The organism is Candidatus Babeliales bacterium (assembly GCA_036260945.1).
In the GTDB taxonomy this organism is placed as follows: Bacteria; Babelota; Babeliae; order Babelales; family JACPOV01; genus JACPOV01.
The window spans coordinates 575,350-690,692 of sequence record DATALT010000002.1 but is presented as its reverse complement, the minus strand read 5'-3'; the positions used below and the strand labels follow the sequence as shown (position 1 = coordinate 690,692).

Sequence of the window (115,343 nt, the reverse complement as noted above, 5' to 3'; positions counted from 1 at the left end):
AAATAATCAGACGGTGACGAAGTTTGTGCATGGTTTTTTGGATAAGCGCACGGAAAAAATTTTTGATGAAATACAGCAAAAAGATTTTAGTAATAAGTTTAATGCCCCTGGAGAATTATATAACGCAGTGTCGAACGAGGTTCAATTGAACAGGGAAGGATTTTCGAAGAATCCTGGCATAGTCTATTCACCGTGGATCATCAAAACTCAATTCTTCAAACCATTGAGAGAGAAGTTGCAAGAGATTGTCTCTTCAGATGAGACTCTTAAGAAAATGAAAATATATGTTAAATTTCACTGGTTTGACCCTAATTGGAAAAGAGGACCAGCTTATTATTGGCCAGCAGAAGATGGCATTCTTCTTGTCTGTAGTCCAGCTGTCGCATTTTACACTAGAGCACAACAAGAAAACATGATAATGCATGAATTGGGTCATGCAAAGTTGGCGCATGAATCGCAGCATTTTTGGATTGATGAAGAAAAAGTGCATAACCTGCTACTAGCGCGACATTATGAATATCAAGCAGATCAGTATTTCGCATCTGAGAACATTAAAAATGCGGCGACTTGTGAGGTCGCTCTTAGCAGGACCCAACGAGAGACTTTTTTGCCAACCTGTTTTGCAACTGCGTTTTTAGGTGCTTTTTTTGCTCGTGATTATATGGCGTTGAGTGATAAAAATGAAAAATATAACTCATTAAAAGTAGCAAGTCTTACAGGTCTCATAGGTATTCCTCTAATCTATAAGTGGATGCAATTTTGGGTAAAGAAAGACGTAGAAAATGAAGAAATTGAAAACAAATCAAGAGATCGAATGACACGTGCGCAATACGCTCAAAAATTCCCTGAATTTCCTGATATGAATAATCCAAAACACGATCAATTTGCTAATATTCCAGAACATGCAATGACCCCATACAAGTACGATAATGCACGCCGGATAAGTGAGTTTCTTAAAGTGGAAGCAAAAATTTTTGGTGCTCAATCTAAACTTGAAGAGCTCGATTAATATTAATAGAAATCCTTAGTTAAATAAGCTCTTCCGGAGTCGCCAAAAATCATAACGCCGACATCGGTCGCTTTGAGTTTTTTGCTATATTCGCACGCTGCATAAGCAACTGCGCCGCTGCTTGGCCCGATGAGCAAACCATGATGGCGTGCCATCGTTTTGAGCATACCAAGCCCATCTTCATCGCTCACGCCGACAAATTCGTCGATAACTGAATAATCAAGAACAGGCGATGCAAAATCTACGCCGATGCCTTCAATTTTATATGGCTTTGGATTGCCGTTTGTGGAACGCCATGAATTAATTGAATCGAGCGCAATTACTTTTACGTTCGGATTTTTTTCTTTTAAATATTTACCAAGTCCGCTCATATGGCCGCCGGTTCCCACTGCGGCAAAAACATGCGTGATTGTGCCATGGGTTTGATTCCAAATTTCAGGGCCGAGAGAATAATAATGAGCCCATGCGTTCGATTTATTGAAATATTGGTTTGGCATGAATGAGTTGGGAGTATTTTTATGAATCTCAACCGCTTTGCTATGATAAGAATTAGGATCTTCAAGGTATGAAGTCGCTGGGCACATGACAACTTGTGCGCCGTATGCTTTAATTGTTTGCAATTTTTCTTTGCTAATTTTTTCCGACACGGTGATAATAACGTTATAGCCTTTAACTGCACCGATCATAGCAGATGCAATTCCTTGATTTCCTGATGATGCATCGATAATGGTGCCACCAGGTTTCAAAAGGCCAAGTCGCTCAGCTTCTTCAATCATATAAAGAGCCGACCTATCTTTTATGCTGCCGCCGGGATTAAGGTAATCAAGTTTTGCAAGCATGAGTGGGGCTGTTTCAAAATCCACTTTAACAAGCGGCGTATTGCCGATCGATTCAATAACGTTTTTATATTCTTTAGGAATTAGTTTTTGAACAGACGTTTTTTTTTCAACTTGATTTTGTGTCATAATTTTTCCCCTCACCACAAACGTAATTACGTATGTAAACGTAATGCAATGATCGAAAAAAGTCACTAAAATGAGCGATAAAGCTGCAAGTGCTGATTGATCATTACATTCTGATCGAATAATGAAAGATCATCTTTGTAGTGCGAAAGTTTTTTATACAATAATTGATTGTTGCTTATATCCATCATACCTTGTGCAAGTTCTTGCCAATGTTTTGGTTTGTATAACAATCCATTTTCTCCGTTAAATATCACATCATGTATGCCGCCGGTATCATAAGCAAGTACTGGAAGTTTTAAAAGTCGCGCTTCAACGATTGCACACGGCAATCCTTCCCATAAAGAACTTAAGATAAATGCGTTCCATGTTGCCATAATGGGTGCAACGTTTTCTTGCCAACCATGCAGAATAACAACTTCTTGTAAATTGCGATGCGCAATCCATGCCTCAAGAGCGGGGCGCAATGCACCATCTCCAATAATCTCAAGACGCAATAAATTGTTTTTTTGATGCGCCAAAGAGAATGCTTGAAGCATATCAAAAAGATTTTTTTGTTTCTTAAAGCATGATACGGTGCCAAAAACGAATAGATCAGTATTGTTTTCTAACGTTGTTTTTCGTGCGGCATTAAAAAAGGGTTCAGGGTCAACGGCGGCGCGAATAATTGAATGTTTTTTTGCAAAGCGCGGAAATAATTTAATAGCTTTTCGCACGTCGTATGAAGAAACGCAAACATAATGAGTTGTAATAAAACTTGTCAGAAGCTCAACCATATAAATTGAAAGCCAAAGTGGCCACGATTGATGATCATGAAATGCAAAACCATGAATGGTATGAACGCGCTGAGAAACACCGGCAAAAAAAGCTGCCCATCTGCCTATGATGCCAGCCTTCGTGCTGTGCGTGTGTACAATCAGGTGCGGAAAATCTTTTCTGATTTTTTTAATCTGTGCGACAAGGTCTTTAAATGCTTTCAATTCTGCCAAAATCGATGAGAAATTCGCTTCTCGTTTTAGTGAGTTTAATAAAAAAACATTTTTGTTATGCGATACCGATTGAGATAAAATGCCGCCATCGCCTGCAATTAAAAAACTCGTGTGCCCCTGTTCTTGTGTTCCATTTAAAAGAGCTAAGCACACTTTCTGCGCGCCGCCCAATTCAAGCTTTGTAATGATATACAATATTTGCAGTTCTTTTTTCTTCATACTTTTTTTCCTTTTCTCATTTCACTCGAAAAGCATAAAACTGATTCCATTGCTGCAAACACTAAAGTGTTTACTTAAGCACAGGGAGAAAGAAATATAGCCGCTTATGGTGAGTGTTTTGCGAATATTATGAGCAAAATGTATCGAACCATTCTGGGGCCCCTACAAACGACCGCGTAGCGGTCTGTGGGGCTACTTATTTAAGAAATACTATAAACAGGGCGGTCAGTAAAGCGTAGACGGCAGCAGCGTCGATTATTCCTTGAGCGAACATGCTTACTTGAGAAACACGTGAATAACTTGTTTGATTGAGCGCCATTTGTTCGCACGCGGCACTTGCTGTTTTACTGGAACTTATGCCTGGCATGAATGTGCCAACGCCGATGCAAAGTGCTGCACAAATAGAACGGATTCCAATAAAAGCATCGGTGCTTGAAATGTTTCCCAGTAGAATGAGAGAAACCAGAAAAGCAAAAATAAGGGGCGTTTCGATAAACGCACCGCTCATGAGCGTGAATGGTAAAATATAGCTATATGCTTTTTTATTGATGCCGACGCTTCTGCATGCAGTTTCAGCAAATCTTCCCAAGCCAATTGATGGGCCAAGTGATCCAAGCCCCATACAAATGCCGGCCGACATTAAAATAATTCCTGATTTAAGTGCAAGTTCGGGTGTGCATTGAAGCGTTACGAAAAGTGAAATAAGAAATACAAAAATCAACGGCGTTTGAATAATTGTTTGGGTGATGATCATCAGATTCATTAACTGTTGCGAAAAAAAAGGTTGGCGAGCAATTGCAAAGCATGTTTGTACAACTGGTGCAGCGGACACTAATCCGCTTATAAATCCTGTTATTCCCATTCCAGCAGCGATGCCAAGTTCAGCATAGGCCATTGCGGGAGTTGGCAATCCTTTAATTTTAAATAATAAAAGCAAAATTAAAATGAGTGCCAAAATTGCAGCAGTTTCGATTAATGCAAGCCCAACAACCGTAACTTTTGTTATCTCTGCTTTTGATGCTGGTTGGATATTTATCGCTTCGACTGCCGCCTTGCTTGCGCGTGCACCTCCCAAACTTGCTCCCAAGCTGGTGAGTGCAATAACGCTGGCTAAGCTCGAATAATGTACAATTGACGGATTAAACATTAGTTACTTTCGCCGTGATGATCTTTTTGCACCGCTAAACCAATATACGTAAGGGTAAGCATTGCGAAAACAAATGCTTGAATAAGCCCTTCAAAGAGCCCAAAAAAAAGAACAACAACGATATTAAGGCCCGAAAGAAGGCCAAGTAATTCCGTCACCCAAAATGTGGAAATAACGTGCGTATACAAATCCATGATAATTGAGCTGCCAAAAATATTACCAAAAAGGCGAAACGAAAGAGAAATAATTTTTGAAAAATGTCCGATAACGTTAATCGGTGCCATAATGAAAAACGGTTCTAAAAATTCTTCTAAGTAACCCCACCATCCACGCGCCCGTATGCAGGCGATTTCTTTGTAGAAAAATGCTATCACGGCGAGGGCAAGGGTTGTATTTATATCGGTTGTAGGCTCTTTTGTCCATGGCAGCAGAATCACCCAATTGCATCCAAGAATGAAGAGAAAAAGTGCGGCGACCATCAAAAAATGGGAATAAACAAATCTTCCCATATTCTGTTCAATCAAATCGATAAGGCTTTGTACCGCTTTTTTTACAAGATGCGCTAAAATTGCACTTTTTTCGATGAAAATCCGAACGAGAATAAGGAGAGTTATAAGAACAAAAAGAACAATCCAGGTATTAATAATAGTCGAACCGTTTAACTTTAACAGATCGTTTTCTATTCCCAACCAGCCAAGTGGATTCCAGAGTGATTGTCCATTTTCAAACGCTTCCATGAGCGCATGCCCTTAGATTGATCCCTCAATAAGCGCGTAGTTATTTAACGCTGCCGGGAGTGCTTAATAATGACGAACCAAAATGCCGAAAAAAAGCTAACTATTAGGAGTATAGAATGAGAAATGGAGCTACGCAATACATAAAATAAAAAAATTGCTAAGCCGGTAAGGCGGAGGAATGTTAAGAGGGGGGTAAAATGGGGTTTGATAAGGCAAAGGGCTTTTGCTCGTAAGAACAAAAGCCCGTAAATCGTTCCACCAATAATTCCCGCAGCAATTGCAAAAATGCCTTGAGAAAAAGTAATCATTGGTTAGATTTTTTTAATTCCCTTGTGATGCCAATATTCTGCGATAATCGATGGTGAGCCGGTGATAACCACGAGGCCGTGTCTTTCATCCACAGATTTTTTAGCAGCGTCGAATGCTTCTTCAAAGTTTTTTGCAGAACGTGCTTTGATTTTCAAGCTTTTCACGTCGTTCGTAATTTGCTCCACATCCCATGATTCGGTTTGAACACCAGGAACCGCGTGAGATATTGGACAGAAGATAACGTTTGCTGAGTTTTTCTTTGAAAAATAACGAAGCAAGCGCAAGAACTCATCAACATGAAGTCTATTTTTATCGCAGCCAAATACAAAGGTGAGCCCTTTGAGCGGACGTTGATAATGCAATAAGCGAATACCAAGAAGCAAGTTTTTTAATGCATCGATATTTCGTGCATTATCAAGCAATATGGTTGGCTTTTCTTTATCAAGTAGTTCAAAGTGTGCAGGAAGAGTTGTATTTGTTTCTTTCCAGAATTGCTCGATAGTACGTTTTGGATTCAATTCATCAAAACGTTTCTTTTCCAAGGTTGGACGGCCACGTTGACCTTTTTGTTTAGCAAGCAAGCTATTTTCAGGAATGAGTGAATCTTTATTTGCAAAGTGGTCGATGTGGATTTGTGCAATGCGTTCAGCAAGTGCTGCGCAGCGACCAAAAAGCTGCTCAAATGGGTAGCGAAGTGGCGCAAGTTTACGAATTGGCATTGACCAACGGCCGCCAATGCGTTTTGTTTCATCAAGCATTAATTGTAGATGCGCTTTGCTTTGATCAGCCGAGACCACGTACGTTGTTTCTTTGGCAAATTTCATTAAGTTTAAAACTTCTTGTTCAAGCGTTTTTTCATCAACGATTGTTGAGCTATCTTGCGTAACGCGTGTAATAGCAACGACTTGTGGCGTTGTGAGAGAGAGTGGGTGGTTGACAGAACTATCAGATAGTTCGCACAGCGCAAGATCGACCTTCTGTTGTTTAAAATAAAGAAGGGCCATCATATTGAGGATATCGAGCGAGTCAGCTTTGATATCACTGATTGCGGCAGCATTGATAACTTCGTTTGCAATTTCAGTAAAAGCTTTATTTGAAATTGTTTCGTTGTTCAATGAGATACGTTCGTTATACGTTAGAACGTGCGGACTATAAAGGCCACCTACCTTTAAACCTTCTTCTTTGAGCAAACTTGTCGCAAAGTTGATGGTAAGCCCTTTACCATTGGTTCCGGCAACAAGAACGATAGAAACGTTTTTGCTGGGATATCCTAAAGCTTTATCGAGCGCTTTGACTGCTGCTAGATTTTTCTCTGTTCGTTGTTCGGACCAACGTGCATCCAAAAATTCCACAACTTCGTTGTAGTTTCTCTGGGACCCAGATATTGCACCTTTTGGCGCCTGAGTCTGCTTATTTTGGTTTATCATAGATTTCTCCGCTAGACGGTAGTTAAATTGCCGCACTCTAGTTAATACAATTTTACAGACAGATTTTATAGTCTAAAATATCAAACTGAAATTTCAGACTTTCCTTATATGCATATAGAATATATTATTCCAGAAAAATGTCAAATTACGAATTAAAGCTGAAATGCGGGTATTTTATTTACAAAAAAATAAAAAAATGGGGAACGATACCTTTTTTTAAGCAAAAAACTGATCTATTTTCGTGAAATATAGAATTTGGTAAAAAGAATCCCGAGAGTGCCGAACGCAGTATTGCCCGCTGCTCCCCACGCATAATCTTTGGGAGTAGCAAATCGATTGGCTAAGAGGCTTTGGGTTGCCAGTTCGCATCCAATGCCAAAAAGAGGTAACCCTGTAGCTAAACGAATAAGTTCTTCGGTGGATGAGCTGTATTTTGCTGGATCAATAATTAAACCGGAAATAAGCACTAAGCTAACACCCAAGGTAAATTGAGCAGCTTGCATTTGGCGGGATATTTTTTGTAATTGTACGCTAGGCTCTATAATGGGCGTTTTTTGTATCTGCGCGTTGTTTTGTACGCCACCCTTTGCTAAAAAAGTTAGCAAAGTTATCGCGAGAGCGGGTTTTTTTCCTGAAATCTTCATGAAATCCATTTCGCTTAATGACAACTACTTTAGATTATCATATCAACTTTTTTTAAAATCGCCATTAGAAATAGTCCTTTGTGCTTTTGGGCATTTTTACTATCATCAAATACAAAAAGGCTGGCCTCTGAATTCATTGATTCGGTGACTATTTTTTCAAGCGACCCATATGATATAACGTTGCATAAAGAGGAACGCGTACGGTAACTGCCCGCGTATCAACGGTTGCGTATTCTTTTATGTGGTGTTTCAAGTTAGGAGAATAAGTTTCAGTTCCTAACATATTGGTTATCCAGGTTCTTGTGCTTTTGCTTCCCACCTCACAAAGCAAAAGATCCTTGCTATCGACCAACCGGATGGCGCTTCAACGGGAGAAAATATTTTGACCGGCACGCCGAATTGAGCAAGTCCATAAAGGCAAGAAAGAAACCCGTAACTTATTTTTAGAGCTCCCTGCAGCGGGAGTGGAATAACCGTTTTATTTGTGGCGGTGCATTGCAATAAGGGGAATCGTCAAATTAAAAGCCAAAACGAGCGGTATCCATGCTTTTTTCATGATAACTCCGAGTAGAACATTAATAATGCGACATGATTATAAACGTTTAACAAAATCGAGTAAAAAAGTGTTATTTGTTCTATCATCTTGCCAGGTAACGAGCTATAGGAACTGCGGCGATGAGCACGCTATATTTCGCAGCTTTCATAATATGATCATCCCAGTGCTTTATTATTGAGCGAGGCTCAAGAGCCACATTTTTTTCTTGGCGATAATTACTCAATCCACTTTCAAAAAGCGTAAAGCCGGTTCCAGTAAATAGCGCGCCATTGAAAAGCGTAGAAAAAGATGCAAATCGATTTTCTGAAAATAATGGCACCGGTATACCGAACTGCGCACTGCCGTAGAGCATAAGCAATGATCCGATCGACATCTTAATAAGGCCAGTTTGTTTTAGATCAAGTTTGGGAATCCGATTGAAATAGTCATTGCAGAATAGCGGGCTCATTATCGTGGCGCCAATAATGAGCTTAGAAAATAGTTTCATAAAAAATCTCCCTATTTTTATTTTAACTATACGCAAACCTAAGAATAAAAGTAAATTATTCAAATAGTATTAGTTGTAATGGTTTTTTTAGAAATAGTGGAATAGTTATGGACGGTAATAGGCATTAATGCAGATCAAAAATTTATCTGACAATCATTGACTTAATAGTTCGTTCCCTGCGTAAATTATAACAGATAAATGAGGGGCTAGGGGGAGAACAAGTCTATGAAAAAGATCACGCAAAAGTGTCGCGGATTTACTTTGATTGAATTAATGATCGTTGTAGCGATTGTTGCTTTTCTATCGATGGTTTCGATGCCAAGCTTTTTTAGATTTTTAGCAAAAGCAAAGCGAACAGAAGCATATATGAATTTAGGAACGCTTTATTTAGCGGAAAAAGCGTATTGGGCGGAAAACGGAAAATATACCACGCAACTTATTGGTAAAGAGGGTGCTGGCTGGCAACCTGAAGGATATTCTGGCGGCGGTGCAAACGAACGATTTTATTATACGTACGGATTCAATGGGCAAGAAGGGCATTGTTGCTTTACCGGAAAATTAGGCGCTAACGGGTCAAGCCTTGGGGACACAAAAGCTGATGCAACTACTTTTTTAGCCGCTGCAATCGGAGATATTGATGGCGATGGTATTGACGATCGACTAACGGTTGATCATCGCAATGAAATAAAAATTACGCATGACGATTTGGCGTGAACATTATTTCATTCTTATTTTTATCATAATAGTTTACACATTCTCGATTGTGTTAAATGTTTTATTACAAGAGTTCCAATTCCAATCGCGTACCGCGCATACTTTCTCTCATTATGAATATATCCAATTTTTAGGCTCGTGGAAGTTAATAGCTGCCGATTTTTTTTGGTTTCAGTTTTTGCAGAAAGATTGCGCGCGATTAAACGCAGAAGAAATAATGCAATCAATGATGGTCATGAAAAAACTCGATCCGCATTTTACCAGTGCATTTCGCCTGGCCGCTATGAGTTTGCTGACCTACCATAACCAACCATTGGCGGCATTGGATCTTATAGATCGGGCACTTACTTCCGATGTTAACCGTGCAGATTGGCGATTATATGGATATGGGTTGATGGCCAAGAGTATGCTGACTATTGAAGAAAAATCAAAATATGGTTTTTTTGAATCGGATCGAATTCTTGCTGCACCGCGATTGCTTGCACTAGAAATACCTCTAATGCCAGATTATTTAAGAGAAAAATTAAAATCCTAGAAAGAGTTTCATTAAAGAACCTGCGTAAAATACGTAGCACAATGCGCCCAGAGCAAGAAACGGCCCGAAAGGAAGTTTGATTTTTTCTGTTTTGCTTGCCGAAAGCGTAAAAAGAATGATCGCGCCCGAGAATGACCCAACTAGAGATGCAAGCATGAGCGATGCCCACCAGCCTTGAGCTCCTAAGAAAGCGCCAATCATACCAATGAGCTCAACATCTCCTTGTCCCATCCCGATGCGGTGGGTAAATTTATAATAAAGCCAGCCAATTCCATACAAGAAAATATAGGCTGAAATCGCCCCAATACAGCTTTGCGCAAAGGTTATTGGCAATAGATCAAAAATAGTTAACAGAAATCCAACCGGAATTAAAAATGCGCTAGCAAATCTTGAAATAAGCATCGTTTCAATATCGGTCCGAATAGTAATAATCAATGCAGAAAAAAAGATAGAATAAGCGATCCAATAATCGGACGATAGTTGCGTTACCATTCCATAAAATATAAGAGCGGTGAGCAATTCAATGAATGGATAAAGCCAAGAAATAGATTCTTTGCAGTGCAAGCACTTGCCGCGCAGTGCAAACCACGAAATAATTGGAATAAGTTCTGGCCAAGAAAGAGTGTGCCGACAATGAGGGCATGAAGAACGGCCGAAAACAATCGATCCGCCGTGAATCAGCCTATAAGCGGCAAGATTGAGAAATGAACCCCAGCATAAAAAAATCGGAATAAGAAGTAACGGCTCGATGAGCTATTCCTCAGTTTTTTTAATCTCGTCAAAAAGCCGCTCAATTTTTTCTTGCTTTTCATATTGTTCATCGAACATAAAAACAAGATCCGGCGTATAGCGAGCTTTAATTTTTGCTGCAAGAGCTGTGCGTAAAGATGGCTTGTAAAGCTTCAGAATATCAAGTTTCTCTTTGAAGCCTTCGGTGCCTTTTGGCGTATAAAAGTAAATGTAGCACATACTTTTATCGGCTGAAAGCTCGACACGGTTTACGTGAATATCTCTTATGCGATTATCATCAAGCGTCATTTGCAAGAAAAGCTGCGATACTTCACGGAAAAAGAGTTTTTCTTTTTGTGCTTTTTTTATATCGCGTACACGTTTTGATTCAAAGTTGGCCATGATTTAAGAAATCAAATCAACTTTAGAGAGGCCATGCGGATATAGTTCTGCTTAACGGCGCGCATTAAGCGTTTACGTCTTTTTTGCGTTGGAGATTCGAAGTAAACTAATCGCTTCATATCTCGAACAACACCTTCGCGCTCAATCTTCTTTTTAAGTTGCTTAAGCGACTTTTCCACGTTTGCATTAACGTTTATAACGATATTTGCTTTTCTCTTAGTCATAGAGAAACACAATCCTTTCAAGCTGCAGCGCAGCCGGGGGTAAGTAATATGTTTAAGAACTGCCTTTAACTATATCCGTTTTTGCCTGGCATGTCTAGTAAGGTGGGCGCTCTTTTGGAGGCAACTAGAGGTATTATTTAAAGCGCTCCTTAAAAGGTTGCAATCAGCGAACCGGCAAGGGTAGTTGAGCGATACGCATTTCTCTGTGTGATCGGCCATTGCATCGCAAGGCCCAGCGTCAAATTTGGTGAAATTTCATAATTAAACGCTGTGTTGAGCACCTGTACACGCCATTTTGAGAGGCATTCTTGTTGTCTTGGAATAAATGGATTATTGGCCGGTGGATTTACGACCGTTATTTTATCCTCAGTGTGATGAATGGTATCGTATTCTACCCAGCAAGAAAGACGTTCAAGGAAGCGATATGCATGAAAAAGCACGCCAAATATACTATTATGGCCCGGCTGTATCTTAGCGGTCGTAGAAAAAGGAAACACACCGGATTGCACGGGGCTTGTTGGCAATCTGAAAAGATCGATCGTTCGTGAAGAAAAAGCGGTATAGCCCCCAAAGAAGCCAATCTCGATCGTCTCTTTAAAGTCTAAATGAAAGCCTGCTGTAAATCCGACTGAGGAATGCCCATCGTTACCAAAAGGGAGCGCGAATGCTTTTCGTCGATTTTGTGTTTTGCCTAGCGGTGCAGTCGCTTCAATTTGGACAAACGGAATAAATAAGAAATACGGATAAGTGCAATTATTCGCATTTACTTCAAATACATGGCGCCACCAAACAAAGAACCGCATATCTTCGACAGAATCTTCTTCAAAGTCGCACGTCTCAAGGCCAATTTGGCTGAAAGTGAGAGTCGCGGCGGTGCAAGACATTAAAAGCGATTCAATAACAGGAACAGCGGCAGCAGGAAAAATGCTATCATCTAAACTTACCGTGGGGGTAAGATCGATAAAGCCACAACATGGGCACGTTTGTGTTTGTTTTATATCCGCGAGCCCTGCTTGAATTGTGAATCCAAAATCTTCAAATGGTTGAACATCGAGTTCAAAACGAACACCCGTTTTGCGATACTTGAGAGGTACTGCAAAATAACCGATATGACAACTCGTATCGGTCAGTACGTTTTCTACTGCAACGGTATCATTCGGCCCCAATGGAGGAAAAAGTTGCTGCTTTGCAAATCCTATTTGCGTACCTGCTAAACTTTGGCCACTTGGAACAGCGCCATAGAGAAGCCCGAGCATGTTCCAGCGGCCTTCAAGGTCGCCTAGAAATCTTTTGCACCCCTCAAAATCTCTTCCGCGGTTAGCTTTTTGATGGAAGGGAGTGACGTGAAACGAAATGCGGTCAATTTTTACGCAGTCGGTGATATCTTTAAAATAATTCGTTACACCAAAAAGGAGATAGTGATACGGATAGGCTGTGGTATAAAGTGGGTAAGGATCGTTTTTGGTGAGCATCGTGATGCCCATACTGGTGCGATGCCATACAGCTAAGGCGAGGGCAGCCAAAAGCACCGGTATAAATTTTTTCTTCATCACTATCCTTTCAATCAAAGCTTCTTTTTCCTTTATAGCACCTTTAGATAACGTTCGTCAATCAGCTGGATGATGTGTGCATGAGCGGTGCATTTATGCTATACTAAACGATCATTAGGAAACAAGGTTGTGATTTTTTTTCTCCTAAACAGGTTTTTTGCATGGCGTACTGTTTTTACTATCAAGCTCATATAGAACGCTCTCGCGTTTGGATGTTTGCTGCGATTCTGCGCAGCTATGAACATTTAGTTTTTGAACGCACGATCGATAAACAAGAAAGTGTTTTTGAATTTTTTGTTCCAGTGGATAACGAAGTGCCATTTCTTGAATTGATGGAAGTATTTAAACAAAAAGAGATCGTACGTAATTTGAACAAATTACCGAATCGCTTGATGCAAGCAGATACTGTTGTTTGAACATCAATACATCTTTAATTCACTATATTTTTACCGACAATCGTTTTGTAATTTCGTCGGCACCAAGAAGTGTAATCATATCATGAAGCGATGCGCCGTGGGCAGATCCAGAAATGAACAAACGCAAAGTTGCAAAGAGCGCTTTGGTTGGTACATTTTTTTCTGAAGCAGCTTGTTTTACTTCTTTAATAAATTCTTCAGGCTTACTTAACAGCTTTTTTTTCTCTTCGATTATTGCTAAACATAGTTCTAAATTTTCTGGCGAAATATGTTCAAGCATTTTTTCTTTAGTAATTAAAGGTGCTTCAAAAAAATAATGCAGCGCCGCGGGTGCATCTTTGAGCGTGTGAATTTCTTTGCTAATTGATGAAACTAATTTTTCAATTGTTGTGCGATTTAGGTGTGCGGCTTGCGGATAAGTTGCTGTCAAAAAAGGCAATATTGCATCGGTGAGCGTTGGACTATCCATGCGCATAATCCATTGATGATTCATCCAGCGAAGTTTTTCAAGATCATATTTTATCGTGCTTGCAGTATGAATATGTTTAAAATCAATCGCTTTTGAAAGTTCAGTCAGCGTCATTATTTCCTGTTCAAATGAACCGCCGATAATTGCTAAATAATTACAAATCGCTTCTGGCAAAAATCCTGCCTGCTTTAAATCGCGCAAAGAAAATCCGAAATCTCTCTTGGAAAGTTTTTTCCCTTCCGGATTGCAAATAATTGGCATATGCCAGAAAAGCGGCACTTCTTTATCAAGCGCATGATAAAGGACGACTTGATTTGCGGTATTTGAAAGATGATCTTCACCGCGAATCACGTGAGAAATGTTCATTAAAATGTCGTCAACGCAGTTAACAAATAAGAACGTAAAACTGCCATCTTCTCGTGTAAGAGGAAAATCTGAAAAATTAGAAAGATCAAACGAAACGTTTCCGCGTGAAAGATCGGTAATCTGTATAGTGCCGGCAGGTATTTGATAGCGCCAAATAAAAGGCACATTATTTAAAAGATTTTCATCTATTTGTTTTTGAGTCAGTTTTAAGCATGTTCGATCGTAGCGAGGTGGCTGCTTACTTGCTATTTGCCGCGTTCGTTTGCGATCTAATTCTTCAACAGTACAAAAGCAACGATAAACGGAATTTTTTTGAATAAGTTGTGTTAATTTTTCTTGATAAACCGCACCCCGTTTTGATTGTTCATATGGTGCGTCGGGCCCACCAACAATAGGGCCTTCTTGATATGAAAGTCCTAGCCATGCCAGATCTTCCATAATAATTGCGCCGCCTGGATCGAAATTTCGCTCAAGGTCCGTGTCTTCGATACGTAAAATAAAAGTACCATTGAAGTGACGGGCAAACAGAAAATTAAAAAGTGCAATGCGAACACTCCCAAGATGCATAAGGCCGGTAGGAGAAGGTGCAAAGCGCACTCGCACTGGTGATGATTTCATTGACATTCCTTGAGTATACGTATCTTTAAGAATAGTGTACCGTTCTTGGTGTTTCGAGTCCAGCATTGCCAGTTGGCAGCAATTTACTTTGACATTCGAAATTCCCTTTTGTTAGGTTCCTCTCAAATTTATTGCACTTAATTTTGTGAGTTTTGGGTGCCTATGAGCTGCGAAAAAAATAGACCGAGCAGTACCGGTTGATTGCTCTGGAAGAAGGAGACGATAATGAAGCAATGTTTACATATTACCTTTGTCTTAAAAGTCCCCAAGGGATTTTTGCAGACCACCGTGGCGCAACGCGCTCGAGAACTGTCCATTGAAGGGACGGCACATTTAGTGGGTGTCGCAGAGCCGACGATAACAGTTATCGCATGCGGACAAAAAGACGATTTGCAAGATTTAATAGATACGTTGCATAAAGAGGCGGCAAACAAAAGTATTGATCGAATTCAAATTGAACCCTTTATTAAGTCGAAAGACTATCGAGGAGTTTTCCGGATTATTGAGTAAGTTTTAGTGGCAGGCTCGTTATAAGGCCTGCCAAATCCAATTCCCTTAATCATTCATGGTTCACTTTTTTTCAGTTGTACATGATCGAATCTATTTTCCCTATTTACTACTTTTCATCAGAAAATTGCGCGCTCGAATTGTTTTTATAAGCTAGCAAAGAGTATAGCAGAGAGTTTTCTACCAATCGTAGCTCATTATGATAAGCTAATTGCATCGAGGAAAAGCTCTAGGAAAGCTGTGTTATACTGCCGTGTTTTGTTTTTTAATTCTATTATCTTTTTTTTCGTGGCGCTTTCTGCCCAATCGGATTTTGATGTTACTGTCGTGCGATCTGGGGATTTACTATTTCAAGAATTGGAAGAAAAATTTCCTGAAAAATTAAAAGTAGAATCGATCACGTACGAGTCGGATGTTTTTTTTAGCCAGAATGAGTTTGATTATTTAGTTGATATTAAAAGTGGCACCGATCTTTCTCTTATGCAGGTTAAGCGTGCACTTTCCTATCTAAAGAAAAAAAATAAATTCGAAACAATAGATCTTTTTTTTCAAAATGTTGATCGAACAAGTTTTCGAATCCATTTTAAATTAGTTGGGTTTTGGACGTTTCACAAAGTTAAGTTCGATGGCGTTTTTTTTGGTAAAGAGGCATATCGCCATCTTTATGGAATGGAACAGGGCGAACAATTTGATATTCAGCGTCATCACCATTTTATAAACATTATTAAGGAAGCTTTAGTTGCGGATGGTTATATTAATGCAACCGTCAGTAGTTATCATACCTATGATCATAGATCAAAATTAGTAACACCGACCGTATCAATTGTGCCGGGTGCGCCATTCACCATAGAGGCGTTGTCGATCAAGTTTGATCAGGAAGCGGTAGATGATGAGCATCGAATGATGGCTCATAAGATTGAAGAACGATGCGCTAAAAAACTTTTGCGTGCCGTATGCAGCCAGCAACTTCTTAATAATGAAACACAAAAAATACGAGAATACTTAGCAAAAAAAGGATATTTAAATCCTCGCATTGAGTTACGCAAAACTATAGATACAGATAGTTGTACAATCAACTTGGCATTTCATTTAAATGTGGCCAATCAGCGCAGATTTATTTTTTTTGGGAATCAGTTTTTTTCAAAAAAAGAGTTGATAGATCATTGCCTTAGTTTTGGAAGAGCTGCTGATATGGTGCCGCTCTCGATTATATCTGAGGAAATAATAGAACGATATCACTCAAAAGGTTTTTGGGAAGTTCGTATTGAAATCGAGCAAGAGAACAATAAGTATTTTTTTTTAGTCAACGAGGGGCCGCGTGCTCAAATATGTTCAATTATCGTGCGCGGGCTAACTTCAATAGACGAAACATGGCTTTCTAAGAAATTTTTCAAAGCGTATAAAAAAAAGAAACACGTTGATTTGGAAAGTCTGAAAAATCAAATCGCTCAACTCTTAAAGTGGTATCATCAACAAGGATTTGTGGATGCAAAAATTGAAAGAGAGCAATTTGTACCCGCAGCAAACGCGCATGAATACATTTTGGAATTGACTGTTTATGAAGGAAATCATAAAACAATTGAAAAAATAGCGATCGAAGGTGTCTGCAATGATGATGAAGAGTATGCAGCAGTTCTTTTGCATAAAGAGAGCAAGAATGATCTTTTTACCTTCGATAAATTAAATGATCACAAAAAAACTCTTCTCAATTATTTTCAATCGCGCGGTTATCTCTATGCTCAATTAAAAGCAGAAATTTTACAGAATAATGAATGCGTAGAAATTATTTGGCATGTTTCTCCTGGAAAGCGATTCAAATTTGGCAAAACGATTTTGCAGGGAGCCACCCATTTGCCATTTTCGCTTATAGAAAAAAATCTCAGCTATCACGATGGAGATTGGTGGAATAAAGAACGCGTGCGCGAATCTTTTCTAAAATTACGAGATCTAGATGTTTTCGAAACTATTTATGCACATGGCGATAGTTCGCAAGAATGTGATAATGAAAAAGCGGTAATTTTAAAATTAGTGCACGATGATCCCTATGAGGTGCGGGTTCGTGCAGGATTTCAGCAAGTCAGCAGAAATTTCGCGTTTCGCAATGGCACTACGTATAAACTAGGCGGATCATTGCTGATTAAAAATCCGTTCAATTATGCAGATAGTATGCGGCTTGATATTGATGTTACTCGTTTCTATAGAAACGTTTCAGGCATTTATAAGCGACCATGGTTTTTAGGATTTCCCATTAATTTAATTTTGAAAGGGTACAACAGTACCTATATGCAGCCGATTATCTTGGGATCTGCAAAACCACTTTATCAAGCGCGGCAGCAAGGTGGCCTGATCGGATTAAGCTATAAAGCTGATAAAAGAGAATGGGGCATAAATGCAGGCTTTGAGCTTCTTGAAACAAATCATTTATCGGTAGATTTAGCTCGGGCGATTAATTTTGAACCAGTTTTGATTGATAAGAAAGCTCCGTACGCTTATATTGAGCCAAATCTATTTATTGATGAGCTTGATAACAAAGCAAATCCGCGGTTTGGATCGCTCACCGTCGTTTCATGTAAAGGTATGGCACCATTTAATAAGAATGGCGTGCCCTTTTTAAAAATATTACTCGATCAATCACTCTTCTTTCCGGTGTGGCATACGATTTTTGGTTTGCATGTTCGAGTCGGAAATATTTTTGCCCATCATTTTGCAACGATCATGCCCATCGACCGCTTTTATTTGGGTGGAGAAATGTCGCTCAGGGGATATTTGCCAGATTTTGCGCCGCCACTTGGGGTTTTTATTGATGAAAAAGGAAAAGAGTGCTTAGTGCCGCAAGGTGGACGCTTTGTTTTTAACGCAAACTTAGAAGTGCGATTTCCGATACCAATTATGGAACGGCTTTGGGGGGCGATTTTTGAGGATATTGGCATTTTAGTCTCTGATGCGCCGTTAACCGCGATCGATAGCAACTCTCTTTTAGGATCAACCGGATTTGGCTTGCGGTATTTAACCCCTATCGGCCCTTTGCGTTTTGATATTGGCTGGAAGTGGCGCAAACGGGATCCTGAAGAAAATTCTTACGCTGCTTGGTTTACGCTGGGCCACGCGTTTTAGGAGTTAGTTTTTCTTTCTGGTGGCCTATAAAAATGGCCCATTTGCAATAATTTCTATTTGACAAGTTATTTAATTTTGGGCATTCTATAAGTGATTATTTAATCTATAAAACTATGGATGTGATTTTATGAAGAAAATAGAAAAAATTATATTTGTGGCAGCTATAGCTGCGATTACTGGTTCGATATTTGGCATGGATAATTCACCAAAAAAAACTGAACATGAAGTAATGAAAGAGCAATGTGGATATGCAAACAACCATATAGCCGACATGGTAAAAAAAAATGCAGATGGAGCTATTGTGTTTAAAACAGCTTTGGATAAAGCAAAAGAATTTTATAAACCAGGAGTGGAGTCGGTCAATGCGCCTGCGAGTGGTGAAGATAAAATTTTGATTCAGGCAACCTTTGACTCAGAAAAAAACCCTACAGGTGAATTTCAGAGGCTTTATCATTATGCGAATGCAGCGAGAATGATTGCTGCCATGAGCAGGGCGCAGATAAAGCTAGTACCTGCATTGGGCGGTCAAATTTATTTGCAAGTTGGAAAAAAAAGCTACGAGGAATTCAAAAAAATCGCTCAAGTGATTGAAAAATCGAAGAAGAATTCTACGCATAACCGCAGCCGCAGTTTTAACAGTGCTGATATTGATTCAAGAATTTTTGAGCTGTCGACAGAGAAAGAAAAGATGGCCCAACAACTTTCGGAGCTCTCAAAGCAAAACGCAAACCTGCAGTATTCAAATAAGAATGGCCATGCGAATGGGCATTCAAATGGAAGTGAAGCAGATAAAAAGGCTGAGCATCAAGCGAGAGAATTGCATATCGCATCTGAGGAGCTTCGCAAGAAAATCCATGAGAACGAAAATCAAATACAAGAATTAAAAAGCACTAATGAAAAATTGTCAGCAAAGGTTCTTGAATCGACAGGGAAGCTGACCCAGCTTGCAGATGAAAATGGCGAACTTAAAAAAGGTGTCAAACAATTAACCCTAACGTTTCCACTTCTTGAGTATTACAAGAATAAGAAAGAACTTCTTGAGAGTGAAGTGTCCACAATTAGTGGGCTACTTCAAGCTGAAAAAAACTCTTGGAGAAAATATTTTGTGGGTGGCGCTGTTGCATTAGCAAGTTATACCGGCTTAAAAGCTGCTTATAACTGGTATATGAACAAAGCATAAACGTTATCTTATTAAAGCATTTGAAAAAGAGCTCGATCGCATTCGGGCTCTTTTTATTTTAAATCGATCACCTTTAAGGCTATTCTAAAAATGAATGGTTCAAAAGGAGTGGGTATGAAGAAAACAGCTTTTATTAGTTTGATAATGCTAAGCATTTGTTCAAAAGAGCTCTTGGGGATGGAATCTCCTATTTTGCCTCGAAAAGACGCGCCCTCGCCAGCACGACAATTCCTAGCAATGATTGAAAAGCTTAAAAGCTCAAAGGAAAGCGTTGATGCTACTCCACTTTCTCCCAAAAGCATCGGCGACACGCTGAAAACATATCCGGATCATAAGCTTTTGCGAGTTGATGAAAAGGGCGGATTTCTTGATTTATTGGTTGAGCATGTGCGCGTCTTTGATTTGATTATGCCTCTCAATTCAGTAACCGTCGTACCTTATAACTCAGGGATGTATTTACTAGTACCGCGAAAAGACCATAGTGCTTTGCTTGAAGGCATGATGGCATATGAAAAAAGAGTATTAGACTACAATTGTATAGATCCTTTGAATGAAACCTATATACAGCTTTATGCAAAAAACGTACGTAATGAAAGTTTACGACGCCACTCAGCAAATAAGAATGAGCAATATGAACAGCAGTTGCAGCAGCTTATCAACATTAATGACACCCTTAAAAGCGAACATGCAAAATGCGAAGCAAAATTAAAAAACCAAGGCGAACAGATAACAAAGCTGCAAAATCAACTCGCACACCAAAATATGATGAATGCGCGAATATTCACTAAAAAAGCCATGATGGCTGCAGGGATTGGCTCTGTTGCTACCGCCTTGGGTTTTGCAGCGTACCTAACATGGTGGCACAAAAAATAGCCTTATTTTCATGCAAAAACTATAAAAAGAGCCTAGGTCAAACCAGGCTCTTTTTTACTATTCAATTTTTGATTAATTTCCAAAAAAGATTTATAGTGTAAGTCTCAGGGTTTTCTCTGCTTTTTAATTGAAAAATAAAGGTTTAAAATAAAATGGAAGATCATTCAAAAGGATGCGGGCTTCACGAGCATCATACAGGATCGTTAATGGACGAATTGATGTGCCATTTTCCGTACGCAATTTTTTCGGTAGCGGTCGGGATTTTAGTGCTCAGTTTAGTTGAGTTTTTTGGTATTATGCGTGGCGATGCTGCTACAGCTTCCCGCGGTACGCATATGCTTTTTCATAGTTTTCACTTTGTACATTTAGCTTTTGCTGCATCTGGTGCATTAATTACTTTTTCGCGCTATTCAACTAATATGATGCGCGGCTTTGTAGTTGCGATGTGTTCAGCTATAGTTTTCTGTACACTTTCAGATATTTTATTGCCGTATGTTGCGGGAAGATTATTGGGCGTTTCGATGAGGCTGCATATTTGTTGGGGCTCAGAACTGCGCAACGTTATTCCTTTTTTATCAATCGGCCTTATAAACGGATTAGTAATTAGCAAAAACGGCTCTTCAAAAAAAGTTTATTCTTTGATCACGCATATAGGGCACATATTTTGCAGTTCGTTAGCAGCACTTTTCTATATGGTTTCTGAGGGGTTTACTAATTGGTATCCATTCATGGGCCCTCTATTTGTGTTGTTAATTATGGCAGTTGTGATACCATGCACGCTTGCAGATATTATTATCCCAGTCGTGATTGCGCGGTCGGAGAAAGCATGACAAAGAGCATTAGGCTCGAAAATATAAAAAAAACGTACGATGGGCAGGCAATTCTTGAGGATTTGAATTTAACGATTCCTTCAGGTCAATTCTTTGCTCTTTTAGGGCCAAGCGGTTGCGGAAAAACAACTATTTTGCGCCTCATTGCCGGTTTTGAATCGGTTGATAATGGGCATATTTTTTTAGGCGATCAAGAGATTACTCACGCGCCGATCAATAAACGCAGGATAAATACGGTATTTCAAAACTATGCTCTTTTCCCTCACTTGAATGTTTTTGATAACGTGGCTTATAGCCAGCGAATAAAGGGTGTTTCACCCGAAATTATCGAACAACGCGTTATCAAGATGCTCAACAGTGTGCATCTTGAGCAACACATGTTCAAATCTATTCATCAGCTTTCTGGTGGGCAAAAACAGCGCGTAGCGCTTGCGCGCGCAGTGATTAATCAACCAGATGTTCTTTTGCTTGATGAACCGCTTGCAGCGCTCGATTTAAAATTACGAGAAAAAATGCTTCTTGAGCTCATTGAGCTGCAAAGCAATTTACAAACCACGTTTGTGTACGTAACTCACGATCAGTTTGAAGCGCTCACCGTGGCAGATCAAATGGCAATTATGAATCATGATGGAGCAATCGAGCAAATAGGAACACCAAAAGAAATTTATGAGTTTCCTGTTTCTACTTTCGTTGCAAAATTTGTAGGCACGACAAATCTTTTACAAGGTAAGCTTGAAGCCATTAATGGGCAGGAAGTGCTCATGGATGTCGATCAATTGGCGATCGTTCGTATGTTTGTTCCTGAAAAAAAAGATTGGATGGTTTCCGGTAGAAAAGCATATATGAGCGTTCGGCCTGAAAAAATTTTAATCGCAAAGCAATCGGTGCAAGGATTTGCAAATCAAGTTAAAGGAATCGTAGAATCTATTGTGTATCATGGTCGTTCCACGCAATATAACGTTCGCTTAGCAAATGATTATTTGATGCAAGTATTTGAACAGAACGAAGAACATTTTGCGCGAGAAGTTATTGATTATGGCCATGAAGTATTTCTTCATTGGCAAAAAGAAAACGCGGTGCTGCTAGAACGATGAATAGAGCATATAAGATCAAACAAGCAATTTTGCAAGAGCTCCCTTTTTTCTTTTGCCTTCCCGCATTTATTTGGCAATTGTTTTTTTTATGCATTCCATTAGTTGTTATGATTTTGATGAGCATCGTCGATCGCGCGGGCGTTGCTTCTGCATTGATTGTAACAACCAAAAATTATGTAGCGGTTCTTGATTTTTTGCATTTCAAAATTATTTTAAATTCACTTTTTTTGGCATTGGTAGTTGCTTTTAGTTGTTTGCTTGTCGCTTATCCAGTTGCTTATTTTTTAGCATTCAAAGCAGGAAGATTTAAGCAACTTTGTCTTTTTTTCTTGCTTGTACCGTTTTGGACCAACCTTCTTATTCTAATTTATGCATGGTTTTTTATTCTTGAGCGGGATGGTTTGCTCAATCGATTATTAACTTCGCTGGGTTTAATTCATGAACCGCTTGCACTTTTGCATAACCTTTTTGCTATATCGATCGTTATGTTTTATTGCTATATGCCGTTTATGATTATGCCATTAGTGAGTGCATTAGAAAAAGTAGATGAGAATCTACTTGAAGCTTCTCGCGATTTGGGCGCAACTTATTGGCAAACTTTCTTGCGCGTTATTTTGCCGCTGAGTTGGCCAGGGATTAGAACAGGATTTTTCCTCGTATATGTTCTTGCATTTGGTGAATTTGCAATTCCGCTTTTAATGGGCGGTGATAAATATGTTTTTGTGGGAACTGCGATTTCGCATTATGTGCTCAATGCATTAGAAATTGAACGAGGCGCAGCATTTACCTGCATGAGCGGCATATGCCTGCTTATTTCTATTGTGCTGCTCAATTGGTTACTAAAAAAAATTATCTACCGGGTGTGAGGTTAAGCAATGTGGATCAATGAAGGTTTCTCGCGCTATGTTTTGCCGATCATGCTTGCGCTTGTTTACGTCTTTCTCTATCTGCCAATTATTATTTTAATCGTTTTTTCTTTTAACAGTGTAAGTTTTCCGTATACTTGGCACTCATTTTCTCTCAAGTGGTATGCGGAGCTTTTTCAATCTCCTGTTATTTGGGATGCGTTTAAGAATTCCCTCATTGTTGCATGCGGCTCAGTTTTTTTGAGTTTAGTGCTTGGGCTTTTAGTGGTTTTTTATAGCGTTCAAGCGAAAATGAAAAAGTTCTTGGCATCATTTTATGCAAATTTAATGGTTCCAGAAATTGTTTTATCGGTTGGATTACTAACATTTTTTACTTTTTTTGGTGTTCCGCTTGGTCTAACCACCTTGATAGTTGGCCATACTATTTTGGGATTAGGGTATGTGGTTCCGCTTCTTTCAAGCCGGTTTGCAGAAATAGATTATAGCCTTATTGAAGCATCGCTTGACTTAGGCGCAACGCTTAACCAAACATTTATGAAAGTAATTTTTCCGCTGGTGGCTCCAACGCTCGTATCTGCAGGATTATTAGTTTTTATTATTTCGCTCGATGATTTTTTATTATCTTTTTTTTGTGCGGGCAGCTCTGCGCAAACATTATCGTTGTATATTTTTGCGACGATTCGTACCGGGATGTCGCCGGTGCTCAATGCGTTATCAACTATTCTATTTCTACTGAGCAGCGCTATCATTTTGATACTTGCGACAAGTAGATTTCGTACCAAACTTTTTTAATTCCAGGGGGACTTGATGAGCAATACGGCATCTTTCAGGTTATTGGTGCGTGGTGGCATGATTATTTTTTGGTGTGCGCTGATTATTATTTTTCTTTATTCACCGCTTATGCGTTTGCTTCAACCAAAAAAAATCATTACGGTACTCACATGGACCGATATGATCGATGCAGAGCTGCTTACAAAGTTCGAGAAAAAAACTGGCGTTAAAGTTCGTCTTTCGTATTTTGAAAATAATGAAGAGCTCTTTATCAAATTATTAGCAGGCAGAGCGCAGGGCTTCGATCTGATTATTCCATCCGATTATATTATGGAAAAGCTTATTGATAATCAGTTGATAATGCCGATCGACCGCGCAAAGCTTTCTTTCTGGGATCGTTTGAATCCTGAATTACTTGGCGTTTATTTCGATCCAAAAAATCATTATTCTATTCCCTATCATTGGGCCGTGTACGGTCTCGGTCTGCGTACCGACGTTTTGCCTCACAGTGGGCCGGTATCATGGAAACTTCTTTTTGATCAGACGCTGCCGGGTAAGATTGCGATGCTTAATAGTGGCAGAGAAGCGGTAGCTATTGCTGCCTATTATTTGTACGGTGCACTCGAAAAACTTTCGATGGAGCAACAAAAAGAAGTTTATAATCTTTTGGTTGCGCAGCGCCCGCATGTGCAAGCCTATGTTGATGCGGATATGCGTGCAGATTATTTGCTGCGTTCAGAACAATGCAACGTTGCGGTTGTTGCGAGCCCATTCATTATGAATACGCTCAAACAAAATCGCGCTATTAATTTTGAAATACCAAAAGAGGGCGGTTTTCTTGTGCTTGATAACTTGGTAATTTCTCGAACCACCCAGAACTCAGATGCGGTTTATGATTTCATTAATTTTCTTTTTGAGCCAGAAATTTTAAAGCATCATTTTCATAAATATCCATTTATTCCCGCAACCAAAGAATTAAATCAGTGGCTGCAAGACGCTGGTGCGCCGTCTTCTTTAATTGAAGCATATCGACTCCCGATTAGCTCGCTTCATTTTTTTAGACTAATGACTTCTGATCAGCAGCTTAATCATCTTTGGATGGCGATCAAAGTATAATTTACTAGCGTTTACTTCCAAAAAATGTTTTATTCAACTCAACTAATAAAAAATTCAAAATTATAGCTATTTTTTTTAGTAGTATGTTAGAAGATTGATTGTATTTTCAGAATAAGAAAAGTAGTAGTATTTTAAAAAAAGGCGAGGAGTTATGAAGAATTCTGCCAATTATTTGGCAAAAAGATTATTAATCGTTGCATTAATTTTTATATCAAAGACATTAGTTGCCGCGCCATGCGCCACAACAGTCAATTGGCATAATCTGAGTGACGGACCTGGCGGATTTAGCGCAGGTGTCACTTCCGACGTGACCGATCAAAATATTGATGTTATTGGAACCAACGCACTGGTTAATGGTATTCATGTTCAAGCTATTACGTGCGATATCTCTATTACTGTAACGAATGGTGATGCTGTTATTACCGGTTCAGGAAATCGTTCGGATGGTGTTCCAACCAATCCAGCTCGTTTGTATCTTTATGCAGCAACTGGGCACTCAATTACCTTCTCTTTAACAAATGATCTTCTTTTTAGAGGAACAGCAAACGGAGCAACACTCCTTGACCTATTGGTGACTGTTTCAGGCGGTGGTACTGTTAACTTCTTTATAGAAGGAACCAAGCACGTTGCATTCAGTTCGATTCCAACAAGTGGTGGAACGAAATTCTTTGTTGCGATGCAAAATGGTGCGAGCCCTACAGTTCTCTTTAGCAGATTCCAACCACTTGGTTCATTAGGTGCGGTAGATCTTGCTGGTAATGTTGAAGTTCAAGTTGGACCACGCTCAATTATGAGCTATATGGCAGTAACGCCAATCGCTGCAGGTGGTGCAACAGAAACATCGCTTATCAAATTTGATCCATCTAATACAGGTTCTGGATTAATGATACTTCGTTTGCTCAATGGTGCTAACGTTGATATCATGGGCCATCAACTGACTGCAATAGGTGGGTTGAATAATCCAAACATTCTCATATCGGATATAAATCTAGCAGTTCCTGCTGGTGGCAATGCACATTTTATTATACAGAATGCAAATAGTGGTGCTGGAACGCCGGCTTGTTTAACGGTGATCAACCAAAATAACATCTTGACTAATTATGTACAGGATCCGTTCTGCGATGGACAATTTTTAGTAACCGGTACTCAAACAGGATTCATTCTTGGTGCAAACGCTGAACTTGAATTGCAAAATATTACCTATTTAAATTATATAGGTACAACAACGAACGCAGTTCCTCAAGTATTCACACCTTTTAATAATCTTCAGCCATTAATTCAGACGGCCATATTGAATGGCGAAGCATCTGGTCCTGAAGATTTTATCAAGTTCCGCAATCCATCAGCGTTTATTGTTGATGGTTTCCAGAACGCAAACGCAATCCCTGCGCTGATCAAAATGGACGGTTCTTCTGCAATCTATTTCAGATCTGGTTGCGATAATCTTGGTAGCTATACTGAGTTCGTGTCAGTCGGTGGTTCGCTCGTACTTTCGTTTACGATCGATCCGCTTGAAAGAACACCCGGAGTCGGTAATTTAGTCTTTGACGTTGAAGGCTTGTTGAATGCGAATGGGGACCCGCTTGGAAATAACGGCTTAAACGTTCTTTCATTAGCGGTTACGAAATCTGGATGCCCCGTATTTGTAGAGGGGACTGAGACGCAATTTCCAATGCGCACTTTTGCTCTGAACGCAGATGGTTCATACCAGCATTATAATAGTGCTGGATGGATTATTAATAACCGTATGAACATTGGGAATGCATCGATTATGCATACTGATGTTAATCATATCGTTCTTGAGCGAGATAATTTAGGACGTTGCGATTTAAATTCTGAACCAACCTACATTGGTGGTGAAACATTCGTTCTTTGCAATCCAGTTGGCCAACAGCGTCCAACAATTGCATTATATGATGCGTTCATTCGTTTCAACACGAGCGCAGGATTTACTGGCGTTGATATTCGTGTGCCAAACGATCCGATAAATCCGGGTGGCAACGTAAGTGAATTCCTGTTTTATGCAAACGGTCGTGCAATTGATAATGCCTACGGTCGTTATGTAATCTTGGGAACCAATTTAGGATCTCTATCAGCAGCTGGGCAATTAATTGATAAAGATGCGCATCTTGATATATTTCAAGAAAACGCACAAGCGGTTGCAAGTCTTCACAAATTGCTTCTAGATGTCAGCTACAATTCATCATGCATTACGCAAGGAATTACGGGAAACATAACTGGTCAATTCTCTGTTCACACTATTTTCTTGGGCAACAATAGTAATATTTCAATCGGTACCGACGGGGCAGTGGGAACAAGTACGCAAGGAATTCCGTTTGCGTTGGTAACGACTCCTTCGCTCGTTATTGTTGGTGATTATTTATCATTTGAAACCCATGGCGGATCTCTTGGTCTTCCTGAAACAAGCGGTACAACAGGCCAGGGCGGAATATTTGTCGATGCAAATGGAACAATTACTATCAACCGTTTGGCTATAGCAAACTTCTCAACGATGGTTGTTCGTAGCAGAAACGGCGTGATTGATCTTCCAGAAAATCAAGTGAATTTCCGTAATCGCGTTGGTATTACGCAATGGAATATTAATTTAACACCGCCAAACTCTCCGATCTTAATTCCAGCAGGCCAATTCTTATCAGATTTCACGATGGATTGGGGTGCTGTCACTAAGGATTATACCGGTACACCAAGCTTCGTTCCGTATGAACCAGTATTTACGCCAAGTGCATGTTTCTGCCCACCGGTAACCGCTGCAAACTTACAATCGCTGCCGACGGTACAAGGTACTGTTGATCAGTTCCAAATCAAACGTTCACGCATTGGTGATCAAGCGCATTTACTATGCGATGGTGGCAATATTCGTGAATTGGTGTTCTTGCTTGGTTGCAATACGGCAGAAGCTCCCGTTGCATTCATCGTAGTGCAAAACGAGGGTGTTGTTGGATTGAACACGGTGCACCGCAATCTTGATTCCGATTCTGCACAAATTGTTCTTGGTATTAACGGCGTGCAACTATGCGCTAATGGCAGTGGCACCTTTGAGATTAATGAAGATGTTATAATTAATAACGTATGCCATATTATGCCAGGTCCAAATTTTGGTATCGGATCTCCGCAAACATTACGCTTCCATTCTCAGGATCCTAAAGAGATTCGAGTACTTAATACTGGTGTACTTGATCTTTCACAATTCACTCTTCCTACGCAAAATATCGAATTTGCAGGTAATTTAAGCTTAGTATTTGAACCTGGTGCTCGCATGATTCTTGGCGGCGGTACCGTCGTTTTCAATGATAACTCGTCGCTTGCTCTTGAACGCGTATTTAACGTAGGCCTTGAAGCGGGATTATCAGTTTCAGATCTTGATTCAATTCGTGTGAAATTAATTGGTAATGGTACGATCGTGATGAACGATGCATCAAGTTTTGTTGTGCCAAACGATACGTTCTTTGGTGTTGAAACAGATCCAACATGTACGAACTTCACAAACATTAATCTAATTCTACAAGATCGAGCGCGATTTGAAATAGGTAACGATAGTCTTGAAGGTGGTGCTTTCCAAGTCGGCAATACGCTTGTCACGCCAGGAGCTTCGGTTAATTTTGGTTTAACCATTAATGGCAACGGCTCATTATTTCAAATCAATCGTCAGGGGTTCTTTGGTCTTGGCGTTGGCATCGTAGATAAAACGAGCACCTTCCCAAATAATTGGGTGGTTGGTTGTTTAGCAAACGTTGGTAACGTAAGCATAAACATTCAAGAAGGTATTTTCCGCCATCGCCAAATATTCTCAGGAAACTTCAATCTTGCATCGCTCCTAGCAATTGGGCCTGCTGACTCTTACACCTTTAACTTCGATCCTGTTGTTTCAAATATTCAAGGTGGCGCTAATATGATTCTTATGCAGAATTGTTTAGGCGTTGAGGAAAGAATTCAATTTAGCAATGCATTTACGGGCAAAGCGGGTGAGTTCTTTGATAAGTTGATGACCTCTCAGGCAGATTCCTTCCTCGTTCCTGTCGATCAAATGAGGCCAATTATCGCTAAGTTGATGGAAATCTTGATGCAAGGTGAAACGATTTCAACAGATCAAGAATTCTTCAAAACAGGACGAGCGCTCTTTGATGCATATGCTCCTAAACGTTCAGGATCATTTGATTCACCAGCTGAACCATTCATGAACGATCTGCGCACGATCCTTCGCGGGCCAAGTTTAGGTGTCACATTAAATCCGACAGTGACCACATTCAACGGCGTCGTGAACAGCAGTTTAACGGTTGGTATGTTCTCATCAAAAGATATTCTGAATGATGCTACTCAGCCTCCGCAACCTACAGCAGTTACTCCGTTAGCCTTGTATACCTATTTGGCAACAAGAGAAATAGATTCATATGCGTCGCCCAAAGCAAACTGTGCAATGACGAATCTCAATGTATTTACTGTTGCGTATGTTCATAATAATGTTATCAACCGTACACCATATACGCGCGTTTTAGGCGGTACTTCTGCAGATCCAAGGGGCTATGAATATTCAGTTAATCGTGGCGCTGTCCACCTGAACGTTGATGATGCGACAAGTGATATAAACATAGTCACAGAAATACGTGGATCGTAATGACGCTGTTTAAAGTTACAAGGTTAGATGATTATATGTTTAAAGGAGTAGAATGAAGAGAAACCAGATGACAAAGCACCTCCTAGTGGGGGTGCTTATTGGAATGTCAGTATTTGCGGAGATTGGTGCGCGGGAAATTAGAAATCCTTTGCCATTATGGTGGGGATACTGGCATTATCCACAGCCTCGTCCTAAAGATATGGAGAGCTGCTGGAATATAGATACTTGGGGCGCAGCTTATTATCGATCAGCACAAAATATGTTTCGCAATAGCGAAACAACTAAAACAGAAAATCTTGATGCTGCTTTTTTTGGACTTGAAGATTTTCTAGGTATTAATGCTTTCCCAGCTGGTGAGATTGACCCTTTAAATCCCTTCCTGCAATTTTCAACAATCAGCCCTCGTATTTCTTATAACGAGCGAGGCGCGTTTTTTGGCATAACGGTCGATACCGTTTGTGGATGTGATAATGAATGGCACATTGGATTACGCGCTACTATTCCATATCGCGACATTGAAATGGAACTTGATAGTTGCTGTGCAGATTTAGAAGACGGTTCACTTGATAAAGTGTGTCGAATGGAACGTGAGCAAGTGCTTTCAGAAGGAGGTATTTCCCCTCTAGTGCAGGTAATAGAAGATGCTTTTGCGTATCGTTTGGATTTCTTAGCAAGTTTGCGCTTAACGGCAAATGCCCCCCAAGAGCCCCTTATTAAATTCCAGCAACCAATTCTCATGAACCAGAATAATGTTACGCAAATTAATATGGTTCCCTACCCAGTAAACGTTATAGCAAAAGATGTGGGTACTGTTCCAACTGCTCCTTTTACTATTAATAAAGCTGTGGCTGCCGGGTTGCCGAATCTTGCAGCTGATGGTTCAGGATTGGCAACCAATTCGCGTGCTCATTTTGATAATGGTATTAATTATGCTCCTCTTGGTGCTAATCTTGCGAATCAAAGACGTTTGTGGGTACTACCTACTGCTGCGGTGACTGGTGGCGTTTTTGATATTGCTGATGATGCGAGAAATATTCAAACCGCGATAAAAGCAATTATTAAAGGTTTACCAAATAGTTCAGCGCTACAATTCTTCCAAGGGTTTGGTTTTGATTTTAATACACAACAAACAACGGGTCCCGGCGACCTTAACCTTGAGCTTTATTTCCAGCGTTACTGGTGCGACTTCTTTGCAGAAGGTTTGTTAGGCGTACGTGCGCCAACGGGCAAAAAAATTAAAAATCCAAAATTGCTTCTCCAACAACCAACTGGAAATAATGGGCATTGGGAACCATATCTTGGTTTTATTGCAGGATGGGAAGGGCTTGATTGGCTTCATATTAAAGGTGATGGTCGCTATTATTATGTTGCCCCTTCTCGCGAGGCGATTGCTGCTACATTTAAAGGATCAACTGTTAAAGGTCTCGGGCCTACCGTTGATGCCGATATTTCATGGCAATATTTTGTTGGCGATGTAGATTTTACCTTCCTGCCAGTTTGCAATCCGCGTGTTGGGCTTGATCTTGGTTATCAAGTATACGTAAAAGGCCATGATCATGTTAATTTTGCCATCGGCCAGCTTATTGATTTCCTTGGTAATCCAGCATTGCTCGATCCAGCGGTTGCAGAAAATCGTACAAGTGTTGTTGCTCATCGAGCTCGCGTTGAGATTTTCCATCAAAGTGATTATGCAGAAATCTTTGGTGGTTGGATGCATACGTTTGCTGGAAAAAACTCTATGAAGGATACCGATTGGTACCTTGGTATGATGATTTACTTTTAAACCCAAAAAACGGGCTTTTCAGCCCTTGGTTTTTTGGACCACAATAACGACAACGGTGCCCCGCGATGAAAGTCGCGGGGTTTGTCTTTTTGCCTAAATATTCTTTTTCCATTACGATGATCATAAAAAGAATACTTTTGTTATTAGGTGTTTTCTCATGGCGCATCGCGATCATTTTTATGTTACTACCCCCATTTATTATGTTACTGCAAAGCCTCACTTGGGCTCGCTTTATTCTACCTTGATTGCCGATGTCGCTGCGCGTTGGCAAAAACTGCAAGGTAAAAAAACATTTTTTTTAACCGGCACCGACGAGCATGGGCAAAAAATCGCACAAGCTGCTGAATCGGCTGGTAAAGATCCTAAAACGTTCGTCGATCATTTTGTTCCTGCGTATAAAACCGTGTGGAATGAATATGAGATAGGGTACGATTATTTTGTACGCACCACCGATCATAATCATATTCTCGCCGTGCAAAAATGGATACGCAAACTACGCGATCAAGGTGATATTTATAAATCGGTTTATACCGGTTGGTATTGCACTTCGGATGAAGCATTCGTGACCGAAAAAGAGGACGAAGTTCATACAGGAGCTCCGCTGTGCCCATCATGCGGCAGGGAAACAAATTATATTTCTGAAGAAAGTTACTTTTTTAAACTATCCGCCTATCAAGAAACGTTGCTTCAATTCTATAAATCGCATCCCCATTTTATTACGCCCAAAGAACGTTTAAACGAAGTTATTAGTTTTGTGCAATCTGGTTTAAAAGATCTGAGTATTTCGCGCACCACCGTTAAATGGGGTATTCCATTTCCGGATGATGAAAAACATGTTGTCTACGTGTGGGCCGATGCACTTAATAATTATATAACCGCTATCGGATGGGGCCAAGGAGAACAGCGTGAAGAACAATTTAATCAATGGTGGCCTGCAGATCTTCAAGTGATGGGAAAAGATATCATTCGTTTTCATGCAGTTTATTGGCCAGCATTCTTGATGGCAAGCGGTTTGCAACTGCCAAAAACGTTGCTCGTGCACGGATGGATAAAAGTTGGTGACCAAAAAATGTCCAAATCGCTTGGCAATGTGGTCGATCCTCAAGTGCTTTATCAAAAATATGGTGCTGATCAGGTGCGCTACTATTTGATGCGCCATCTGGCGGTAACGCAAGATTCTCCCTTTCATATTGAAGATTTGGAAAAAGCAATCGGAAGTGAACTTGCAAACGATTTAGGAAATTTACTCAATCGCGTTATTGTTCTTGCACACAAATATCAATTAACGGAAGTTGGCCCGCACGAAGTGCTTGCCGAACAGGCGCTTGCGCTGCGCAACGATTGCTGGGATATGATTGAAGAATATTCGCAGCAAATGAACGAATATATGATGCATATTGCGCTGGGCCGTTTGTGGCGCTTTATCAACCAAGTAAATAGTTATTTCCATGCAAATGAACCGTGGAAATTAGCAAAAAAAGATCCTAAATTATTTGAGCAAGTAATCTCTGCAACGTGCCATAGTTTGCATACAATCGCTCTTTTGCTGTGGCCGGTGATGCCAAAAAAAATGGAAGAACTTTTAAATGCGCTCAGCGTTCAATGGCAATTAGCACCACAGCATAATATTGTTGAGCAGTTAAAAACAAGCCGTTGGAATCATACCTTTATATTGCAACCATCCACGAAAAGTTTATTTGAAAAACCGGAGATTATTGTGAAAGAAGAACCAGCTGAAAAAACGGCGAATAACCCCGAAAACGGCAAACAGGCCGTTGTTGCGGGGACCCCGAATAATAATATGAATTACATAGCAATTGATGATTTTACAAAAGTTGAGTTAATTGTCGGAACGGTCGTCGAATGCGCGACGGTTGAAAAATCTGATAAATTATATCGCCTGCAAATTGATTTTGGTGATAAGGGTACGCGCCAGATTTTATCCGGTGTGCGCCAATCATTTTCTCCTGATGAGCTTATTGGCAAACAAGGTATCTTTGTATTTAATTTAAAGCCGCGTGCAATGGTTGGTTTCGAGTCGAATGGCATGATGCTATTTGCAAAAGATGAGAACGGCAAAGCTATAATGGCGACCGTTGGCCATCGCGTGCCGAACGGAACAAAAATTACATGATCGAAAAAATTAGGCGGTACGTAAAGAAAGCATATAAACTCGGGCCAAGAAAATCGGCTGAACTTTTTGCCGCTCGTGTTGTGCGTGAAATCTATCAGCGTGCTCAGAAAAAAAAAGCGCTGAATCGTGAACTTGGTCATTCATGGCAATCGATCGCAGAAAAAAACAATTACGCGGAATCGTTTGAAATTTTTTTTGCGCATGCAGCTGCACAGCTTCAATTAGATGATTCTCAGATATTTATTAATGATATTGATCCTCGAGAACTACAAAACTGCGCAAGCAATTTTTCTCATAATTGTTTTGATCTTTTAGGATCAGGAAAACAATGTTTTACCAAAATTCCTTGGCGTAGCGATTTTCGGTGCGCTTTACAAAATGATGATCACGAATTTCCATTAATCTACTACAAAGACATTCTTATCAATGTTGGCCAAGATGACCAACAAAAAAAAGATATTAAAGTTCCATGGGAACTATCACGCTTTCAGCATTTTGCCACCATTGGAAAAGCATATGAATTAACACCCGATGAAAAGTATGCACAAACATTTCAAGATCAGATCAATGATTGGCTAGAAAATAATCCAGTTCTTTTAGGGCCTAATTGGGTATGCCCCATGGATGTTGCTATTCGAGCAATTAATTGGATATGGGCATTTCATTATTTCAAAGATTCAAAAATTATTTCTCTCGTATTTTGGCAGAAATTTATCGGTTCGCTTTATGATCATTTCGATTATTTAGAGCATCATTGGGAAGTATATGATTCGCGCACTTCCAATCATTATTTTTCAGATTTGATTGGTTATTTTTATCTTTGTTATTTTTTTAAACCGTTTGGCAAACCCGTTCAAAAGAAAGCTGAGTGGTGTTTCCAAGAATGTTTACGCGAATTTGATAAACAAGTTTTTGATGAAGGAACCGATTACGAAGGTTCAACTTGTTATCACAAATTAATTGCAGAAATTATTCATCATATTTTTTTTGTTTCTGAATTGTTTGGTTTCGAAATTCAAGATGTACAAAAAAGCAAATTCGAGCGTATGATCGAATTTGTTAACTGGTGCAGTTTTGTGCCAGATCAACTAGTTCAAATTGGTGATAACGATTCTGGAAAAATTGTAAGCGGGCAATTGCCGCTTTTAAAAAAAAATAATGCACAAACTCTTATGCATTATAAAAATTTCGGCATTTCGATTTTTAAAAAGGATCGAGTTCATATCACGCTGCGGCATCATGCTTACCAAAATCGGCAACCTTCTGGCCATCATCATAACGATGTAGGAAGTTTTACACTTGCGATTGATGGCGTGCCCGTTTTTGTCGACCCTGGAAGTTATATCTACACGCCTTCAGCTTTTCTGAGAAATAAATTCCGCTCAGCGCAGATGCATAACACTTTTGGCATCGCAGGAAAAGAACCAGTCGCACTCGATAATCGCTTGTTCACTTTAGATTTACCTGAAAATATTCATAGTGAGAAAAATGAGTTGCATACATTTCATGATCTGTATGCACCGCTGCGTGCGAACAGAAAAATTGATGTTCATGAAAATGAGATTCTCATAACCGATTGGTGGCAATCTCTGAGCGATGAAAGCGGCGAACAAATCCCAACGATATGGAATTTTATCCTGGCTCCAGAAATCGCACCAGTGCAGGAACAAAATTCGTTAGTATTTTATCGCCATGATAAAACTCTTGGGCGTTTTATCCTCCCTCATTCATTTACGCTTGTTGATGATTTTTTTTCGCCCTCCTATGGCACAAAAATTGCTACCACGCGCATTATGATGCAATCAAACAAAGAACTTAATGAAATTTCTTTATGTGCTTTTCGTTATTCCAAAAATTAATTTTTTTTATCTTCCAGTTGTTTAGCATAAAGTTCTAATAATTTTTTTGGATCGTGTGGAATGGAGGATATATTAATCGTGCCATCGAGTCCATTGGTGAAAATACGCATCTGCTTGGAGTCGAACGCTAATAATTCATGATTTTGTTTCTCAATTTTTTGAAAACAATTTGCTGTTTCGAGATTCCAAATGCGGACTGTTTTATCGTAACTGCTGGAAATTAAGCACTGTGTTTCAGGGCATATGATAAGAGAATAAGTATTTCCCGTATGGCCCTCGAATGTACTTGTAATCGCCTTTTTTCTTTTATCCATAACAATAATTTTTCTACCAGCAGTTCCAATAATAAAATTTTCATTCGGATGGCTTGTTAGGCATTTAAAAGGTGTTGGGATATCTTTAGATTTTGTTCCCCAGTAGTTAGTTAGTGTTCCTGCTTTGCTATCCCAAAAATGTAGACCGAGATCATGTGCTATATATATTCCGTTTTTTTCAAAGATAAATGAATTGGGAAATCCGGCAAGTACGGGAACAGTAGCTTTTTTTTGCCATGTTATCTGATCCCAAAGATGTACAAATTTATCATGACCGCCTGCCGCAAAGGTTTCGCTCGTGCCATCAACTCCCAATGAAGAAACGCAGCGTCGAGTAGAGTGTTGAAGGCTTTTTGCTTTAGAGCCATTTATATTCCAGACGTTAATGACTCCATGATAGCCAGCCGTTATAATCTGCTTGTTTTTTTCGTCGAAGAGTGCCGTCTTAATAATTGATTGGTTGTTAATTGGTATGTCAGCTTTTCCAGTTTTTGCATCATGCAACGTTATTTGATCATTGCTACACAAAATTAATTTATCGTTTGATTGGTCGTATGAAAGACTTTTCAACGTATTATCGCTAACGGCAGGAACTTGATTTAATTCAAACGGCGTTTTGCCAAAAATCTTTGGCATCAAATCGCCCGTTATTTGATCTCGTAATTCAGGAATATGCAGTGGGAATTCTTTTTGCGAAAGAACCTCAGAAGGATTTTTTAAATGTTTTTTTCTCTTATGATAGCTGTTGCGTGTTGCAGTAGTTCTTGTGTATTGCCTCTAGAATGCTTGATTGCCTCATCGGCATCCATTTCTTGTTTTACTAAGCGGATGCTTGCGCGTAATAATGCTTTGTATAAAGCATCTACTTCCCATTGATCAGCCTTATGCAAAATGCCCATAATATTTTCATGAATATTAGGAATGGCAAGTATTTCCTTAAGCAGAGATTCTTCTCTTGAGATTTCTGGAACTTCGCAGAATTTCCCCAAAAGATGTGCAAAGATTTTTGCACTTGCAGGTTCTATATCATCGCACACTATTTTATCTTGATAGGTTTCTTTCATCCCATTTTCTGAAGCAGCGCGCAAATATTTAAATGTATTGACGACCGATCTTTTAAGCTCGACTTTAGAGCCATCTTGTAAAATAAGCAAAAAAGGCTTTTCTGGGGTTGGTTTTTCCATTGAATATACCGCAGATGCAAACATGCCGGTAATTATGAGTAGAATTGCCCTATTTTTCATAGCCGCTCCTTTATGGGTTTCCGTCATTCAGCGGCGAGCATAGCAGAGTACATTATGGTTTATAAATCAAAATATACGGCAATAATTATAGCTCGCTATAATTAACTCAAAAACTTATTCAAATTGACAATTTTGACGAATTTAACATACTTAGAATAAGCTTTTATATTTTATTGAGGTTATAAAAATGAAAAAAAATCAATTACTATTGCTTTCGGCAATTGCAATATTTTCGGCACATGCAATGGAAGAGGGCAATAAAAACTTTAAATCATTTTTAGCGGGTATAAAAAAGGCATCCAACAATAATAATGATAGATTGCATGGCAATCGAATCGGATCATCATTGGTCACTTTCCCAAATTCTTTCATTATTCAGTGTGCAGACCAAAAAATTATTCTTCCTTCAACCCCAAAAAATGAAAAAATTGCCACGGCATTACGAACTGAGTCACGAACACTCAAGAATATGGTCGATGATAAAATCCTTGAAGGTGTTAAGGAAATTCCTCTTGAATTGATTACTGCTCAAGATGCAGAAAATTTCTTAAAATATCTGCCATTGAATGATGATGAATTACATAAAAAACTCAAAAATTGCGATTTCGATCAGATGGCTGGAGTTATAAAAACAAGTAATTTTCTTGATATTAAAAGAATACTGGATGCAACAGTTTATGAATTTGCCAGAAAAATTGATTGGTCGATCATCCCCGCTATCGAAAATCAAGCTTTAGAAAGTATGATGAAAAGATTTAAAGATCTGATTACTCCTGACATCTCAAATGAAATTAGCAAGCAATTCCTTTTTGACAAGGGACTGATCTTAAGGTCGGACTATAATGATATGAATAAAATCAATCAAAAACTAGATTCAGATAGTAAGCGGTCTCATAAGGAGAAGAAAAAAGCCGTTTTAGATATGAATGGAAAGGTGCAGATACACGATTGGCATTCTGGTAAACTACAAATTTTTAACCATGAAGTACCCTTTTTTGTTTCAGACACAGCAATAAGCGAAGACGGCACCAAAGCGGTCATTGGTGGCGAGAAAGGATATATTCAAGTTTTGGATTTTGAAAAAAAGATCCTAGTTGGGCCACTTGGTGCTTTTTACAATGATATTATGAGCGTAGCTTTTATTGGAAATAATCTCATTGCTGTGCGTAATCTAAAAGGCGATGTGCGAATTTGGGATATTAAATATACTTTTGAAAGACCGAAGCTTACTTTAGATCAATCTCTTTTTGTGATTAGTGCTGCAAGAAAACATGATAAAGGGTATTCTCAATTAATAATAAAAGACTATCCTTTAATGATTGCTGCGTATAATACATTACCAACTGATATTAAATATGATATTGATCAAAAATTGAAAATAATTACCAAGAAATAATAATTATTATTGAGCAACTATATAAAGGGCGCTTATTTTAAGCGCCCTTTACCATTAATACATTTCCCCAGCTGCCGTGATAAAAACTTTCAGCAACCAGTTCAAATCCATAACTCTCTAGCCATTCTTTTAACTCATTATAAAGCGGCGAGCCTTTATACCGCTCGACGAGATTTGCTTCGGTGTGAATTGCCTTTACCGTTGGCAAAATAGAAGTCGCAGCTTTGAGCGCATTCAATTCCCCGCCTTGCAGATCGAGCCACAAGCAATCGATTTTTTGTATATTATTTTCTTGTGCCCAACTATCTATGGTCGTCGTTGGTACTTCTATCTGCGTAAACTGAATTGGTTTGTCATTAAAATAATCGTGCGGGGCTAAAAGTGAACTTGCGGCATCAATTTTTCCAGTGCTTTCATAAAATGTAGAAATTCCAATGTGATCACTCAATGCTACTTGGTAACAATAGATTGAAGGAATTGCGCAAACGGCGCTTTGGAGTTTTTCATAAAGATGCGGTACCGGTTCAAATGCATGAATCGTGCTTTGCGGCCATTGCGCGTGGAGAGCGAGCGTGTCTTTTCCTTTATGCGCTCCCGCTTCAAGAATTACAGGATTTTCTGGCAGGAACTGCGCAATGAATTCTTTAGTGATGTACCTAAGTTGTATTGGTTTTTGCATGCTGATCAGCATTTTTATTTAAAATGTTTTGGGGCCCCTACGACCCCGGCGCATGCCGGGTGAATGGGGATATCTATTCTGCTTTGTAACCGCAATTTTTGTCAGAACAAATAAGGGTTACATTTCCTTGCTTATCTATTTTTTTAACCAAGAACGGCAATTTGCATTTAGGGCACGGCGTTTCTTCGATATCGCCAAATACCACGAATTTGCATTTAGGATAGTTGCCACATCCCCAGAACGGTTTTCCTTGCCAGATTTTTTTCACCACATCGCCTTTATCAAGCGGGCATTTAAAGTTAGCCTTCGTTTGCTTAATATATTTGCACTCAGGATATCCCGAGCATGCGACGAACGGGCCAAATTTTCCGCTCATTTGACGCAGTGGTTTTCCGCAGTTTGGGCACATTTCATCAAGAAGCTTTGGTGCTTCTTGTTCAATAATTTGAATCGTGCCATCTTCGGTGCGCTTAAAGTTTGCAGTGTATTTGCATTCTGGATATCCCATACATCCCAAGAACGAGCCGGTTTTGCCAACACGTATTGAAAGCTTATGTTTTTTGCACTCGGGGCAGGTGATATCGGTAGGTTCTGCGTGCCGTTTGCCAGCGGTTTGCTCTTTAAAGAGCGCCAAATCTTTTTCAAAACTTTTATAGAATTCACGCAATAATAGATCGCGCTCCAATTTACCTTTTGCGATACGATCAAGATCTTCCTCCATTAAGGCGGTGAACTTGGTATCCATAATATTGGGCAAATTTTCGGTGAGTAATTTAGTAACCGTCATGCCAAGTTCTGTTGGCAAGAAACGTTTTTTTGTATCAAGCTCGGTGTATTCACGCGCACGGATGGTATTTAAAATTGTGGCGTACGTACTTGGGCGGCCAATACCTTCTTTTTCAAGGCCCTTAACGAGCGATGCTTCAGTATAGCGCGCTGGCGGCTGCGTGAAATGCTGCTTTGGTAAAACTTTTTTCAAGTCGACTGGATCTTTTTCTTTTAACTCTTTAGGGATGAACACTTTCTTTTGATCATCCTCTTCCTCTTCTTCCATATAAACTTTTAAAAATCCATCAAATATAAGGGTAGATCCTGTAACCTTGAACGTGAACTCTTTTCCTTGAACAACAACTTGTCGCTGTGCATAAATCGCTGGCTTCATTTGGCACGCAATAAAACGCTTCCAAATAAGTTCATAAAGCGCTGCTTGATCGGCGCTGACAAATTTACGAACATATTCGGGAGTCACGTTTACATCAATAGGGCGAACCGCTTCGTGAGCGTCTTGTGCTTTACCTTTAACAAACACATTTGATTTAGAAGGCAAATATGTGCCGCCAAACGTGTCGTCAATATAAGTACGCGCTTGCTTGAGCGCGGTATCTGAGATTCTGAGCGAGTCGGTTCTCATGTAGGTAATAAGTGCAACGGGCGTTGAAGCATCTTCGAGTGCGATACCTTCATACAGGTTTTGCGCAACTTGCATTGTCTTTTTAACCGAGAAACCGAGCCTATTATAGGCCGCTTGCTGTAACGTACTCGTCATAAATGGAGCGAGTGGTTGGCGCGTGCGTTCTTTATCGGTAATCGATTCGACGATATAAGAATCTTTTTCTAGTTGCTCAACTATTTTCTTAGATTCTTTTTCACTTTTTATATCAATTTTTTTCTTATTTTTATGCGTTAAGCTTGCATTGAATTGTCCGCCTTTATGGCCAAACGTGCCATCGATCGTCCAATATTCTTCCGGCTTGAACGCTCGTATTTCAAGTTCGCGATCGCAAATTAAGCGAAGTGCTACCGATTGTACGCGGCCAGCAGAAAGTCCCTTGGCGATCTTAGACCATAGAATTGGAGATACTTCGTATCCCACCCAGCGATCTAGTACGCGGCGCGCTTGCTGCGCAGCAACTTTTTGCATATCGATCGTAGATGGATGGTCGATAGCATCGGTAATTGCAGGTTTGGTAATTTCGTTAAAGGTGATGCGATAGATGGCCGCCCCTTTTTTTGCTACCTTGGCAATTTCTTGGCCAATATGCCAAGCGATAATTTCACCCTCACGATCAGGGTCAGGCGCTAGATAGATTTCATCGCATTTTGCAGCTTCTTTGCAGATATCGGCGATTACTTTATCCTTATCTTCGATTACTTCGTAATCGATTTCGATCGAACCATTAATCGTTACACCGGTTCTTTTTGGAGGCAAATCCTTAATATGTCCAATAGTGGACATGATTCTAAACTCTTTTCCCAAGAACTTAGAGATCGTTTTAATTTTGGCCGGTGATTCTACAATTAATAGTTTCTTCATGCCTACTTACGCGGTTTGAGGTTCACTAGTCACCTAAAATAGGGTATTTTAAACAAAAGTACAAATAATTGCCGCTTGCATTATTCAATCTGTTCTTTATTTATAGTAAATTAATTATTAAATAAAAGTCAAACGTAATAAAAATTGCACTTTAGAATTATTTTTAGGAGTATAACATGAAAAACGGTATTTTGCACTCGTGGAAAGAATCGGTGATAATTTTTATACCGCGAAACCTAAAAATATTCTTTTTAGCTACTATAAATGCCTTTATTAAGGCCCTTAAGCCATTCTTTCTCTATTTTTTTCCATTCCTTATTATATGGATAGGGTATGATAGCGTTTGCCGCGTGCAAAGTCCAGCATGGTGTTTGCGCCTCTACTATCCGGCATTTTTTATATTCGCACTCATTAACGCTGGCATGATTGCAGCGATCCGGCCTTCAACTGCCAAGAAAGATGGGGCCTATTATAAAGGATTATGGTTTCAACTGATCTGCGCTGCTCTTTTAGATTTTTTATATACCATTTCTATGGGATCATTTTCGTATTCAATATATTCTTTTTTAATTTTGCCGTTCATTGTTATGCCCATCATTACGATGGCCCTCTTTTTTATGCTTGATGCGCCTATGAGCATTTTTTCTATAATAAAATCTTTGAAACGCGCAACTCTTTTTGTTTTTTATAATTATCCATTTTTCATCATTTCAATAGTCGGTTACTTTTTATTATTTGGGTTAATTTTCTTATTATTTGGATTATTACTGCAATTGATGCGCGCTGCAGCATTTTTAATGCCGATCATCCAGCTTATTGGTATCTTTATCCTTATGTGTTGGTTTTCAATTATGTATACTAAACGCGTGTATGAGCAATATGAAATTTATAAATAGTGATGAATAATGAATAAACAGCATATTTTCTTAATGCCGTTAATAATAATCCACTTTTGCCTCGCCGCTTCATCGTCAGAAATGGAAGCTGATATAATGAACCGCGGTCCGTGTATTTCATTATCATTGAGACAAATGCTGAAGGGCCATAGCGGATGGGTTACACAATTGCCAACCTTCAAAGAAGATGAGCAACTTTCTTCAGAAAAAATCCAGTTTCTTAATGAAATTCGATTGCCAAAAAAAGATATACAATTTTATTTATCAATAGCTGCAGAAAACAGAGGACGCTTAATAAATAGAGCTCATTTTAAGAAAAAACGAGATTCCAGAAGCGCTTCGCCAATAATAGAAAGAAATCGTAGCCAGTCTCCTCCTCGTTCCGGTAATAAAAATAGTGGCCATTGAAATCATTAAGAGGAATGGAATAATGAAAATTATAATATTAACAGCAATAATGGCTCATTTGAGCATGGAACTAGCTGCAGCTCGCGTTTCAACGCTTAAGGATGCTATGAAAACCATTTGTAATGAGCCGCTGCCGGAATCAAAAGAGGAAAACACTCTTTTAGGAATCACCAACAGGAATGGATTAAGCATTGTTTTTATTCCCTATTCCCAAACCCCAAAAAATTCAATTGTTACTAATCCAAAGGAAGATCAAACTACAAACCATGTTGGCAAATGCATGACTCTGATAGCTCAATCGCCAACTATGGATCCATCGGTGGCCTGTTATATCTTTAAAAGAAGAGCTGAAGGCGCACGTATCATCGAGCCTCAAAAAAATTGGGAAAAATTAATTTACGCCGCACATTTGATTGTAAATTATGGGGTTTTGCCAGTTGAACAAGCGCGCCGCTTTATAGGGCATACTAAAGACATTCAATCCCATGCTTTTGATTTGCCAGAATCGCAAAATCCCTCTAAGAAAGAATTATTAATAAATAAAAAATTGGCATTAATGCTCGCGGTTAACAAAAATAAATCTAATTATCAGCTGCGCAAGGAAAAGATTTATTCCAAAAATAGCAAAAGAACTGCAGGCAAAAAATACGCGGCGCATAATTTTCACTAATCAAGAAAAAGAGCGTGCAATAATCTTTTTTTCTAGTCGCAGCACCCACCCTAAAGTGTTTGGCCTATCTTAGAAAGAAATCGTAGCAAGTCTCCTGCTCGTTCTGGTACAAAAAGGTAGTGGTCACTGAAATCACTAAGGAGAATAGAATGATGAAAATTATAATGCTAACAGCACTACTGACGGCTCATTTGAGTATGGAACTATCAGCAGTTCGCGTTGCAGCGCTTCAGGACTGTTTAGAAAACATAAACAAAAAGCCGGCAGGCGCAAATAAAAAAGCAGATCTTGGAAAACACGTTCTTAAGAATGCATCAAAAATGGTTTATTTTTCTACTCCTCAAGTTTCAAAGGTGCCTGCGCCTCAAATGGGGCAAAAGACTCTTAAGAAAATAATCATTGGTAATGAGTGATATAAAATCAAGTTTAACTAATTGTTGGCAGCGTTTTGCATAATCGGCCATATCGCGGTACAATCAGAAAAAATAGTTGCGCAAGGAGTCTGATGAGTACCGTTTTTCTCGTGATTCGAGCACTTTTTGGCTATTTGGTGATAGCTTTTATGGGTGTTATTTGTTTTGTTCCGTGCATCGTTGTTGCATGCTTGCCAGAAAAATACAGGTTCAATAACAAAGTTTATTATTTTTTTTCATGGCTTTTTTATCGCGTTATTGTTTGGGGAACATTTTTGCCCTTTGCCGTTGAGGGCAAACATCATATTCCTGAACAGCCAGCAATTCTGATCGCAAATCATCAATCCGCATTAGATATTCCGTTTCTTGGCATGCTTGTTAATTGCCATCCGCATATTTGGCTATTTTTGTCTCGGTACGCGAAAATTCCGATTTTTGGGTTTGTTACGCGGCGCATGAATGTGGTTGTCGATTATAGCGGCTTGCGCAAATTAACCGGGGCGATCACCGATGCAGCCCGTTTAATTAAAGGACAAAAGCGGCATGTTCTTATGTTTCCTGAGGGTGGGCGTGCAATTGATGGAACGGTGCATCGGTTTTATTATGGTTTTGTGATTCTTGCAAAAGAAACAAAACGGCCGGTAGTTCCGGTAATGATGTTTAATTTAAATAAAGCGTATCCGCCAGGAAGTTTTTTCATTCATCCCTATCCAATAAAAATTGTTATTGGCGAACCGTTTCGCATGAGCGATGATGAAACGGACGAAGCGTTTTTGCAGCGTGTCCATAGTTGGTTTGTGCAACAAGTAGAACAAAATAAGTCGTCATCAGTATGAATTTTGCATTTCGATTTGCGTATCCACTTTTTATGTATGTTGGCGTGGGCGTTATTATTGCCGCGCTGTTGATTCGCCGTTATTGGCCGCAAACAACAAAATATCGTTATTCGCTCGCTTCTACTTTCTCAACGCTTGGCTACAAAGCATCGTCGTGGCCAATTTCGTTGCAGAATCTTTTGCGTTCTGCTCTTTTGATTTTCTTGGCGGCACTTGCAGCTCGCCCACAATTAGTTGATGTGCAATCGAAAATCCCTGTTGAAGGGATCGATATTATGATGGTACTTGATGCATCTGGTAGTATGCAGTGTTTTGATGATTTACAGGATCAACGTTCTCGCTTTGAGGTTGCAAAAACTGAAGCGATTAATTTTATTGAACGGCGTGAAAACGATCAAATTGGATTAGTTATTTTTGGGCGCGATGCGGTTTCTCGCATTCCGCTTACCATTGATAAAAAAATTAGTACTGAAATTATAAAAAATTTAGAATTGGGAACGGTGAACCCGGATGGTACGGCGTTGGGTGTTGCTATGGCGATGGCAGCTCGCCGCTTGCAGCAATCTAAAGCAAAAAGCAAAGTGATGATTGTGCTTACCGATGGTGAACCAACTCCGGAGATTGATATCGACCCGCAAACGGCGGTTGATTTAGCAAAAAAATTAGGTATAAAAATTTATACTATTGGCATTGGTGGCGAGCATGGGGGCTTATTTCATGATCCGCTTTTTGGCATTCGCTCGATGGGATTTAGATTGAATAGTACGCTTTTGCGATCGATTGCTGAACAAACTGGTGGCTCATATTTTGAAGCACACCGCCCGCATGAACTGCATCAAATTTATGCACATATCGATGCGCTTGAAAAAACTGCCATTGAGGCAACTATTTTTTCAACTTATCATGAACTATTAGTTCCTGTAGGATGTGCAGCGGCAATTGCGCTATTGCTTGAACTTCTTGCACGTTTGATCTGGGTGGTGCTATGAAAACTTTTTTTGGCGAAATTACGTTTGCGCTTTTGGGTTATCGTTATTTTTTCCCGCTTGTTGTGCTTGCTTGTATTCTGATTTTTTTTATTGCCTATCGGCGGTTTCGGGGTATTTCAAAGCTAGCATCAGTTAAAAGAAGACGCTATTTGGTGACTCACTTTTCAGTTATCAAACTGTTTTTCAAAGTGTTATTGCTTATGGCAGGTTGCGCAAGCCTCTTTATTGTTTTCTTAAGGCCGCAATGGGGTACGATCGAACAAACGATTGAGCAAGAAGGGCGCGATCTTTTTATTGCACTTGATGTTTCGCGTAGCATGCTTGCACAAGACAAGCAGCCAAATCGACTCGCTTTTGCAAAAGAAAAAATTAAACAATTAGTGGGAACTTTAAAATCGGAACGCGTAGGATTAGTAATTTTTTCAGGATCTGCCTTAGTGCAATGCCCATTGACGGTTGATTATGGTGCATTTTTTCTCTTTTTAAATCAAATCGATGCAGAAACAATCTCTTCCGGAACTACCGCTCTTGATCAAGTATTAAAAAAAATTATTGATGTTTTTACCCGAGCTCCTGCTCGAAAAAATAAATTGGTGGTTATTCTGACCGATGGTGAAGATTTTTCAAGCAATCTGACTAAAGTGCGGGAACAAGCGCGGGAAGTTGGTGTGCACATCTTTACTCTAGGTATTGGAACGCCAGAAGGCGCGCCAGTTCCAGTAGTTGATGATGATGGGCGTCAGCATGGGCACCAGAAAAATGAGAAGGGAGAGATTGTTATATCTCGACTCAACGAAGGAATTTTGCGAGCACTATCGGCCGAATCTGGCGGTGCGTATGTTCGTGCATCGGACGGTGATGCGGATATTAAAGAGCTTGTGCGCATGGTGGAGCAGTTTGAAAAAGAAAAATTTGAAGACAAAACGGTGCCAACTCTTCAGGAGCGTTACCCGATCTTTGCGGTGATAGCTTTTGTTTGTTTTTTACTTGAATGGCTGTTATGAAAAAAAATATTTTTCTTTTTGTTTTGTTTTTTTGCGGTTGCGCGCAGGCATTTGATTATAATCCATGGGTGCTGTTTAAAAAATTTCAAGCATCGCGCGCCGATGAGCAGCAGAATTATGAAAATGCAAAAAAAATTACGCATGAATTAATTACGCATAATCCCCACGATACCGAATCCGTTTACAATGCAGGAAAAGCCGCGTATGCATTAAATGATTATAAGCAAGCAGAAAATTATTTTGAGGCAGTTGCAAAAGCATCTGATGTTTCGCCAGATTTGAAAAAACGCGCACTGTTTGATCTTGGAAATAGCCAAGTGCGCCAGCAAGAACTGGAACGCGCACTCGAAAGCTATAAGCAACTTGCGCAATTGGATCCAGGTCATGAAAAAGCTGCAGAAATGATTAAGCAAATTGAGGATGAACTGGAAAAACGAAAACGACAGCAGCAGCAAGAGAATCAAGACCAGAAAAATAATAACGATAACAATCAAAAGAAACCGAACGATAAACAAAGCGATCAGCAAAAAAAAGATCAACAAAATTCAGATTCAAAAAAGAACGAACAAAATCAACAATCATCCGATCAGAAAAATAACGATGAAAATAATGAACAGCAATCTGATAAAAAAAATGAACCAAAACAAAATGACGGTTCATCCGATAACCAAAAAAAAGGCGATCAGTCAAAAGAAGAAAAAAAGGATGGAAAACAAGGATCCGATAATCAAGGAAATAAGAGTTCCGAAAAAAAGAGCGATAAGGGCCAAGAGCGAACTGATGGCAAAGAAAAACAAGAAAGAAGCGCTGGCAATAATGCTCAGAAAGGGCGTGAGCGCGGTGGTGATGAACGACCCGAAAAGCCAGAGGCCGGTGATGGGCAACATAATGAAAAACAAGAACAAAAAACACCTCCTAAACTAAATAAAAATAAGCCTACACAAGAACCAAAAAATGAACAAGGAGCGCCATCGCAGTACGATGCGCAAACACCTTTACAGGATGATCGTTTATCTCAAGACGAACAGTTGTTTTTAAAACGTTTGGATGAGCATGATGCGCAAGCGCTCAAAAGAATGCTAAAAGTTGACGTTAAAAAAGGGATGCCAGTGCACCATGGTCAAAAAAATTGGTAAATTCATCGCGATTTATTTAATAGCGTTTCCAGCATACGCCGGGCAAACGACTCTTTCTTTAGCTATAACCGATCACAACGGAAGGCCAATGCAGCAAGCGCAAGTTGGTATTCCATTTTTCATTGAGGCGGTAATTGGCGGGGATGAAATAAATGTCGGAACTCCCAACATTGAAGGATTAAAAGCGTTTCATATTCAGGATCAAGGAATGGTGAGCACCATGCGAACGACCGTTAACGGCGTTACGACGAATAAAAAAACGCACCGCTATTTGGTACGCGCTGATAAGGAAGGAAGATTTGCTATAGGCCCCGCACAGGTAAAAACCCAAGCGGGTACATTAACTTCAGGCATTGTTTATGTAACGGTCGGCGCGCAGCAAGTAACCACCAATACGGATGAAGCAATTGTGCGTTTACTAATGGATAAAACAAAAGTAGTGGTCGGAGAAAAAGTCGGATTTTCGATACGATTTTATTACCAAAATGGTGTGAGCCTCACCGGCATTTCAGATCCGCAACTAAAAGATATTTCACTGCAAGGGCCGTATACCGGGGTTGAATTGGTAGATGGCGTGAGGATGAATTATTTGGAATGGCGCTCCGATTTTTATCCGAGTGCCGCCGGAAAAATATCAATACCGCCCGTTCGCGCTACGTATAGAATGCAGCGAATGAATCGCTCTGCGGGTTTTGATATTTTTTCGCTATTTGATAATGCATTTGATCAAAAATATATTTATTCAAACGGGCTCTCGATCGATGTAGATTCGTTACCGCACACAAATGAATCTGTTTCAGCAGTCGGTGTTTTTGATAGCATTGAACTCATGCTTGATAAAAATGAAGCTGCCGAGGGCGATGGGATCGTGCTTCGATTGACCGTGAACGGATCGGGCAATACGGAAAAAATGCTTTCTCCAAAACTTGTACTTCCTCAAGGATTAACTTCGTATGACTCACAAACGAGCTTGCGCGATTTTGGTGGCGGAAAAACTGCAACGATTTTTGAATATATTGTGCAGGGTATTAAGCCGGGCTCCTATACGATTCCAGAGCAAATGTTTACCTATTTTAATACGCAGGATCGTTCATATAAAACACTCAAAACTTCTACTGCCCATCTTACGATTACGCCAGGTACCGGATTTACTCCGGATCAAAAAGACTCGTCACCTACCATTGAAAGTGCGGCAGGCGATGTATCAACATCACAATCCGCACATGAACAAATACCGTTGTTGCCCCATGGTGCAATTCATTCACCTTCTCATTGGCAACTTCCCTGGTCATTTTTCTGGGCCGGCATATTCGGATTTTTCTGCGCGTTATTAGCACGATACGTACAGCCGTTCATTTTGCAACGGCGTTTATCGCGTTCAACAAAAAAAGAATATGCATTTGCAAACGCTCGCTCACGACTTGCTCGCTTAAAAAAAGCAGGACGAAGCAAAAGAGCGCTCTACGATTTATTCATGCAGTTTTTTGCACAACGCGCTCAGTGCCCAGTTAACGAAATGACCGAAGATCTTATTAATGAGCAATTGAAACAAGCAGGTTGCTCAAATCAGATGATCGATCAATGGGAGATTTTCTTTAAAAAGTGTGCAGCATTCGCTTTTTTTTCGGGCGATGCGGCTCGTGATAATGAACAAACCCTTTACCAAGAAGCAGAACAATGGTTATCGCGCCTTCAAGAATATCTTTAATCTTCGTTCTCTTTTATTCGGCAATAGCGTACGCAGTACAAAATGACCAAGAGATCTTTTTACAAGCCCGAAGGCGGTATTTCCAAAATGAGCCACAAAAAGCGTTCGAACTTTACACCTCAATTGAAAAAAAAGGTGATGCAGTTTGGTTCAATAGTGGTGCTTGTCTACTTGCGCTTAACAAACAAGCTGAGGCACTCGCTTATTGGTATCGTGCGCGAAAAGAGGCGAGTTTTGTATCGTTGCCCTTTATTGATCATGCAATAAGCAATCTTGAAAAAACGCTTAATGATAATTCGAGAACGAATGTCGATTCTCGATGGCAGTTTTTTGAACGAACTTCACTTCTTTTTTCACTCGGCACCTGGCAATTACTTTTTCTATCAGTTCTTTTTTTATTCGGTTTTTGCGTATTCTATGCAAGCCGCATGAAAAAAATAGTGCTCGTTTTTTTTGCCATTGTTCTTTTATTATTAGCAGTGCTGATTTTTGCAGCGAATCGATTGAAAACGAGCTCTATTGGGATTGTTGCTCAAGAAGAAGCGACGATAAGAATAGCTCCCGATGAATCTTTTGATCAGGCATGCTTGTTGCCGTATGGTTCATCAGCACAAATCTTGCAAAAAGAAGGCCAATGGTATAAAATTCGGCACCATACGTGTGTTGGATGGGTTAACATAGCTGATGTTGTCCGAGCTCAGTGAGCATGTAAGGGAATGTATTAAGAGCAACATAAAATCTTTACCATTTTTCTTTCATCTCTTTTTTGTTTCGATATTGGGAGTGATGATTATTTTACTCATCGGTACCTATCGTGATCTCATGGAACAAGGAAAGCAGCTTGTTGAGCTTAAAAATGAGTACGACACGTACGTTCTGGTTTACAAGAAAATATTTGATGAATATAAAACGATCAAACAAGCCGGCGGTAGCTCTTCAGGCCAGGAATTGCTTCCTATAATGGAGAAAGATGCAGGAAATACTTTCGAGGTTGTTAATCGAAATGCAAACTATTTAGCCGAATCTGCGTGCGATTTTGGAAAAAATTATAATCTAGAAGATTCGTTACGTTTTCTTTATGGGCTTGACGGATCGCGCTACGAAGAGCCTCGCAGGCCGGTGGCGAAAAAAAGAAAGCGCGTTCAGGGTAAAAGTGCTCGTTCATCAAAGCGCCGTCCTATGATAAGTTTACATCCTCGCACCGATATTCCGATGCAATGGCCAATCGTGCGCGATCAGTTTTGGTTAAGTTCAAGATTTGGATGGCGTAAGCGCGGCCAAGAATTGCATTTTCATACCGGAATCGATCTTGCAGCAATGAATGGAACGCTTGTTACTGCTGCAGCCCGTGGCGTTGTGATTGAAGTTTCCTTTTCAAAAAAAGGTTATGGTAATACAATAGTTATTGCTCACGGCCAAGATCGGACTTCGCGTTATGCGCATTTGGAAACAATCAAAGTTCGTTATGGGCAAAAAGTTGAAGCGGGCCAACAAATCGGTTGTGTTGGCGCTACCGGTTTAGTTCTTGGTAGAAACGGAAAAAAAAGTGCTTCACATCTTCATTTTGAAGTAAAAGAGCACGGAAAACATGTCGATCCATTATTGATTTTAACATAAGATACAAAGGACGTCGGGTATGACCTTTATTCAAAAATTTCGCGCATGGCTTCGTAGGCCAAATAAATCGACGATTGAACAATATATAGAAACGTTTATTGTCGTTGTGCCAATCGCTTTTATTATTCGCACTTATTTTTACGGTTTATACCAGGTTCCAACCGGATCAATGGAAACAACGATGCTTGTTGGTGAACGTTTTTTTGCCGATAAATTTTTTGTTAATTTTTATCCAATTGAGCGCGGCAATATTATTACATTCAATGATCCGAATTTTGCCTATTCCGATGTTTGGTATAAAAAATTATTTGAAAATTACGTATGGGGCCCATCAAATTGGACAAAACGAGTTATTGGTATCCCGGGTGATCATGTAAAAGGCGTAATTGAGGATGGAAAACCGGTCGTTTATCTTAATGGCCAGAAATTGGATGAGCCGTACATTAATAAATATCCGCTTATCGCCTTGTATCGCGATAGTTCGCAACCTTGGGATTTTCGTTCTTATGATCCGTCAGTTTCTTACGAAGAGCAACCTTTTTACGCAATGGATGAATTTAGCGTAGAACGCGCGAAACGTTTGGTTCGCAACTATAATGATTCGAATATAAAAATGCCGTACCAACCGGTTGAATGTTATGGAAGAACAGTTGATGAGTTTGATGTTCAATTGGGAGAAAATCAATATTGGGCAATGGGCGATAATCGACAAGGGAGTAACGATTCACGCTATTGGGGGCCGCTTGATGGCTCTCTGATTCATGGTGTCATTAAATGGCGCTTGATTTCGATCGATAGTACCGATTCGTGGCTCATTTTTGATCTGGCTTCGCATCCAATCGATTTTTGGAAGCGTGTTCGTTGGAACAGATTCTTTCAGCGTGTTCGCTAAAAATATTGCAACGCAATAAATTTTTGATACAGTATGGATGATGCATGAAAATAGGAAATTTTATTAAGGAAATAGCAATGATGGCCCCCAATAAAGTGACGCTTGGTGTAATTCTTGTCGGGATAGCAACCTTAAGCGCTTGCCAGTGGTTTGGTTCTTCGAGTCATCACGAGCATAAGCCATCGCTTGTGGTGGTGAACGTGCTTGATAAGCAATATTATGATGATGCCCATATTGCGGGTTCTATAAATGTACCGCTTGAAGAACTTGAGAATTATGTACAGAAGAATCTGGGCAAAGACACTGAGATTGTGATATATTGTGGTAATTATAAGTGCTTAGCAAGTTCTGAAGGCGCTAAAATGCTAACAGATCTTGGCTATAATCATGTTTGGGCCTACGAAGGTGGTACTGCAGAGTGGAAACAACTTGGTTTCCCAATCAATGGTGCGGGCAAGGAAGTTTATTTAAATGACCTTGAAAAGCCAGAAGGTATGACGCACGAAGGCGTTAATATGATTACAGCACAAGAACTTAAAGAGAAAATTGAAAAGCACGCGCAAAAAAGAGATTGCTGCTAATTAGATAAGCGTTTCGCGGCGGTATAGCCAAGTGGTAAGGCATGGGACTGCAAATCCCTGATCCCCGGTTCGAATCCGGGTGCCGCCTCCAATCTAAGTTTATCTGGGCCTTCCTGCAGCAAACTACTATTGGCAGGCCAATCTTCGCCAAAATGACTTAATATTTATTAAGTAAAGTCGAAAGCGAAGATGGCCCATCATAGCGTTAGCGGATGGGTCGTAGAATTTAGAAAATCCGGAAAAAAATTAAAATTATTTTGAGTGGATGAGTACTTCAAAAAAAATTGAAATAGTTTACAATAAATAAAAAAATGGTTGCCGGGATGGCGAAATTGGTAGACGCAAAGGACTTAAAATCCTTTGGGGTAATTCCCCGTGCCGGTTCGAGTCCGGCTCTCGGCACCAGCTTTCCCTAAAGCTTCAGCTGGCATGCCAGTTCTTTAGCTGATTTAAAAAAACATTAGTAGAAAGATTGGAAGAAAATGCTGCCCGTAGAACCTTGCCAAGGCGAAATCAGTAGGTAAGCGAAGACTGGGCATTGCAATAAAAAAATCTTTTACTAAATTATTCGCCTGGCGCAGCCAATAAACACAGAAATGAATACCCCAAACAGATTCACCTTTCGTTGATTAATTGTTTAATCGTTTTCTGTGCAAAAAATTTTTTTTAATGCGACATTTTTTTAATAAAAAAACACATTTTATTTAGGTGCGATTTTTTTTTATTTTCCGCTTTAAAATGAGCAATTTATTTTTTAACTATTTATAAAAAAAACAGTGCGCACTCTTTTTAAATGAAAAATTCTTTCTGGTAAGCAAATTCAGATATAAAAATCTTTTTGCACAACAGAAAAATATAAATTTTTTTATGGGCGATTTTTTAAAAAAAACGTTCATTTTTATCGCGGATTCGCATGTTATGATAAAAAAACTTCTTGACAAAAGTTTTACTCATAATATTGTACGAATTAGACGAGATTTTGTGGGTATGCTCTTTTGTACGATAAAATAGAAAGCCTCAAATAATTGAAAGAAAGGCAAAAAAATGAATAAAGCGATGGTTGTTGAATTAATGGCCAAAATGACCAAGGAATCAAAAGCAACATGTAAGCGTTGCTTGGAAGCGTCAATGGATGTAATTAGCGACGCTCTTAAAAAAGGTAAACCAGTTGTATTGACTGGCTTTGGAACATTCTCTGTATTAAAGAGAAAAGCACGTACAGGTGTTAATCCTGCTACTGGTGGCAAAATGCAAATTCCTGCTAAAAAGGTTCCTAAGTTCAAGCCAGGCAAAGCGCTTAAAGAATTGGTTTCGTAAAGAACTGAATCTAAGGCTTTCAGAAAAAGAGGTGCTCTTAAAACGAGCGCCTCTTTTTTTTGGCTTGCAATAACTTTTTTAGAACAATTATACTGGGTAGAATAATTGACGCATGATCTAAAGGATGAGCATGGAAAAAATTTCAACGAATAATTGGTTTGGTATAGCAAAAGAAAAGATTGATGAAGGTGCACGTAAATTAAATATATCATCAAGCACGCTTACAGAAAGTGCTATCGCTCTCGGATCGGGTTTTGTTATTGGGTATTTAGCAAAAAAATATGGCCGGCCAATTTTAGTGTCTGCGTTCATGCTTATCGTAGCATTGGTAATTCTTAATTATTTTTCAGTGATTACGATCGAATGGTCTAAAACAAAGGCACTTATCGGCCTTTCACCAAATGATGATGCTCATGCGATCCTTAATCATATGGGGCAATGGATAAAAGATCACACGATTGCAGTTGTTGTTGGCGCGATCGCTTTCCTGATTGGGTATTCCATCAGATAAAAAGGGGAGATGTAGAATGAAAAAGCCGGAGACGTTTGTTGAGTCTTTGACAAAAATTTTGCAAAAACAAAACGCAATAAAGCAGGAAGATGCGCACTCGCTAAAAAAAATATTTTATGATCGTTCCGATTTAGCATTTGATGAATTCTTGCTGGAAGAAGGATTAGTAAGCCGTTCACAATTGCTCAATGCATTAAGTGAACTTTATCAAGTTCCTGCGTTTGATGTTACCGGTTATTTTTTTGAGTACCATACATTGCATGAATTTCCCAAAGATGTGATGCTTCGTTATCTTTTCATTCCGGTAAAGCTTGATGAAAACCATAACCTTTTCGAACCGGATGAAGATATTCTGCCGGTGATTGCAAACAATCCAAATGATCCAGATTTACTCGAAGAGATTGGCAAATATGTTTCATACGATATTAGTTTCATGGTTGGATTGGCGCGCGATATCAGTGATGCGGTAAAAGAGTTCTATGATAAATCCCCAACGGAACTGCACACCGATGACGATGTTAATCAGCTTGTAGAAGAAACTGAAGAGGTTGACGAGTTGCTCCATCCGCATACTCGAAAAGATGACGAGTAATTGCATGCAGATTGATCGTACAATTACTGAATATTCGGCGGTAGATCTTGTCGATAAATTAATCATGCGAGCGATTGAATGCAAGGCATCGGATATTCATTGCGAACCCCTTGATAATCTTTTGCGTATTCGTTATCGGATTGACGGAGTACTTTATGATCAACCGCATCTGCCGGAATCGCTCGCGCTCCAAATTTTATCCCGCATTAAAATCTTAGCACATACCGATATAGCCGAGAAACGCATTCCCCAAGATGGCAAGTTTCGTGTTCGCGCGGGTATTCACGAAATCGATTTGCGCGTTTCAACATTTCCCTCAATGCACGGCCAAAAAATTGTGATACGCATTCTTGATCGGCAGCATATGACGATTGCGCTCAATCGTTTGGGATTGCAGCTTACGATGTACGAAACGCTTTCATCGATACTTAATAAGCAGAGCGGATTTTTTTTAGTTACCGGACCAACCGGATCAGGAAAAACAACAACGCTTTATGCGGCACTTTCCGCGCTCAATTCTCCAGAAAAAAATATTATCACGCTTGAAGATCCTGTGGAATATCACATTGAGGGTATTACGCAAGGCCACATTCAATCAGATATTGGTTTTACGTTTGCGCGAGGCATTCGTGCGATGCTTCGCCAAGATCCGGATGTCGTCATGGTTGGAGAAATTCGCGATATAGAAACGGCAAAAGCTGCTATTGAAGCATCGCTTACCGGACATTTAGTTTTAAGCACATTGCATACCACCGACGCGCCGGGGGCCCTTATGCGTTTGATGGATATGGGAATCGAACCATTCTTAATTAACGCTTCCGTTTCAGGAATTCTTGCGCAGCGATTAGTGCGCAGGCTTTGCACTGCATGCAAAATCGAACGATTACCGACCGATGACGAAAAAATTATTCTTGAGCGACTTGATTTGCATCTGCAAACAGTATTTAGCAGCACCGGTTGTTCAGCATGCCTTAATTTGGGCTACAAAGGCCGTATCGGCATCTTTGAACTTTTAATGATGAGCCATGGCCTGCGCGCACTTGTTGTTCATAAACCGATTTTTGACGCAATTGCGGGGCAAGCAAAAGCGGACGGGATGGCGACGCTTCTTGAAGATGCAAAATACAAGGTGCAGCAAGGAATTATTTCGCTCGCAGAATTAGTACGCGTATTGCTCTAGTGATTTAATTTTGCGTCGGAGTTTTGAGTCTATTTTCAAAAAATTTAAAAATGATATTCCCTGCTTTATCGAGATATTCTTTACCAAAAGAATTTCGACCTAAGATATAACACAAGCCACCAACAATCCCCATTGAGATATAAAAATGACGTTTGTGTGCTGGCTGGAAGTTTCTACTTTCAATGTATACAGTAGGATGCCTGAACAATTGTCCCAAGTTATCACGTGTTTCCGGGTCATAATCAATTTTTGGTCTGATTGCTTTATCATTCATCGCATTTATAAGATTTCCGACAACTTTCCTCTGAACAATAGGTTTTGAAGCCATAAAATCTAAAAACTCTTCTTCGGTCGATAAAGAATCTTTTACTTTTTGTTTGATTAGTTCATGGTTTCCGGCAGCATCTTGTACTTTTTTTTCATTCAATAATTGGGTTAATTTCTGAGGGTCATCGATCAATGCTGTTCTTACATGCGAAAAACCGGGTAACGACACAATTTTCTTTGAATAACGTTGGAAATACGCTTCGTTCAAAATTTGATCTACGAGCGGAGATAGATTATAGACAATGATTCGTTGGTTATCCTTATCACCGTTATGGTACTCCTTGGCATTCGTTGATTGCATTATTTTTTTTATTGCCATTTCGTGTTGAGGAACAAGGGGCTTCCCGCCAAAATTGAGTTGCACGTTTGGAGCATATTGTGCTTCTGTAAAAAATGGTTTTACGTCCGCATGCTGCTTTCCCCCAAAGTCAATGTCATCTACGATTCGTATTTTTTCTTCTTCTTTTGACTCTTGTTTAATAAGAGGTTGCTGTTGTACAACATCCTGAACCGGAGCCATCTCCATCGCTATGCAAATATTTGTTAGTAAAATGATTGGTAAAATTATTTTTTTCATCTCATACCTAAATTAAGAATTAGTTTAATCGTAATATAAACCGATTCTTATTTTAGGATTGACGCAAATATTGTCAATTTGTGCGGGATTTAGATGTGAAAGGCAAAAGAGTTATTTTTTTGAGAATGATGCAAAGTAGCTATAGAGATTTTTAATATCAGCTTTGCTGTTATAGAGGATTGCTAAATATGCGCAAATTCCTGCAGCAGCACAAAATTCAAATCTATCCCAGAGACGAGCGGAGCGACGGACTTCAGCTTCTGTCGCAACTTTGTTTGCAATTGTTGTCTGTTGTGTTGCCGCAGGCTGAACTGCATTCTGGGCAGGGATTGGTGGTTGCGGGGTGCTGGGTAGCACGATATTTTCGGGAAAGATATAGCCTCTTTTGTAGTTATTTGGCAAGCGTGTGATTTTCTGCGTTACAATTTCTTTATAAAAGTCTTCAGTGTTTACAATCGTATTTGCGCAGGCCGCAGAATTTATTGATACCGCTAAACTGTTTTCTGAAGTTAGGCTTGAGCTATTTGGATACGAAATTTTTTCTGAACTTCCAATATCGGTTAGTTTTGTATTTGAAAAAGTAGAACGCTTTTCAAGCAGCCTTGCGTCGATGATCGTTTTGATTTTTTCTTCTTTCTCTTTAATTTCATTTTCGAGCTTCCGGCATATTGGATCGTGTTCAAGCATGAACTTTCTGAGGTGGCTTAAGTCCAGATACTGTTTGCCTGTTTTGTTCATGCGGATGATGCTAAGGCTTTTGAAAATTTTTAATAATTCTGGGTTGCCCATGAAGTAGGGATTATCTTTCTCTGCACTAAAAAAGAAATAAGTACTTTGGGAAAAATTGGGATTGTTTGTTAAAACATTGCTTGTGACGGTTATATTTTTTTTCTGTGATGGACGTGGAGTAGCAATAGTTTTTAAATCGCGAATAGTAAGATCTTGCGTCGGATTTTCTAGATAGCTCGTATTTGCAGCTGAAGCAATCGATAAATTTTTTATTACAGGGTCGTTTTCTAGAATAACATTTCTCAGATCAATTAAATCGATATATTCAAATGGGTTTTTACCCTCTGAATTTACACGAATTCCTTTGGCGATTATCGTTTTCGAGAATGCTTTAAGCGCTGCGCTCTTGTAGCGTTGTTATCTTCACAATCATATCCAAGAAAAACTTCAATATCTTTAAGTGATTTAGTTTTGATAATTTCAGGCGTTCCAAGCTTTTGATCTAAAATTACGTTCGATACTAGCATGGTTTCTGGATCGGTATACGTAAAATTCCGTACTGTTTTTTGCATGCAAAAAACAGGCGCTGCGAGCCCCATCAAAAATGTTAATAATAAATATCTAAAAAACATAATTAGCTTCCATTTTTTCATGTATTTAATACTATTATTCTGTCTACCAGGCCCGCGCTAATTGTCAATTAGAGATATTTTATATTTATCTTGCGATCAAAGCCCGCTGTGGTACAATCAAAAGCATGTTTTATACCTATCTTGAGCATTTTTTATAATGAACACGCTGATAATCGAAAATCTTTCTGTTTCAATCGAAGAGAAGCCCATTATTAAGCAATTTTCGCTGACACTTTCAAGCGGTTCTGTGCATGCGCTTATGGGCCCGAATGGGTCTGGCAAAAGTTCCCTTGCGTACGCATTAGCGGGCCATCGTCGTTATTCTGCCATTTCTGGTAGCGCACTATTAAATAAGAAAAATCTTCTAGATTTGCCGCCGCATAAAAGAGCGCAAGAAGGCCTCTTTATCGCTTTCCAATATCCGCAGTCACTGCCAGGGGTAAATGTATTTACCTTCCTAAAAGAATCTCATGCGGCTCTCACCGGCCACAGGATGGATGTTAAGCAATTTCGTGCATGCATTGAAGAACTTTTTGAACTTATGGGACTTGGAAATTCTTTTTTTGATCGCTCTGTTAATGATGGATTTTCTGGAGGCGAAAAAAAACGTTTTGAGATGGTTCAGCTTCTGCTTTTTAAACCACGCGTTGCAATTCTTGATGAGATCGATTCTGGGCTTGATGTTGATGCGTTGCGTGCCGTTGGTAAGGCGCTGGAATTAGTGCGTAAAGAGCATCCAGAAATGATTCTTTTTTTAATAACACATTATCAACGCATTTTAGATTATTGTATCCCTGATCAAGTTCATATTTTAGTTGATGGCGTTTTGCAATCGAGTGGGGATTTTCAATTAGCGCGCGAGATTGAATTAAAAGGATACGATGGCTATCGAATCTGATCGCGCAGAGCATTTCGGATCCTATTTTAAAACAGGCAAAGGGCTTAATCGGGAAACGGTTATTACCATCTCCAATCAAAAAAACGAGCCGGGATGGATGACAGATTTTCGCCTTAACGCGCTCGAAATTTTTGAAAAAAAACCGATGCCCTCTTGGGGTGCCGATTTATCGGAACTCGATCCGCATGATATTTATTATTACGTGCGCCCTCTTGAAAAGCAGCATGATTCTTGGGATGCAGTCCCTAGCAATATAAAAGAAACGTTTGAAAAATTAGGTATCCCGCAAGCTGAACAAAAAATGTTGGCGGGCGTTGGCGCTCAATTCGAGTCTGAGATTGTGTATAAACGTCTTAAAAAAGAATGGGCAGATCAAGGGGTTATTTTTACCGATCTAAATGAAGCTCTGATAAACTTTCCTGATCTGGTGAAAAAATATTTTGCCACGATTATTCCGCCGCACGATAATAAATTTGCAGCGCTCAATTCTGCCGTTTGGAGTGGCGGAAGTTTTGTATATGTTCCTCGTGGTGTAAAAATTGATTTGCCGTTGCAAGCTTATTTTAGAATCAATAGTGCAAGCATGGGACAATTTGAAAGAACGCTTATTATTGCCGAACCTGAAAGTTTTGTTCACTATGTTGAAGGTTGCAGTGCGCCAGTTTATCGGCGCAGTTCGTTGCATAGCGCCGTCGTTGAAATTAGTGCACATGAGCGTTCGCACGTTCGCTATACAACTATTCAAAACTGGGCTCCCAATGTTTATAACTTGGTAACAAAGCGCGCAGTTGCCGATGCGCATGCGTACGTGCAGTGGGTGGATGGGAATTTCGGCAGTAAAATTACTATGAAATATCCTGCGATCATTTTGCGTGGCGCATTTGCAAAAGGTGAAATCATTTCGATTGCAGTTGCAGGGAAAAATCAGCATCAAGATTCTGGCGGAAAAATCATTCATACAGCGCCAAACACCACTTCTTCTATTATTGCAAAATCTATTAGCAAAGATGGGGGGCGTTCATCGTACCGCGGTTTACTTAAAGTAATTAAGGGTGCCCACTCTGTTCGTTCAAAAGTTCAATGCGAAGCGCTTATTTTAGATAAACATTCTCGTTCAGATACCTATCCTACGATCGATATTAAAGAAAATAATTGCGATATTGGGCATGAAGCAAGTGTGAGTTCCATGGATGAAGAACAATTATTGTATCTCATGAGCCGAGGATTGAGCCAGCAGCAAGCGCGTGCAATGATGGTCAATGGTTTTATCGATGCGTTCGTACAATTTTTGCCGATGGAGTATGCGATTGAAATTAATCGATTAATTGAGCATGAAATGGAAGGCTCAATAGGATAATGAACGAACACAATCATCAAAAAATTATTATTGGATCCGATCAATCAATCATAGTGAAAGCTGATAACGGCATTATTGAAATTTTCGTAGGGTGCAATGTGCAAGCCACCATTTTTGTTGTACCACAACCAAATGCACATTGTTCAATTTCGGTGCATGCTGGCAATGGTAGCTGTGTAACTCTGATCCAAGAGAATTCTAAAAATAGAGATGCGCAAACTATTTCGTATCGTTTTTTCATTAATGAGCGCGCATCGCTGGAATATGGCCTTGCGCTAGAAAGCGAATCAGAAAATAATTTTTCGATAGAATCACATTTAAACGGAGTTGGCGCAACGCTCGCTGTTATTGGTTTTTATCTTGCGCGAAAAAATACCAATTTAAAATTGACGGTTCACACGCAGCACCACGCAATGCGCACACAAAGCACGGTGCAGCTTTATGGAGTGATTTATGATCAAGCAAGCGTTTCATATAACGGAAAAACAATGGTGGCTGAAAATGCACAACATGTGGGTGCAGATCAGCAAAATAGAAATTTGCTTTTAAGTGAGTTTGCACGTGCGAGCTCGCTACCAGAAATGGAAGTTAAAGCACATCAAGTGCAATGCTCTCATGGAAGTGCTTTAGGAAAACATGATGAAGCTCAATTGTTTTATTTGCAAACGCGCGGAATCTGTTATGATCAAGCCCAGTATTTGCTAACTGAAGGATTTCTATTCAGTTCATTGTGTAAAGCAAGTGCGCAAACAACAATAATGCTGAAAAACCGATTGAGCGAGCTATTATGATCAAAATGATTTTTTTATTAAGCAGTTTTAGCATGGGAATAATCGCGGGTGCTTTTACACCGGATCGAGTACCTGGCCGCCAATTAGCTTCCTTAGACGATTATTATAAAGTTAAATATGCAAAAATAGTTGCAAGTGAAGCACTTCAGGCTCAAATGAAGCACGCTGAAAAGTTGCTCAAAGATCCAAAAACAGCTTTGCATGGCCAACAATTGCTGAAGGTAATGGAAACCGCGTTCTCTAATTATAACCCATTTCCTGATAGGATTTTGCGCGATTATTATCTTAGTAATGGCGATCAAGAAAAAGCGTGGGCTCTTGTGGGCAAATTGGCGATCAACGGTGATCCAGATGCGCAATTTACTGTTTACAAAACACTCAAGGAGGCAAAGAAAGGTCTTCCTCTTGCCTTGAAAGGTTTTCCTCTTGCATTGCTTAAGCAGGCGGCCGAGCCAAAATTTTTTGAAAAGGATAATAGGCCGTTTTATTTTTCTCATCTTCCCGCTCAGCTTGCGCTAGTTCCTTTTTATGCCCAAAAACAAGAAGAGGAAGCGAAAGCGATTGCGTCTTTTGAACATGCGTATCGACATGGAACTATGTTAATGGGCGAAGAATTTTTTGGCGAGATCTACAGTTCAGATGCATATAAAACTATAAAAGAACTATCGTGCAAAAAGGGAAGCCAACAGCACGCAGCAAAAGAATTAGTTAAAAAAATTGAACCAGAAGCGTTCAAAAAAAAATTATCGAACGATCCGATTGCCCATATTGATTCACCTGAAGATAAAAATCAGATACTAAAAGAACTTGAACATCAAGCCTTTGCTTTAAAAGATGAAAAATCTCTTATTGCTTTAGCAGATTTGTGTTTTGCGAAGGCTGAAATCAGGGAATCGAAAAAACAACAAGATGATATCAGCTTTGAAAAAAAAGGTATGGCTCTTTTACGCAAAGGTGCTGAGAAATTTCCCATGATGAGATGGGCACTAATAAAAAAAATAGCTCAGCGTGATAATGGTCAAGAGCTCATAGGGCATCTTAAACAAGCGCGTAAAGCGGATATCGGTCAAGGTAAACATGAAGTAGTTCTTGCTGCGCTGGAAATGCTTGATAGGCATGCAAAGGAAGATGAAGAAATTGCTTACCAATTATCTCTGATTTACAAGCATGGTATAGGCGATTGCATGCCGCCTCAAAAGCAGAGGGCTGACGCGTTGCGACAGACAGCAATCGATAAAGGACACGCGTTAGCTTCGTTTGAATCTTTAAACGAAAATAGGGAGAAATTGTCGATTAGGGATCAAATAAGCAAATCAATCGAAATTCTAAATCATTTATCTCCTAAAAATGAAGATTCTCAAAATGCACGAAGCGCAATTCTAAAGTTTCTAGGAGAGAATAAAAATAATCCTGAAGCGTGCTATTGCTTGGCAAAGGAATATGCAATTTCAAAGCAACATGATCAAGCGCTATTTTATCTTTTACGAGCTCAGCTTCAATCGGATGAGAAAGATATGCTGAGTGGGTTTGCTAAGCAAGCATATTCTGCCGTCGAGTCGTTAAAAGATAAACATCCAGTAGTGCTAAAAACCCTCGGTATGATTCGGTTTAAGCAATTTCAAGCTTCGAAAAACACAAATGAAAAGGTCAAAGAGCTTGATGAAACGCAGCGAATGATTGATTTCTTGAAAGAAAAGCAAATTGAATGTAACGATCTCCTTTTTATGCAGAACAAACATTTGCTGGATCTGGCGTTAGAGTTGCAAGATACTAATGGAATTATGGCGGAAAGGCTCTTAAATATAGCCTGGGAAAAAAATAAGTTTTATGGCGCCCGTGAGCAATGGTGGAAAATGTGTTATGCAAAATCTCATGAAGACGGGAAAAAAGCTATAACATCTAATTGGCTTGCTGAAGTAGTTGAGAGAAACAATTCCAGTGAACTTTTTCGGGCATGTCAGACAGTAATCGAAACATACGCCCGTTGCAGAACTATCATAGAGGAACCATTGGTAAAAAAAATTACTATGCTTCTTGAAAAAGAGGTATCCCATAAACCAGTGGAAGTATTAGCGATTTTGGATCGTTGGTGTCGCACCGGTAAACATAATTCAGCTGAAAAACTTATTGTATGCTTACCTAATATTTCTTCATATTCAGCAAGCGAACAACTTGTGATGAGAGCTATTCAAGCGGAACTCGAAAGAAAAAGTGAATCTGAGTTGCCTATTATTAAAGAAATGATTGAAAGCAAAACGCCGGAGGGTTATGCCTTTGCTGCCTTACATGAAAAAGATCTAGAAAAACAAAAACAGTATATAAAGAATTTTGATGGGGTGTTTGATACATTAAATATGAAGAGCCCGTTTGCAGTAAATGTTTTAGGATGGGTGATTATCGCAAGTCTAAAACAACCTGGCGATAGAGAACTTGCTCAAGCATCAATCAAAGCCGCACTTCATTATCCTCTTGTTTGCAATGGTCCTGCCGCGGTACAGCTAAGGTTTCTGAATGAGGATTTAGATCAGGGCAATGAAGACCTCATTAACGCTTTCGTTACCAATGCGCAAAACGTGAATAAAGTTTGCGATCACTTTTCAAAGTTTCCGGAATCTTTTTTGCTTAGAGGAAGATTATATCTCGAGCAGGGTGAGTTGATAAAAGCAGAAGAACATCTTTTGCAAGGGCAAGCTTTAGCACAAAAAAATACAGATCAATTGATAGAAAAGGATATTAAGAGAAGTTTGGCAAAAGTTTTCATTAGGAAAGCAGAGGTTGTTTTCGAAAAAAACAACGAATTGACGGCTGAGGTTGAAGCACTTCTTAGGAAGGCGGCCGAGTACGATCCTAATTGCCAGGATGCTTTTGAAAAACTAGTTAAATTTTCAAAAGGAAGCTCTGATAATTTGCAAAAATGTTTTGATTTTAACGAATACCAGGCTTTCTCGGGCAATGCTAAGCTTGCACACAATCTTGGTTATCTTTATCATTACGGCGGTGAATATTTGCTGCACAACGATAAAAGTATAAAAATTCTTCCAGATCCGCAAAAAATGAAGAAGTTTTATGAGATTGCATCCAGAAATGGTCACGCGGAATCAAGCCGGGTGTGCGGCATGCTATCGGTTGCAAATGGTCACTTTGGCAGAGGGGAAGATTTTTTTAAAAAAGCTATTGAGCAAGGTTCACAAAAAGCGGCATTTGAGTTGGGCGCAGAACTTTTCAAAACAGGTAGGGTTAAGGAAGCATTACCATATCTGAATAAATCTTTTTCAGAAAGTGGTCCAAGCTGGAGGAGTGATCTTTTTCTTGGTGCAATGTATGCTCATGGGGAAAAAGTACCTCAATCGGACGAAATGTTTGTAAAAAAAATGAGAAATTTCTTTTTTAGGATTTCTTCTGATATTTTAACGACTAGCGATGGGTTCTCTGAATTTTCGCTTCTTAAAGACTCAATTAAACAGTATGAGCTTAAAGAAAAGTTCGCAAAACACGCTGGCAATTGGAAAACTTATTTTGATGGCCATCTAAAGTTAATAGAAGCGGCATCGCAAGAAGACCCTGAGAAGAAAATGGCAAATTATGAAGCTTGCAAAACTCTTTTTGAAAAAGCGACTAAATTAGAAGCAGTGGATGTAAAATATTGTGCTCTTTTACAATTGGCCCAAATGGCTTACGGGGCAGCTGCAGTTTGCAATAAAGAAGGAGCGCAAGCCCTTGAAAATGCATGCATGTACACTATTAGGGCAATGCGCCTAGGCACTCAAGATGTAGATAAGCGGCTTTCTAGTTTTATTCCGTTAATGAACGAGCGTTTGGCTTTATTTGAAAACGAAAAAGCGATAAATACTACGATAGTTTCAAAGTATGCTGATGAATATAAAGTATGGCAAAAAAATGCTTCTCAAAATAGCAATGGGTTAGCATAGGTGTTCAAACGTAAATAATTCCAGTCATAAAATGGAGTTACTTGCTAAAGGAATAATAAAATGAGTAAGAATAGTAAAAAAACCCTGTGTAAAAATCTATGAATACACTAATAAAAGACTTTCCCATTTTTGCATCGAAACTAGGTAAAAAGCTTATTTACTTTGATAATGCGGCAACTACTCAAAAACCGCTGCAAGTGATTGAAGCACTTTCTTTATTTTATGCAAAGCAAAATGCGCCAATTCATCGGGGTCTGTATAAATTAGCAGAAAATGCTACGGCGCTTTTTGAGCACGCTCGAGAAACGATCGCTGTTTTTATTGGAGCATCCGATCCTTCTGAAATTATTATTACAAAAAGTGCTACAGAAAGCATAAATTTTATTACAACCGCTTGGGGCATGGAATCTATTAATGCGGGCGATGAGATTGTTCTTACCGAGCTTGAACATCATGCAAACTTAATACCATGGCAAATTCTTGCAAAGAAAAAAAATGCGAAAATTAAATTTATTCCGATCGATTTACAGGGAAATCTGATTCTTGATGATCTTTCTTCGATCATAACCGAGCGCACTAAGATTGTAGCATTCACTCATACTTCAAATGCTATTGGAACGCATGTGGATGCTGCAAAAATTATCAAACAGGCGCAAAAAGTTGGCGCAAAAACGTTGATTGACGCTTGCCAATCTGCTCCACACCAAGCGTTAAATGTGCGAGAATTGGGATGCGATTTTTTAGTTTTTTCCGCACATAAAATGCTCGGGCCAACCGGGGTTGGGATTCTTTATATTAAGCAAGAAGTGCAACATGAAGTTCCGCCATACCAATTTGGCGGGGGTATGATTTATGAAGCGTCGTATCACGATTCAACGTTTTTAAAAGCGCCCCAATGTTATGAATCAGGAACGCAGCCGGCGGCACAAGTGATTGCCTTTGCGCAAGCTCTTGAATATCTCAATAAAAACATTTCGTTTGATGCATTACGGACGCATCAAGCTGCATTGTGCTCACAATTGATTGAGGGTTTTGAAAAACTCAATGGGTTTAGGGTCCTGGGTCCAGTTGATCAACTAAAAAAACAAGGACACTTGGTTAGTTTTGTGCATGATAACTATCATGCGCACGATATCGCGGCGCATCTTGATCAATTTGGCATTTGCGTTCGCTCAGGGCATTTTTGCGCGCAGCCACTTGCAAACAAATTAGGCATTGCAAGTGCTGTACGGGTAAGTTTCTATATTTATAATTCGAGCGATGAAGTTAAATCTTTATTAAGTGCACTCGCCGATATTGGTTACTAGCCGATCATTGTTCTTTTACTTAATTCTGCGGTAACATCTTTCTATCTACTTTTAACGGAAAAAAGGATGCAGTATGAAGGTATCTGGCAAGCAAATTTTCTTTGTTTTGGCTATTGTCGCTTTAGTTCTTTTCGTTCAATTCAGCGGCGTTCGTTCATGGTTTACTATCGAATCACTTAAAACGCATAAAGACTCATTGATGCAGGTGGTACAAACGAATTATTTTTTTGCGGTGCTTTTGTATATTGGTATTTTTGCAGCGATTGTGATGTCGCTCGTGCCGTTTACGCCCTTAGCAACGATCGCAAGCGGTTCTTTGTTTGGAACGGTCGGCGGAATTATTTATACGCTGATCGGAGGCTTGCTGGGCTCAACGATTGCTCTCCTGTTATTTCGGTATGTTTTTAGAGATTTTATGCTTGCGCGCCATAGTGCTCAATTTGACAAATTTCAGGCAGAGTTTAAAAGCCACGGGATGAGTTATTTACTTTCTCTCGTTCTTTTCCCTATTACGCCTTTCAGCGTAATTATTATTCTTGCAGGGTTATCCGATATTGCGCTCTGGAAATTTCTATGTGCAATCGGCCTTGGTATGCTACCAAGCACTGTTCTTTACGCTTACACTGGCCAGCAAATTGCTACAATCGAATCTGCGCGTGATATTCTTTCATGGCAATTCATTTTGCTTTTTTCAGCGTTGGGCGTTCTTTCATTGCTTCCCGTTATTGTTGGAAAAATAAAAAAGCTATTCGGGAAATAGTTTTTTGAATTTGTAACGATACCATGATAAAATAGCTCCGATATAATTTTTTGTTATTTGGGAGAATTGTTATGAAAAAAAATATGTTGTTTATTTTTGCTTTGTCAATTGCAGGTGCTGCGAATGGGCACGATATCAGCTCTAAAGATTATGAAGAATTTCAAAAGCGTATTGATGAAAAAGCTGGTGAGTTTAGTGCAGTGACTAAAGAAATTATAAAGATTGTAAAGTATCATGACGAAGGTGAGCATGCGGTGGAGGCACATAAAAAGGGCGCTCAAAAGGAAATTAATGAAGCCGCAAATGGTGGCAAAAGCTGGCTTAATAGGGATACGGCAAAACGCATGGCTGCCGGAGCAGGCGTATTGCTTTTAATGGAGATTGCGGGAGTAGCGCTTATAAAATAGTTTCTTATGAAAGCCAAAATTTTTCCTATCTAACCTATCCATTGAAAACATCTAAAAAGCCAATAGTTTCTGCTGTAAACTAATGCGATGGCATATTTTTTTGGTGAAGGTTAGGAACGGTTAACTCTTACACCATCGATTTTTTGGTCTAATGGCTATATAAGGGTTAATTTTAAAGACTGAGAAATAATTTGCCAAGAGGGCGATGATTTCATCGCTCTTTTAATTAAATGCTTTTGTATACGTATTAATTCTATTAAACCAGCCAGGGATCCAGCGCGTTTCATTGCGATCTTTTGGTGCGAGTACTACCCGTTCTTCTAAAACCTTTTTTGCAGCCGCAGCAAAATCGTTGACTGCTGATGAACCGGTGCTCGATCCTTCCATATTTTCTAAGACTTGCAATAATCCCCAACGATGATTCTGATATGCTTCGCTTGGTTCAATTCCTTCACCTTTGAAATTGATATAATCGATAAGTGCATAGGTACCATTCAGGCTTGAAGTAAGGCGATTAAACTGTTTTCTAACATGCTCTTGTTCGTTTGATGGCAGGGAGCGAAGCATCTTGGGGAAATTTTTCTTAAGACGATTGATAATAAAGGTGGTTTGTAAATCAATAGTGGATGCAAGAAGTTTACGCAGCTCCTTCATGCGAGGACTGTTAAACTCTTTAAGAAATTGTTCTCTCGAGTTCCAAGGGCAACCGCTCAATCGAGCGCGATTAAGCCACTCGGGTAATTTTATTCCACGTTCTTTGAGAAAAAATAGAAGTGATGGGAAGCTTTGAATGAAATGGCTACTTTTTCCTTTTGGATGCCAAATAAAATGTCCAATACCCAATGAAGCAAAATCTTCGCCATCGTTCCACGAGGTGAGCCCTGCAATAGTCCCTTTACATTCGTTGTGCCAAATCTTTTGGCCGATTTTCTTTGCATCTTTTGGCGTTAACACAATTGTTGAGCCGTCTGCCATTAAGAAAATAGTGCTCAGTACAACAAGTACTTTTTTCATGTCGATATTCCCATCCATTTAGGATTTCCCTCTGTATTCTAGGGCGATGGGTAAATAAAAGTAAACGGTTTTTGCTCAAAGCTGAGTGCGGATTGGTTTTTAGATTACGCCGAGCTTCTTCATTTCTTTCTTGATCGATTTGAATTTAGCGTTTTCGCATAGAAAAGCATGAAGCTGGCGTTTATTCAATTCGCGGGCTGCAGCAATATTAATTCGCTGATCATCGATAAAAATAGTCAATTCTTTGTGCGGATTAATATCATACTTATTGAATAGGCATTCAAAAATACGTATATCCGGCTTCATTAAATGTACGTCACCAGAAATAATAATACCTGTGCACAGCGAGATAATCTCTTCAAATGGCTCAAGCTGCGCTAACAATTTGAAAGATTCGGCATCCCAATTTGAAAGAATGTAGAGTTTGTGGATTCTGTTTCCATCTTCATCGAGCATACTTGCACATTTTTTAAATAGTTTAATGCCATCTTTTATTGGGGCGATCCCGCGCACGAAAAGCATTGGAGTGAAAAGCACGGTGCTTAGTGCTTTAAAAAGCGTTTTGTGGCTTGAGTACTTAGAACTTTCAGCGAGCGCTTTTTCGATTATGTGCCTAATTTCTTGGGTAGTTTTCGTGCCGCACATCCAATCGCACATAATTTGGGGCAATGGTTTGTTGTTATAAAAGGCGAGTGGAGTATCTTGATGCCGCTTTTCGATTGAGCTGAGAAATTTAAGGAAGGTGCTTTCTACAGAAAAAGGATTATAAGCACCAAGAAGATGCGTCGGCCCCGCGGCACGAAGAACTTCCCAAAGCACGGCGCGTCGATTGCTTTCAGCCAAAACCCCATCAAAATCGAAAATAATATGAGCGGCAGACAAATCGATAGCGGCAATAAGGCCGATTGCAAGTTTAAACCCGTGCATGCTAAGCTTCATAGAAGATCCTTTTCCTAAGCATGATACTGGAGTTACTATACTTTACTCGACTTGTCTCCGCAAGAATGTTGAACAGAAATTTTTAGATCTTAATATTATATTTTTCTTTAAGTTCTTTTCTAATTTGATCCACGTTGCGGCTTGCGTGGTCCACATGAGCGCATATGATCAAACTGGGTGCAGGTTTTTGGGCCTGAACGCTATAGCTTTTCCAGGCATCTGCATAATGCGGATCAGAAACTACCACGATGTTTGGATTTGCTTTTTTCATAACATTTTCATGGAATTCCTTCTGCCCAATGATTGCATGCAGATCTCCCGAAACTATTATTTCCAGTTGTTTTGAGTTCCTGTTTTTTTCAATAAGCTTTTTTTGAATTTTTAGGCGTGCTTTTTGGGCCAACTCACCATTAAAGTTATCAACAATGAAAACATCATGCCCATTGCGTTGCAATTGATCGATGAAATTTATTGCCTCAGGGCAAACCTTCATAACTTCATCATTATCTTTTGCATTAAATGCCATAGAAGCTAATACTTTAATCGTTTCACGATCTGCAACGTTATTTTTATCGAGTCTTTCGTTCACATCACGTAGCAATGTGTCTAAGGTAATAACGCCTAGAATAGATCGATATATTGCCGCTGGCGCTAATTTGCGTTTCCAAAACGCTTGAGGTTGATGCGCTTTGAATTCAATATCTTCTTGCGTTTCGATTTTTTCTAGAGCTTTGAAAAATTCATCAGGCAAGTTTTTCGTTGCAGCCGCCCACCAAGAACCGCCACTAAGTACTTTTGCTGCCGCTTTGCTGGTGGCAGCCTCTATTAGAAAGGAATCAAGGGGAAGGCCTATACGTGCTGCTTGTAATTGGTGATCACAAAAAGCAACAATAAGCGAAAGAAATAATAATAAACGATTTAATTTCATAAAGCCCTTACCTGGATTAAATAACAACTACGCATATTTTATCCTAGCATGAAATTAATCTTACGCAAATAAAGGGGGTGTGCGCATGTTTTTTATTCAAATGGAAACAAATTGGCCCCTTTTTTACCCAAAAGATGCATTTCTTTGGGCAAGTTTTCTGAAATTCGATATACTTTTTAAAGCAATAGGTTGATTTAAAACGGAACGAAGAGCGCATGAATATCTATAAAGAGATCCTACTCGAGCATTATCGCCAGCCGCGAAATCGCGGTGAGCTTGCGCATGCCGATTTCTCATCGGGGATGCACAATCCCTCATGCGGAGATAGCGTTTCCTTTCAAGGTTTGGTTGTTCAAAAGCACCTCGTGAAATTGATGTTTACGGGGCAGGGGTGCGTTATCAGTCAAGCGGCCGCTTCGATGCTGAGCGAATTAGCTGAACAGAAAAAAATCGATGAAGTGATGGCGCTCGATGCATCCGCAATAGGAACTATGATAGGTATGGAACTTGGGCCAACGCGATTAAAATGTGCGTTACTGCCTCTTGAAGCTTTGCAAAAGGGGCTGCTAGGATTGAATAAAGAAAAAGGAGCAGAGAGTGCTGGATCATGCAAAGGTAATGAAGGCTCTTCAAGAACAAGCAAATAGACTTTTTGCGCCAATCGATGATGAACTCGATCTTGTGCGCGTTGTTTGGCATGCACTCGCAAAAGATCCCGATCTGATTTCAAAAATTAAAAATGCAACCACTCATCTGCTGGTACCAAATTGGCGCGAACAAATCGATAAAGCATATCCTATAAATCCCCAAACCGAGCCGTATCGCGTTATTGGCATCGATGGCTCGCAAATTTATCCAGATCGTCATCAAAATGCATCATGTGCACTTGTTAATATTGGCGTTGTTGAGCTTGAATACGGATTGCTATCGAAAGCGCATGTCGCAACTAAGCCATCGGTATTAATTGATGATTCTCAAGGCTTTTCATTTACTGAAGATCTTATTAATGCTCGCAGGCAGGAATTTGAACTCCAAGCTGCAACCGATTTAGCATCATTTGGTATTTCTATTGATCGCGGTGAGCGCACGTTAATTTTATTTGATGGTTCGCTTATTTTTTGGCATTTGCAATCGTATGATGAAGCGATGAAAACTTTTTTTATTGATGCGTACAATAAATTGCTCATGAAACTTTATGGTCAAGGAATTTGGTCTGCATGGTACATTAGTTTGCCAAAAAGCAAAGAGCTCGTGAATCTTGTTCGCCTTGCACTTTGCGATTATAACACCAATTCGTGCGAAGCATTAAATAAAGTTGATCACATCGTTGACTCGCATATTGCCTCATTTTTTTTACCACCAATGAGCCGCTCGATTGTTTTTGAGCATCGTTCGCCCGTCATCGATTGGTATGAACCTTTACTGAGGCCATATTTTTTTTATTTGAATGGTGAAGATGAAATTGGGCGCACTGAATTACCTGCGTGGATTGCAAATGATCAAGTGGCAGTGCAATCGATAGCTGAAATAATTCTTGATCAAATGAAAAAGGGGTTTGGATATCCAGTTTGTTTGGCAGAAGCCCACGAACAAGCGGTGGTTAAAGGGCCCGATCGAGATTTTTTTTATCATCTTCTTGCTCGATGCGGAATGAATCTCGGGAGATCTTTTTCTATTTCACAAAAAAGTGCAAAAAAGCGCAGAATGAACGTATAATTTTTTTGTTTCTTTGACAAACTGGGCGATCTATGTGATAGTAAGCAGCATCATTTTAAAGCAGGTTATTCATATGTCGAAAAAAATAAAATTATTTTTGCTATTCATTAGTTGCTATTCTTCCTTATCCGCATTCGATCCTTTTTTGTGGGCATCAATGGCAGGAAAAAAAATTTTCTATGCGCCTCTACAGTTTTCCGTTGCGGCATTTTCTTATGTTCGTCAGCGCTGGGGATACATAACACGCGCCGATTTAGCGAGTAATTTGACTGCTCAGCAGAATTTTTATACCGCACAATTTAACGAAACGACAAAGAAGCAATATGGAGAGTTTGCATCTTTAGGAAAAAAAGTTGCCCAACAGGGAGAAGCGATTAAAACTGCCCATGAACAGGCTGAAAAGATTAAACAGAATGTTCACGCTTTTGATAAAAATGCAGAAACGCAATGGAAAAAAATGCTTGCTATGATTGGATCGATGCGCAAAGAAATGCAAGATCATCAGCGCACGTTTGAATTTAAGACGCTAGATGAGATAAACGGATTCTCTGCTGCTTTAGAATTGCAGAGTGCAGAGCTTGAAAAGCAATGTGTTGAGATCGCCAGCCTATTAAAAGAACAGAATATATTTTTTCAAAAAGAGCTTGAAGACAAAAGTGGCGAGGTAATGGTCAAGCTCAGCGATTTTAATAAAGAAATGAGCAGCCAATTAGCCGCATGCAAATCTAAAGTTGATCAGATGAAAGCAAAACAGGAAAAAATGCAAATCGGTCTTGATAATCTCTTACAGCAAGGGCAAAGCTCTCAGCAGCAAATTGAAGAATTACGAAAAAAATTAGCTCTTGAGCAAGAAAAGGTGCGCAATCTTGAAATTAAGATAGGGGATCTTGTGAAAGAAGATAAAAAGAAAACACTCGCAGTTCAATTTCTAACCAAAGAAGTTGATACGTGCAATGAAATGCTTAATCAGTTAGAAAAAAAGTTTAATGATCCCCAAACGCCCAGCTTTAAAGAATTTGCAAAATTGATAAAAAAAGTTCAGCATGGTGCAGAAAAAAAGCCAGCAAGCCAACCTCTAATAACATCCATGGAGAACCTAAGGGCAGATTTATTTAATAAGCCTTCAATTTCGTACGGCCAAAACGGTTAGTATTTTTTGATGCTCAAATGATAAGACAAAGAAAATTATACCTTTACATAGAATTAATAGGGACAACATTATGACTATGGCAAAAGCAGGGCTATTTACTTTTTTAACGATTATATCTCTATGGCAATCCGCCAATGGCGTTGAAGATTCCGCGCAACAATTAACAAAAGAAACCGTAAAGCAAATTGCTCATGAAGTTTCAAAATCTGTTATTGAAGAGCAACAAAGAAGGCAAGCTACATGGATGCCAAGCAAGACTGTATTGGTTCTTGGAACTGCCGCAATAGGATTCGGGCTGCTTGTTCGCCATCGCTGGTGGGCTACGCCGACAGATTTGAAAGAAACGAATGCAAAAGCTAACTTACAATTTCAAAATAAATTAATGACATTTGAAGAATCGTTTAAAGAGCATATGAAGCAGGTTAACGGTGAAGTTGATACGAATGGTAAAGGTATAGGAAAACTGCAAGTTAATCTTGAAGACGCAAGTGATACATTAGGAAAATTCGACGCTAAATTTAGGCAATCTCTTAGTGGCGTTACTAAAGAATTAAATGGGTACCAAACTGAACATGGAGATTCTTTAGATGCATTTTCTAAAAAAACTGCGCAGCTTTTAGCTGAAAAAAAGAAAACTCAGAGCGGGCTGCATCAGAAAACTACTCAAGACTTCAAAGGAATCGGCAGCCAAATTGAACTCAACGCAAAAAATAACTCTCTCATGTTAACAGAAAAACAACAGCAAATGCTTAAGCTTGTTACCAGTTCGCAGCAAAATACGGGTCAACAGACAACTCAATTAAATCAAGATTTTAATCAAATGGCGATAAATGACGGAATGCTTGAACAGCAGTTAAAAAACGTAGGCCAGACCTATCAGCTGATAGGTAATTCTATAGGATCTTTGAAGGTTGATATCAGCAATTTCGGTACGCATACTGATAAGTTGCTTACGATGGTTGATGAGCAGAATAAAAGTGATGAATGGCAAAAGAGTTTTTATAAAAGCGAAGAAGGCGTTAAAAATCTTAAGCAAAGACTTTCATTGTTGGTGGCAGCAGTTGATCAAGCGCAGCAAAACTAGCACATTTAAAATATTCACTTGAAACAGAAAAGGCCCCGAAATTTCGGGGCCTTTTTATTAACCTAAGAATTTTTTGAAAAACCCTTTTATGCTACTTTCACCATCCGTTGTCGTTGTACCAACAAGCTCGGAGTATTTCTTTAGAAGCTCGTTGCTTTCTGCAGAAAGTTTAGTTGGAATATGGCATTGGGCAATAATCACTAGATCGCCATTGCGCTTGGTGGAAAGATTAGTAAATCCTTTTCCACTCATTACGATCCGATGCCCGACCGGGCAGCCTTTTGGTATTTTGATCGATTCTTTTGTACCGTCTATGTTCTCGATCTCAAGTTGTGCCCCGAAAACTAGTTGTGGGTAGGTGAGCATTACGGTGCTTTCCAGATTATCATCAACTCGTTTGAACCGTTTATCGGGCGTCACGGTTACCTTGATAAACAATGCCCCGGCTTGACCGCCAAATACGCCAGCGTCTCCCGCTTTTGCTACCCGTAGCTCAGCGCCATCAAAAATTCCTTTAGGAACGGTTGGCATAATTTTTTCAAACTTTTGTACTCGCGATTGACCGTTGCAAACGGTACAAGGAGAAGGAATGGTAAACCCTTCACCCGAGCAAGTTCCACAGGTTTGAGCGAAGGTGAAAAATCCTTGACGGAAATGTTGTTCCCCCGCGCCTTGGCAGGCGGTACATAATTGATACGAGGTATCTTTTTTAAGACCTTTTCCATCACACCCGGGACACGGCACAAAATGATAGTAGCCGATCTCTTTTTTTACGCCGGTATAAGCTTCTTGCAAGCTAATGGTAATTTCTTTATAAAGATCATGGCCTTGCTTTGGAAGTGGGCCACTATTTTTTCGCTTAGCTCGCTGCTGTTTGGTTTTTCCTTCTTGGCCGAAAATTGAACCAAAAATATCCCCAAACTGGCCGAAGATATCTTCCATATTTACATCTTGGCCGTAGCCTTGAAAACCACCCATTCCTTGTGGGCCAGCATGGCCAAACTGATCGTACATTTTTCGTTTTTCTTGATCGGAAAGAACTTCGTAGGCTTCTGTTGCCTCTTTAAATTTCTCTTCAGCTTCCTTGTTTCCAGGGTTGCGATCAGGGTGAAATTTGAGGGCTAATTTTCTATATGCCGCTTTAATGTCTTGTTCTGAGGCGGATTTGGCAACGCCAAGTACCTCATAGTAATCTTGTTTATTGGCCATAATTAGTGCTTTTATAATAAGATGTGATAGTATTTTTGCTATTAGTATAACAAAAAAAATTAGAATCAAACAGATGTGAAATTTCGAAAGGAAGCCATGGTTACCGTTCGTGAAGCGTTACTTTATGGTATAGTTTATGTAATTTTTATCGTGACCGATCTCATTTGGATTGGGGGAATAATGCGCAACACCTATACCGAGGCGCTTGGTGATAAAGCACGCATGATTAATGGCACTCTGGCTCCCCATTGGCCCTCAAGTTTAGCGGTTTGGGCATTGATTGTTTTTGGCATTTTTTATTTTGTGCTGCCACTTTCTCGCTCCGTCTCATCTGCCGCTTTGCACGGAGCATTGTACGGCTTAGTTCTGTATGGAGTGTACGATTTAACCAATTATGCAACCTTATCATTTTGGCCTGCACAGTTGGTTTTTTACGATATCTGTTGGGGCATTACAATTAATGGATTTGTATCGGCCGTTGCTTATTATCTGATCAATCGCTAAAGCGTTATCATTTTTTGTACCCGGACAAATTTTGTGCAATCGGCGTTTGATTGTTTGATATCGCCTTTCCGAGCAGGGCTGAATCTGATCCCGGCTGAGAATTCAGGAAATTCGTTTTTGAGTTGTTCAACTAATTGCAGCAGCGTAATACTTCGGCCCGTGCCAACGTTAAAAACTTCAAAAGATGAAACAGCTAATGGCAAAAGGCCTGAAGTAAGATTTGCTTGTACGACGGTGCTGACTGGCACAAAGTCGCGTGTTTGATTCCCGTCCCCGTAAATTGTAATAGGCTGATTCAGTTTCATCCGTTCTTTAAACTGAGCGACTACCGACGCATATTGGCCGTGAGGGTTCTGCCGTTCACCATAAACATTAAAGTATCGCAATGAAATGGCGTTCAATTCCGAACTTTTCACCGCGTCGCGGCATAAGAGCTCGCCCATGAGCTTCGAGTGCCCGTAGGGCGATTCTGGTTTGCAAGGGGTGTGTTCGCTACAGGTGCCTTCGACCGAACCGTATACCGCCGACGAGGAAGAAAAAACAATTCTTTTGCTTTTATTAAAGTGTGCGGCTTTCAATAGATGAAGTGTTCCGTTAACATTTGTGTCAAAGCAAGTAATTGGGTTGCTCATCGATTCGGGAACCGAAATAAATGCTGCAAGATGAAAAATAATATCGGTCTGTTTACTTGCATCGATACACGTTTGTAAGTCGTTGATAGTTCCGTGAATAAATCTAATTTGTGAAGAGACATTGTGCAAATTTTCAAGTGAGCCGGTTGAAAGATCATCTAAAACGGTAACTTGAGCGCCGAGGGTTACCAGTTTTTCTACCAAATGCGAACCGATAAATCCTGCTCCGCCAGTAACTAAAACGTTCATATATGAATAGGTACTGTTTTCCACTTTAGATTCTTTCTAAAAATTGTTTACAGCGATATCGTCAAACGATCTGCAATATTTTTTCCATCAAGTACTGCTTCTTGCATGCTTGAATATTTCCAGGCGCCGTACCTTCCTATCGAATGAATATTTAAGTCTTCAAGTCTGCCCAGAATTTTAGGCAGGTTTGTTTCGCGCCAAAAATCATAGATAACGTATGCATGGTCAATATGAATAATTTTTTTCGTAACTATTTCGCTCTCATCAAATGAAAGAAGTTTTTTAGTGCTCGCAAGCGCATGATCGAGCATTTGGGTAAGCGGCATTTTCGGTTTTCTTAAATAAGAAAGTTCGCCATAAAGCGAACTGCAACCGGCGGGCGCAGCATTTTTTGTAAAATTATGAGGAAAACCAATTCTATAAAAAGGAAATTGCGTTTCAGGAAAATAGATCCAATGTTTGGCAGAAAGATTTTCTCTGCCAATCCCTAAATTAAAATTAATCACCGAATTGCAGAGCAATTTATCTGCTGCTTTAGCGAGTGATCGTACTACTGGACTTCCCGTGAGCTGCGTTAAAAGTTTATCCAGGGGCATGGTATTGATAAGAATATCAAACGATTCTGCGTGCCCATTGGTAAAAACAACTTTTTTTTCTTTAAGATCCACGCCGGATGCTTGATGCTGAATGTAGATTTCGTTCTTTAATTGATCAGCTAATTTTTTTATCCAAAATTCTATGCCGCCAGTTTTTGGGTACACAAAGTGTGCATTGTAGCCAACGGATGCGGGGCGATCAATAATACTTCCTTCGATAAGCTTTGTGAGCGTAGTATCAGGAACAAATCTTCCCATCCACGTATTGGTTACGTTTCGAATATTATATGATAGGATTTTTTTTTGAAACGGAAAGAAGAAATGGCGCGCAATTCCAGCCCCGAAATGCGCAAGCACCCAATCGTGAAAAGAGACGACTTTTTTATTTTTTTTGGTCGGTCTTCGTGCAAAACCTTCAATGCAATCGGTAATAACATTGGTTGGCAATCCATAAAGATTTGATTGAAACGGATATTTGGTATAGACCCCGTGGCTATAAATAAATGAGCGTCGATCGATTGCGTTCATATTTTCAAGCCCGACAACATCAGCAATGAGCTTTTGAAAATAAGGATCGCTAGTGTGTAAAAGATGGCCGGTATAGTCGAAGGTAAAATTGTCTTGTGTGACTGATCGGCACAGACCCCCAACCGTTGTATCTTTTTCAAAGAGCTTATAATCGGTGAATCCGTTTTTTTCTAAATGATAAGCGGTGGAAATACCGGTAAGTCCTGCGCCAATGATTACAACTTTTGCCACTCACCTGCTCCTTTTTTGATAAAGCATATCAGTTTTTTTTTCGAGTGCTTACGTTTTTTAAATTTTCCCGAAGCTTTTCTGCGCTCATGGAGCAGCTTATTTTTTGGGGATAAAATAAAATGAAGAGCCGTAAAAGTCCAGGAGTTTATAGTTGAATGGGGATCGATTAACGGTACGCAAAAATAAATGTTTTATCAGGCAACGATCCTTGAAGGAGTTCGGGAAGAGTATTACGTTCGAATTCAAAATAGCCTGTTTTTAGAATCGATTCGAACTTTTGGGTGATCGAAAGCACTAAGCACAAAGTGGTTTCAGCTCCTAGTACTATCGGAGCATTAAGGCGAAAGATTATTTGCTGTTTTTGGCGATTCCATGAGCTTTCGCATAATAAATTTTCTTGGAACGGAAAAAACTCATTGATAAGCGGTTTTTTGTAAAGGCTGCCGTGCAAATGTTCAATATGGGCGCCTTTCCACGAAATAAGAAGTTTCTCTAAAAAAAGTGGGATATCTGTTTTCTTTTTCTTGAATTCGATGGTGCACGCTAATAACCAAAAACTTTCATAACGAGATGATGTAGGTGTTGTGCCAATTCGTTTCCATTCTTGTTTGATGTTCAAGTGAAGTTGGCAATAGATAGAGAATGGAATACTCAATGCAATGAGAACGATAGTAAATTTGTCCAACTTATTTCCCCCCTTGATATTGTAATCGTATCAATGGGGCAATGAATGCAACAATAGTTTTCTACATGCAGGCTATGTAGCCGTGTATTATGGGCATGCGCTGATCGCCAACGGTGAACGAAAGGAGAATTTGAAAATGATGCCGTTTAAAATGGTCAGGAAGTGGCGGAAAGGGGCCGGCCTTCTCAATTCTTTTGCGAATAAATGCATCAAGAAGATCGTTGCCCGACGGTTTAATAATTTCAATATGATGAATTTCGCCTTCTTTATTGAGCGTTATTTTGAAACTCATTGCGGATTGAGCGGTTGGCCATGATTTAGGCTCAGATTGACGAAACGAATTTTGCAAATACCAAACAACTTTTTGAATATAACTGATATATCGCATTTCAACTGGATCGGGGCGTTTGGAATCATCGCCATCTCTTTTGAGCCAATCATCACCCTCATTTTTTATACTGTGAATAAAACCTTGTGCAATATCAGCAAATGTTATCGAACGAGTTTGAACATCTGCGCCGTAAATTTGAGAAGGAACGGGTTGTTGTTTTGCGCGACGGCGTTTTTTTTGCGGCACTGGGGTTAAAGGTTCAGAGTTTTCAGGTTTTGGATCAATGATGAGCTGGGTCATTGATTCGGTGTCGGCAGTTGTGACAACTTCATTATTTTTCTCAGGTTGGTCCGTTGGTTTTTGCTTCTCATCTTGAGAATTTTCTTCTTCGTTTTTCTCAGAATCTGAATTCTCATCTTCAATATGCTCTTTGGTTAAAGAATTTTTTGCTGCCTCGGTTGGTTCATTTTGTTCGTTCGGGTCTCCAAAATTTGAAGCGCGTGGTTTAAGCGATGCAACGCCGGTCGGATCAGGTTCTTGCTGCGCAAAGCTGAGGGGAGCAGGGGGTTCTTCAAAGGTGATTGATGGCATTGAAGGCGCATGCTCGGGTGGCTTAATAAGAAAAAAAAGTATGAGAAAGCCGATGTGTAAAAGAAACGAAAGAATTATGAGCAAAATAATTAATGCTGGGCGACGACGTTCGATCATGAACTTCCTTTTTTTTGCGCGTACAGCTTTCTTTTAAAATACGACAAAAATAAGAAATTGGTAAACAAAGTTATTGGAACTCGTAGTTACCAAGCAATTGAAAAAAATATAAACAAATCGTTTAACTTTGACTTAGACGATCATCTTTTTTACACTACGCAGCAAGTAGATGTTGAATAATAATTATCCTAAAAAAGGTTTAAAATAGAGATGAAATACGTTCTTTTACGATTGGTAATAATTGCAGGAATGTGCAGTACTTTTAACGATGTATTGCCAAAAAAACTAGTGTATTTTACTTCGCGCTCTTGCAGTTCATGCAGTTCGCAAGAGATGAATCCCCTTGAAGCACAAAGGCAATTGCTGATACTTAAACTTGTTTTTCACGAATCTCAAAAAGCGTTTCTAAAATCTGAAAAAAAATATTTGAGGCAAATTTCATCAACAAGAATAGCAAGCGTATCGAGCGTCCCACTTTTTGGGTTATGGGCAATCCTTCTAGGAACTCAGCAACAACTTAATCCAACAGAGAGACTGGGCGCAGTAGCGCTTACCATGGCAGCAGCTTCAGGGTTTTTCTATTTGTTTTCTAAGGGGTTAGCAACAATGAAGAAGAACTTTGCAGAAAATAAAGAAGCGTATCAAGAATTTCTTGGCGTTCTTCGAATGGAAGTTGAAATAGAATTGGAAAAAAACAAACTTCCGGAAGCACAAGATCTTCTTGATGAAATTGCGCAAGCGCAAAGCTATGTTTCAAATATTAAAGCATAACCGTATAAAATATGGTACGCAGTATACCGTTTTTGACTGTTATTCTTGCCGCTATCCAACTTCGCGCGTACAACTTTGATGCATCTGGCCGACTTACGATTCCTCCCGAAGAACGGTTAAAGTTGCAGCATGAAAAGATTGTTCTTCAAATGCGAACTGATTACGATCGGCTACGAGATGAATGGGAGTGTGGGCTCAATCAGCGAAAAGAAGCGATGAGCGAAGCAAAGCACTGGATACAGCTTGTTCCCATCGCGATGCTTGTTAAAGTTGGGCTGCAGTTTTGGCATGAAGAACTAGCATTTGAAGATGTTGCCGCTCTTTTTTTAGCGGAGGGAGCGGTATGGGCTGCGAGTAAAGTTCCATCGTTTGCAACAGAAGAGAACGATCAAAAAGCCCTTTGTGCCGACCAGCGGGCATGCAAAAAGCTGCTTAATAGATTTAAGAAAAATCTTATACAAGCAAAACTGGATTTATCGGTGAACGGTGTTCCGTTGATTGAGGAAGAGCGAAATCTTGTTTCTTCAATGGAAGAAGCGGTAAAAGTATTTGATGGAAAAATAAAAGCATGCGAATTGCTTAATTCACTTGAAAAACCGAAGGCGCTTTCATGAATTATTTGCTGATGATTCTTATCGCTTCCGGAACATAGAATCATGGTTACCATATATAAACCAATAGCTCGAGCATTTTATAAACGCAATACGGTCGTTGTAGCCCGAGAATTAATGGGCGCCTATTTGGTACGCAAAATAGCTGGCAAATTGCTTGTTGGCAAAATTGTCGAAACTGAAGCGTATCCAAGTAATGATCCTGCAAGCCACGCGTTTATTGGTGAAAGAAAACGAAACCGATCACTTTTTGGTCGGATAGGGCACGCGTATGTTTATTTCGTTCATAATAATTCTTGCTTAAATATCGTTGCCCGTGATGAAACGGTGCCGGCTGGTGGCGTTTTAATTCGCGCAATCGAGCCCGTTTCGGGGATCGAATATATGAAAAAACGGCGGCCGCATATTGATAATGAAGTTAATTTAACCAACGGCCCAGGAAAATTAACCAAGGCACTTGGCATATCGAGGGATCTTGATGGATTGGATCTTTCAAGCGAAGGTGAGCTCTTTATTGCTCATGGAACACCGGTTCTCAAGCGAGAGGTTAAAGCAACCCGGCGCATTGGCATCTCAAAAGGTGTGAGTAAACGCTGGCGATTTATTTTAAAAAATAATCGATTAGTGTCAAAGAAGACTGTGGATTAAGGCCTTGTTTTGCGATAAGATAGAAAAGTTCTAATTTTTTTGGGGGATTGAAACTATGTTTTTCTTTATCGCACTAGTAACATTTCTATTAAACACCGGCTGCATGGCGCAGGTGCAAAACGGGACGGTTGATCTTAAGGCCGAAGCTCAAAAAAATGAGGCTTTGCAGCAACGAATGCTAGATGAGCTAGAAAGACATTTTCTCGACGGCTACAATGAAATGAACAAGCCCATAAGAAATCCACTGATTGGTACCCTTATAGCCGGTCCATTTATTCTGGGTTTGAGCTTAATATGCTTTGAGAAACACCCTCTGTTGCATCCTTTGGGGCCCATTGGAGTTGTGAGTTTTTACAAAGCTTTCAAAGATTCAGAAAATGAAAACATGAAAAACAAGTTGCCAGCGATTTATAGGCATTTTAAAGCTATCGAAGATAATATACGAGTAAATCGATTTGATACGATCGAGCGCGGAAAAGCGTTAAAAAGCAAAATTGCTGAGGCGCTTGCTGATTGCGAAAAAAAATATGAGTCGTTGCAAAAGCAACCTCAGAAAAGTAAGAGTAAAAATTAAGGTTTACTCAAGAAAAACCAGTTTTCAGTACGATTTATAAGCCATGCATGATGAAGTGCGTGGCTTTTTTTATCGGATGATTCCAAGAAGCGTATAATTTCATCTAAAAATTGTTCAGTTAGTACCATTGATGCTTCTTCGACTATCAGCCAGTGCACAAGCAATCGCTTCTTCATAAAAGGGTGAAGATGCCTGAACTGCTCAAGATCCACTTGCCACGATTCATTGCCTTTTCTGGTGAGATTTTCAAAAACAACTTCGGTCATATCATCAAGAAAACTTTCCGTTTCCTGCAAATGATTAAGTGTTCGCGAAAACTGTTTTTCAAATCGAGAATCAGCAAGGCAAATAGCGGGGATTACCGATGTGCGAATTCTGTTTCTTAAAAACGCATCCGATTCGTTTGTGCTGTCGTATGCATAAAGAATGTTATTCGTTTCAAGATATGAAATGATATCTGGTTTAGGCGTTTGCAAAAGCGGTCGAATATAAAGGCCGTCTTTGGGTTTCATGCACGTAAGGCCCGAAAGCGTTGCTCCTCGGATCAGTCGCATAAAAAATGTTTCTTGCTGATCGTTTGCATGATGGCCAAGCGCAATCGAGTGTGCGCTATGTTCAGCAGCTAATTGCTCAAAGAAAAAACGGCGTAGTTTTCGCGCAACTTCTTCTTTTGAACCGTTATTTTTTATCGAAATTTGAAGTTCGGAAGCTTTTTTTACCACCAATGGAATGCCCAATGCGAGGCATAAATCTTTGGAAAGATCAGTATCTTTTTGAGCATCTTCGCGCCATTCGTGATTTAAATGGGCAGCAATAATGTTTATAGCGTGAGTTTTTCGGTAACGTTCAAGGAGATGCAATAAAAAAACAGAATCTGGCCCGCCAGAAAGACCGGCGATAATCGTATCGCCGGTTCCAATAAGCCGATTTTTTTGAATGAAATTATCGATCTCGATTAAAAATTGATCCATCCGATTCGCTTTTTATACATCCAAGTTTTTAACAAACTGACCATTTTGTTCAATATAATCACGGCGACCGCTCACGTCATCGCCCATTAACGTTGAGAACCACGAATCTGCTTCAAGCGCATCTTCAATTTTTACTTGAAGGAGAGTGCGCGTAGCGTGATCCATGGATGTTTCGCCAAGTTGTTCTGGGTTCATTTCACCAAGACCTTTATAGCGCTGAACGGTCATATAAAATTTGCTGAGCGCACTAATCGCGCTGATGAGGCGGAAAATACCTTTATCGGTAACCTTTTTATCTTTGCCAGTAACTTGCAAAGTCCACTCGTGCTGCTCAAGAGGGAGCAACGGGTGGATAAGTTCAAGCAACATTGGCAGCTCTGGTGATGAAAAGAACTGAACATCGACCGACCATTCGCGGGTGAGCAATTTGAAAACAACGTGCGTTGTTTCAGGAGTAATTTCGCCCACTTCCGGTTTGGTTGCGTGTACAGATTTGGTAGAAACTTGGTATTTCTTAAACTGTTTGCGCAGGTTTTCAACGAGCGTTTCTACGCTCATTTGTTTACTCCATGGATAAAGATGGGCACTTACCACTAATTGATGCGCATTTTCATAAGAAATTTTGAAGATATGCGCGATTTCGATAACGCGTTGCTCGTAGCCGCGAACAGCGGTGAGCAGATCCGACCATTCTTTAACGTTTAACTCTTTACCGTTGATAGTAAGAGTTGTTTGTTCTTGGGCCCATTCGAGCAGAAACTCTTTGAAGGATTTTTCATCTTTGAGATATTGTTCTTTCTTGCCAATTTTTGCTTTATAAAGCGGTGGTTGGGCAATATAGAGATATCCCTTTTCGATGAGCGGCTTCATGTATCTAAAGAAGAAGGTAAGCAAGAGCGTACGAATATGCGCGCCATCCACGTCCGCGTCGGTCATAAGAATAATTTTATGGTAGCGTGCTTTGTTTACATCAAACTCTTGTTCGCCTATTCCGCAGCCCACTGCAGAAATAAGCGCTCTAATTTCTTCATTTGAGAGCATTTTATCAAGACGCGCTTTTTCAACGTTGAGAATTTTACCTCTCAGCGGCAAAATCGCTTGATTGAAGCGATCGCGAGCGCCTTTTGCAGATCCACCTGCAGAGTCACCTTCTACGATGAATAGTTCAGTGTCAGCAGGATTTTCATTTGAGCAATCGGCAAGTTTTCCTGGAAGTACGGCGCCTTCAAGTGCAGTTTTTCTGCGCGTTAAATCACGAGCTTTTTTAGCAGCATCGCGCGCACGCTTTGCAAGCTCAGCTTTTTGCAAAATAACTTTTGCGATATTTGGGTGCTCCTCCATGTAGGTGTCGAGCGCCGCAAATGACCAAGAGTCAACGATTCCCTTGATTTCGCTGTTACCGAGCTTAGTTTTTGTTTGCCCCTCAAATTGAGGTTCTGGAACCTTAATATTGATAACGCAAACTAACCCCTCACGCACATCTTCGCTTGAAAAGCTTTCGCCTTCCTTAATTACGTTCATTTCAGGGCCGCGTTTATTACATACTTTAGTGAGGGCGGTTTTAAATCCTGAAACGTGGGTGCCGCCTTCAACCGTATTGATGTTATTTACGAATGAAAAAAGCTGTTCACCAAAACCGTCGTTGTATTGCATTGCAATTTCGACGACGTATTGCTCGTTTTCTTGGCTAAAATGAATTACTTCTGGAAATAATGGTGTTTTCTTTGAGTTGATGTACTCGATGAACGAAACGATGCCGCCTTCAAAATAAAATTCATGTTTTTTATTGTTCGTTTCATCGGCGATCGAAATGGTCAATTTTTTATTTAAGAACGCGAGCTCGCGTAGGCGAGCGGCGAGTGTATCAAAGCTGAAAGTTGTTGTTTCTGTGAATATTTCGTTATCTGGCCAGAAACGGATATAGGTTCCGCGTTTCTTTGATTCGCCCGTAATTTTGAGCGGTGCGAGCGGTTTGCCTTTTTCATAGGTTTGCGAATAGATCCGCCCATCCCGATAAATTTCAAGTTCGAGTCTCTTGGAAAGAGCGTTCACTACCGAGACGCCGACTCCATGAAGACCACCAGAATATTTATAACTTTCTTTATCGAATTTGCCACCAGCATGCAATTTGGTGAGTACAACTTCAGCGGCTGAAATTTTTTCTGTTGGGTGAATATCGGTTGGTATGCCGCGCCCATTATCTTCTACAGAGCAGGAACCATCAGCATGGAGGGTAACGTTAACGGCATCAGCGTGCCCAGCCAGTGCTTCATCCACAGAGTTATCAACAATTTCATAGACCAAGTGGTGCAGGCCATTAACGCCAGTTGATCCAATATACATCGCCGGGCGTTTACGGACCGCCTCGAGGCCTTCTATGACTTGAATCGATTTGGCACTATAGGCAGAACTCGAGTTTTGAGGATTATCTTTGGACATGCATACTCCTTGAACGGCAACCAGGGAAATTTTTTTGGCTAATTTACGCGATTATTTCTTTGCACTATACTGCATTATAGTATACAAAAAAAGAGTTTTTTTGACAACCTGGACAACGCAGTTAAATCTTTAAAGGTAATCTATGTTTTTTAATAAAAAAATGAGCCTGATCGCAGTTTTTTGTTTTTTGGGTAATCAGCTGCTTATAGCTCAAAAAGCAACTCAAATTATGATCATCGAGCATGAACTTGAACGCAGGGAAAACCTGCGCAATGAGTTTATGAGCTCAATGAGAAGCTCAACAAGAACCGCAGATATGATATTTTTAGCTGGGTGCCTTTCAATATTTGCTTGCGCTTATTGCCATGATTTGAGTTTCATAGGATGTTCTGCCGCTGCGGTAATCGGTGCTTTGGGGTGGAAAAAATATCAATCAAATAGGGATGACAAACGGTGCATCGAAGAGAACCCCGCTTATTTTCAGGAAGAATTAGTAAAGTTAGAGAAATTTTGCCAAGAAAATGAAGTAATTCTCAGCTACGTAAACGCATCAGAAGCAGATAAAGAAAAAATACGAAACAGTATGAACAAAATCAAAGAGGATTGGAGAAACCATCTTGAAAACTCCAAAAAAAAATAAAGTTATAAGTTTCTTTCTCGGCAGCAAATTTGCAATAGTGCTCTTTGCTTTGCTCATTGGACACGGTTGCGTAATTCCATCTTTCTCAAAAGAGTATGTTTTGCTTGGTAAACAAGTAAAAAGTGAAATCGAGCAGCAAAGACAGCAATGGGAAAAGCTAGAAAATGCTAAAAGTGAAATAACTTCTTTTAGTGGGGGTGCATGCGCCGCTGCAGCACTTCTTTTCGTGGTAGGCAGTTTGGCCTATATGCAGCCTGATTGTGAGGCCCCCACCATTTCATTTGGAGAGAATTGTTTAATCGGATCTGTTTTAAGCGCTTCAAGTGGAATACTTTATGAATCTTTGTACGGCAAAAATACCATTTGCGAGCATTACGAACTGTTTCTCGAGAAACTTAGAAAACTTGATTCCTATAGTGCTGAAATAAATAAAAAGATGGATGACTCCAAAATATCGGCTCAAGAACGAGAGCGCATTGAGAAGTATATGAATACGCTTAGAAGTGAATGGCAAGAAAAATTTGGTGTGTGTAAGAAGAGCAAACTTGAAAAACAATGATACCCATTAAAAAAATAAGACTGCTGAGTCTACTTATAGTAGAGAGCTTTATATGTTTTGGTAATAAGAGTGAAGATTATCAATCGTTGAAAAAAGAGTATTATTCTGTGCGCTCTCAATGGAATTCTGCTGTTGAAAGCGCTCAAAAACCTAACACTTTTGTAGCTGGATCTATCTATTTTTTAGCTGGCGTTGTGTATTGTTGCGGGTTGCTCATGTGCGCGGCGGGACAAACGAAAGGCTTGTCGTACGATTTTAATAGGGGTTCTTTAGAAATGCCAAAACACTATCAGGGTATTTTTGGTCTAAATATTTTGATATCGACAGCGATTTGTGTAATAGGTGAAAGTATTTCCTGGCGGGTATGTAAAGTAAATGAGCAGGATGTAATTTGTAAGAAATGCGGTTTATTTAGAGCTAAATACTCTGAGTTTGAAAAATTACAAAAAAAAATTCCTCAAAATGTAGATTTAGAGGATAACAAAATGAGTCGATTATTAGAAAAAATAGAAAAAACTCGCGCTGAGTGGAAACAGAAGCTTGATGCATGCAAGAAATTAAAATTTACAGAGGAATAATTGTGAATAGAAAATTTAGTGTTTTTTTGTGCATGTCTTTTTTCCTTAACGCGGTTGAGCCCCTCACCCTTAAACAGCAAAAAAAAGCATTAGATGATGCTGATGTTGCGGTATGTGGATCAAGTTTTTCCGCGTTTAGAAAAAACTTAGAGAAAGCATATCGGGTGTCAATTAAATCTAACCAGAATGATCAATATTCTACAAACGTAGAAATGAATACACAATACTCTATCTCTGATCAAGGGGTTCGCTATTTGCAGAATTATTTTGATAGTGCGGATCTTAAGTGTAAATATTTTGCATCAGAGGAGTTTGCTATCTATCAACAACGTAGAAGATATGGAGCCATAGTGACTGGCGCGTTAGGCCTGGGAGCTTTAGTGAAAGGATTTCAGCTCTATTCCAACATCGGTGACTTGAGACTTCCTATGATAGGCGCAATTGGGGGGGGGCTCTTTGGTTTTTGGTTCAATAAAAAATTCGGCGCTTGGTACGATTTATCAAAAAAACGTCAAGCTAATGCAATCTATGAAATAAGTACTAAAATGATGTGCCTAATCCAGCAGCGACCAGAAATTAAAGGAGACGCCAGTAGTCAAGCTAAAAATCTTAACATAACAAGTTTTCAGCTTAGCCAGCAAGTCGATCAAAAAATGAGCGAATTAATATCTAATGCAGTTACTATAGGTTTTCAAAATGCAAAAAAAAATCCAATTCTCGAAATGAATATTGAACTGGATGAGCTTTTAAAGTCCACCGATATTACGCTCGAGGAGGTTAATGCGATAACCGAAGCTCGTAAAATTCAAAAACGCAAAAGCATGAAAATGCCAAATGAGAATTAATAATTACAAAAATCTTAAAATAAGCGAATGAAAATAAAAATACCGAATGATGAATTTTATATGCAGCAAGCGATTGCACAAGCAGAAAAAGCGTTTGCTGCTGATGAAGTGCCAATTGGAGCAGTTATTGTAAACAATGCCGGTGAAATTATTGGGCGCGGCTACAATCAAGTTGAAAAACAACAATGCCAAACAGCGCACGCTGAGGCAACTGCAATCAAAAAAGCGTGCAAGAAGATCGATGATTGGCGGCTTGATGAATGCACGATGTATGTGACTCTCGAGCCGTGCATCATGTGCATTGGATTAATCCAATTGAGCAGAATTTTTACCCTTGTATTTGCAGCGCGTTCGCCACTTTTTGGTTATCACCTTGACAATTACATGGAATCTCAGCTATACAAAAAGGGCATTATAACTGTAAGAGAGGGCGTACTTGAAGATCAGGCGGCTGAGCTCTTGAAACGTTTCTTCAAACAAAAAAGGAAGTGATCGTGGCTGAAGCAAAAAAAGGGACGATTGGTGCAAAAAGTCTGGAATCAATAAAAAAGGGGTTGCTTGAGCGAAAAAAAGAGCTAGAGGAACAACTTTCAGATCTTTATCAAGTAAAGAGCGGTTTTGAGGTTCAAGATATTGGCGATCAAGCGCAATCGATATCGCTTGAAACGCTGAAAATATCTCTGCAGGATAACGAGATTAATGAATATAACATGATCATGCAGGCACTGCGTATGATCGATGAAGGAACGTACGGTATTTGCATCGAGTGTGGACAGCCGATTGCGGAAAAACGATTAAAATCGTACCCCAATGCGAGCCGATGCATTATTTGCCAAGAAGTGCTTGAAGACCGCAAACCTGAATAGTATGCGCGGCAAATTCGTTGCAAAATCTCTACTGCAAGGTATACTACCTTTGCAAAATGCCGATGTAGCTCAGGGGTAGAGCAACTGATTCGTAATCAGTAGGCCGTCGGTTCAAATCCGATCATCGGCTCCAATCTACGTTTATCCGGGCCTTCAGGCTCGGCCAACTACGATTGGCAGGCCAATCTTCCATCTTCGCTAAAGCTACGATGGGCAGGTCGCCAATTAATGATGGAATTTACCACAATAAGTTGAATTTAAAGCCTCCCCGCGCTCGCCATGAGTGATTTCGAGCAAAGCGAGAAATTGTATCGAAGGGTAGCGGACTAAGCGCAAGCGAGCAAACTGTTAAGTTTTTGACAATTTTTCAAAGTTGGTTATTCTCTATTACTATAGAGATAAAATATTTTTAAGCTGTAAAGGTTATAACTAGGTATGGAACGCAAAAAAACGACTGCTGCACCCAAGACAAAAATGCCTGCTGGAACCCCTGTTTCTCATGGCGTTGGCCGCCGCAAATCAGCGGTAGCGCGTGTATGGTTACGTAGAGGAAACGGTAAGATTGTTGTTAACGGGAAAACATATAATTCGTACTTTGATACAGAAGTTACGCGCCTTATGGCAGTTAAGCCGATTTTGCTTACCCAGCCAGCAACAGCTCATTATGACGTTGAAGCATATGTAGAAGGCGGTGGCCGCAATGGTCAAGCTGGAGCGGTACAATTGGGTATTGCTCGTGCATTAGTTTCAGCTGATGAAAATCTTAAAATGACCATGCGTGAGCACGGTATGTTAACGGTTGATGCGCGTCTTAAAGAGCGTAAGAAATATGGCCGTAAAGCAGCTCGCCGTGGCTTCCAATTCGTTAAGCGTTAATTTTCACACACATTTTCTCACTAAAAAAGGCGGAGTATGTGCGGTGTTGTCGGGTATGTCGGCACTAAGCTGAGTCGTTCCTTCGTTATGAAGGGATTAAGTAGGCTTGAGTACCGTGGTTACGATTCGGCAGGTTTTGCTTGCCTTGATTCGGTTTCAAATCGACTAAAGTGTGTTAAAGCAAAGGGCCAATTGGTTAACTTAACCAATGCACTCCAAGACTTTCCGGTTGACGGGCATATTGGTATTGGGCACACACGGTGGTCCACCCACGGTGTTGTTTCTCATGTGAATGCTCATCCCCATGTCGATTGTACCGAGACGATCTCTGTAGTTCATAACGGCATTATCGAAAACCATGCGCAGCTTCGTGTGCAACTTGAGAGCGAAGGGCATGCCTTCAGATCTCAAACAGATACTGAAGTTGTTGCTCATCTTTTTGAAAGAATCAAAGAAAAATCTTGCCTATCAGAATCGGTTGCAGCAATTGTTGGGCAATTAGAAGGTGCATTCGCTTTCAGCTGTATTGGTGAACCATTCTCCGATGCGGTTATTGCGGTTCGAAAAGGATCGCCGCTTTGCATTGGAATTGGCTCGCAAGAAATGTTTGTAGCTTCTGATGTACTTGCATTTGCAGGCATGACCGATGAAGTTGTTTATCTGCCAGATGAAACGTTTGCAATAGTTCGCCAATCGGGCGTTGAGCTCTACGATTTTAAGGGCAATAAACGTGAACTTAAGCCCGAACGCGTACAAGTTTCATGGTCCGATGATGGGAAAAGCGGCTATGAGCATTTTATGCTTAAAGAGATTTTTGAACAAAAAAACGGCATTCATGCGACTCTTTCCTATCTAAAATCTATTCACGACACTGTTTGGCAGCAAATGGGACTGACGGCAGACGATGTAAAAAAATTAGGCGCTATTTCTCTTATTGGTGCAGGAACTTCGTGGCATGCAGCTCGTATCGGGCAGTTTTTTATTGAAGAAATTTGTAAAATGCCAGCGCGCGTTGTACTTGCTTCAGAATTTCGTTATATGCCGTTCTTTAAAGAAGAGCGGAATTTTTATTTGGCGATTTCTCAATCGGGCGAAACGGCCGATACACTAGAATGTTTACGGCTTGTAGAACGCACGGGGGCCCATACGGTAGTCCTCACCAATGTTTCCTCAAGCAGTATGGTTCGTGAATCGGATGGATTCTTGCTCACGAAAGCTGGCCAAGAAATCTCGGTCGCTTCTACTAAAGCATTTTCAACGCAATTAGCAGCCCTTTTTTGGCTCGCTCATCGCATAGCGCTTGAAAAAGAAATAATAACTGCCGATCAAATGGAGCGCGCATGCGATCATTTGCTCATGAGTGCAGAAATATTGGAAAACTGTATTGAAAAATACCGCAAATCTATCGTGGAGCAGTTGGCTCCCCATTATGCGCAATTTAAAAAATGGATTTTCTTAGGGCGGCATATTAGTTACCCGTTTGCGCTTGAAGCTTCGCTTAAGCTGAAAGAAATCTCATATGCCTTTGCGCAGTGTTATCCGGCTGGAGAATTGAAGCACGGCCCGATTGCGCTTGTTTCTGATGATACGCCAATTATCATTTTCTCTACACTCGATCCATTAATCTATCAAAAGCTTATTTCTAATGCACAAGAAGTAAAAGCACGGCAGGGCCACTTGCTCATTTTTGCATTTGAGGGGCAAACTGAACTTCTGAAATTAGCAGATAACGCTTTTATTATCCCGCATGTAGATCCGCTTCTTGGCCCTTTAGCAATGACCGGATTGATGCAATTCTTTGTCTACCAAATTGCCAACGTTCTTGGTTGCCCAATTGACAAACCGCGCAATTTAGCTAAATCGGTCACAGTAGAATAGTGATATCAGTTTGGACAGGATTTTTTTACTATTTCTTCTTCGGCTTTGAGCAATTCAAGAATTGTTTTCATGCAAGCAATCCGCTTAGGAAGTGAAGGATGGGTCGAGTTTAGTTCTGATCTGGTTGACTGGAATTTTTTTGATTCACGATATTCGCGAAATGCTAAATAAAAAAACAGCGGTTGATTGATGCAATTCACAGTAAAAACGTCAGACAGTTTGATAGATGAGGACGGAAAGATATGGCTTAAGCTAGCAAATAAGCCAAGACAAGTGAGAATACTCAACGCATTACTTTTGGCATAAGTAAGACTGGCTCTCATAAAGGGAGTTTTATTAAAAATTTCTTCAAGATGGATCAAGCTGTTCTCTGCTTGTCTTATGGAACGAGACGCTAAATATTGATCGGCGTTGTATTCTCGATAATAAATAATGCGGCTACTACATGGCCCGCTAAATTGTGAAAAATAAAAATCAGCTGATAAAAAATGGCTTATTTCATGGGCAATCATGCCACGCAGCGCGCTTTCTGAATATACCAATGGACTCATAGGATTAAAACTAAGCATGATTGTGTGGGGATATTTAGGGTTTTGCGTTACCGACGCATCAGATTTTATAAATGAGAGAGAAATATACCAGGGATGCTTGTGCGCTTGCGGGATTTCTTTAAGTTCTTCATCGCATATTTTTTTCAAAGAAGCGGGTATAAGCGGGGAATAGGTTACTGATAATTTATCTTGAGTACGATAAAAGCCTGAGCCGGGCAAACAGGGAAACTGCGTTCGTTGGTTATGTTGCTCGATGATTTGAAATCTTTTTGCTCTATTCATTTGTTCTACAAATGAGCGAACTGAGCTGCTTTGTTGATGTAATTGTGAAACAATCTCTCGATAGGGATTTTTACCAGAGCATGAGAGGTGATTCTTTTGTTGCTCGATTAAATCATGAATATTTTCGGAATTATTTGGGATAGATCGTTGTAGATGTATGGATTTTTCTGGGCCCATCCCTGAATTATTAAGTGTATATGCAAAAGAAAAAAGCCAAATAAAAAAACGAGAATAACTAAGTTTGCAAGGTTCAAATCCCATTTTCATTTTATTTAAGATCCGATTTCTGAAGAATTAAGCGGTATCGAGGTTCAGATTTTTTGTGCGGCGGATGATTGCAGGTAAGCATGAAAATGAAAAGAAAGAAAAGTCCGGAAGCGAGCGAGACACCGATTTGGTGACGCTTTTTTCTAGATAATGGCATAGTGAATAGCTCTACGTCGTTTAATTGATATGCGATAAAATCTTGTATCTATCTGTTTTTAGCTTAAATCCGCCATTATTTTTGTCAATTGGGATAGGGTTGTATACTAACAGTTTTTCTTTTTTGAAGTGGCTTTTTTACCCAGTAGGTCTTCTCGTTTGGCCTGCTTGCTTGGTATTTTCGAGCGCGGCAGTTTTTGCATCGATTTGTATTGTTGATGATCTCGCTGTTTTGGCATTGGCGCGGGGATTTTTCCCAACTCTTTTGCGTTATTGCCAAGAAGATTTGAGAAGTAGAAAATCGCATAAACTATCAAAAAGTTTTTATTCATAGATTTCCTTCGCCTTAAAAAAGTGGGGAGGCAAGCTACCTCCCCACTTTTGTTACTACAATGGTGGAATATCTGGGCCATTATTTGGCTGCGTCGTGCCACTTTGGCGATCTTTGATAATCTGATTAAGTTCGCTTAAAATGCTATCTGATTGCGTGATAAATTTTTGCTGAATATCGCGTTTCACGTTTGTGGACATTTCATTGCTGATAGTTCTTGAGAAATCGAGCGTTGAATCAACTAGATTGCGCAAATCAATTGAAGTTAAATACGCATACGCTTCATTAAGCTCATCGGTTGGATTGTTTTTCGATAATTCTGCGTAGGCTTTTTCTATTTGAGCTGAAGATGCATTTTGATCTATACCAAGAATCGTATAAGGATTTTTTCTGCCTAAAATATCTTCAAATACTTTATCCTGAGTAAGTTCGTTAAATAAACCTGAGAAAATATCTGATGGTTGTTGTTGTTTCCACAAGTTTGCTTCCCTTTGCTTTGCTACAAGGCGATCAAGCGGCATCTGAGGATCGGTATTGATGCGGCGTTGATTTGCAAGAAGTGCAAAATCTTGCTGGAGCTGCTCGGAATCATCGCGATAATTAGCAATTTTTTGATTGAGGTAATCGGTTTTTGCCCGTTCAAATTGTGCAAGCTTGCTATTGTAGAGCGTATCATAGGTTGTGGAGCCTCTGCGTGCTGCAAGTTGGGCTTTTCTTGCCGATTCACGTTCAGCCCAGGTGGTGAACGGTTTATCCGCTTCGATCTTCATAACTTCAGTTAATGAATCGACGTACATTTTTGCAGTATCCGGCTGCCCTGTGCGTTGAATGAACCATTGTTTCACGCGAGAAGGCAAAAGTTTTATCTCTTGCGTAATATCTTGGAGCAGTTTAACAAGGGTGCGTTGCTCTATCGGTTTGGTTACCGGTTTTTCTCGCAATTGGCCGAGTTGTTTGGTAATTGCGCCTAATTGTTGATCAATTGTTTCAAGATCGAATTTGCTTGTATCAATTTTCGCGCGAATAGATTGCGAATTAGCAATCTCCTGAATGAGATCTTCGCGCGCTTTTTGCGCCGCTGCTTTATTGCCTGAAGCGTTAGCTTTATTTTGTGCACCCAAAAGATCTTTCATTCTCTCTTTTGCCTCTTTACGTTCACGCTCGAGAGTTTTTTGCTCTTGGTCGATTTTTTTCTTTTCTAATTCGAGGCGTTGCTGTTCCGATTCGAGTATTTTCGCTTCACGTGGACTTTCTTGTGCATTCACGCATATAGATGTGGCTGCTACAACCAAGCAACCGATTAGTATTTTAAGAAAATAGTTCGCTTTCATTACATAACTCCTTTTTACATCTTCACTTCTTCAATATCGGTTATATCTTTAGGATTATAAAGTGCCGTAAGTGTATTCAAAAGATCTTGGCGTTTTTTTGTTTTTTCTGGGTACGCTTTTTGTGCCAAATGCATCATTTCAATTAAACGTGCCGTGGTCAAAATCATATAATCGGACGCGATCAATTCTTTCTTCCTGTCGTACCAAGATTTTTCTGCATTGTTTGTTTTACCAGTATCTTTTTTATTCTTGGCAGCATCTTTCTCTTTTTTTGAATCGACTTTGATCGCATTTTTTAAATTACTTTCACGTCCAAAGAAACGATTGAACCACTGAATATCTTCTGATGGTGGCATTTTAGGATCGATCTCAAAGTCGGGCGCGACTCCGACTCCCTGAATCGAAAGATTATTTGGTAAATTATAAAGAGCGATGGTTAATTTAAGTGCGCAATCGTTGCTGAGAGGAATCACTTCTTGCACCGATCCTTTGCCAAATGTTTTTGTACCAACTACGAATGCTAAGAATTTACTTTCTTTTGCTGAATAGTATTGCAACACTCCAGCCAATATTTCTGCAGCAGAGGCGGTATAATTGTTTACTAAAATAAAAAGCGGAATGCGTTTATCGGCAATCGGGGTGCGGCTTGTGGTATACCGATCGCTCACTTTATTATTTCTATCTTTTGTTTCTACAACTAAACTTCCTTTTTCAAGAAAGAGGCCAGCAATATCGACAACTGCATTCAGCAAGCCGCCTGAATTGTGCCGTAGATCAAGGATTATGCCTTTAGATTCATGCTGCAAGCTTTTTTTCAGGAGCTGTTCGATCTGTTTTATCGCGTTTTCGGTGAACATGTTCAGGGATAAATAATAAATATTATGATCTTTAAGATAATAACAGAGAGCATTTTGCTCCTTGATGCGGGCACGCATGATATCAAATGGTATCAAATGCATTGTGTCAGCACGCATTACTTTCACGTGAATTGACGTTCCTTCTTTTCCGCGCAATTTTGCCGAAGCTTCTTCAACCGTCATGCCTTTAACTGCTTCATCACCGATTTGTACAATTTTATCGTCCGGCTTTATGCCAACTTTATCAGCAGGTTCCCCAGGCAGTGTATCAATGACCCGTAAAAATTCATCGTCCGTTTCTTTAGTATTATCAATAATAATACCAATACCTCCAAATTCTCCCTGCGTTGCCTCCATAATACTTTTATATTCTTTAGGATCCATAAACGCTGAATGTGGATCCAGTGTTCGTACAATTGAATTGATTCCTTGAGTCATTGCTTTATCAACTGGTGAGCCAGCATCCTTATCTGCAGGAGCCTGAAGCACATTGAAATGTTTTGTTTTTATATTGTGCAAAGCATCGCCCAGCGTTTGCGAGTATTTGTAGATAGATTTATCAAAATCGTTATTTTCTGCAGTATTTGCAATTTGTTTAACGTGGATAACGAGAATAAATGAAAATAAAATGAGCGGCCATAGGGAACGACGCATGAATTCTCCTTTTGTGAAATACTTCTACTCAGAATCATAGCTATTTTATATTCCAAAAGAAAGGGAGCCATTCTCTTTGTTTTCTTGTTGCAAAACCGATTGCATGAAAAGCCTTTATTGGGAAAAATTAAAAAACTATTTTCTAATAATTTTGGTTACATGCTATCATTAAAATATGAAAAAAATTTTAATCGTTTACAAAGGAAGCAAAAATGGAAGTGGCTCATCAATCTGCAACGCCACTTGTGGTTAATCAACGATCAACCGAAATGGTTATTGTCACCGGTTATTCGGGTGCAGGCAAAAGTACCGTATTACGTTCTTTAGAAGATATTGGTTATTTTTGCGTTGATAATTTGCCAATAGATCTTTTGCCTCATTTTTTTCAGCTTCTTGATCGCTTTCAAGTTAACGGACAACGAGTTGCACTTGGTGTTGATGTGCGTAGCGGTACCAATATTGAGCTGCTTGTCGATAACCTGCTCCAAGCAAAACAAAATGGATTACCATTAACCGTATTTTTTTTATCCACAAGTTCTTCAATTCTCCTCAAGCGTTATCAAACAACTCGTAGAAAACATCCACTGGGAGCGAATGCTCCGATGAGTGATTTAATAGATCAGGAAAAAAAATTACTCAAGCCGCTTAATGCAATTGCGGACGTTGTGGTCGAAACCGACCAATGCACTCCGCATCAATTGCGCTCAATTGTGCGCTCTTATTTTGTTCGGGCTGATGCGCCAGTTCTTGTTGTTCACGCGATATCGTTCGGCTTTAAGTATGGTGTTCCGGCACAGTGCAATTTCGTGTACGATGTTCGTTCATTGCCAAACCCTTATTTTATTGATCAATTAAGACCGCTTGATGGAACAAGTGCCGAATTGCGCGCCTATTTTTTTGAGCAGCCTGAAGTAAAAGAATATTGGCATCGTATGATAGATTTTATTGATTATTCTATTGCGCGTGCATACAAAGAAGGTCGCTTTTTTATTACTGTTGCGATTGGCTGTACAGGCGGGCGTCATCGTTCTGTTGCCTTTATTCATGAACTTTCTCAAAGGACGTTGGAAAATGTAATGTTTGTGGTAAAACATCGTGATATTAATAGGGAACCGATGATTCAAGAAAAAGGGGAATAATGATGATAACGTCTCTACATTTGAAAAAAACGTTGTTTCGGGCATTCTTTGCGTGTGAAATTGTTGTAATGTTTGCATTCTATTTTTTCGGCTCGCATGGGCTCTCTGCATTAAAACGCTTAGGAAAAGAAAAAGAACAAATTCAAGAGCAAGTAGATTGCTGCCTTGGCGAAATTAATGTACTTCAAAAAGAGATTAACGAATGGAAAACATCTGATTTTAATCGAGAAAAGATTGCGCGAGAGCAGTTGCACATGGCGCGCCCGGATGAACTTGTCATTTATCTAAATTGAGGAAAAAAATGAAATATACCTTGCCCCCATTACCATATTCCTACGATGCACTTGAACCTTATATTGATGCGCGAACAATGGAGATCCATTATACAAAGCATCATCAGAAATATGTCGACGAGTTAAATAAAGCGCTTGATCAGTATCCAGAACTTTATAAAAAAAGCTTGGCAGAACTTCTTCTTGAGACAGATGAAATTCCTGAGTCAATTCGAGAAGATGTGCGAAATAATGCGGGCGGGCATTTAAATCACTCATTTTTTTGGGATCTTATGAAAAAAAACGGTGGTGGTACACCTCGCGGTAAAACAGGTGAAGCGATTACGAAAAAATTCGGAAGTTTTACAGCTTTTCAAGAGGAATTTAATACGGCTGCAAAAAAACGATTTGGAAGTGGTTGGGCGTGGCTTATGATTAATCACAAAGGTGAGTTAGAAGTTACTTCCACTCCTAATCAAGATTCTCCGGTTATGAAAGACATGGTGCCGGTACTTGGGCTTGATGTTTGGGAGCATGCCTACTATTTAAAATATCAAAACAAACGGCCCGATTATATTACTGCATGGTGGAATGTAGTTAATTGGGATTTTGTTGAAGATACGTATAAATCTCTACTTTGATCTATCATAGCTTTGCTCGTAGTTTTTGAATAAATAAAAAACGGCCATCAATATTTTTTTTGGTGGCCACTATTCTTTTACTTAATGACTCTATGTACATGACGGTTCCCAGCTTTATCACATCTGCTTTATTCATAGGTGTTGCAACGTGGGCCGATGTTTTGTTTTGTGGCAGAAGATGCGATCTCTTCTCTAACGTTTTGACTGGAAATAGAGATTCAAATTGAGAAGTAGCATAGGCAATCTGACCGAGCGTGCAAAAAAATAAAAAAAGGAATGGTAATTGCATGATGTTCTTTCATGATGAATGGGAATGCGATAGTTCATTTTAGCTTTATTTTCTTTTTCTTCTAGCACTTTCTTTTTCTTTTCAATCTCCATTTGAAGTTTTGCATTAATCGTGTCGAGCAACGCTTGAAATTTTTCACTTTTTTCATGCGATTTGATCGCGGTTGCTTTTAAAGATTCTTGTTGCGCATCCAGCTGTGCAAATTCGGCTCGCATGAGATTAATTTTACCTTCGATCGATTCAGCGGTTCCATAGGTTGGTGCGATTGAATTCGTTCGCGTCTGGATGAATACCTGATTTTTGGCAGTATGACAATTATTAGTTGGATTATGCATTGAAATTAAAGCGATGGTAAAAAGAAATAGTGTTCTGTTCAAGGTAAGTAATCCTTTTGGTAGCGAGTTTTTTTACATTATACAGCGAAATTGCTCAGGAATAAGACCACGCTTGATTTATTGACTATTATAAATAAAGGCTGGTAGGTTTTAAAAAAAAGAGATCGGGGGAGAACTCATGAGTAAGAACATAGGGTATGGAGTACGCGCTGCGATTTTAATAGGACTTGTTATTCTTGCTGGCATGTCAGAAATAACAGAACGCAAATCGATTCAACAAGGTTTAAATGAAACCGTTAAGGAGCTTTCTCAAGAAATTGAGAAAGAATTAAAAGATGCGCGGCTCGAGGATATGTTAAGCGTCTCCGTTAATTTTGCCAAAAAGAAAATCCAAGAGATTAGTTTTTATGAGTTGGGCACAAAATATGGACTGCCTGCAGCAAAAGAATACGTTATCCAATTGTTGTCAGCAAAAAGCCCCCACAAAAATGATATTGCACAAGTCATCAACGAAAACAAAATCCTCAAGCCTGGTCGATCACTAGAAGGCGAATTTTTAGTAAATCGTACCAGGAAAGTTCAGGCGGCTCTTGCCAATTTTCTTAATTCTTATTCAATTCCAATCGACGCAGTACCTAAAATAGCATGTGCGTTTAGTGGTGGCGGTTATCGAGCGATGGTAATCACCGCAGGTTTTATGAAAGCGTTGCAAGATTTAGGATTGCTTGATGCAATTACGTACGTTTCATCTCTTTCAGGATCAACGTGGTATGTCGGGCCGTGGACATTAATGCAACAGCCGAATAATAATAAATTTGTTTCGATCGACGAATTTAATCAGCTATTACGTGATAAAATTAAGGCGGATACATTTGATCTTAAAGGGAGCGGGAATAGAAATTCTTTGAGTTTCCTGCGCCTTGCAAATGATGTTATTTTCCCCAAAGTAGTATTTGGGCAAGTGGTGAGCTCTGTTGATTTATATGGTGCACTTCTTGCACATGCGCTTCTTTCCGATTTTGGTGATATGCAGCAACGCCAGCATCTTTCAAATCAATGGTTCAGTGTCCAGCAAGGAAATAATCCTTGGCCGCTTTATACCGCCGTTTCTATGGCAAAAGATAATGGAGGATTATATCAATATAATTGGTATGAATTTACTCCAGAAGAGGTGCGCAACTTAGAAACCGGACTAGCGATTCCTTCTTTTGCTTTTGGCCGCAGATTTGAAAATGGTAAATCGGTCGATTTTGCTCCTGAACAAAGTTTTGGTTTTCAGATGGGGATTTTTGGTTCAGCCTATACGATTAATTTGCAAGATATGCGCAGTATGATAAACACAAGTGCGGGGCCGATTACGCAAGCGGAAGAGATCGAGGCTAATAATATTATTTTTGGGGGTATAGAGAATCCTTTCAAAACAATTAGCTTTGACGCAATCGCTGTTGGTATTACTAAAATAGTTATTAATGGGTTGAGTGATTCGCGGATAGGTACAAAGCGTATTGCCCCAGGCCAAGTGCGTAATCCGTTCAAGGGATACGATAAAGGAAGTTCGTGGCTTCAAGCTCGTGAGCAAATTACGTTTGTTGATGCAGGCATTGATTATAACATTCCGATACGGCCGTTAATGCGGCCCGATCGAAATGTTAAACTTATATTTATTGGAGATGCTTCAAGCGACGCGATAGCAGGAGGCGAACTTGCTAAGATGTTGAACGATATTGAACGTGTTTATAAAGTAAAATACGAAAAAGTACCTCTCATCAGCGGAGAGCTGTTTCAAGTTTATCGCACCGTACCGGAGGATGACATTTCTCCACTTATTGTTTATTTCCACTTTTTCCCCAATGAAGAATTTATAAAAAAAGCTTCGACAATTCCTGAGTTACGCGCATTAATTGAGAAGCATCAGCTTTCAAATTTTTCAATGGAAAAATGTGTTGAGCATGATTTTTGCGGCACGTTCAATTTTGCATATAACACTGAGCAATTTAATCAGCTTACGGGCGTTTCTGAACTTGTTGTCAAAGCGTATAAGCAACAGATCAAAGAGATAATAAACGATATTGTTTTCAAGCAAGAACTTGAAATTGGTGGTTGAAAAATTTTGCTATCAAGTGCGATCAATTTAATTGCACTTGATAGCGCTTCTTTTCATTTACTCTAAAAAGAAGCATACTTCAAAAATAGTGGCCGGTATGCTTTCTGGTTTACCCATAGCCCCTACATTCAAAAAGTGTGTTCAGTTGGCGTCAGCTCACTGGATCTAAATTGAGCGAATTCATTACGAGTTTTTTGCAGGATCGACGATGAACATTCTTCAGGGCTTGAAATATCGATGGGTTATGCCATCGGTTCAACCAAGCGAGGCGCTGCATATTGCCAGTTCATATAATATTTCGCTGCCCTTGGCCGCTACGTTACTTGCGCGCGGGCTGCTTACGAAAGAAGAAATAGATCGATATCTTTTTAGTGTACAAGAACGAGATGTTGCTCATCCGTCGCTTTTAAAAGATGCACAAAAAGCGATAGAAAGAGTATTGCTTGCTATTGAGCGGAATGAAAAAATACTTATTTTTGGTGATTACGATGTTGATGGTATAACCTCAAGCGCCTTAATAATGCTATGCATGGTTCCTCTGAATGCAAATATTAATTTTTTTCTGCCCAATCGAGCTCGAGATGGGTACGGCCTTTCAACGCGTGTGGTTGAGCGCGCTGCGCAAAATGGGTATTCACTTATAATTACGGTAGATAATGGTGTAACCGCATTCGAGCCTGCGCTTAAAGCAAAAGAACTTGGCATCGATTTAATTATTACCGATCATCACCGCCCTCATGATCAACTGCCCGATTCCTATGCGTTAGTAAATCCGCATCAGCAATTGTGCGATTATCCGTTTAAGTTATTTGCAGGGGTTGGCGTTTCATTTAAATTGATGAGTTTGCTGTATGAAAAATTGAATAAAGAGCTGCCCGATAAAGTATATGAACTTTTATTATTAGGCACGGTGGCGGACGTTGTCCCACTGACAGGAGAAAACCGTTTCTGGGTTCGCCATTGTTTGAATCGTGTAAATAAATCGCACAGCTATGCGCTTACCGTGCTCAAAACAAATGGCAAGGTAACTAAAGAAACTATTGGTGCTTCAGATATTGGTTATGCGCTTGCGCCCCAAATTAATGCTTTAGGTCGCCTAGAAGATCCGCGCCAAGGAGTTAAATTTCTCATAGGCTCAGATCAGCGAGAAACTGAGCATGTCGGTGCCATTCTTGCAGAGTTGAATCAGGCGCGCAGAGAAATTGAGCGAGCGGTTCTTTCAGATGTCATTTGTGAGATTGAGCAAAAACGTATAGATCTTGAAAAAGAATCGGTTATTATTGCTGCCAGCAATCAGTGGCCTGCAGGAATTATTGGGTTGGTTGCTTCACGATTAGTGGGAGCCTATAATCGACCTGCAATTTTATTGCACGTAACAAAAGATGGCATTGCAAAAGGATCATGCAGATCACTACCGGCATTTAATATGTTTAACGCTTTGTCAGAATGCAAAGATTTACTTATTACGTTTGGCGGACACGCTGTTGCAGCAGGGCTTTCTCTTAAAATCGAAAAAGTACCAGAGCTCAAAGAACGACTTGAGAAATTAATCAGAGCGCAATTAACGCCTGAGGATCTTATTCCTCAAAAGAGCGTTGATGCGACGCTTCGTTTGGGAGATCTGACAAAAAAAATAACGAATGATCTTTCCTATTTTGAACCATTTGGTAATGAAAACCCTGAGCCGGTATTTTATATTGAACGAGTTACGCTTTTGCAACCACCAACTCTTTTAAAAGATGCACATGTTAAATGCTTAATTTTTGCAGATGGTGTCACCAAGCCGATTATCTTCTTTAATCGTCCCGATCTTTTTGATTTATTTAATAACTATCAAGATGAACAATTTGATATGATAGCCCATGTTTCAGAAAATAATTGGAACGGTAAAGTTTCTATCGAACTTCAGGGTATCGATTGCAAGCGATCATAAGGAGAATAAATGATTATTACGATTGATGGTCCAACAGCAAGTGGAAAATCGACTATTGCAAAAGAATTAGCTCAGCGGCTCGGATGGAATTGCTTAAGCAGTGGATTTTTGTTTCGTGCGCTCGCTTATATTTTGACTCATTCGTTCGGCTATTCGCCTCAACAGATAGAAGATATTGAGTTGGCCGATATACAGGAAGCTTTTGGTAACCGCTTTTCTTATATGTTGAATAATGCTGGTGGTGTTGCAAAGTTTGATGGCAAAGAAATTACACAGTTTTTAAAAGAGGCGAAATTGGATCAGCTTGCATCAATCATAGCAAAGAACGAAGATGTGCGGTTAGCTGTTGCACAGTTGCAGCGCTTATTAGTGCGTAATGAAAATGTAGTAGTTGAGGGACGCGATTGCGGTTCTGTAGTTTTTCCCGATGCACTTGGTAAATTTTTTTTGACAGCACAAGTTGAGGTACGAGCTCATCGCTGGAGTAAGGATCAGATCGCGCGGGGAAATCCGGTGGAAATTGAACTCGTAAAAAGAATGATAGAAGAGCGAGATCAGAGAGATTCAAGTAGGCAAATAGCACCGCTTGTCGTGCCAGAAGGAGCTTACATTATTGATTCATCGCAAAGTACTCCCAATGAAATCGTTGCTCAGATGAATGATGTTGTGCAAGTTCTCATAAAAAAGGCCCCGCATAAAAACGAATACTAAAAGAAGCAATCGAATAAAAAAGGATTTTTATGAATGAAGCCCCTCCCTTCTTATTTACTTTTTATGCGACAACCCCACTTGATCAACTGTTAAAGAAGTTAGAGACATCGATCGATACTGGTTTGAGAACATCTCAAATCAAGCAACGTCAACAGCAGTATGGCCCAAACTATATTCAGGAGCATGATCGTAATGCATTGCATATTATTCTCGCTCAACTGAAATCACCATTTTTTTATTTACTTGCGATTGTTGCGATTATTGCACTCGCTGTGCAGGAATGGTACGACGGCATTGTCATTTTGCTTTTTATTACCATTAACGTCGTCGTTGGATTTTACCAAGAATATCACGCGGAAAATCAACTGAGTTTACTTAAGAAATATTTAGTGCATCGGGAACGAGTGATTCGCGATGGCAAAGAATTAGAAATAACAAGCGAACAAATGGTGCCAGGAGATATTGTTCTTTTATTTCCCGGAGACCGAGTACCTGCCGATATTCGTTTAATCATGGCAGAAAATGTTCAAGTTGATGAATCGGTATTAACTGGTGAATCGCTTCCTGTAAGTAAGCGGGCAGAAAATCTTAAAGGTCCCATTAATCAGCCAACCCAAGCGGAAAATATTCTTTTTACCGGCACCTTGATCACGAGCGGCAAAGCGGTTGGCGTGGTGTTTGCGATCGGAAGTTCGACGCAAATGGGCGCGCTCGTTTATTTGACGATCGCCACAATGCGAGAAAGTAGTTTTGCAAAAAAAGTGGGTCGCCTTGGAAACATTATCATTATTCTGGTGTTTACAACGCTCATTTGTGTTTTTGGTGCAAATGTTTTATTGAAAGCAGGACGCGTTAATATTTTTGATCTTTTTATATTTTCATTAGCGCTTGCAATTACGGTCATCCCTGAAGCTTTGCCGGTTGTAGTCACGTTTTCACTATCTCAAGGTATTTCTCGTCTTGCAAAAAAGAAAGTTATTGTGAAACGACTTTCGGCAATTGAAGATTTAGGAAGTGTGCAATTAATTTGTACTGATAAAACAGGAACCCTTACTCAAAATTCATTAACTATAGCTGGCAGTTATGCCCGAGACGAAAAGCGCCTCCTCTGGAGCGCATTGCTTGCGGCAGAAAATACCTACGACGCAATTCCCAAAGCAACCAAAGGTTTTGATCGTGTATTGTGGGATGCAGTTGCGCAAGAAACAAAAAAATTATCCGAGTATAAAAAAATTGGCGAAATACCATTTGATCCGCAAACCAAAAGAAATCTCGTGGTTGTACAGCATGGAACAGATACAGAAATTATTGAGCGCGGAATGGTTGATGAAATTGTTTCGCATTGTGCAACGCCAGATAAGGAATGGTTAAAATCTTTTCTTGAATGGTCTGAAAATGAAGGCCGATTAGGAAGAAGAGTCTTAGCAGTTGCCATAAGAACGGTACAAAAGGACAGAGCCCCTCTCAAGAGCATTCAAGATAATGAAAATAATTTTGAACTTTTGGGTGGGATTTCTTTTGCTGATCCTATAAAAACCACTGCTCATGAGGCGATTGATAAGGCGCAGAAATTAGGAATACAAATAAAAGTATTAAGCGGCGACATAAAAGAAGTTGTTGGCGCAGTGTGCAAACAAATAGGTTTGATTACCGATGCGACAGAAGTTCTCACTGGAGCAGAATTAATAAATAAATCGGCTGATGAAAAGCAGGCACTTTGTTTTAAATACAATGCTTTTGCGCGAGTGCTTCCTGATCAAAAATTAGAGATAATTAAGATTTTGCAGACACGCTATGAAGTTGGTTATATGGGTGATGGCATCAATGATGGGCCAGCATTAAAAATAGCAGATGTTTCGGTAGCGGTAGAAGATGCAGTTGATAGCGCGCGTGACGCTGCAGATGTGATATTATTAAAGAAAAGCTTACTTGTTATTGTTAATGGAGTTGAAGAAGGCCGGATTATTTTTGCTAATACCTTTAAATATATTAAAACAGCGTTATCCACTAATTTTGGAAATTTTTACTCACTAGCGATCGCCACTCTCTTGATCGATTATTTACCGATGCTGCCCATGCAACTATTGATTCTTAATGTTATGAGCGATTTGCCAATGATTGCGATTTCTACTGATGCGGTTGATCCAAAGCAAATACGAAAACCAGTTAGTTATCAAACGGGCGATATTCTTGCACCGATCGTTATTTTAAGTATCGTTAGTACCATATTTGATTTAATTTATTTTTCGATCTTTAGAAGATATGAACCGGTTGTTTTGCAAACAGGTTGGTTCTGTTTAAGCATTTTAACAGAACTTGTATTTATTTTTTCAATCAGAACTGAAGGGCCTTTTTTTCGAGCACACCGCCCATCATCTACATTAGTTGCGCTTGCATTACTTTCGGGTACCGCTGCGGTAGCGCTTCCATTTATACCATTCACGCGACGCTTATTTTCATTTACCAAGCTTGAGCCGCATCATCTTTTAATCATTGCTATTTTATGCATCATTTATTTTATAACCACAGATATTGTTAAATGCGCGTATTATTGGAAGCGTTCAAATGGCAATAAAGTAATAACCAAATAAAAAAGGCGGCTATAGAAAATTTCTTTAGCCGCCTTTTTGTTATTCTTTAAACAGTTTTATTTTTTTCTTCTCAATCTTTTAATCGTTTTACGTTCCATCTCATTATTTTTAGCCGTATTTGCTTTTTTGAACGGATTATTAACGAGCGCTTGAACGAGAACATCGTCCATCGTTTCTACAAAAATGATTTCAAGATTCAATTTTACTTCTTTAAGAATCTCTTCCATTTCATCTTGATTCTCTTTTGGAACGATTACTTTTTTCATCCCGTGTTGCTGCGCAGCGATGAGTTTTTCTTTCAGGCCGCCAATTGCAAGCACTCGGCCGCGCAAGGTAACTTCTCCCGTCATTGCTACTTCAGGCCGCGTTGGATTTTTAGTCAACGCAGAAATGAGTGCAACGCACATCGTAATGCCGGCAGAAGGGCCATCTTTAGGAGTTGATCCTTCGGGAATATGAACGTGCACATCTTTCGATGAATAAAATGCTGGCGGAAGCCCAAGTTCAGCCGCTCGAGAACGAATGTAACTTAATGCTGCATGCGCAGATTCTTGCATCACTTCGCCTAATTGGCCGGTAAGCGTTAAACCGCCTTTACCACTAATAACGGTTGTTTCAATTTCAAGAATATCGCCGCCGAATTCTGTCCACGCAAGACCTGTTGCCAATCCAATACGATGGCGTGCTTGATCAAGAACGGTTTTTTTGAATTTCTGCGAACCAAGCCATTCCTTAATCAGCTGATGATTAATCGTTATTGATTTGAGTTTTTTATCATGCAGCAACTGTTGAATAACTTTTCTCATCAGTTTAGCGATGACGCGTTCAAGTTGCCGAACTCCCGCTTCTTTTGTGTAATGTGCAATAATATAATGCATAAGTTCATTGCTCAGTACAAACTGCTCAGAAGTTAGGCTGTACTCTTTAAGGTTTTTAGGAACCAAAAAGTGGTACGCGATTTCTGCTTTTTCATCTTCCGTGTAGCCAGGAAGCGTTATAATTTCCATACGATCGAAGAGTGGATACGGAATTCCTTCAATCATGTTTGCAGTTGCAATGAACATAACTTTTGAAAGATCATATTCGATTTCAAGGAAATGATCGGAGAACGATTTATTTTGTTCAGGATCGAGGACTTCAAGCAACGCAGCTGCCGGATCGCCATGCAAATCACGTGTAATTTTATCGATTTCATCAAGCAATATTACGGGATTAATCGTTTTTGCTTTACGCATTGCATGAATAATTTTTCCTGGTAACGCACCAACGTAGGTACGGCGATGCCCTCTGATTTCCGCCTCATCTCGAATGCCGCCCAGTGAAATGCGAACAAATTCACGTTCTAAACTTTGAGCGAGCGATTGAGCAAGCGATGTTTTACCAACACCAGGAGGCCCGACGAGACAAATAATAGGAGAACGCTCCATGTTTTTAGAGAATTTTTTCGCTGCCAGAAATTCGATAATGCGCTCTTTTACTTTATTAAGACCTGCGTGCTGTTCATTTAAGATTTTTTCAGCGTTTGCAAGGCTAATAGTATCTTTACTGAGTTTCTTCCATGGGAGAGAAATAATCCAATCGACATACGTGCGCGAAACAACCGCCTCAGAAGAAAGAGGCGGCATTTGCTCTAAGCGTTTGAGTTCCTTATCAACTTTTTCTTGCGCTTCTTTTGATAGGCCAAGTGTTTTTATTTTTGCTCGTATTGCATTGATCTCAGTAGAATGATCATCGCGCCCAAGTTCTTTTTGGATCGCTTTCATTTTCTCTGTTAAGTAATATTCGCGTTGGCTTTTTTCAACCTGCGTTTGAATGCGGCCACCAATGCGCTGTTCTGTCTCTAGAATTTCTATTTCTTTTGCAAGAAAGGTGCAGATTTTTACCAATCTATCTTTAAGATCATTTGTTTCAAGAAGATCTTGGCGATCTGAGAATGATAAATTCAAATGCACTGCCATCGTGTCGGCTATCGCATCCATATCATCGATGTTTTTAGCCATGCTCACGAGCTCGGTCGGAGCCTTATCGTTTAACTTCGTATACACTTCATAAAGTTTTTTTAGATGGCGCCAAAGTGCTTCGATTTCTACTGTTTTTTCAAGAGAAGTTGTTGGAAGATCTTCATAGTGCACACCTAAAAATCCATCAAACTGCTCAGTGCCAGCCATGCGGGCACGGCAAATTCCCTCTACAACAATTTTTAATGATCCGTTTGCGACACGGGCAATTTGTAAGATAGTAGCACGGGTACCGTAGACAAAAACATCATCAGCGGTCGGATTTTCAACATTCGGGTCTTTTTGAGTAGAAATAAAAAGCGCTTTTCCGTGTTGTAAAGCATATTCAACCGCTTTTATAGATTGAGGCCTGCCTACTATAATGGGGTGTAAGCTTCTGGGTAAAATGATAATATTTTTAAGGGGAAGCAAAGGGAGTACAGAACCTACAGGTTGTTCTGAAGATGTCTCCATCAAGCTTGTTTCTTCTAGTGTCATCGGTCTCTCACTCTATTGAGGATTTATTTCAAACTGGGCATTTTTCGGGCGTGTGTAGTACACATCGCTTAAAAAGTATAAAATATGCTTAAGGGTATATTGCATTGTCTTGTAGAACAAGTAATCTATTCTGCTTATAATTTTATCAAAATAAGTGTAATGAGTAAACTTTGAAAATGAGCTTAAAAAAATAAGGGGACTGGCTATTCTTATACAAATAGAAAAGGAGTGATGCTCAATGTAAAGAAAGTGGTCGATTGAAGTGAGATTATGCATATTATTTTTACAAATGCTGAATCTTTTGCTAAAGTAACAACACGTTAATACTGTTCTTTTTTACATCTTTTTAACAATTTGGGTAAAGAGAGGAATATATGCTTACCAAAATTGCTCGGTGGTGGTGGGGAGATTTTCAAGAAGGGGAGCTCAAAAAATTTGGCCTTCTATCTTTGATCTTTGGGTTGGTTATCGGTGTGTACTGGTTTCTACGTCCGCTCAAAGACTCTATTTTTCAAGCGGTAGTAGGCGTTGACTACATTCCACGAGCAAAAATGCTTTCTTTGGTCGTAGTATTTCCACTCGTTTTGATTTATTCAAAACTGGTTGATATGTTCCCTCGTCAGCAAATGTTCTATGCTCTATGCACGATTTATGGTGTGCTTGCAATCGTGTTTGCATTCCTTATGAACCATTCGACTGTCGGATTGAGTGCTGGTGCGCGTCCTGATAATCTTTGGGGCTGGGCATGGTATGTATACGTTGAAAGCTTTGGTTCGTTGATTGTTGCTCTTTTCTGGGCATTCACAGCGGACACCACGCAGCCCGATTCTGCTGAGCGTGGCTATCCAGTAGTAGCTTTCGGTGGCCAACTTGGAAATATTTTTGGTCCACTCGCGCTCTACTTCATTATGCATAATTTTGCTCATTTCGAAATGACTCCAGAAGGCGAGTTGCCAGTTGGTGCGGCGGCTCATAGTGCATTGATCCACTCTGGGGCAGTTGCAGGCGCTGCAATTGTAATGGGATTGATCATGCTTCTTGTAAAAATTTTCATGACCTCAATTCCTAAAGAGCAACTCGTTGGTTATCATGGTAAAGGCGAGAAGAAGCATGATTCTGAACCTGGATTCTTTGAAGGATTGCGTCTTATCTTCTCTTCAGGCTACTTGCTTGCAATTTTTGCAATTATTTCATTCTACGAAGTAATTGTTACCGTATTGGATTTCAACTTCAAGACCTTGGCGACTGCTCAGTTTCCTGTTCAACATGAACTGACAAAGTACTTGGCTGCGTATGGTTCATGGGTGGGTGTTGTTTCTATGTTGAGCATCGCGCTTGGCATTAACAAGATCCAACGTGTACTTGGTCTTGGTGCTTCATTGGCATTGCTGCCTATTTTGGTTGCAGTCGCAGTTCTTACCTTTAAAGCATATCCAATTGTAAGTGTGCTTTTCTGGATCATGGTATTCTCAAAAGCGGTCAACTATGCGTTGAACCAACCATCTATGAAACAGCTTTACATTCCAACGACCAAAGATGCGAAATATAAATCGCAAGCGTTCATTGAAATGTATGGTTCTCGTGGTTCTAAGGCGCTCGGCTCAAGTGTTAACTTGTGGCGTAAAACGTTCATTGAAAAATATGGCGCTATAGCGGGCCTTGATCAATTCATTATGATGTGTACCTTTGCGTCACTAGGTATTATTGCATTCTGGATTCCAATTACTATTTATCTCGGCCGTACGTTCAAAAAAGCGGTTGATGCAAAGAGTGTTGTTGTTTAAGTGCAGTTGATGGTGTGTATGTAATTTGAAAAAGGCCTTCTAAGTTCACCAGAGTTTAGAGGGCCTTTTTTTATCCCTAGAAACGCAGGTTTTTATGGGACCCCAAGAAATACCGCTTGAAATAGCATCTGGGAGAAATGAGAAAATTGTTCTTTTTTAAAACTCATAGGGGCGTTGAATGATTATGCGATATGCGCAGAGCTTTATGGCTGCGGTAGGGCAAGATAAGCATGAACGATTAAAATTTTTGTTGTTGAGCTTGTCGTTTTTCTTGGTTATTGGTTCTTATACACTTATTAAAGAGCTTCGCGACTCGATTTTTGTAGCAATTGTAGGGCGTGAATATGTTCCCGTTGCGCGAATTCTTGAAACGTTCTTACTTATTCCAGCAATTTTTTTCTACGCTTATTTAGTAGATCGCTTGCGCCGTTATCAGTTGCTCTATGTTTACGCAGCGTTCTATGGAATAGTCGGCTTTATATGCGCTTCGGTTTTAGGGCATTCTGTTATTGGTTTGCAAAACACCGATGCGAGCCCGAGCAGAATTTTTGGTTGGTTTTTCTACTTTTTTGTTGAAGGTTATGCGCCATTCGTGGTCAGTCTTTTCTGGGCATTTGCCAATTCAGTAAACAGTCCGGAAACTGCAAAAAATAATTATGCTTGGATGGTTTCCGGGTCAAAAATTGGTGGCATGCTGAGTGCCGGATTTGCTTGGTGGCTTTTAGGTTGGCATTTTGCAGATGGAAAACGCATGTTCACCGATGTGGTGAACCACCAGCTGCTACTTTGTTTCTTTTCATGCATGGTAATTCTTGTACCTGTTGTTATTTATTTTCTGATGAAAAAAGTTCCTGGCCGCTATTTGCATGGTTATGAGGCTGTGTATCAATTTGAAAAAGAACATGAGAAAAAAGAGGAAGAGAGCGGTAAGGTAGGGTTACTTACGGGTCTTTCTATGCTCATCAAACAGCCATACGTATTTGGTATTTTCGGAATGCTTTTCTTTTATGAAATGGTAAATACCATTTTGGGATATCATCGTTTAGGCGTTATTGAATCGTCAGCGACAAACGTTTCCGATTTTAGCTTTAAGCTTTTTGAGCAAGCGTTCATGCTTCATTTTATTGGTTTCTTAATCTCGGTCATTGGTACGCGTGCATTATTGCGTTGGCTAGGCGAAGAACGTTGCCTGATTTTAATCCCCCTCGTTACTGGTGGATTACTTTGGTACTTCATTGTAAGTTCAAACATATTGGTATACGTGCTGGTTAAATCCTTTAACTATGCATTTGCTCAACCAGTAAGAGAAAGTTTATACATTCCGACCGTAAAAGAGATTAAATTCAAGTCGAAGTCTTGGATTGATGCATTTGGAGCAAAATTGGCTCGGGGCAGCGGTTCTGGCGTTAATATGCTCACCGTTTTCATGGGTGCCGGTGCGGGCTTTGCTAGTGGATTATTCGGTTCGATTATTCTGCTTTGGACGATCACTGCTGCATTACTTGGCCGTCGCTATACAAAGGCCATTGCAGCTAATGAAGTTATAGGACAAGAAGAATAATCTCAATAGCCCGCGGTATACATTGTATTTTTTATTTGGTTTGTTAGAATTAAAGCAATTATTAATCCCTTGTTTCTTAAGATGGGTGGTTCAATAGGCAGAAACTGCTTATAACCCAAGGAACAATTGCAATAACCCAGAAAGGTATTTTCCTCATGATAGATTTAAAAAAACTTATTGAAGCGGGCGTGCATTTTGGTCATAAGACCTCGCGCTGGAACCCAAAAATGGAACCATTCATTTGGGGTCATCGCAACAATATCCATTTGATTAACGTAAAAGCTACGGGCGATCGCTTAGAAAAAGCCGCTCAATTTTTGGAATCGGTAGCTGCGACAAAAAAGACCATTTTATTCGTTGGTACCAAAAAGGTAGCACAAGAACCGGTAACAACAGTTGGCCAACGCCTAAAATTGCCCTATGTAATCCATCGCTGGATTGGTGGCACTCTGACCAATAACTCTCAAGTTAAGAAGTCGATCACTAAGTTACTTCACTTTGAAGATATTGTTTCAAAGTCTGATCAACATCTTTACACGAAAAAAGAATACGGCGTTTACCAAAAAATGGTCGACCGTTTGATGAAAAACGTTGGTAGCATCCGTAATTTCTCAATGCCAGTTGGAGCGGTTGTTCTAGTTGACGTGAAAAAAGAACAAACAGCACTCCGTGAAGCTAATGCAATGGGAATTCCTGTGGTAGCATTGGTTGATACCAATAGCGATCCATCAATGGTGAATTATCCAATTCCGGGAAACGATGATGCAGTAAGTTCTATTCGCATTATGTTGGATTATTTAGCTGACGCTATTGCTCGTGGCCAAGAAAAAGCTGCTCAACTTAAAGAAGAGCAAGCGGCCGCAGCTGCAGCAGCAAGAATCGAAGAAGATGCAGCGCAAATGTTGCCTGCTGAAGGTAGCGAAGAAGAAGAAAAGCGTGCTCGCACACGTAAAAAAGCTGGAGATCTGCCAAAGGCTCCTGAAGCGAAACCTCGTCGTGCACCGGCGTTCAAGCCGCGTCCTAAAAAAGACGAATAATCAAGTAATAAAACTGCCCTAGTACGGAAATACTGGGGCAGTTCTTTTTGTACGGAGAGATGTCTGAGTGGTCGAAAGAGCATGATTGGAAATCATGTATACTCTGAAAAGGGTATCGAGGGTTCGAATCCCTCTCTCTCCGCCACGCATCGCCTGATGCAGCAAGTATTCATAAACACCATTTTTCTGATCTCTTTATTAATAAATAAGATAGTAATTTTTTTTCGGGGAAAATTATGAAAAAATTCATGTTCGCAGTTGTTTTTTTATTGAGTTCAATCTCGATTTTTGCAGATTCAAATCGATTTGCTATTTCTGCTTCAGAGATTCCAGATACTCAAGACGTTTTTTTTCAGATGATACATGAAAAATTCCAGGGTTCTGATGAGAGTTTGTTACTTCACACAAATAATGTAAATAAAATCGCAGAAGTATTGCCGGTAAACTTGCGAGCATCTTTTTATGATAAACTCTCTAAAGAGAGGGATGCTAACAATGAGTATATTGAAGCAATTTATGACGTACATGGAGGTAACTTAAGCGATGAAATAAAAGAGGAAGTGGCGACTGTTTCAATGCAACAAGCCACTGCATTTGAGGAGCTCCTCATTAAGATTCAAGCGGCACTAGATAAAGTGTGGCAAGGAGAAAAAGAGCTTCAGGATATTATTAATGAAACTACAGATACAAATTCTCAAGAATAAAACAAACTATGAAATCAATTACGGATTTTATAAAACTGAATTTGGCATTTGCTTGGTTGGTTTAATAGATCAATATATTTGTCATCTTTCATTTCATGATAATGAAGAACAAGGATTACTTGAACTTCAAAAAGAATGGCCACAGGTGAAATTAATTTCTGATCAAGAGAAAATTCCCAAAATCATTAAAGCTATTTTTAAAAAGAGTGGTGAAACGTTTTCTCTAGCATTACAAGGTACTCCGTTTCAAATCGAAGTGTGGAAACAGCTTATTAAAATTCCAGCAGGTAGCATTGTTTCATATCAAGAAGTGGCTCATGCGCTAGGAAAAGCAACTGCAACTCGCGCCGTTGCAAGCGCCATTGCAAAAAACAATATTTCCTATCTTATTCCATGCCATCGCGTTATTCGAAAATCTGGAAAAATAAATAATTATCGCTGGGGAATGGAACGGAAAAAGAAATTGCTAGAATTTGATAAATACAATTAATTCTTTGATTATACCTCACTATCAAAAATGCCTAAATGCATAATTTTCTTGATTTTTTAAAAATTTATGGCAATCTGAAATTACTGTGTGTTTATAAACTATTTAATAGGAATAAAAAATGTTTGGTAAGTTCAAGAAATTATTAGGTTTGTCGATAGCGGTTATTTTAATGGTTCCTATTTCTGCAATGGAATCGAATAATAATTCAAAAAAAGAAATCGGGAAAATCAAATCCAGTGAGGTTCGCCCATATAAGCCAGCTTTAAGCGCTCGCTATCCTCTTACTGCAAGATGGCTAAAAGCAACTACGGCCGGCTTAGGTTCATATGCTGCGGCTAAGCGATTTATTAATTCATCAAATGATAATAATCTTAATTCATTATTTATT

Annotated in this window: 108 protein-coding genes and 4 tRNA genes (2 of these 112 only partly in view); 76 read left to right on the top strand and 36 right to left on the bottom strand. The window is 39.7% G+C overall.

What is annotated here, in order from left to right:
- Nucleotides 1–1,009: the 3' portion of a hypothetical protein gene (locus VHO47_04075; GenBank protein ID HEX2978268.1), read on the top strand. 299 nt of this gene lie to the left of the window's left edge; only the last 1,009 of its 1,308 coding nucleotides appear in the window; its start codon lies beyond the left edge, outside the window; its stop codon occupies nt 1,007–1,009.
- A gap of 2 nt (nt 1,010–1,011) precedes the next feature.
- Here the strand turns inward: VHO47_04075 and VHO47_04070 are convergent, their stop codons facing one another.
- The 8 genes from VHO47_04070 to VHO47_04035 all read right to left on the bottom strand — a co-directional run bounded on the left by VHO47_04070 (nt 1,012) and on the right by VHO47_04035 (nt 8,486).
- The gene (locus VHO47_04070) at nt 1,012–1,974 is read right to left on the bottom strand and encodes a cysteine synthase family protein (GenBank protein HEX2978267.1); all 963 of its coding nucleotides are present in this window, start codon (nt 1,972–1,974) and stop codon (nt 1,012–1,014) included.
- Between the two features lie 65 nt (nt 1,975–2,039).
- On the bottom strand, nt 2,040–3,179 hold the full coding sequence (locus VHO47_04065) for a glycosyltransferase (protein ID HEX2978266.1): 1,140 nt from the start codon (nt 3,177–3,179) through the stop codon (nt 2,040–2,042).
- 196 nt (nt 3,180–3,375) lie between these two features.
- The gene (locus tag VHO47_04060; protein HEX2978265.1) at nt 3,376–4,326 is read right to left on the bottom strand and encodes a hypothetical protein; all 951 of its coding nucleotides are present in this window, start codon (nt 4,324–4,326) and stop codon (nt 3,376–3,378) included.
- Nucleotides 4,326–5,063, bottom strand: a complete 738-nt coding sequence (atpB, locus tag VHO47_04055) for a F0F1 ATP synthase subunit A (protein HEX2978264.1) — start codon at nt 5,061–5,063, stop codon at nt 4,326–4,328. Before atpB ends, VHO47_04060 begins: the two co-directional genes overlap by 1 nt.
- A gap of 311 nt (nt 5,064–5,374) precedes the next feature.
- Nucleotides 5,375–6,799 carry a hypothetical protein gene (locus VHO47_04050; protein ID HEX2978263.1) on the bottom strand — a complete coding sequence of 475 codons (1,425 nt, stop codon included), beginning with the start codon at nt 6,797–6,799 and terminating at the stop codon, nt 5,375–5,377.
- A 233-nt stretch (nt 6,800–7,032) separates the two neighbouring features.
- Nucleotides 7,033–7,443 (bottom strand): hypothetical protein, encoded by a 411-nt coding sequence (locus tag VHO47_04045; GenBank protein ID HEX2978262.1) that lies wholly within the window; start codon nt 7,441–7,443, stop codon nt 7,033–7,035.
- Between the two features lie 148 nt (nt 7,444–7,591).
- Complete coding sequence (locus tag VHO47_04040; GenBank protein HEX2978261.1) at nt 7,592–7,726, bottom strand: hypothetical protein; 135 nt, start codon at nt 7,724–7,726, stop codon at nt 7,592–7,594.
- Nucleotides 7,727–8,081: 355 nt separating this feature from the next.
- Nucleotides 8,082–8,486, bottom strand: a complete 405-nt coding sequence (locus VHO47_04035) for a hypothetical protein (protein HEX2978260.1) — start codon at nt 8,484–8,486, stop codon at nt 8,082–8,084.
- Nucleotides 8,487–8,711: 225 nt separating this feature from the next.
- Between VHO47_04035 and VHO47_04030 the strand changes: the two genes are divergently transcribed.
- Nucleotides 8,712–9,200 carry a prepilin-type N-terminal cleavage/methylation domain-containing protein gene (locus VHO47_04030; protein HEX2978259.1) on the top strand — a complete coding sequence of 163 codons (489 nt, stop codon included), beginning with the start codon at nt 8,712–8,714 and terminating at the stop codon, nt 9,198–9,200.
- On the top strand, nt 9,184–9,735 hold the full coding sequence (locus VHO47_04025; GenBank protein HEX2978258.1) for a hypothetical protein: 552 nt from the start codon (nt 9,184–9,186) through the stop codon (nt 9,733–9,735). Before VHO47_04030 ends, VHO47_04025 begins: the two co-directional genes overlap by 17 nt.
- Here VHO47_04025 and VHO47_04020 read toward each other — a convergent pair.
- The 4 genes from VHO47_04020 to VHO47_04005 all read right to left on the bottom strand — a co-directional run bounded on the left by VHO47_04020 (nt 9,724) and on the right by VHO47_04005 (nt 12,640).
- Entirely contained in the window at nt 9,724–10,461 is a 738-nt protein-coding gene (locus tag VHO47_04020) for a prepilin peptidase (GenBank protein HEX2978257.1), read from the bottom strand. The two genes, VHO47_04025 and VHO47_04020, sit on opposite strands and share 12 nt — an antisense overlap.
- A gap of 27 nt (nt 10,462–10,488) precedes the next feature.
- Nucleotides 10,489–10,866 (bottom strand): 30S ribosome-binding factor RbfA, encoded by a 378-nt coding sequence (rbfA, locus tag VHO47_04015; GenBank protein HEX2978256.1) that lies wholly within the window; start codon nt 10,864–10,866, stop codon nt 10,489–10,491.
- 11 nt (nt 10,867–10,877) lie between these two features.
- Nucleotides 10,878–11,090 (bottom strand): 30S ribosomal protein S21, encoded by a 213-nt coding sequence (gene rpsU / locus VHO47_04010; protein ID HEX2978255.1) that lies wholly within the window; start codon nt 11,088–11,090, stop codon nt 10,878–10,880.
- A 149-nt stretch (nt 11,091–11,239) separates the two neighbouring features.
- A complete protein-coding gene (locus VHO47_04005; GenBank protein HEX2978254.1) occupies nt 11,240–12,640 on the bottom strand; it encodes a hypothetical protein in 1,401 nt (466 codons plus the stop codon).
- Nucleotides 12,641–12,801: 161 nt separating this feature from the next.
- Here VHO47_04005 and VHO47_04000 point away from each other — a divergent pair, with 161 nt between their 5' ends.
- Entirely contained in the window at nt 12,802–13,056 is a 255-nt protein-coding gene (locus VHO47_04000) for a hypothetical protein (GenBank protein ID HEX2978253.1), read from the top strand.
- 22 nt (nt 13,057–13,078) lie between these two features.
- Here the strand turns inward: VHO47_04000 and gltX are convergent, their stop codons facing one another.
- Nucleotides 13,079–14,509: a glutamate--tRNA ligase gene (gltX, locus tag VHO47_03995; protein ID HEX2978252.1), complete on the bottom strand. Its 1,431-nt coding sequence runs from the start codon at nt 14,507–14,509 to the stop codon at nt 13,079–13,081.
- A 225-nt stretch (nt 14,510–14,734) separates the two neighbouring features.
- Here gltX and VHO47_03990 point away from each other — a divergent pair, with 225 nt between their 5' ends.
- The 13 genes from VHO47_03990 to VHO47_03930 all read left to right on the top strand — a co-directional run bounded on the left by VHO47_03990 (nt 14,735) and on the right by VHO47_03930 (nt 35,269).
- On the top strand, nt 14,735–15,019 hold the full coding sequence (locus VHO47_03990) for a hypothetical protein (GenBank protein HEX2978251.1): 285 nt from the start codon (nt 14,735–14,737) through the stop codon (nt 15,017–15,019).
- Nucleotides 15,020–15,256: 237 nt separating this feature from the next.
- Nucleotides 15,257–18,130: a BamA/TamA family outer membrane protein gene (locus tag VHO47_03985; protein HEX2978250.1), complete on the top strand. Its 2,874-nt coding sequence runs from the start codon at nt 15,257–15,259 to the stop codon at nt 18,128–18,130.
- 127 nt (nt 18,131–18,257) lie between these two features.
- Nucleotides 18,258–19,310 (top strand): hypothetical protein, encoded by a 1,053-nt coding sequence (locus VHO47_03980; protein ID HEX2978249.1) that lies wholly within the window; start codon nt 18,258–18,260, stop codon nt 19,308–19,310.
- 114 nt (nt 19,311–19,424) lie between these two features.
- On the top strand, nt 19,425–20,183 hold the full coding sequence (locus tag VHO47_03975) for a hypothetical protein (GenBank protein HEX2978248.1): 759 nt from the start codon (nt 19,425–19,427) through the stop codon (nt 20,181–20,183).
- Between the two features lie 152 nt (nt 20,184–20,335).
- Nucleotides 20,336–21,013, top strand: coding sequence for a hypothetical protein (locus VHO47_03970; GenBank protein ID HEX2978247.1), 678 nt, complete (start codon nt 20,336–20,338; stop codon nt 21,011–21,013).
- The gene (locus tag VHO47_03965; GenBank protein ID HEX2978246.1) at nt 21,010–22,107 is read left to right on the top strand and encodes an ABC transporter ATP-binding protein; all 1,098 of its coding nucleotides are present in this window, start codon (nt 21,010–21,012) and stop codon (nt 22,105–22,107) included. Before VHO47_03970 ends, VHO47_03965 begins: the two co-directional genes overlap by 4 nt.
- Entirely contained in the window at nt 22,104–22,973 is an 870-nt protein-coding gene (locus tag VHO47_03960) for an ABC transporter permease (protein HEX2978245.1), read from the top strand. The genes VHO47_03965 and VHO47_03960 overlap by 4 nt, the downstream gene beginning before the upstream one ends.
- Nucleotides 22,974–22,982: 9 nt before the next feature.
- Nucleotides 22,983–23,765: an ABC transporter permease gene (locus VHO47_03955; GenBank protein HEX2978244.1), complete on the top strand. Its 783-nt coding sequence runs from the start codon at nt 22,983–22,985 to the stop codon at nt 23,763–23,765.
- Between the two features lie 15 nt (nt 23,766–23,780).
- Nucleotides 23,781–24,860, top strand: a complete 1,080-nt coding sequence (locus VHO47_03950; protein HEX2978243.1) for a spermidine/putrescine ABC transporter substrate-binding protein — start codon at nt 23,781–23,783, stop codon at nt 24,858–24,860.
- Nucleotides 24,861–25,011: 151 nt separating this feature from the next.
- Nucleotides 25,012–29,493, top strand: a complete 4,482-nt coding sequence (locus VHO47_03945; protein HEX2978242.1) for a hypothetical protein — start codon at nt 25,012–25,014, stop codon at nt 29,491–29,493.
- Between the two features lie 52 nt (nt 29,494–29,545).
- Entirely contained in the window at nt 29,546–31,276 is a 1,731-nt protein-coding gene (locus VHO47_03940; protein HEX2978241.1) for a hypothetical protein, read from the top strand.
- Between the two features lie 97 nt (nt 31,277–31,373).
- Nucleotides 31,374–33,410, top strand: coding sequence for a methionine--tRNA ligase (metG, locus tag VHO47_03935; GenBank protein HEX2978240.1), 2,037 nt, complete (start codon nt 31,374–31,376; stop codon nt 33,408–33,410).
- On the top strand, nt 33,407–35,269 hold the full coding sequence (locus VHO47_03930) for a heparinase II/III family protein (GenBank protein HEX2978239.1): 1,863 nt from the start codon (nt 33,407–33,409) through the stop codon (nt 35,267–35,269). The genes metG and VHO47_03930 overlap by 4 nt, the downstream gene beginning before the upstream one ends.
- On the opposite strand, the gene VHO47_03925 is transcribed toward VHO47_03930, so the two are convergent.
- Nucleotides 35,266–36,219, bottom strand: a complete 954-nt coding sequence (locus VHO47_03925) for a hypothetical protein (protein ID HEX2978238.1) — start codon at nt 36,217–36,219, stop codon at nt 35,266–35,268. The genes VHO47_03930 and VHO47_03925 overlap by 4 nt on opposite strands.
- Before the next feature lie 80 nt (nt 36,220–36,299).
- Complete coding sequence (locus tag VHO47_03920; GenBank protein HEX2978237.1) at nt 36,300–36,827, bottom strand: hypothetical protein; 528 nt, start codon at nt 36,825–36,827, stop codon at nt 36,300–36,302.
- A gap of 187 nt (nt 36,828–37,014) precedes the next feature.
- On the opposite strand from VHO47_03920, the gene VHO47_03915 reads away from it, so the two are divergent.
- A complete protein-coding gene (locus VHO47_03915) occupies nt 37,015–38,223 on the top strand; it encodes a hypothetical protein (GenBank protein HEX2978236.1) in 1,209 nt (402 codons plus the stop codon).
- Nucleotides 38,224–38,260: 37 nt separating this feature from the next.
- Here the strand turns inward: VHO47_03915 and VHO47_03910 are convergent, their stop codons facing one another.
- Both VHO47_03910 and topA read right to left on the bottom strand, forming a co-directional pair.
- Nucleotides 38,261–38,902 (bottom strand): FkbM family methyltransferase, encoded by a 642-nt coding sequence (locus tag VHO47_03910; GenBank protein ID HEX2978235.1) that lies wholly within the window; start codon nt 38,900–38,902, stop codon nt 38,261–38,263.
- A gap of 73 nt (nt 38,903–38,975) precedes the next feature.
- Complete coding sequence (topA, locus tag VHO47_03905; GenBank protein HEX2978234.1) at nt 38,976–41,216, bottom strand: type I DNA topoisomerase; 2,241 nt, start codon at nt 41,214–41,216, stop codon at nt 38,976–38,978.
- Nucleotides 41,217–41,392: 176 nt separating this feature from the next.
- Between topA and VHO47_03900 the strand changes: the two genes are divergently transcribed.
- The 19 genes from VHO47_03900 to VHO47_03810 all read left to right on the top strand — a co-directional run bounded on the left by VHO47_03900 (nt 41,393) and on the right by VHO47_03810 (nt 55,966).
- On the top strand, nt 41,393–42,112 hold the full coding sequence (locus VHO47_03900; GenBank protein HEX2978233.1) for a hypothetical protein: 720 nt from the start codon (nt 41,393–41,395) through the stop codon (nt 42,110–42,112).
- A 9-nt stretch (nt 42,113–42,121) separates the two neighbouring features.
- Nucleotides 42,122–42,520: a hypothetical protein gene (locus VHO47_03895; protein HEX2978232.1), complete on the top strand. Its 399-nt coding sequence runs from the start codon at nt 42,122–42,124 to the stop codon at nt 42,518–42,520.
- A gap of 22 nt (nt 42,521–42,542) precedes the next feature.
- Nucleotides 42,543–43,190 carry a hypothetical protein gene (locus VHO47_03890; protein ID HEX2978231.1) on the top strand — a complete coding sequence of 216 codons (648 nt, stop codon included), beginning with the start codon at nt 42,543–42,545 and terminating at the stop codon, nt 43,188–43,190.
- Nucleotides 43,191–43,339: 149 nt separating this feature from the next.
- Nucleotides 43,340–43,603, top strand: a complete 264-nt coding sequence (locus VHO47_03885; protein ID HEX2978230.1) for a hypothetical protein — start codon at nt 43,340–43,342, stop codon at nt 43,601–43,603.
- Nucleotides 43,604–43,695: 92 nt separating this feature from the next.
- A complete protein-coding gene (locus VHO47_03880) occupies nt 43,696–44,439 on the top strand; it encodes a lysophospholipid acyltransferase family protein (protein HEX2978229.1) in 744 nt (247 codons plus the stop codon).
- The gene (locus VHO47_03875) at nt 44,436–45,428 is read left to right on the top strand and encodes a VWA domain-containing protein (GenBank protein ID HEX2978228.1); all 993 of its coding nucleotides are present in this window, start codon (nt 44,436–44,438) and stop codon (nt 45,426–45,428) included. Before VHO47_03880 ends, VHO47_03875 begins: the two co-directional genes overlap by 4 nt.
- Entirely contained in the window at nt 45,425–46,432 is a 1,008-nt protein-coding gene (locus tag VHO47_03870) for a VWA domain-containing protein (GenBank protein ID HEX2978227.1), read from the top strand. The genes VHO47_03875 and VHO47_03870 overlap by 4 nt, the downstream gene beginning before the upstream one ends.
- Nucleotides 46,429–47,568 (top strand): tetratricopeptide repeat protein, encoded by a 1,140-nt coding sequence (locus tag VHO47_03865; protein HEX2978226.1) that lies wholly within the window; start codon nt 46,429–46,431, stop codon nt 47,566–47,568. The genes VHO47_03870 and VHO47_03865 overlap by 4 nt, the downstream gene beginning before the upstream one ends.
- Complete coding sequence (locus VHO47_03860) at nt 47,549–49,276, top strand: BatD family protein (protein HEX2978225.1); 1,728 nt, start codon at nt 47,549–47,551, stop codon at nt 49,274–49,276. The genes VHO47_03865 and VHO47_03860 overlap by 20 nt, the downstream gene beginning before the upstream one ends.
- Nucleotides 49,246–49,980, top strand: coding sequence for an SH3 domain-containing protein (locus VHO47_03855; protein ID HEX2978224.1), 735 nt, complete (start codon nt 49,246–49,248; stop codon nt 49,978–49,980). Before VHO47_03860 ends, VHO47_03855 begins: the two co-directional genes overlap by 31 nt.
- 82 nt (nt 49,981–50,062) lie before the next feature.
- The gene (locus VHO47_03850; protein ID HEX2978223.1) at nt 50,063–50,893 is read left to right on the top strand and encodes a M23 family metallopeptidase; all 831 of its coding nucleotides are present in this window, start codon (nt 50,063–50,065) and stop codon (nt 50,891–50,893) included.
- 19 nt (nt 50,894–50,912) lie between these two features.
- Complete coding sequence (gene lepB, locus VHO47_03845; protein HEX2978222.1) at nt 50,913–51,785, top strand: signal peptidase I; 873 nt, start codon at nt 50,913–50,915, stop codon at nt 51,783–51,785.
- A gap of 44 nt (nt 51,786–51,829) precedes the next feature.
- Nucleotides 51,830–52,366: a rhodanese-like domain-containing protein gene (locus tag VHO47_03840; GenBank protein HEX2978221.1), complete on the top strand. Its 537-nt coding sequence runs from the start codon at nt 51,830–51,832 to the stop codon at nt 52,364–52,366.
- Nucleotides 52,367–52,383: 17 nt separating this feature from the next.
- Nucleotides 52,384–52,457, top strand: a tRNA-Cys gene (locus VHO47_03835).
- Nucleotides 52,458–52,683: 226 nt separating this feature from the next.
- A tRNA-Leu gene (locus VHO47_03830) sits at nt 52,684–52,771 on the top strand.
- Nucleotides 52,772–53,410: 639 nt separating this feature from the next.
- Complete coding sequence (locus tag VHO47_03825) at nt 53,411–53,683, top strand: HU family DNA-binding protein (GenBank protein ID HEX2978220.1); 273 nt, start codon at nt 53,411–53,413, stop codon at nt 53,681–53,683.
- Nucleotides 53,684–53,813: 130 nt separating this feature from the next.
- A complete protein-coding gene (locus tag VHO47_03820; GenBank protein HEX2978219.1) occupies nt 53,814–54,194 on the top strand; it encodes an FUN14 domain-containing protein in 381 nt (126 codons plus the stop codon).
- A 16-nt stretch (nt 54,195–54,210) separates the two neighbouring features.
- The gene (locus VHO47_03815; protein ID HEX2978218.1) at nt 54,211–54,786 is read left to right on the top strand and encodes a hypothetical protein; all 576 of its coding nucleotides are present in this window, start codon (nt 54,211–54,213) and stop codon (nt 54,784–54,786) included.
- A gap of 4 nt (nt 54,787–54,790) precedes the next feature.
- On the top strand, nt 54,791–55,966 hold the full coding sequence (locus tag VHO47_03810; protein ID HEX2978217.1) for a GspE/PulE family protein: 1,176 nt from the start codon (nt 54,791–54,793) through the stop codon (nt 55,964–55,966).
- 4 nt (nt 55,967–55,970) lie between these two features.
- Here VHO47_03810 and VHO47_03805 read toward each other — a convergent pair whose 3' ends face one another.
- The 3 genes from VHO47_03805 to VHO47_03795 form a co-directional block, all read right to left on the bottom strand.
- The gene (locus tag VHO47_03805) at nt 55,971–56,870 is read right to left on the bottom strand and encodes a hypothetical protein (protein ID HEX2978216.1); all 900 of its coding nucleotides are present in this window, start codon (nt 56,868–56,870) and stop codon (nt 55,971–55,973) included.
- Between the two features lie 111 nt (nt 56,871–56,981).
- A complete protein-coding gene (locus VHO47_03800) occupies nt 56,982–57,608 on the bottom strand; it encodes a hypothetical protein (GenBank protein HEX2978215.1) in 627 nt (208 codons plus the stop codon).
- A gap of 362 nt (nt 57,609–57,970) precedes the next feature.
- Nucleotides 57,971–58,231 (bottom strand): hypothetical protein, encoded by a 261-nt coding sequence (locus tag VHO47_03795; GenBank protein ID HEX2978214.1) that lies wholly within the window; start codon nt 58,229–58,231, stop codon nt 57,971–57,973.
- A gap of 157 nt (nt 58,232–58,388) precedes the next feature.
- Here VHO47_03795 and sufC point away from each other — a divergent pair, with 157 nt between their 5' ends.
- From sufC to VHO47_03760, 7 genes are all read left to right on the top strand, one after another.
- Nucleotides 58,389–59,129 (top strand): Fe-S cluster assembly ATPase SufC, encoded by a 741-nt coding sequence (gene sufC, locus VHO47_03790; GenBank protein ID HEX2978213.1) that lies wholly within the window; start codon nt 58,389–58,391, stop codon nt 59,127–59,129.
- Entirely contained in the window at nt 59,113–60,486 is a 1,374-nt protein-coding gene (sufB, locus tag VHO47_03785; GenBank protein ID HEX2978212.1) for a Fe-S cluster assembly protein SufB, read from the top strand. The genes sufC and sufB overlap by 17 nt, the downstream gene beginning before the upstream one ends.
- Nucleotides 60,486–61,277 carry a SufD family Fe-S cluster assembly protein gene (locus tag VHO47_03780; protein HEX2978211.1) on the top strand — a complete coding sequence of 264 codons (792 nt, stop codon included), beginning with the start codon at nt 60,486–60,488 and terminating at the stop codon, nt 61,275–61,277. Before sufB ends, VHO47_03780 begins: the two co-directional genes overlap by 1 nt.
- Nucleotides 61,274–65,206, top strand: a complete 3,933-nt coding sequence (locus tag VHO47_03775) for a hypothetical protein (protein HEX2978210.1) — start codon at nt 61,274–61,276, stop codon at nt 65,204–65,206. The genes VHO47_03780 and VHO47_03775 overlap by 4 nt, the downstream gene beginning before the upstream one ends.
- A 98-nt stretch (nt 65,207–65,304) precedes the next feature.
- Complete coding sequence (locus tag VHO47_03770) at nt 65,305–66,513, top strand: SufS family cysteine desulfurase (protein HEX2978209.1); 1,209 nt, start codon at nt 65,305–65,307, stop codon at nt 66,511–66,513.
- A gap of 73 nt (nt 66,514–66,586) precedes the next feature.
- Nucleotides 66,587–67,273 (top strand): VTT domain-containing protein, encoded by a 687-nt coding sequence (locus VHO47_03765; GenBank protein ID HEX2978208.1) that lies wholly within the window; start codon nt 66,587–66,589, stop codon nt 67,271–67,273.
- A 71-nt stretch (nt 67,274–67,344) separates the two neighbouring features.
- A complete protein-coding gene (locus VHO47_03760) occupies nt 67,345–67,680 on the top strand; it encodes a hypothetical protein (protein HEX2978207.1) in 336 nt (111 codons plus the stop codon).
- A 222-nt stretch (nt 67,681–67,902) separates the two neighbouring features.
- On the opposite strand, the gene VHO47_03755 is transcribed toward VHO47_03760, so the two are convergent.
- From VHO47_03755 to VHO47_03745, 3 genes are all read right to left on the bottom strand, one after another.
- A complete protein-coding gene (locus tag VHO47_03755) occupies nt 67,903–68,712 on the bottom strand; it encodes a hypothetical protein (protein HEX2978206.1) in 810 nt (269 codons plus the stop codon).
- A gap of 81 nt (nt 68,713–68,793) precedes the next feature.
- The gene (locus VHO47_03750) at nt 68,794–69,633 is read right to left on the bottom strand and encodes an HAD hydrolase-like protein (protein ID HEX2978205.1); all 840 of its coding nucleotides are present in this window, start codon (nt 69,631–69,633) and stop codon (nt 68,794–68,796) included.
- An 82-nt stretch (nt 69,634–69,715) separates the two neighbouring features.
- Nucleotides 69,716–70,561 carry a hypothetical protein gene (locus VHO47_03745; protein ID HEX2978204.1) on the bottom strand — a complete coding sequence of 282 codons (846 nt, stop codon included), beginning with the start codon at nt 70,559–70,561 and terminating at the stop codon, nt 69,716–69,718.
- Nucleotides 70,562–70,776: 215 nt separating this feature from the next.
- Between VHO47_03745 and VHO47_03740 the strand changes: the two genes are divergently transcribed.
- The 4 genes from VHO47_03740 to VHO47_03725 all read left to right on the top strand — a co-directional run bounded on the left by VHO47_03740 (nt 70,777) and on the right by VHO47_03725 (nt 74,511).
- A complete protein-coding gene (locus VHO47_03740; protein HEX2978203.1) occupies nt 70,777–71,208 on the top strand; it encodes an iron-sulfur cluster assembly scaffold protein in 432 nt (143 codons plus the stop codon).
- Nucleotides 71,159–72,277 carry a DNA double-strand break repair nuclease NurA gene (locus VHO47_03735; GenBank protein ID HEX2978202.1) on the top strand — a complete coding sequence of 373 codons (1,119 nt, stop codon included), beginning with the start codon at nt 71,159–71,161 and terminating at the stop codon, nt 72,275–72,277. Before VHO47_03740 ends, VHO47_03735 begins: the two co-directional genes overlap by 50 nt.
- A 157-nt stretch (nt 72,278–72,434) precedes the next feature.
- Nucleotides 72,435–73,427: a hypothetical protein gene (locus tag VHO47_03730; protein HEX2978201.1), complete on the top strand. Its 993-nt coding sequence runs from the start codon at nt 72,435–72,437 to the stop codon at nt 73,425–73,427.
- A gap of 70 nt (nt 73,428–73,497) precedes the next feature.
- On the top strand, nt 73,498–74,511 hold the full coding sequence (locus tag VHO47_03725; GenBank protein ID HEX2978200.1) for a hypothetical protein: 1,014 nt from the start codon (nt 73,498–73,500) through the stop codon (nt 74,509–74,511).
- 57 nt (nt 74,512–74,568) lie between these two features.
- Here the strand turns inward: VHO47_03725 and dnaJ are convergent, their stop codons facing one another.
- On the bottom strand, nt 74,569–75,720 hold the full coding sequence (gene dnaJ, locus VHO47_03720; GenBank protein HEX2978199.1) for a molecular chaperone DnaJ: 1,152 nt from the start codon (nt 75,718–75,720) through the stop codon (nt 74,569–74,571).
- A gap of 96 nt (nt 75,721–75,816) precedes the next feature.
- Here dnaJ and VHO47_03715 point away from each other — a divergent pair, with 96 nt between their 5' ends.
- Nucleotides 75,817–76,224, top strand: coding sequence for a DUF2177 family protein (locus VHO47_03715; protein HEX2978198.1), 408 nt, complete (start codon nt 75,817–75,819; stop codon nt 76,222–76,224).
- On the opposite strand, the gene VHO47_03710 is transcribed toward VHO47_03715, so the two are convergent.
- The 4 genes from VHO47_03710 to VHO47_03695 form a co-directional block, all read right to left on the bottom strand.
- Nucleotides 76,221–77,129, bottom strand: coding sequence for an SDR family NAD(P)-dependent oxidoreductase (locus VHO47_03710; GenBank protein ID HEX2978197.1), 909 nt, complete (start codon nt 77,127–77,129; stop codon nt 76,221–76,223). The two genes, VHO47_03715 and VHO47_03710, sit on opposite strands and share 4 nt — an antisense overlap.
- 23 nt (nt 77,130–77,152) lie before the next feature.
- Nucleotides 77,153–78,460: an FAD-dependent oxidoreductase gene (locus VHO47_03705; protein ID HEX2978196.1), complete on the bottom strand. Its 1,308-nt coding sequence runs from the start codon at nt 78,458–78,460 to the stop codon at nt 77,153–77,155.
- A 166-nt stretch (nt 78,461–78,626) separates the two neighbouring features.
- Nucleotides 78,627–79,145: a hypothetical protein gene (locus VHO47_03700; protein ID HEX2978195.1), complete on the bottom strand. Its 519-nt coding sequence runs from the start codon at nt 79,143–79,145 to the stop codon at nt 78,627–78,629.
- Nucleotides 79,146–79,206: 61 nt separating this feature from the next.
- Entirely contained in the window at nt 79,207–80,184 is a 978-nt protein-coding gene (locus VHO47_03695) for a TonB family protein (GenBank protein HEX2978194.1), read from the bottom strand.
- Nucleotides 80,185–80,394: 210 nt separating this feature from the next.
- Here VHO47_03695 and VHO47_03690 point away from each other — a divergent pair, with 210 nt between their 5' ends.
- The 4 genes from VHO47_03690 to VHO47_03675 are packed head-to-tail and all read left to right on the top strand — an operon-like array spanning nt 80,395 to nt 82,788.
- Entirely contained in the window at nt 80,395–80,955 is a 561-nt protein-coding gene (locus VHO47_03690) for a hypothetical protein (GenBank protein HEX2978193.1), read from the top strand.
- An 11-nt stretch (nt 80,956–80,966) separates the two neighbouring features.
- Nucleotides 80,967–81,569: a hypothetical protein gene (locus tag VHO47_03685; protein ID HEX2978192.1), complete on the top strand. Its 603-nt coding sequence runs from the start codon at nt 80,967–80,969 to the stop codon at nt 81,567–81,569.
- 42 nt (nt 81,570–81,611) lie between these two features.
- On the top strand, nt 81,612–82,214 hold the full coding sequence (locus VHO47_03680) for a DNA-3-methyladenine glycosylase (protein HEX2978191.1): 603 nt from the start codon (nt 81,612–81,614) through the stop codon (nt 82,212–82,214).
- 55 nt (nt 82,215–82,269) lie between these two features.
- Entirely contained in the window at nt 82,270–82,788 is a 519-nt protein-coding gene (locus VHO47_03675) for a hypothetical protein (protein ID HEX2978190.1), read from the top strand.
- Here the strand turns inward: VHO47_03675 and tilS are convergent.
- Both tilS and gyrB read right to left on the bottom strand, forming a co-directional pair.
- The gene (tilS, locus tag VHO47_03670) at nt 82,785–83,759 is read right to left on the bottom strand and encodes a tRNA lysidine(34) synthetase TilS (protein HEX2978189.1); all 975 of its coding nucleotides are present in this window, start codon (nt 83,757–83,759) and stop codon (nt 82,785–82,787) included. The two genes, VHO47_03675 and tilS, sit on opposite strands and share 4 nt — an antisense overlap.
- 12 nt (nt 83,760–83,771) lie before the next feature.
- The gene (gene gyrB / locus VHO47_03665) at nt 83,772–86,198 is read right to left on the bottom strand and encodes a DNA topoisomerase (ATP-hydrolyzing) subunit B (GenBank protein HEX2978188.1); all 2,427 of its coding nucleotides are present in this window, start codon (nt 86,196–86,198) and stop codon (nt 83,772–83,774) included.
- A 142-nt stretch (nt 86,199–86,340) separates the two neighbouring features.
- Between gyrB and VHO47_03660 the strand changes: the two genes are divergently transcribed.
- The 9 genes from VHO47_03660 (at nt 86,341) to glmS (ending at nt 92,440) form a co-directional block, all read left to right on the top strand.
- Complete coding sequence (locus VHO47_03660) at nt 86,341–86,838, top strand: hypothetical protein (protein ID HEX2978187.1); 498 nt, start codon at nt 86,341–86,343, stop codon at nt 86,836–86,838.
- On the top strand, nt 86,816–87,397 hold the full coding sequence (locus VHO47_03655; protein ID HEX2978186.1) for a hypothetical protein: 582 nt from the start codon (nt 86,816–86,818) through the stop codon (nt 87,395–87,397). Before VHO47_03660 ends, VHO47_03655 begins: the two co-directional genes overlap by 23 nt.
- Nucleotides 87,394–87,975, top strand: coding sequence for a hypothetical protein (locus VHO47_03650; GenBank protein HEX2978185.1), 582 nt, complete (start codon nt 87,394–87,396; stop codon nt 87,973–87,975). The genes VHO47_03655 and VHO47_03650 overlap by 4 nt, the downstream gene beginning before the upstream one ends.
- Before the next feature lie 2 nt (nt 87,976–87,977).
- Nucleotides 87,978–88,820, top strand: a complete 843-nt coding sequence (locus VHO47_03645; protein ID HEX2978184.1) for a hypothetical protein — start codon at nt 87,978–87,980, stop codon at nt 88,818–88,820.
- A 27-nt stretch (nt 88,821–88,847) separates the two neighbouring features.
- Nucleotides 88,848–89,312 carry a nucleoside deaminase gene (locus tag VHO47_03640; GenBank protein ID HEX2978183.1) on the top strand — a complete coding sequence of 155 codons (465 nt, stop codon included), beginning with the start codon at nt 88,848–88,850 and terminating at the stop codon, nt 89,310–89,312.
- A 2-nt stretch (nt 89,313–89,314) separates the two neighbouring features.
- Complete coding sequence (locus tag VHO47_03635; GenBank protein ID HEX2978182.1) at nt 89,315–89,686, top strand: TraR/DksA C4-type zinc finger protein; 372 nt, start codon at nt 89,315–89,317, stop codon at nt 89,684–89,686.
- 58 nt (nt 89,687–89,744) lie between these two features.
- Nucleotides 89,745–89,819, top strand: a tRNA-Thr gene (locus VHO47_03630).
- 302 nt (nt 89,820–90,121) lie between these two features.
- Nucleotides 90,122–90,562, top strand: coding sequence for a 30S ribosomal protein S9 (gene rpsI, locus VHO47_03625; protein HEX2978181.1), 441 nt, complete (start codon nt 90,122–90,124; stop codon nt 90,560–90,562).
- 36 nt (nt 90,563–90,598) lie between these two features.
- On the top strand, nt 90,599–92,440 hold the full coding sequence (gene glmS, locus VHO47_03620; protein ID HEX2978180.1) for a glutamine--fructose-6-phosphate transaminase (isomerizing): 1,842 nt from the start codon (nt 90,599–90,601) through the stop codon (nt 92,438–92,440).
- A 5-nt stretch (nt 92,441–92,445) separates the two neighbouring features.
- Here the strand turns inward: glmS and VHO47_03615 are convergent, their stop codons facing one another.
- From VHO47_03615 to VHO47_03600, 4 genes are all read right to left on the bottom strand, one after another.
- Nucleotides 92,446–93,540: a M48 family metalloprotease gene (locus tag VHO47_03615; GenBank protein HEX2978179.1), complete on the bottom strand. Its 1,095-nt coding sequence runs from the start codon at nt 93,538–93,540 to the stop codon at nt 92,446–92,448.
- Between the two features lie 263 nt (nt 93,541–93,803).
- Entirely contained in the window at nt 93,804–94,028 is a 225-nt protein-coding gene (locus tag VHO47_03610) for a hypothetical protein (protein ID HEX2978178.1), read from the bottom strand.
- Nucleotides 94,029–94,083: 55 nt separating this feature from the next.
- Nucleotides 94,084–95,358, bottom strand: a complete 1,275-nt coding sequence (locus VHO47_03605) for a hypothetical protein (protein ID HEX2978177.1) — start codon at nt 95,356–95,358, stop codon at nt 94,084–94,086.
- A 14-nt stretch (nt 95,359–95,372) separates the two neighbouring features.
- Nucleotides 95,373–96,869: a S41 family peptidase gene (locus VHO47_03600; protein HEX2978176.1), complete on the bottom strand. Its 1,497-nt coding sequence runs from the start codon at nt 96,867–96,869 to the stop codon at nt 95,373–95,375.
- A gap of 212 nt (nt 96,870–97,081) precedes the next feature.
- Between VHO47_03600 and rapZ the strand changes: the two genes are divergently transcribed.
- Genes rapZ through VHO47_03585 form a run of 3 tightly spaced genes read left to right on the top strand, consistent with a single transcriptional unit; the run spans nt 97,082 to nt 98,921 of the window.
- Nucleotides 97,082–98,008, top strand: coding sequence for an RNase adapter RapZ (rapZ, locus tag VHO47_03595; protein HEX2978175.1), 927 nt, complete (start codon nt 97,082–97,084; stop codon nt 98,006–98,008).
- Nucleotides 98,008–98,301 carry a septum formation initiator family protein gene (locus VHO47_03590; GenBank protein HEX2978174.1) on the top strand — a complete coding sequence of 98 codons (294 nt, stop codon included), beginning with the start codon at nt 98,008–98,010 and terminating at the stop codon, nt 98,299–98,301. Before rapZ ends, VHO47_03590 begins: the two co-directional genes overlap by 1 nt.
- An 8-nt stretch (nt 98,302–98,309) precedes the next feature.
- Nucleotides 98,310–98,921, top strand: coding sequence for a superoxide dismutase (locus VHO47_03585; protein HEX2978173.1), 612 nt, complete (start codon nt 98,310–98,312; stop codon nt 98,919–98,921).
- 192 nt (nt 98,922–99,113) lie between these two features.
- On the opposite strand, the gene VHO47_03580 is transcribed toward VHO47_03585, so the two are convergent.
- Entirely contained in the window at nt 99,114–99,587 is a 474-nt protein-coding gene (locus VHO47_03580) for a hypothetical protein (GenBank protein ID HEX2978172.1), read from the bottom strand.
- A 136-nt stretch (nt 99,588–99,723) separates the two neighbouring features.
- Between VHO47_03580 and VHO47_03575 the strand changes: the two genes are divergently transcribed.
- The 4 genes from VHO47_03575 to VHO47_03560 all read left to right on the top strand — a co-directional run bounded on the left by VHO47_03575 (nt 99,724) and on the right by VHO47_03560 (nt 106,884).
- Nucleotides 99,724–101,649, top strand: coding sequence for a hypothetical protein (locus tag VHO47_03575; protein HEX2978171.1), 1,926 nt, complete (start codon nt 99,724–99,726; stop codon nt 101,647–101,649).
- 208 nt (nt 101,650–101,857) lie between these two features.
- Nucleotides 101,858–103,582, top strand: a complete 1,725-nt coding sequence (gene recJ, locus VHO47_03570) for a single-stranded-DNA-specific exonuclease RecJ (GenBank protein ID HEX2978170.1) — start codon at nt 101,858–101,860, stop codon at nt 103,580–103,582.
- A gap of 9 nt (nt 103,583–103,591) precedes the next feature.
- Nucleotides 103,592–104,293 carry a (d)CMP kinase gene (gene cmk, locus VHO47_03565; GenBank protein HEX2978169.1) on the top strand — a complete coding sequence of 234 codons (702 nt, stop codon included), beginning with the start codon at nt 103,592–103,594 and terminating at the stop codon, nt 104,291–104,293.
- Nucleotides 104,294–104,322: 29 nt separating this feature from the next.
- Complete coding sequence (locus VHO47_03560; protein ID HEX2978168.1) at nt 104,323–106,884, top strand: cation-transporting P-type ATPase; 2,562 nt, start codon at nt 104,323–104,325, stop codon at nt 106,882–106,884.
- Nucleotides 106,885–106,940: 56 nt separating this feature from the next.
- On the opposite strand, the gene lon is transcribed toward VHO47_03560, so the two are convergent.
- Nucleotides 106,941–109,379: an endopeptidase La gene (gene lon, locus VHO47_03555; GenBank protein HEX2978167.1), complete on the bottom strand. Its 2,439-nt coding sequence runs from the start codon at nt 109,377–109,379 to the stop codon at nt 106,941–106,943.
- Nucleotides 109,380–109,753: 374 nt separating this feature from the next.
- Between lon and VHO47_03550 the strand changes: the two genes are divergently transcribed.
- From VHO47_03550 to VHO47_03520, 7 genes are all read left to right on the top strand, one after another.
- Complete coding sequence (locus tag VHO47_03550) at nt 109,754–111,163, top strand: Npt1/Npt2 family nucleotide transporter (protein HEX2978166.1); 1,410 nt, start codon at nt 109,754–109,756, stop codon at nt 111,161–111,163.
- 178 nt (nt 111,164–111,341) lie between these two features.
- Entirely contained in the window at nt 111,342–112,724 is a 1,383-nt protein-coding gene (locus tag VHO47_03545; protein ID HEX2978165.1) for an Npt1/Npt2 family nucleotide transporter, read from the top strand.
- A gap of 155 nt (nt 112,725–112,879) precedes the next feature.
- Nucleotides 112,880–113,761 (top strand): 30S ribosomal protein S2, encoded by an 882-nt coding sequence (rpsB, locus tag VHO47_03540; GenBank protein ID HEX2978164.1) that lies wholly within the window; start codon nt 112,880–112,882, stop codon nt 113,759–113,761.
- 53 nt (nt 113,762–113,814) lie between these two features.
- A tRNA-Ser gene (locus VHO47_03535) sits at nt 113,815–113,906 on the top strand.
- A gap of 91 nt (nt 113,907–113,997) precedes the next feature.
- A complete protein-coding gene (locus VHO47_03530) occupies nt 113,998–114,465 on the top strand; it encodes a hypothetical protein (protein ID HEX2978163.1) in 468 nt (155 codons plus the stop codon).
- Nucleotides 114,434–114,955, top strand: a complete 522-nt coding sequence (locus VHO47_03525) for a methylated-DNA--[protein]-cysteine S-methyltransferase (protein HEX2978162.1) — start codon at nt 114,434–114,436, stop codon at nt 114,953–114,955. The genes VHO47_03530 and VHO47_03525 overlap by 32 nt, the downstream gene beginning before the upstream one ends.
- A gap of 118 nt (nt 114,956–115,073) precedes the next feature.
- Nucleotides 115,074–115,343, top strand: the 5' end (the start) of a protein-coding gene (locus VHO47_03520) for a hypothetical protein (GenBank protein HEX2978161.1). The gene runs 1,086 nt beyond the window's last position; 270 of the gene's 1,356 nt are visible here — the first part of the coding sequence; its start codon is at nt 115,074–115,076; the stop codon falls past the right edge of the window.

What these genes read in the sequence shown, in the direction of transcription:
- VHO47_03585 (HEX2978173.1), top strand. Translation starts at nt 98,310, where the DNA reads ATGAAATATACCTTGCCCCCATTACCATATTCCTACGATGCACTTGAA.
- glmS (HEX2978180.1), top strand. Translation starts at nt 90,599, where the DNA reads ATGTGCGGTGTTGTCGGGTATGTCGGCACTAAGCTGAGTCGTTCCTTC.
- VHO47_03860 (HEX2978225.1), top strand. Translation starts at nt 47,549, where the DNA reads ATGGTCAAAAAAATTGGTAAATTCATCGCGATTTATTTAATAGCGTTT.
- VHO47_03725 (HEX2978200.1), top strand. Translation starts at nt 73,498, where the DNA reads ATGACTATGGCAAAAGCAGGGCTATTTACTTTTTTAACGATTATATCT.
- rpsU (HEX2978255.1), bottom strand. Translation starts at nt 11,090, where the DNA reads ATGACTAAGAGAAAAGCAAATATCGTTATAAACGTTAATGCAAACGTG.
- lon (HEX2978167.1), bottom strand. Translation starts at nt 109,379, where the DNA reads ATGACACTAGAAGAAACAAGCTTGATGGAGACATCTTCAGAACAACCT.
- VHO47_03990 (HEX2978251.1), top strand. Translation starts at nt 14,735, where the DNA reads ATGAAGCAATGTTTACATATTACCTTTGTCTTAAAAGTCCCCAAGGGA.
- VHO47_03610 (HEX2978178.1), bottom strand. Translation starts at nt 94,028, where the DNA reads ATGAATAAAAACTTTTTGATAGTTTATGCGATTTTCTACTTCTCAAAT.
- VHO47_03765 (HEX2978208.1), top strand. Translation starts at nt 66,587, where the DNA reads ATGAAGGTATCTGGCAAGCAAATTTTCTTTGTTTTGGCTATTGTCGCT.
- VHO47_03890 (HEX2978231.1), top strand. Translation starts at nt 42,543, where the DNA reads ATGAAAATTATAATATTAACAGCAATAATGGCTCATTTGAGCATGGAA.
- VHO47_03955 (HEX2978244.1), top strand. Translation starts at nt 22,983, where the DNA reads ATGTGGATCAATGAAGGTTTCTCGCGCTATGTTTTGCCGATCATGCTT.
- VHO47_03875 (HEX2978228.1), top strand. Translation starts at nt 44,436, where the DNA reads ATGAATTTTGCATTTCGATTTGCGTATCCACTTTTTATGTATGTTGGC.
- tilS (HEX2978189.1), bottom strand. Translation starts at nt 83,759, where the DNA reads ATGGATCAATTTTTAATCGAGATCGATAATTTCATTCAAAAAAATCGG.
- VHO47_03920 (HEX2978237.1), bottom strand. Translation starts at nt 36,827, where the DNA reads ATGAAAAATAGGGCAATTCTACTCATAATTACCGGCATGTTTGCATCT.
- VHO47_04070 (HEX2978267.1), bottom strand. Translation starts at nt 1,974, where the DNA reads ATGACACAAAATCAAGTTGAAAAAAAAACGTCTGTTCAAAAACTAATT.
- VHO47_04065 (HEX2978266.1), bottom strand. Translation starts at nt 3,179, where the DNA reads ATGAAGAAAAAAGAACTGCAAATATTGTATATCATTACAAAGCTTGAA.
- VHO47_03755 (HEX2978206.1), bottom strand. Translation starts at nt 68,712, where the DNA reads ATGGATGGGAATATCGACATGAAAAAAGTACTTGTTGTACTGAGCACT.
- VHO47_03695 (HEX2978194.1), bottom strand. Translation starts at nt 80,184, where the DNA reads ATGATCGAACGTCGTCGCCCAGCATTAATTATTTTGCTCATAATTCTT.
- VHO47_04030 (HEX2978259.1), top strand. Translation starts at nt 8,712, where the DNA reads ATGAAAAAGATCACGCAAAAGTGTCGCGGATTTACTTTGATTGAATTA.
- sufB (HEX2978212.1), top strand. Translation starts at nt 59,113, where the DNA reads ATGGCTATCGAATCTGATCGCGCAGAGCATTTCGGATCCTATTTTAAA.
- rapZ (HEX2978175.1), top strand. Translation starts at nt 97,082, where the DNA reads ATGGAAGTGGCTCATCAATCTGCAACGCCACTTGTGGTTAATCAACGA.
- VHO47_03760 (HEX2978207.1), top strand. Translation starts at nt 67,345, where the DNA reads ATGAAAAAAAATATGTTGTTTATTTTTGCTTTGTCAATTGCAGGTGCT.
- VHO47_03775 (HEX2978210.1), top strand. Translation starts at nt 61,274, where the DNA reads ATGATCAAAATGATTTTTTTATTAAGCAGTTTTAGCATGGGAATAATC.
- VHO47_03975 (HEX2978248.1), top strand. Translation starts at nt 19,425, where the DNA reads ATGAAGAAAACAGCTTTTATTAGTTTGATAATGCTAAGCATTTGTTCA.
- rbfA (HEX2978256.1), bottom strand. Translation starts at nt 10,866, where the DNA reads ATGGCCAACTTTGAATCAAAACGTGTACGCGATATAAAAAAAGCACAA.
- cmk (HEX2978169.1), top strand. Translation starts at nt 103,592, where the DNA reads ATGATTATTACGATTGATGGTCCAACAGCAAGTGGAAAATCGACTATT.
- rpsI (HEX2978181.1), top strand. Translation starts at nt 90,122, where the DNA reads ATGGAACGCAAAAAAACGACTGCTGCACCCAAGACAAAAATGCCTGCT.
- VHO47_03675 (HEX2978190.1), top strand. Translation starts at nt 82,270, where the DNA reads ATGTTTTTCTTTATCGCACTAGTAACATTTCTATTAAACACCGGCTGC.
- topA (HEX2978234.1), bottom strand. Translation starts at nt 41,216, where the DNA reads ATGAAGAAACTATTAATTGTAGAATCACCGGCCAAAATTAAAACGATC.
- VHO47_03590 (HEX2978174.1), top strand. Translation starts at nt 98,008, where the DNA reads ATGATGATAACGTCTCTACATTTGAAAAAAACGTTGTTTCGGGCATTC.
- VHO47_03530 (HEX2978163.1), top strand. Translation starts at nt 113,998, where the DNA reads ATGAAAAAATTCATGTTCGCAGTTGTTTTTTTATTGAGTTCAATCTCG.
- VHO47_03825 (HEX2978220.1), top strand. Translation starts at nt 53,411, where the DNA reads ATGAATAAAGCGATGGTTGTTGAATTAATGGCCAAAATGACCAAGGAA.
- sufC (HEX2978213.1), top strand. Translation starts at nt 58,389, where the DNA reads ATGAACACGCTGATAATCGAAAATCTTTCTGTTTCAATCGAAGAGAAG.
- VHO47_03950 (HEX2978243.1), top strand. Translation starts at nt 23,781, where the DNA reads ATGAGCAATACGGCATCTTTCAGGTTATTGGTGCGTGGTGGCATGATT.
- gyrB (HEX2978188.1), bottom strand. Translation starts at nt 86,198, where the DNA reads ATGTCCAAAGATAATCCTCAAAACTCGAGTTCTGCCTATAGTGCCAAA.
- VHO47_03545 (HEX2978165.1), top strand. Translation starts at nt 111,342, where the DNA reads ATGATTATGCGATATGCGCAGAGCTTTATGGCTGCGGTAGGGCAAGAT.
- VHO47_03615 (HEX2978179.1), bottom strand. Translation starts at nt 93,540, where the DNA reads ATGAAAATGGGATTTGAACCTTGCAAACTTAGTTATTCTCGTTTTTTT.
- VHO47_03685 (HEX2978192.1), top strand. Translation starts at nt 80,967, where the DNA reads ATGGTACGCAGTATACCGTTTTTGACTGTTATTCTTGCCGCTATCCAA.
- VHO47_03960 (HEX2978245.1), top strand. Translation starts at nt 22,104, where the DNA reads ATGAATAGAGCATATAAGATCAAACAAGCAATTTTGCAAGAGCTCCCT.
- VHO47_03820 (HEX2978219.1), top strand. Translation starts at nt 53,814, where the DNA reads ATGGAAAAAATTTCAACGAATAATTGGTTTGGTATAGCAAAAGAAAAG.
- VHO47_03680 (HEX2978191.1), top strand. Translation starts at nt 81,612, where the DNA reads ATGGTTACCATATATAAACCAATAGCTCGAGCATTTTATAAACGCAAT.
- VHO47_03850 (HEX2978223.1), top strand. Translation starts at nt 50,063, where the DNA reads ATGATTATTTTACTCATCGGTACCTATCGTGATCTCATGGAACAAGGA.
- rpsB (HEX2978164.1), top strand. Translation starts at nt 112,880, where the DNA reads ATGATAGATTTAAAAAAACTTATTGAAGCGGGCGTGCATTTTGGTCAT.
- dnaJ (HEX2978199.1), bottom strand. Translation starts at nt 75,720, where the DNA reads ATGGCCAATAAACAAGATTACTATGAGGTACTTGGCGTTGCCAAATCC.
- VHO47_04060 (HEX2978265.1), bottom strand. Translation starts at nt 4,326, where the DNA reads ATGTTTAATCCGTCAATTGTACATTATTCGAGCTTAGCCAGCGTTATT.
- VHO47_03970 (HEX2978247.1), top strand. Translation starts at nt 20,336, where the DNA reads ATGGAAGATCATTCAAAAGGATGCGGGCTTCACGAGCATCATACAGGA.
- VHO47_03915 (HEX2978236.1), top strand. Translation starts at nt 37,015, where the DNA reads ATGAAAAAAAATCAATTACTATTGCTTTCGGCAATTGCAATATTTTCG.
- VHO47_03575 (HEX2978171.1), top strand. Translation starts at nt 99,724, where the DNA reads ATGAGTAAGAACATAGGGTATGGAGTACGCGCTGCGATTTTAATAGGA.
- VHO47_03815 (HEX2978218.1), top strand. Translation starts at nt 54,211, where the DNA reads ATGAAAAAGCCGGAGACGTTTGTTGAGTCTTTGACAAAAATTTTGCAA.
- VHO47_03900 (HEX2978233.1), top strand. Translation starts at nt 41,393, where the DNA reads ATGAAAAACGGTATTTTGCACTCGTGGAAAGAATCGGTGATAATTTTT.
- VHO47_04000 (HEX2978253.1), top strand. Translation starts at nt 12,802, where the DNA reads ATGGCGTACTGTTTTTACTATCAAGCTCATATAGAACGCTCTCGCGTT.
- VHO47_03550 (HEX2978166.1), top strand. Translation starts at nt 109,754, where the DNA reads ATGCTTACCAAAATTGCTCGGTGGTGGTGGGGAGATTTTCAAGAAGGG.
- VHO47_03750 (HEX2978205.1), bottom strand. Translation starts at nt 69,633, where the DNA reads ATGAAGCTTAGCATGCACGGGTTTAAACTTGCAATCGGCCTTATTGCC.
- recJ (HEX2978170.1), top strand. Translation starts at nt 101,858, where the DNA reads ATGAACATTCTTCAGGGCTTGAAATATCGATGGGTTATGCCATCGGTT.
- VHO47_03855 (HEX2978224.1), top strand. Translation starts at nt 49,246, where the DNA reads ATGGTTATCGCGCCTTCAAGAATATCTTTAATCTTCGTTCTCTTTTAT.
- VHO47_03770 (HEX2978209.1), top strand. Translation starts at nt 65,305, where the DNA reads ATGAATACACTAATAAAAGACTTTCCCATTTTTGCATCGAAACTAGGT.
- VHO47_04050 (HEX2978263.1), bottom strand. Translation starts at nt 6,799, where the DNA reads ATGATAAACCAAAATAAGCAGACTCAGGCGCCAAAAGGTGCAATATCT.
- VHO47_03740 (HEX2978203.1), top strand. Translation starts at nt 70,777, where the DNA reads ATGAATATCTATAAAGAGATCCTACTCGAGCATTATCGCCAGCCGCGA.
- VHO47_03640 (HEX2978183.1), top strand. Translation starts at nt 88,848, where the DNA reads ATGAAAATAAAAATACCGAATGATGAATTTTATATGCAGCAAGCGATT.
- VHO47_04025 (HEX2978258.1), top strand. Translation starts at nt 9,184, where the DNA reads ATGACGATTTGGCGTGAACATTATTTCATTCTTATTTTTATCATAATA.
- VHO47_04045 (HEX2978262.1), bottom strand. Translation starts at nt 7,443, where the DNA reads ATGAAGATTTCAGGAAAAAAACCCGCTCTCGCGATAACTTTGCTAACT.
- VHO47_03660 (HEX2978187.1), top strand. Translation starts at nt 86,341, where the DNA reads ATGTTTTTTAATAAAAAAATGAGCCTGATCGCAGTTTTTTGTTTTTTG.
- VHO47_03730 (HEX2978201.1), top strand. Translation starts at nt 72,435, where the DNA reads ATGGCAGGAAAAAAAATTTTCTATGCGCCTCTACAGTTTTCCGTTGCG.
- VHO47_03605 (HEX2978177.1), bottom strand. Translation starts at nt 95,358, where the DNA reads ATGAAAGCGAACTATTTTCTTAAAATACTAATCGGTTGCTTGGTTGTA.
- VHO47_03600 (HEX2978176.1), bottom strand. Translation starts at nt 96,869, where the DNA reads ATGCGTCGTTCCCTATGGCCGCTCATTTTATTTTCATTTATTCTCGTT.
- VHO47_04035 (HEX2978260.1), bottom strand. Translation starts at nt 8,486, where the DNA reads ATGAAACTATTTTCTAAGCTCATTATTGGCGCCACGATAATGAGCCCG.
- VHO47_03690 (HEX2978193.1), top strand. Translation starts at nt 80,395, where the DNA reads ATGAAATACGTTCTTTTACGATTGGTAATAATTGCAGGAATGTGCAGT.
- VHO47_03885 (HEX2978230.1), top strand. Translation starts at nt 43,340, where the DNA reads ATGATGAAAATTATAATGCTAACAGCACTACTGACGGCTCATTTGAGT.
- VHO47_04040 (HEX2978261.1), bottom strand. Translation starts at nt 7,726, where the DNA reads ATGTTAGGAACTGAAACTTATTCTCCTAACTTGAAACACCACATAAAA.
- VHO47_03810 (HEX2978217.1), top strand. Translation starts at nt 54,791, where the DNA reads ATGCAGATTGATCGTACAATTACTGAATATTCGGCGGTAGATCTTGTC.
- VHO47_03895 (HEX2978232.1), top strand. Translation starts at nt 42,122, where the DNA reads ATGAATAAACAGCATATTTTCTTAATGCCGTTAATAATAATCCACTTT.
- atpB (HEX2978264.1), bottom strand. Translation starts at nt 5,063, where the DNA reads ATGGAAGCGTTTGAAAATGGACAATCACTCTGGAATCCACTTGGCTGG.
- VHO47_03925 (HEX2978238.1), bottom strand. Translation starts at nt 36,219, where the DNA reads ATGCCAAAGATTTTTGGCAAAACGCCGTTTGAATTAAATCAAGTTCCT.
- VHO47_03865 (HEX2978226.1), top strand. Translation starts at nt 46,429, where the DNA reads ATGAAAAAAAATATTTTTCTTTTTGTTTTGTTTTTTTGCGGTTGCGCG.
- VHO47_03840 (HEX2978221.1), top strand. Translation starts at nt 51,830, where the DNA reads ATGAAAATAGGAAATTTTATTAAGGAAATAGCAATGATGGCCCCCAAT.
- VHO47_03715 (HEX2978198.1), top strand. Translation starts at nt 75,817, where the DNA reads ATGGTTACCGTTCGTGAAGCGTTACTTTATGGTATAGTTTATGTAATT.
- VHO47_03560 (HEX2978168.1), top strand. Translation starts at nt 104,323, where the DNA reads ATGAATGAAGCCCCTCCCTTCTTATTTACTTTTTATGCGACAACCCCA.
- VHO47_03910 (HEX2978235.1), bottom strand. Translation starts at nt 38,902, where the DNA reads ATGCAAAAACCAATACAACTTAGGTACATCACTAAAGAATTCATTGCG.
- VHO47_04005 (HEX2978254.1), bottom strand. Translation starts at nt 12,640, where the DNA reads ATGAAGAAAAAATTTATACCGGTGCTTTTGGCTGCCCTCGCCTTAGCT.
- VHO47_03940 (HEX2978241.1), top strand. Translation starts at nt 29,546, where the DNA reads ATGAAGAGAAACCAGATGACAAAGCACCTCCTAGTGGGGGTGCTTATT.
- VHO47_03930 (HEX2978239.1), top strand. Translation starts at nt 33,407, where the DNA reads ATGATCGAAAAAATTAGGCGGTACGTAAAGAAAGCATATAAACTCGGG.
- VHO47_03795 (HEX2978214.1), bottom strand. Translation starts at nt 58,231, where the DNA reads ATGTTTTTTAGATATTTATTATTAACATTTTTGATGGGGCTCGCAGCG.
- VHO47_03780 (HEX2978211.1), top strand. Translation starts at nt 60,486, where the DNA reads ATGAACGAACACAATCATCAAAAAATTATTATTGGATCCGATCAATCA.
- VHO47_03980 (HEX2978249.1), top strand. Translation starts at nt 18,258, where the DNA reads ATGAAGAAAATAGAAAAAATTATATTTGTGGCAGCTATAGCTGCGATT.
- VHO47_03965 (HEX2978246.1), top strand. Translation starts at nt 21,010, where the DNA reads ATGACAAAGAGCATTAGGCTCGAAAATATAAAAAAAACGTACGATGGG.
- VHO47_03745 (HEX2978204.1), bottom strand. Translation starts at nt 70,561, where the DNA reads ATGAAATTAAATCGTTTATTATTATTTCTTTCGCTTATTGTTGCTTTT.
- VHO47_03870 (HEX2978227.1), top strand. Translation starts at nt 45,425, where the DNA reads ATGAAAACTTTTTTTGGCGAAATTACGTTTGCGCTTTTGGGTTATCGT.
- VHO47_03650 (HEX2978185.1), top strand. Translation starts at nt 87,394, where the DNA reads ATGATACCCATTAAAAAAATAAGACTGCTGAGTCTACTTATAGTAGAG.
- VHO47_03800 (HEX2978215.1), bottom strand. Translation starts at nt 57,608, where the DNA reads ATGAACAAAACAGGCAAACAGTATCTGGACTTAAGCCACCTCAGAAAG.
- VHO47_03525 (HEX2978162.1), top strand. Translation starts at nt 114,434, where the DNA reads ATGAAACTACAGATACAAATTCTCAAGAATAAAACAAACTATGAAATC.
- VHO47_03805 (HEX2978216.1), bottom strand. Translation starts at nt 56,870, where the DNA reads ATGAAAAAAATAATTTTACCAATCATTTTACTAACAAATATTTGCATA.
- VHO47_03880 (HEX2978229.1), top strand. Translation starts at nt 43,696, where the DNA reads ATGAGTACCGTTTTTCTCGTGATTCGAGCACTTTTTGGCTATTTGGTG.
- lepB (HEX2978222.1), top strand. Translation starts at nt 50,913, where the DNA reads ATGACCTTTATTCAAAAATTTCGCGCATGGCTTCGTAGGCCAAATAAA.
- gltX (HEX2978252.1), bottom strand. Translation starts at nt 14,509, where the DNA reads ATGAAATCATCACCAGTGCGAGTGCGCTTTGCACCTTCTCCTACCGGC.
- VHO47_03945 (HEX2978242.1), top strand. Translation starts at nt 25,012, where the DNA reads ATGAAGAATTCTGCCAATTATTTGGCAAAAAGATTATTAATCGTTGCA.